This window comes from Rubellimicrobium roseum (assembly GCF_006152145.1).
GTDB classification, from domain to species: domain Bacteria; phylum Pseudomonadota; class Alphaproteobacteria; order Rhodobacterales; family Rhodobacteraceae; genus Rubellimicrobium; species Rubellimicrobium roseum.
Genome location: NZ_VDFV01000006.1, coordinates 1 through 86,729, shown reverse-complemented (window position 1 = coordinate 86,729; position 86,729 = coordinate 1). Strand labels below are relative to the sequence as shown.

General features: G+C 65.4%; 81 protein-coding genes and 1 pseudogene. 25 read left to right on the top strand and 57 right to left on the bottom strand.

Annotated features, from left to right (window positions below; all coding sequences use genetic code 11):
• Window positions 1-775: IS3 family transposase (locus FHG71_RS07820; protein WP_139081072.1), on the top strand; the 775-nt coding region annotated here is incomplete at its 5' end.
• A gap of 117 nt (window positions 776-892) precedes the next feature.
• Here FHG71_RS07820 and FHG71_RS07815 read toward each other — a convergent pair.
• Window positions 893-1,315, bottom strand: coding sequence for a VOC family protein (locus FHG71_RS07815; RefSeq protein WP_139081071.1), 423 nt, complete (start codon window positions 1,313-1,315; stop codon window positions 893-895).
• Window positions 1,316-1,809: 494 nt separating this feature from the next.
• Window positions 1,810-2,031, bottom strand: coding sequence for a DUF1127 domain-containing protein (locus FHG71_RS07810; protein WP_139081070.1), 222 nt, complete (start codon window positions 2,029-2,031; stop codon window positions 1,810-1,812).
• A 722-nt stretch (window positions 2,032-2,753) separates the two neighbouring features.
• On the opposite strand from FHG71_RS07810, the gene mrdA reads away from it, so the two are divergent.
• Window positions 2,754-4,697, top strand: coding sequence for a penicillin-binding protein 2 (gene mrdA / locus FHG71_RS07805; RefSeq protein WP_139081069.1), 1,944 nt, complete (start codon window positions 2,754-2,756; stop codon window positions 4,695-4,697).
• Between the two features lie 82 nt (window positions 4,698-4,779).
• Here the strand turns inward: mrdA and FHG71_RS07800 are convergent, their stop codons facing one another.
• Complete coding sequence (locus tag FHG71_RS07800; protein WP_139081068.1) at window positions 4,780-5,493, bottom strand: DUF1194 domain-containing protein; 714 nt, start codon at window positions 5,491-5,493, stop codon at window positions 4,780-4,782.
• Window positions 5,494-5,564: 71 nt separating this feature from the next.
• Between FHG71_RS07800 and FHG71_RS07795 the strand changes: the two genes are divergently transcribed.
• The 3 genes from FHG71_RS07795 (at window position 5,565) to FHG71_RS23485 (ending at window position 7,059) form a co-directional block, all read left to right on the top strand.
• A complete protein-coding gene (locus FHG71_RS07795; protein WP_425467338.1) occupies window positions 5,565-6,332 on the top strand; it encodes a recombinase family protein in 768 nt (255 codons plus the stop codon).
• A gap of 153 nt (window positions 6,333-6,485) precedes the next feature.
• Window positions 6,486-6,824 (top strand): response regulator, encoded by a 339-nt coding sequence (locus FHG71_RS07790; RefSeq protein WP_176559334.1) that lies wholly within the window; start codon window positions 6,486-6,488, stop codon window positions 6,822-6,824.
• Window positions 6,825-6,882: 58 nt separating this feature from the next.
• Window positions 6,883-7,059, top strand: a complete 177-nt coding sequence (locus FHG71_RS23485; RefSeq protein ID WP_176559333.1) for a hypothetical protein — start codon at window positions 6,883-6,885, stop codon at window positions 7,057-7,059.
• 333 nt (window positions 7,060-7,392) lie between these two features.
• Here FHG71_RS23485 and FHG71_RS07785 read toward each other — a convergent pair whose 3' ends face one another.
• From FHG71_RS07785 to FHG71_RS07770, 4 genes are all read right to left on the bottom strand, one after another.
• On the bottom strand, window positions 7,393-8,232 hold the full coding sequence (locus FHG71_RS07785; RefSeq protein ID WP_139081066.1) for an isocitrate lyase/PEP mutase family protein: 840 nt from the start codon (window positions 8,230-8,232) through the stop codon (window positions 7,393-7,395).
• Between the two features lie 89 nt (window positions 8,233-8,321).
• Window positions 8,322-9,200: an alpha/beta fold hydrolase gene (locus tag FHG71_RS07780; protein ID WP_139081065.1), complete on the bottom strand. Its 879-nt coding sequence runs from the start codon at window positions 9,198-9,200 to the stop codon at window positions 8,322-8,324.
• 383 nt (window positions 9,201-9,583) lie between these two features.
• Window positions 9,584-9,994: a Cif family virulence factor gene (locus FHG71_RS07775; RefSeq protein WP_139081064.1), complete on the bottom strand. Its 411-nt coding sequence runs from the start codon at window positions 9,992-9,994 to the stop codon at window positions 9,584-9,586.
• Window positions 9,995-10,000: 6 nt separating this feature from the next.
• The gene (locus FHG71_RS07770) at window positions 10,001-11,041 is read right to left on the bottom strand and encodes a substrate-binding domain-containing protein (RefSeq protein WP_139081063.1); all 1,041 of its coding nucleotides are present in this window, start codon (window positions 11,039-11,041) and stop codon (window positions 10,001-10,003) included.
• Window positions 11,042-11,428: 387 nt separating this feature from the next.
• On the opposite strand from FHG71_RS07770, the gene FHG71_RS07765 reads away from it, so the two are divergent.
• Window positions 11,429-11,686, top strand: coding sequence for a hypothetical protein (locus tag FHG71_RS07765; RefSeq protein ID WP_139081062.1), 258 nt, complete (start codon window positions 11,429-11,431; stop codon window positions 11,684-11,686).
• Here FHG71_RS07765 and FHG71_RS07760 read toward each other — a convergent pair.
• The 5 genes from FHG71_RS07760 to FHG71_RS23480 all read right to left on the bottom strand — a co-directional run bounded on the left by FHG71_RS07760 (window position 11,683) and on the right by FHG71_RS23480 (window position 15,150).
• Window positions 11,683-12,450 carry an IS6 family transposase gene (locus FHG71_RS07760; RefSeq protein ID WP_139081061.1) on the bottom strand — a complete coding sequence of 256 codons (768 nt, stop codon included), beginning with the start codon at window positions 12,448-12,450 and terminating at the stop codon, window positions 11,683-11,685. The two genes, FHG71_RS07765 and FHG71_RS07760, sit on opposite strands and share 4 nt — an antisense overlap.
• Window positions 12,372-12,899 carry a transposase gene (locus FHG71_RS24710; RefSeq protein WP_139081060.1) on the bottom strand — a complete coding sequence of 176 codons (528 nt, stop codon included), beginning with the start codon at window positions 12,897-12,899 and terminating at the stop codon, window positions 12,372-12,374. The genes FHG71_RS07760 and FHG71_RS24710 overlap by 79 nt, the downstream gene beginning before the upstream one ends.
• 43 nt (window positions 12,900-12,942) lie before the next feature.
• Window positions 12,943-13,326: an IS630 transposase-related protein gene (locus FHG71_RS07750; RefSeq protein ID WP_139081059.1), complete on the bottom strand. Its 384-nt coding sequence runs from the start codon at window positions 13,324-13,326 to the stop codon at window positions 12,943-12,945.
• 78 nt (window positions 13,327-13,404) lie between these two features.
• Window positions 13,405-14,955, bottom strand: coding sequence for a winged helix-turn-helix domain-containing protein (locus FHG71_RS07745; RefSeq protein WP_176559332.1), 1,551 nt, complete (start codon window positions 14,953-14,955; stop codon window positions 13,405-13,407).
• Window positions 14,956-15,006: 51 nt separating this feature from the next.
• Window positions 15,007-15,150: a hypothetical protein gene (locus tag FHG71_RS23480; RefSeq protein ID WP_176559331.1), complete on the bottom strand. Its 144-nt coding sequence runs from the start codon at window positions 15,148-15,150 to the stop codon at window positions 15,007-15,009.
• Window positions 15,151-15,464: 314 nt separating this feature from the next.
• Here FHG71_RS23480 and FHG71_RS07740 point away from each other — a divergent pair, with 314 nt between their 5' ends.
• On the top strand, window positions 15,465-16,172 hold the full coding sequence (locus FHG71_RS07740) for a gamma-glutamylcyclotransferase (RefSeq protein WP_139081057.1): 708 nt from the start codon (window positions 15,465-15,467) through the stop codon (window positions 16,170-16,172).
• A gap of 87 nt (window positions 16,173-16,259) precedes the next feature.
• On the opposite strand, the gene FHG71_RS07735 is transcribed toward FHG71_RS07740, so the two are convergent.
• The 4 genes from FHG71_RS07735 to FHG71_RS23945 form a co-directional block, all read right to left on the bottom strand.
• Entirely contained in the window at window positions 16,260-16,829 is a 570-nt protein-coding gene (locus FHG71_RS07735) for a glycoside hydrolase family 16 protein (protein WP_218014054.1), read from the bottom strand.
• Window positions 16,830-17,285: 456 nt separating this feature from the next.
• A complete protein-coding gene (locus FHG71_RS07730; RefSeq protein WP_139081055.1) occupies window positions 17,286-18,119 on the bottom strand; it encodes a GNAT family N-acetyltransferase in 834 nt (277 codons plus the stop codon).
• Between the two features lie 351 nt (window positions 18,120-18,470).
• Window positions 18,471-19,421 (bottom strand): transposase, encoded by a 951-nt coding sequence (locus tag FHG71_RS07725; RefSeq protein ID WP_218014053.1) that lies wholly within the window; start codon window positions 19,419-19,421, stop codon window positions 18,471-18,473.
• Window positions 19,385-19,915 (bottom strand): transposase, encoded by a 531-nt coding sequence (locus tag FHG71_RS23945; protein ID WP_218014052.1) that lies wholly within the window; start codon window positions 19,913-19,915, stop codon window positions 19,385-19,387. The genes FHG71_RS07725 and FHG71_RS23945 overlap by 37 nt, the downstream gene beginning before the upstream one ends.
• 268 nt (window positions 19,916-20,183) lie before the next feature.
• Between FHG71_RS23945 and FHG71_RS07720 the strand changes: the two genes are divergently transcribed.
• Window positions 20,184-21,343, top strand: a protein-coding gene (locus FHG71_RS07720) for an IS3 family transposase (protein ID WP_139081054.1) whose coding sequence is annotated in 2 segments (ribosomal slippage) — window positions 20,184-20,457 and window positions 20,457-21,343 — 1,161 coding nt in all. Because the reading frame shifts where the segments join, the coding sequence is not laid out codon by codon here.
• 119 nt (window positions 21,344-21,462) lie between these two features.
• Here the strand turns inward: FHG71_RS07720 and FHG71_RS07715 are convergent.
• Genes FHG71_RS07715 through FHG71_RS07690 form a run of 6 tightly spaced genes read right to left on the bottom strand, consistent with a single transcriptional unit; the run spans window position 21,463 to window position 27,084 of the window.
• Complete coding sequence (locus FHG71_RS07715) at window positions 21,463-22,389, bottom strand: electron transfer flavoprotein subunit alpha/FixB family protein (RefSeq protein WP_139081053.1); 927 nt, start codon at window positions 22,387-22,389, stop codon at window positions 21,463-21,465.
• Window positions 22,389-23,147, bottom strand: a complete 759-nt coding sequence (locus FHG71_RS07710; protein WP_139081052.1) for an electron transfer flavoprotein subunit beta/FixA family protein — start codon at window positions 23,145-23,147, stop codon at window positions 22,389-22,391. The genes FHG71_RS07715 and FHG71_RS07710 overlap by 1 nt, the downstream gene beginning before the upstream one ends.
• 12 nt (window positions 23,148-23,159) lie before the next feature.
• Window positions 23,160-24,020 carry a sugar phosphate isomerase/epimerase family protein gene (locus tag FHG71_RS07705; protein ID WP_139081051.1) on the bottom strand — a complete coding sequence of 287 codons (861 nt, stop codon included), beginning with the start codon at window positions 24,018-24,020 and terminating at the stop codon, window positions 23,160-23,162.
• Window positions 24,020-25,135: a dihydrodipicolinate synthase family protein gene (locus FHG71_RS07700; RefSeq protein WP_246045380.1), complete on the bottom strand. Its 1,116-nt coding sequence runs from the start codon at window positions 25,133-25,135 to the stop codon at window positions 24,020-24,022. Before FHG71_RS07700 ends, FHG71_RS07705 begins: the two co-directional genes overlap by 1 nt.
• Before the next feature lie 42 nt (window positions 25,136-25,177).
• The gene (locus tag FHG71_RS07695; protein WP_139081049.1) at window positions 25,178-25,945 is read right to left on the bottom strand and encodes a 3-ketoacyl-ACP reductase; all 768 of its coding nucleotides are present in this window, start codon (window positions 25,943-25,945) and stop codon (window positions 25,178-25,180) included.
• Window positions 25,942-27,084, bottom strand: a complete 1,143-nt coding sequence (locus FHG71_RS07690; protein WP_139081048.1) for an acyl-CoA dehydrogenase family protein — start codon at window positions 27,082-27,084, stop codon at window positions 25,942-25,944. The genes FHG71_RS07695 and FHG71_RS07690 overlap by 4 nt, the downstream gene beginning before the upstream one ends.
• A gap of 180 nt (window positions 27,085-27,264) precedes the next feature.
• Between FHG71_RS07690 and FHG71_RS07685 the strand changes: the two genes are divergently transcribed.
• Window positions 27,265-28,308: an aldo/keto reductase gene (locus FHG71_RS07685; RefSeq protein ID WP_139081047.1), complete on the top strand. Its 1,044-nt coding sequence runs from the start codon at window positions 27,265-27,267 to the stop codon at window positions 28,306-28,308.
• Window positions 28,305-28,802 carry a MaoC family dehydratase gene (locus tag FHG71_RS07680; RefSeq protein ID WP_139081046.1) on the top strand — a complete coding sequence of 166 codons (498 nt, stop codon included), beginning with the start codon at window positions 28,305-28,307 and terminating at the stop codon, window positions 28,800-28,802. The genes FHG71_RS07685 and FHG71_RS07680 overlap by 4 nt, the downstream gene beginning before the upstream one ends.
• Here the strand turns inward: FHG71_RS07680 and FHG71_RS07675 are convergent.
• The 3 genes from FHG71_RS07675 to FHG71_RS07665 all read right to left on the bottom strand — a co-directional run bounded on the left by FHG71_RS07675 (window position 28,771) and on the right by FHG71_RS07665 (window position 32,502).
• Window positions 28,771-30,030, bottom strand: a complete 1,260-nt coding sequence (locus FHG71_RS07675; protein ID WP_139081078.1) for a glycerate kinase type-2 family protein — start codon at window positions 30,028-30,030, stop codon at window positions 28,771-28,773. The two genes, FHG71_RS07680 and FHG71_RS07675, sit on opposite strands and share 32 nt — an antisense overlap.
• Window positions 30,031-30,148: 118 nt before the next feature.
• Window positions 30,149-30,934 carry an enoyl-CoA hydratase/isomerase family protein gene (locus FHG71_RS07670; RefSeq protein ID WP_139081045.1) on the bottom strand — a complete coding sequence of 262 codons (786 nt, stop codon included), beginning with the start codon at window positions 30,932-30,934 and terminating at the stop codon, window positions 30,149-30,151.
• Window positions 30,931-32,502 carry an acyl CoA:acetate/3-ketoacid CoA transferase gene (locus tag FHG71_RS07665; protein WP_139081044.1) on the bottom strand — a complete coding sequence of 524 codons (1,572 nt, stop codon included), beginning with the start codon at window positions 32,500-32,502 and terminating at the stop codon, window positions 30,931-30,933. The genes FHG71_RS07670 and FHG71_RS07665 overlap by 4 nt, the downstream gene beginning before the upstream one ends.
• A 135-nt stretch (window positions 32,503-32,637) precedes the next feature.
• Between FHG71_RS07665 and FHG71_RS07660 the strand changes: the two genes are divergently transcribed.
• On the top strand, window positions 32,638-33,456 hold the full coding sequence (locus FHG71_RS07660) for an aldo/keto reductase (RefSeq protein WP_139081043.1): 819 nt from the start codon (window positions 32,638-32,640) through the stop codon (window positions 33,454-33,456).
• Between the two features lie 52 nt (window positions 33,457-33,508).
• On the opposite strand, the gene FHG71_RS07655 is transcribed toward FHG71_RS07660, so the two are convergent.
• From FHG71_RS07655 to FHG71_RS07625, 7 genes are all read right to left on the bottom strand, one after another.
• On the bottom strand, window positions 33,509-35,110 hold the full coding sequence (locus FHG71_RS07655; protein ID WP_139081077.1) for a GMC family oxidoreductase: 1,602 nt from the start codon (window positions 35,108-35,110) through the stop codon (window positions 33,509-33,511).
• A complete protein-coding gene (locus FHG71_RS07650) occupies window positions 35,110-36,606 on the bottom strand; it encodes an aldehyde dehydrogenase family protein (protein ID WP_139081042.1) in 1,497 nt (498 codons plus the stop codon). The genes FHG71_RS07655 and FHG71_RS07650 overlap by 1 nt, the downstream gene beginning before the upstream one ends.
• Before the next feature lie 93 nt (window positions 36,607-36,699).
• Window positions 36,700-37,731 (bottom strand): zinc-dependent alcohol dehydrogenase, encoded by a 1,032-nt coding sequence (locus FHG71_RS07645; protein ID WP_139081041.1) that lies wholly within the window; start codon window positions 37,729-37,731, stop codon window positions 36,700-36,702.
• Between the two features lie 9 nt (window positions 37,732-37,740).
• Entirely contained in the window at window positions 37,741-38,682 is a 942-nt protein-coding gene (locus tag FHG71_RS07640; RefSeq protein ID WP_139081040.1) for an ABC transporter permease, read from the bottom strand.
• A gap of 9 nt (window positions 38,683-38,691) precedes the next feature.
• Complete coding sequence (locus tag FHG71_RS07635) at window positions 38,692-40,197, bottom strand: sugar ABC transporter ATP-binding protein (RefSeq protein ID WP_139081039.1); 1,506 nt, start codon at window positions 40,195-40,197, stop codon at window positions 38,692-38,694.
• 10 nt (window positions 40,198-40,207) lie between these two features.
• Complete coding sequence (locus tag FHG71_RS07630; protein WP_139081038.1) at window positions 40,208-41,188, bottom strand: ABC transporter permease; 981 nt, start codon at window positions 41,186-41,188, stop codon at window positions 40,208-40,210.
• A gap of 110 nt (window positions 41,189-41,298) precedes the next feature.
• Entirely contained in the window at window positions 41,299-42,381 is a 1,083-nt protein-coding gene (locus FHG71_RS07625) for a sugar ABC transporter substrate-binding protein (RefSeq protein ID WP_246045378.1), read from the bottom strand.
• Between the two features lie 262 nt (window positions 42,382-42,643).
• Between FHG71_RS07625 and FHG71_RS07620 the strand changes: the two genes are divergently transcribed.
• On the top strand, window positions 42,644-43,300 hold the full coding sequence (locus FHG71_RS07620; RefSeq protein ID WP_218014051.1) for a TetR/AcrR family transcriptional regulator: 657 nt from the start codon (window positions 42,644-42,646) through the stop codon (window positions 43,298-43,300).
• Window positions 43,301-43,311: 11 nt separating this feature from the next.
• On the opposite strand, the gene FHG71_RS07615 is transcribed toward FHG71_RS07620, so the two are convergent.
• From FHG71_RS07615 to FHG71_RS07605, 3 genes are all read right to left on the bottom strand, one after another.
• Complete coding sequence (locus tag FHG71_RS07615; protein ID WP_139081035.1) at window positions 43,312-43,776, bottom strand: GlcG/HbpS family heme-binding protein; 465 nt, start codon at window positions 43,774-43,776, stop codon at window positions 43,312-43,314.
• Between the two features lie 158 nt (window positions 43,777-43,934).
• The gene (locus tag FHG71_RS07610; RefSeq protein ID WP_139081034.1) at window positions 43,935-45,008 is read right to left on the bottom strand and encodes a zinc-binding dehydrogenase; all 1,074 of its coding nucleotides are present in this window, start codon (window positions 45,006-45,008) and stop codon (window positions 43,935-43,937) included.
• A 164-nt stretch (window positions 45,009-45,172) separates the two neighbouring features.
• On the bottom strand, window positions 45,173-45,691 hold the full coding sequence (locus tag FHG71_RS07605) for a VOC family protein (RefSeq protein ID WP_139081033.1): 519 nt from the start codon (window positions 45,689-45,691) through the stop codon (window positions 45,173-45,175).
• A 443-nt stretch (window positions 45,692-46,134) separates the two neighbouring features.
• On the opposite strand from FHG71_RS07605, the gene FHG71_RS07600 reads away from it, so the two are divergent.
• Together FHG71_RS07600 and FHG71_RS07595 are read left to right on the top strand one after the other, a co-directional pair.
• Window positions 46,135-46,920, top strand: coding sequence for a DeoR/GlpR family DNA-binding transcription regulator (locus FHG71_RS07600; protein ID WP_139081032.1), 786 nt, complete (start codon window positions 46,135-46,137; stop codon window positions 46,918-46,920).
• 29 nt (window positions 46,921-46,949) lie between these two features.
• Complete coding sequence (locus tag FHG71_RS07595) at window positions 46,950-48,107, top strand: MFS transporter (protein ID WP_139081031.1); 1,158 nt, start codon at window positions 46,950-46,952, stop codon at window positions 48,105-48,107.
• A gap of 216 nt (window positions 48,108-48,323) precedes the next feature.
• Here FHG71_RS07595 and FHG71_RS23475 read toward each other — a convergent pair whose 3' ends face one another.
• From FHG71_RS23475 to FHG71_RS07545, 10 genes are all read right to left on the bottom strand, one after another.
• Window positions 48,324-48,713 carry a diol dehydratase small subunit gene (locus tag FHG71_RS23475; protein WP_176559329.1) on the bottom strand — a complete coding sequence of 130 codons (390 nt, stop codon included), beginning with the start codon at window positions 48,711-48,713 and terminating at the stop codon, window positions 48,324-48,326.
• Window positions 48,706-50,943: a propanediol/glycerol family dehydratase large subunit gene (locus FHG71_RS07585; protein WP_176559328.1), complete on the bottom strand. Its 2,238-nt coding sequence runs from the start codon at window positions 50,941-50,943 to the stop codon at window positions 48,706-48,708. Before FHG71_RS07585 ends, FHG71_RS23475 begins: the two co-directional genes overlap by 8 nt.
• Before the next feature lie 187 nt (window positions 50,944-51,130).
• Window positions 51,131-52,042: an SDR family NAD(P)-dependent oxidoreductase gene (locus tag FHG71_RS07580; RefSeq protein WP_246045377.1), complete on the bottom strand. Its 912-nt coding sequence runs from the start codon at window positions 52,040-52,042 to the stop codon at window positions 51,131-51,133.
• A 100-nt stretch (window positions 52,043-52,142) separates the two neighbouring features.
• Window positions 52,143-52,880, bottom strand: a complete 738-nt coding sequence (locus FHG71_RS07575) for an SDR family NAD(P)-dependent oxidoreductase (RefSeq protein ID WP_139081029.1) — start codon at window positions 52,878-52,880, stop codon at window positions 52,143-52,145.
• Complete coding sequence (locus tag FHG71_RS07570; protein WP_139081028.1) at window positions 52,880-53,959, bottom strand: glycerol dehydrogenase; 1,080 nt, start codon at window positions 53,957-53,959, stop codon at window positions 52,880-52,882. Before FHG71_RS07570 ends, FHG71_RS07575 begins: the two co-directional genes overlap by 1 nt.
• The gene (locus FHG71_RS07565) at window positions 53,950-54,717 is read right to left on the bottom strand and encodes an SDR family NAD(P)-dependent oxidoreductase (RefSeq protein WP_139081027.1); all 768 of its coding nucleotides are present in this window, start codon (window positions 54,715-54,717) and stop codon (window positions 53,950-53,952) included. Before FHG71_RS07565 ends, FHG71_RS07570 begins: the two co-directional genes overlap by 10 nt.
• The gene (locus tag FHG71_RS07560) at window positions 54,714-56,219 is read right to left on the bottom strand and encodes a xylulokinase (RefSeq protein WP_139081026.1); all 1,506 of its coding nucleotides are present in this window, start codon (window positions 56,217-56,219) and stop codon (window positions 54,714-54,716) included. The genes FHG71_RS07565 and FHG71_RS07560 overlap by 4 nt, the downstream gene beginning before the upstream one ends.
• A complete protein-coding gene (locus FHG71_RS07555; protein WP_139081025.1) occupies window positions 56,219-57,229 on the bottom strand; it encodes an ABC transporter permease in 1,011 nt (336 codons plus the stop codon). Before FHG71_RS07555 ends, FHG71_RS07560 begins: the two co-directional genes overlap by 1 nt.
• The gene (locus tag FHG71_RS07550) at window positions 57,226-58,725 is read right to left on the bottom strand and encodes a sugar ABC transporter ATP-binding protein (RefSeq protein ID WP_139081024.1); all 1,500 of its coding nucleotides are present in this window, start codon (window positions 58,723-58,725) and stop codon (window positions 57,226-57,228) included. Before FHG71_RS07550 ends, FHG71_RS07555 begins: the two co-directional genes overlap by 4 nt.
• A 59-nt stretch (window positions 58,726-58,784) precedes the next feature.
• Window positions 58,785-59,753 carry a substrate-binding domain-containing protein gene (locus FHG71_RS07545; protein ID WP_139081023.1) on the bottom strand — a complete coding sequence of 323 codons (969 nt, stop codon included), beginning with the start codon at window positions 59,751-59,753 and terminating at the stop codon, window positions 58,785-58,787.
• Between the two features lie 214 nt (window positions 59,754-59,967).
• On the opposite strand from FHG71_RS07545, the gene FHG71_RS07540 reads away from it, so the two are divergent.
• From FHG71_RS07540 to FHG71_RS07515, 6 genes are read left to right on the top strand one after another with little or no spacing between them, the layout of a single operon-like run.
• A complete protein-coding gene (locus tag FHG71_RS07540) occupies window positions 59,968-60,594 on the top strand; it encodes a glucose-6-phosphate isomerase (protein ID WP_176559327.1) in 627 nt (208 codons plus the stop codon).
• Complete coding sequence (locus tag FHG71_RS07535) at window positions 60,591-61,235, top strand: bifunctional 4-hydroxy-2-oxoglutarate aldolase/2-dehydro-3-deoxy-phosphogluconate aldolase (RefSeq protein ID WP_139081022.1); 645 nt, start codon at window positions 60,591-60,593, stop codon at window positions 61,233-61,235. Before FHG71_RS07540 ends, FHG71_RS07535 begins: the two co-directional genes overlap by 4 nt.
• On the top strand, window positions 61,232-62,176 hold the full coding sequence (locus FHG71_RS07530; protein WP_139081021.1) for a shikimate dehydrogenase family protein: 945 nt from the start codon (window positions 61,232-61,234) through the stop codon (window positions 62,174-62,176). Before FHG71_RS07535 ends, FHG71_RS07530 begins: the two co-directional genes overlap by 4 nt.
• Window positions 62,177-62,180: 4 nt before the next feature.
• Window positions 62,181-63,119 (top strand): phosphoglycerate dehydrogenase, encoded by a 939-nt coding sequence (locus FHG71_RS07525; RefSeq protein ID WP_139081020.1) that lies wholly within the window; start codon window positions 62,181-62,183, stop codon window positions 63,117-63,119.
• On the top strand, window positions 63,106-63,969 hold the full coding sequence (locus FHG71_RS07520; RefSeq protein WP_139081019.1) for an MBL fold metallo-hydrolase: 864 nt from the start codon (window positions 63,106-63,108) through the stop codon (window positions 63,967-63,969). The genes FHG71_RS07525 and FHG71_RS07520 overlap by 14 nt, the downstream gene beginning before the upstream one ends.
• Complete coding sequence (locus FHG71_RS07515) at window positions 63,966-64,850, top strand: SIS domain-containing protein (RefSeq protein WP_139081018.1); 885 nt, start codon at window positions 63,966-63,968, stop codon at window positions 64,848-64,850. The genes FHG71_RS07520 and FHG71_RS07515 overlap by 4 nt, the downstream gene beginning before the upstream one ends.
• Here the strand turns inward: FHG71_RS07515 and FHG71_RS07510 are convergent.
• The 10 genes from FHG71_RS07510 to FHG71_RS07465 all read right to left on the bottom strand — a co-directional run bounded on the left by FHG71_RS07510 (window position 64,819) and on the right by FHG71_RS07465 (window position 77,417).
• On the bottom strand, window positions 64,819-65,493 hold the full coding sequence (locus FHG71_RS07510) for an HAD family hydrolase (protein WP_139081017.1): 675 nt from the start codon (window positions 65,491-65,493) through the stop codon (window positions 64,819-64,821). The two genes, FHG71_RS07515 and FHG71_RS07510, sit on opposite strands and share 32 nt — an antisense overlap.
• Complete coding sequence (locus tag FHG71_RS07505) at window positions 65,490-67,835, bottom strand: aldehyde dehydrogenase family protein (protein WP_139081016.1); 2,346 nt, start codon at window positions 67,833-67,835, stop codon at window positions 65,490-65,492. Before FHG71_RS07505 ends, FHG71_RS07510 begins: the two co-directional genes overlap by 4 nt.
• Before the next feature lie 11 nt (window positions 67,836-67,846).
• Window positions 67,847-68,842 (bottom strand): deoxyribose-phosphate aldolase, encoded by a 996-nt coding sequence (gene deoC / locus FHG71_RS07500; protein WP_176559326.1) that lies wholly within the window; start codon window positions 68,840-68,842, stop codon window positions 67,847-67,849.
• Window positions 68,832-69,803, bottom strand: a complete 972-nt coding sequence (locus tag FHG71_RS07495) for a sugar-binding transcriptional regulator (RefSeq protein ID WP_139081015.1) — start codon at window positions 69,801-69,803, stop codon at window positions 68,832-68,834. Before FHG71_RS07495 ends, deoC begins: the two co-directional genes overlap by 11 nt.
• On the bottom strand, window positions 69,803-71,320 hold the full coding sequence (locus FHG71_RS07490) for an FGGY-family carbohydrate kinase (RefSeq protein WP_139081014.1): 1,518 nt from the start codon (window positions 71,318-71,320) through the stop codon (window positions 69,803-69,805). The genes FHG71_RS07495 and FHG71_RS07490 overlap by 1 nt, the downstream gene beginning before the upstream one ends.
• A gap of 24 nt (window positions 71,321-71,344) precedes the next feature.
• On the bottom strand, window positions 71,345-72,364 hold the full coding sequence (locus tag FHG71_RS07485) for a galactitol-1-phosphate 5-dehydrogenase (RefSeq protein WP_139081013.1): 1,020 nt from the start codon (window positions 72,362-72,364) through the stop codon (window positions 71,345-71,347).
• Window positions 72,365-72,784: 420 nt separating this feature from the next.
• Window positions 72,785-73,810, bottom strand: coding sequence for an ABC transporter permease (locus FHG71_RS07480; RefSeq protein ID WP_139081012.1), 1,026 nt, complete (start codon window positions 73,808-73,810; stop codon window positions 72,785-72,787).
• 7 nt (window positions 73,811-73,817) lie between these two features.
• Window positions 73,818-74,795, bottom strand: a complete 978-nt coding sequence (locus FHG71_RS07475) for an ABC transporter permease (RefSeq protein WP_176559325.1) — start codon at window positions 74,793-74,795, stop codon at window positions 73,818-73,820.
• A gap of 28 nt (window positions 74,796-74,823) precedes the next feature.
• Window positions 74,824-76,347 (bottom strand): sugar ABC transporter ATP-binding protein, encoded by a 1,524-nt coding sequence (locus tag FHG71_RS07470; protein WP_176559324.1) that lies wholly within the window; start codon window positions 76,345-76,347, stop codon window positions 74,824-74,826.
• A 59-nt stretch (window positions 76,348-76,406) separates the two neighbouring features.
• A complete protein-coding gene (locus FHG71_RS07465; RefSeq protein WP_176559323.1) occupies window positions 76,407-77,417 on the bottom strand; it encodes a substrate-binding domain-containing protein in 1,011 nt (336 codons plus the stop codon).
• 200 nt (window positions 77,418-77,617) lie between these two features.
• Here FHG71_RS07465 and FHG71_RS07460 point away from each other — a divergent pair, with 200 nt between their 5' ends.
• From FHG71_RS07460 to FHG71_RS07450, 3 genes are all read left to right on the top strand, one after another.
• Window positions 77,618-78,535, top strand: coding sequence for a MurR/RpiR family transcriptional regulator (locus FHG71_RS07460; protein WP_139081008.1), 918 nt, complete (start codon window positions 77,618-77,620; stop codon window positions 78,533-78,535).
• 115 nt (window positions 78,536-78,650) lie between these two features.
• Window positions 78,651-80,099 carry an alcohol dehydrogenase catalytic domain-containing protein gene (locus tag FHG71_RS07455; protein ID WP_176559322.1) on the top strand — a complete coding sequence of 483 codons (1,449 nt, stop codon included), beginning with the start codon at window positions 78,651-78,653 and terminating at the stop codon, window positions 80,097-80,099.
• 93 nt (window positions 80,100-80,192) lie between these two features.
• Window positions 80,193-81,752, top strand: a complete 1,560-nt coding sequence (locus FHG71_RS07450; RefSeq protein ID WP_176559321.1) for a xylulokinase — start codon at window positions 80,193-80,195, stop codon at window positions 81,750-81,752.
• Here the strand turns inward: FHG71_RS07450 and FHG71_RS07445 are convergent.
• Window positions 81,749-81,991, bottom strand: a pseudogene (locus FHG71_RS07445) (IS5/IS1182 family transposase); the annotation flags it as partial. The gene FHG71_RS07450 and the pseudogene FHG71_RS07445 overlap by 4 nt on opposite strands.
• A gap of 79 nt (window positions 81,992-82,070) precedes the next feature.
• Window positions 82,071-83,183: an endonuclease/exonuclease/phosphatase family protein gene (locus tag FHG71_RS07440; protein WP_139081005.1), complete on the bottom strand. Its 1,113-nt coding sequence runs from the start codon at window positions 83,181-83,183 to the stop codon at window positions 82,071-82,073.
• Between the two features lie 983 nt (window positions 83,184-84,166).
• Between FHG71_RS07440 and FHG71_RS07435 the strand changes: the two genes are divergently transcribed.
• Both FHG71_RS07435 and FHG71_RS07430 read left to right on the top strand, forming a co-directional pair.
• Entirely contained in the window at window positions 84,167-84,532 is a 366-nt protein-coding gene (locus tag FHG71_RS07435) for a hypothetical protein (protein ID WP_139081004.1), read from the top strand.
• 134 nt (window positions 84,533-84,666) lie between these two features.
• Window positions 84,667-86,544 carry a TniQ family protein gene (locus FHG71_RS07430; protein ID WP_139081003.1) on the top strand — a complete coding sequence of 626 codons (1,878 nt, stop codon included), beginning with the start codon at window positions 84,667-84,669 and terminating at the stop codon, window positions 86,542-86,544.
• Window positions 86,545-86,729: the final 185 nt, after the last annotated feature.

The window sequence follows — 86,729 nt, the reverse complement described above, 5'->3', positions numbered from 1 at the left end:
CCGGGCCAAGGTGATCGCGCTGGCTCTCGAGCAGCCGGAGCTCTCACCTCGAGAGTTAGCCGTGCGCTTCACCGACGAGCAGAAGTACTTCGTCTCTGAAGCCTCAGTGTATCGCCTCCTGAAGGCCCACGACCTCATCACCAGCCCCGCCTACATCGTCGTGAAGGCCGCCGACGAGTTCAAAGACAAGACCACGGCACCCAACCAGCTTTGGCAGACCGACTTCACCTACCTGAAGGTGACGGGCTGGGGCTGGTACTACCTGTCCACGGTGCTCGATGACTTCTCCCGCTTCGTGGTGGCCTGGAAGCTCTGCGCCACGATGCAGGCCAGCGATGTCATGGAAACGCTCGACCTGGCTCTGGCCGCCTCCGGGCTCGACCAGGTCAAGATCCGGCACCGGCCGAGGCTTCTGAGCGACAATGGCTCCAGCTACATCGCCAGCGACCTTGCGGAGTGGCTGGAGGACCAAGGCATGACCCACATCCGCGGCGCGCCTCGTCACCCGCAGACCCAAGGCAAGATCGAGCGCTGGCACCAGACCCTGAAGAACCGCATCCTGCTCGAGCACTACTACCTGCCCGGCGCCCTCGAGGAGCAGGTCTCAGCCTTCGTCGAGCATTACAACCACAGCCGCGCCCACGAGAGCCTGAAGAACCTCACCCCCGCCGACGTCTACCACGGCCGGGGCGAGGCCATCCTCGCCGAACGCGAGCGGATCAAGAAACAAACCCTGACCCACCGGCGCTTGCAGCATCACGCCGCAGCCGCCTAACCTCAACCCCCAGATGGACCAGACCCTCCGATCCTGAGCGACGCCATCAGTCTCAAATCACCTGACGACGGACACCTCGCAGGGGCAAGCCCCAGTGAAACGATGCGGAATTAACTCCTAGAGACCGAACTGCACCATGCCGTGCTCATCTATGGTCCAGGCCGGGTTCCACGCGATCTCCCAGGCATGGTCGTCAGGGTCGCTGACATAGCCACGGAAACCGCCGTGCGGCGGTGCATCGGCCTCCCGGAGCACTCGACCTCCCGCGGCCACCAGCCGCTCCATCAACGGCTCGACGCCCTCCCGGGTGGCGACGTTGTGGGCCAGGGAGAACGCGCCCGGGGTGAGGAGGCCAGAGCGGTTCATGTCCAACTCGAGCGAGGGCTTGCTGAACGTGCCCAGCACGAGGCCGTTCATCTGGTAGAAGACGATCTCCTCGTTCTCGAACACGGGCGTCCAGCCGAACCCCTCCACGTAGAACCTCCGCGACCGGGGAAGGTCGGTGATGCCGAGCGTGATGACCGAAATCTGCTGATGCATGTCCAAGTCCTTTGCTGCGCCGCGCATTCCTGCGGGGCGGTGAAGGTCTTGGGCCGTCACGGAATGACGGAAGGACCCACTTGCGCGGGGGCCGGGCCAACCGCACCGACCTAACCTGTTTCAGACGAGGTGGAGATTGCCGGTTTCGGGGAGAGAAGCAAGGTCATGTGAGACAGGTATGGCGGAGGAGTTGTCCGCCGCGCTCTCACCACGAATGAGCCAGACAACTTTTCGAATGACCATTTTCCTTACCACACGTCATCGCAATGCTGTGGCCCACAACTACGGGTAAGCTCAGACCAGTTCGCCAGAGCTGGTGTCCCCGAGCGTCGGTCAGACGGATATCGTGAGAGGCTGACGAAACGGCAGGCCAGACGGCCTTCATGGCTCCTGCTCCCAGCCAAAAGAAAAGGCGGCTGCCCGGGTCATCGGGCGCCGCCGTGTCGTCTGGAGAGGTGGCTCAATGGTAGGGAGCAGCCCCTGACCAGACCGTCTTAGGCCCGGGAGGCAAAGCCCCGGGCAACGTCACCGATGTTCGCGCGGTGGATGCCGATGTCGGCGAGTTCGTGGTCGCTGAGCATCGAGAGCTCGTTCAGGGTCCGGTGGTAGGTCCGGAACTGGGTCCAGCGCCGGGTGAGGCTCGCCTTCAGATTGGACAGGCTTTGCCCGACCGAGATGCCGCCCGAGGCACGGTCAGTGTGGGAGAGGTAGGTCATAGGGATCGTCCTTTGTCAGTGCTCCAGGCCCGGATGGCCCAGACTCGCTTCAGCTTTTGTTGCTAGTGACCCCTAGGTAAGCAGCCGCACCTTCTCCCGCATCAGCCCTCAGAAGAAGGCCGGCATGCAGCTATGTCATGAGCCGCCCAACAATCTCGGTCCGGTGCAGCGCCGCTTTGAAGGGCAGAGATCTCAGGCTGCAGATGGCGATCCGATGTTGCACGAGCCATGTCCGCCAAACGTTCGGACACTGTTGGCGAAGTCGGAGCCGGGTGCCTATCAAACGTTGATGTTGCGGCTCTGGAGCCCGCTAGCCGGTTCCATGCGCCTACTCACAGCTCGTGCTTTATCGCGCTCGCTGCCTCATCCTGACTTCGCCAACAGTGTCCGTTCGTATGATGGACATAGGTGGCCGGACTGCTTCAGGCTCCTCTTTTAAGGCACTTTCCTGTCCGAAATCTATGTCAGGAAATCAGTCGTCCGATATACCTTAGTGCGCCGATATTCTGACGTGCTGATAGGCTACGTCCGCGGATCCGCCAGCATACAGAACTTGGACCTGTAGGGAGGATGCCCTCGCTCGGGCGGGCTGCGAGTGGATCTTCGAGGAGAAAGAGTCTGGGGGAGCTGGCAGCAAGTGCCTAGGCCCCGAACTTCTCTTGGAGATGACGCGAATCCGAGGCATCGTCCTCAAGGCAAGGTGGCGCATTTGGGAGCCATCCATGAGGCGACAGCGCACCGACACGTCCGACGTCTGGCCCCGCATGACGCGGCGCGCGGCGCTCCTCGGCACCGCGCAGCTCGGGCTCATGGGCGTGCTGGGCTGGCGGATGAAGGAGCTTCAGATCGACCAGGCCGACGAGTTCGCGCTTCTGGCCGAGGAGAACCGCGTCAACATGCGGCTGATCCCGCCCGCGCGCGGCCTGATCTTCGACCGCAACGGCGTGCCTCTCGCCACCAACGAGCCCGTCTACCGCATCGTCATCGTGCGCGAGGCCGCAGGCGAGCCGCAGCAGGCGCTGGCCCGGCTGGCCCGCGTGATGCTCCTCACCCCCGAGGAGATCGAGGGCGCCATAAGTGAGATGGAGCGCATGGCCTCCTTTGTGCCCGTGACGGTCAAGGACCGCGTGACCTGGGACGATGTGGCGCGAGTGATGGCGAACATGCCCGCCCTGCCTGGTATCACCGCCGAGGTGGGTCTGTCGCGCCACTACCCCGAGGGTGCCGACACCGCACATGTGGTGGGCTACGTGGGCCCGGTCAGCGACTACGACCTGAGCCTGATGGAGGACCCCGATCCGATCTTCCAGATCCCCAAGTTCCAGCTGGGCAAGACGGGGGTCGAGGCCAAGCTCGAGGACCAACTCCGTGGTCAGGCGGGCACCCAGCGGATCGAGGTCAATGCCACAGGCCGCGTGATGCGGGAACTCTCGCGAGACGAAGGCATCCCCGGCACCGACATCCAGCTCACCATCGACGCGCACCTGCAAGCTTACGTCGAGGCGCGGATGGCCGGCGAAAGCGCGGCCTGCGTGGTCATCGATTGCGCGACCGGAGATCTCCTCGCCGTGGGCAACGCGCCCTCCTTCGACCCCAACCTCTTCGTGCGGGGCATCTCGGTCCTGGACTGGACCAGTCTGAACGAGAACATCTACCACCCGCTGGCGGCCAAGGCGGTGCAGGGCGCCTATCCGCCGGGCTCCACCTTCAAGATGGTGACGGCCCTGGCCGCGCTTGAGGCGGGGGCGATCAGCCCGGAGGAGACGGTCTACTGCCCGGGCGTGACCAACGTGTCGGGCATCAAGTTCCACTGCTGGAAGTCGGGCGGGCACGGCAATGTCGACTTCCACGACAGCCTCAAGTTCTCCTGCGACTGCTACTACTATGAGGTGGGCCAGCGGGCGGGCATCGAGGCCATCTCGGCCATGGCCAAGCGGCTGGGCATCGGTGTCCGGCACGACGTGCCCATGTCGGCGGTCTCCGAAGGCATCGCGCCCAACGCCGAGTGGAAGCAGGCACAGCACGATGATGTCTGGCGCGTGGGGGACACGGTGAACGCGTCCATCGGCCAAGGCTACGTGCTGGCCACGCCGCTCCAGCTGGCGGTGATGACGGCGCGCATCGCCACGGGCCGGGCGGTCAAGCCGCGGCTGGTCAAGACTGTGAACGGTGCCGAGCAGCCCTCGGGCGCGGGCGAGCCGCTGGGCCTCAACGAGAACCTGCTTCGCCGGGTGCGCGCCTCCATGTTCGACGTGGTCAACCACCAGCGGGGCACCGCGGCGCGCTCGCGCATCGTGACTGAAGGCATGCAGATGGCCGGCAAGACCGGCACGAGCCAAGTCCGCCGCATCACGCCCGAGGAGCGCGCGCGGGGCGTGACCTCCAACGCGGACCTGCCCTGGGAACGGCGCGATCATGCGCTCTGGGTGGACTTCGCGCCCTTCGACAACCCGCGCTATGCCGTCTCGGTGGTCGTCGAGCACGGATCGGGCGGGAGCACCGCAGCGGCGCCGATCGGCCGGGATGTGACCCTTCAGGCGCTCTACCGGGGCTTCCCGCCCATCGAGGCCTACCCGGAGGACCGGCGCGAGGAGGCTCAGCAGATGCAGGAGCGCGTCCGCGCCATCATGCAGGGTCGGCCCATCCCCGCCCTGGACCGGGCGTGACGCCCAACCGGGGGCCAGGTCAGCCCAAGAGCGGTGAGTGCCTTAAGGGGGTGTCCCGGCCGACGACCATCCCGGTCCTCCCTCACGGCCCATCGTACCCGGTCGGGGGCAAGCCACTCACCATCGGCAGGCTCAACTCGCGCAGCAACTTGGCCCGCATGGCCCGTTCATAATCCTCGTAGCCGTCGGCCTCGATCCAGAAGGCGCCAGAGCCGTGCAGCATCTCGGCCTCGAACCAACTCACCAGCGCCTGCCTGGTCCGGGGCGTGACAATGATGAGGGCGTTCACCGTCACGGTTTCGAACAGCGGGACAGCCTCGTAGATAGCCCGGGGCGAAGGTCCGTTGTTGCTGATCCCGTCCCCCGCGACATCCACCGTCCAGGCCCGGCACGCCGGGGCAGCCTCGAGCGCGCCCGCGGCATGGGCGAGCGCGGATCCGAGCGCGGTCTGACGGCTGCTGCCAGGGCGTCGGCTCGTGGCGATCGTCAGGGCGATACGGGTCAGGTCGTCCTCAGATCGGACCATCTGCCAACTTGGCAACAGCGAGGATTGCGTGGTCTCATCCGACCACTCAAAGGCGTAAAGCGCCACCGGATCCCCGGTCAGGAAGGCTCGCCTTACCTCTGGAGCCACCAGGGCTTGCGCCAGCCCGCCACGTTGAAGCCGGTCTTCATGCACATCGACAGATGAGGACACGTCGAGCGCAAGAACCAGAGCCAGGCGGCAGCCCTGTGCCGTGGCCGAGGTGGCCAATCCCAACAGTGTCACCAAACACCAGGTTGCACGGATGGCCATTCGCGGCCTCCAAGATCGTCTCTAGAACGATATCACGAGTCTGCTCGCGGATCACAGGACGGGCTCGGCACATGGAACGGGCACGGAACTACGCTAAGCGCCGGGTGAGCTGGGTGGGCGTCGCCAAACACATGTTTGCCGTCACCCTTGGACAGGCTGCCTCCCATCCCTTCCCGGATCCGGCGTTTTCTGCGCGACAAACCCTGTCGGTTTGGTATGTTGCGCGGGTACTCGCGATGAGAGGTTTTCCGTACATGCTGGTCGGCTACATGCGCGTCTCGTCTGCTGATGACCGCCAATCGGTCGACCTTCAGCGCGACGCGCTGATCGCGGCAGGGGTCGACGACCGACATCTTCACCAGGACAAAGCCTCCGGCGCTCGCGACGACCGGCCGGGATTGAGGGTGTGCATCGAGTATCTGAAGAAAGGCGATACCCTCGTGGTGTGGAAGCTGGACAGGCTCGGCCGCTCGCTTCCGCACCTGTTGGAGATCGTCACCGACCTGAAGTCACGGGGCGTGGCATTCCGCTCTCTGACGGAGCAGATGGACACAGCCACCCCCCACGGAGAGCTGCTGTTCTCGATTTTTGGCGCGCTCGCCCAGTACGAGCGGGCGTTGACCCGTGAACGCGTCATCGCCGGCCTTGCGGCCGCCAAGCGCCGTGGCCGGCGTCGTGGCCGCCCGCCCACGCTCACGGCTGAGCAGATCGAGCAGATCACGGCCACGCTCGACGGCGGCGCGAGCAAAGCGTCGGTATGTCGGAGCTTCAGAGTGCCGCGTTCGACGCTGCTCGACACCCTCAAGCGGGTGGGCTGGACCGCTCCGGCCAAGACCTGATTGAACGCCGTGGTTTGGCGGCAGCTGTGAAGGAAAGTCCGCAGCCGAACCCGGCAGCAAAAACTCGCCTGCATTGGTGTAACAAACGAGATGCCCGGCAACCTTGGCGCTCCGTGGCCGGTTCCTCCTGGGTCAAGACGAGAGGTGCGCAGGATGAACATCCTGATCGTCGAGGATCACAAGCTCATCGCTATGGATTTGGAGGAGATGCTGAGCGCCCAAGGGCACACGGTCGAGGGCACCGTGGTCACGGCATGCGACTGCCTTGCGCGATGCGCCGAGAGCCCGCCTGACCTGGTCGTGACCGACCTCAACCTTGCCGACGGACCAACCGGTCTGGGGCTGGTCGATGCCTTGGCCGAGCAGGGCATTCCCACGGTGATCGTGTCGGGCGACGCAGGATCTGTTCCGGCCGGCACTCCTGCCAAAGCTGTCGTCAAGAAGCCGGTCCATGAGTGTGAGTTGGAGATCGCCGTGGGACGGTTGGGGTAGCTCCAGGGTTTGCCTGCCGGGGCTCCGCGACGCCGAAGGATGAACGGAGGAAGGCGCCATGACGTGGGCGTTTGTGGCCCTTCAGCTTGCCTGCGGTGTTCTCCTGCTGCTGACGTTCATCGTCTCCCGTTCCAGCAGAAAGGGCATCTGGTCGCTCCTGATGCTCCTGGCCGCCGTGGGCATCCTGCTCTTCGGAGCGCTGGCCTACCTGCGTCCGCTCCTTCCCTACGTCTGACCGACACCCCAGCTTTGGAGATCAGTGAAGCTCACCGGGCGACAGGCTTTCTGAATTGCCAGAAGGTCCGCAAAGCCTCCCTTCAATGAGACGATCACCGTACCAGCTATGTGAGACAGGTTTTCACCTGCTATAACAAGGGACGGCCGGAGAGGTCGAGACTGTCCGTTCAGCGATCCCCTTGCGGACACGCCAACCTTAGGACAAAGGCCAGTACGCCCAAGCGAAGCCACCGTAGTGCGATGGATCGAGGGCGAGGACATCGGGATGGCGCGCGGCGCGAACGAAGGCTGGACGGCGCTGGCCTGACAGCGGTTTTGGCAGAAGCCGGCATCAGCTTGCGTTGCGATCGCGGGGGGTCATCATCGCCGAAACGGCGACGGCCGGCACGGCATCTCGGGCGTAGGTGAAGGTGCCGTGGTCACGCACCTCCTCGGCCGCGCGGATCAGTGCGCCCAAGGCGGCGCGGGCGAAGGAGCCGCCGACGCTGATGCGCTTGACGCCGACTGCGGCCAGTTCCGCCACGCTCCAGGTTGGCCCCGACAGGCCCTGCACAACGTTCACGGGGCGATCGACCTCTTGGCACAGGGTACGGATCGCGTCCAAGTGCGGCAGGCCCGGGGCATAGAGAACATCCGCTCCGGCCTCTTGGTAGCGTTGGAGGCGGTGGATCGTGTCGCCCAGGTCGGGACGGCTCCAGAGGAAGTTCTCGGCCCTGGCAGTGACAACGAAGTGACGGCCTCGAGCGATCTCGGCGGCCGCGGCGATGCGCTCGGCCGCGAGCCCCGCGTCGAGGATCGGAGCGGCTGGGTTGCCGGTCGCGTCCTCGATGGAGCCGCCGACGAGACCCGCGAGGGCGGCCATGCGGATCGTCTCGGCGCAGGTCTCGGGGCTGCGTCCAAAGCCGTCTTCGAGGTCAGCCGAAACGGGCAGGTCGGTGGCGGTCACGATCTGGGCGGCGTTCCTGAGCACCGTGTCGCGGTCGAGCGCAGCGGATGAGTCGCGGGTGCCCAAGGCGAAGGCCAGGCCGGCGCTGGTGGTGGCCAGCGCCTCGAAGCCCAGGTGCGTCAGGATGCGCGCGGTGCCCGCGTCCCAGGGGTTGGGGATCACAAAGGCGCCGGGGCGGGCATGGAGCGCCACGAAGCGGGCGTGCTTGTCCTGCTGGGATGTCATCGGCGCCTCCTCCAGCATCGTGACTTCAGTGCGGAACTGGACCGCTTCGGCAGAGCCATGTTTTCGCCCCGAGCGCGACCCGTGATCCGCTATTCGTCCAAGAACCCGGTCAGGAGTTGGCCCACCCGCTGGGGCTGCTCCCAGAACATATTGTGTCCCAAGCCCTCGAACGCTTCGAACCGCGCCTGCGGCAGAGCCGCCCGCAGCGCCTCCTGCTCCGGAGCCCCGAAGAGGCTGTCCTGGTCGCCCCACAGGATGAGCGTCGGCGCGGTGATCTGGGGAGCTAGGGCCGACCAGTCGGTGATGCTCAGCGCGTTCAGCACGCCCATCCAGACCTGCTGCGGCACCGCGGCGCTTTCCGTCCGCTCACGCGTGAGGAAGTCCTCATCGACAGGAGTCGGGTTCCAATACCAATCGAGCATGAACTGGCTATCGGGATCGATGGGGTGCTGGAGGGCAGGCACGTTCTCTCGAAGCCAGTCGCCCGATCCCTGCGGCGTCTTCATGGCCGAGGAGATCAGCACCAGCTTATTCACGCGCTCGGGCTCAGTCGCCGCAACGATGGCCGCCGTCATGGAACCCAGCGAGTGGCCCACCAGGTCGGCCTTCTCGATGCCCTTGGCGTCCATGAAGTCGATCACGTCATGGGCAAACGAGTCGAGCCCGTAGCAACACTCAGGCGCCTCCGAGGCTCCATGACCTCGCAGGTCGAGAGCATAGATGGGCCGATCGCCCAAGTAAGGCGCGGGCAGCGACCAACTGCGGCTGTTGTCGGTGTAGCCGTGCAGGAGAATCAGCGGCACGCCCTCGCCGGTGCCCAACTCCACATAAGCCAGGTCGAGACCTTCATCCGTGGTGATTGTCTGGCGCGCGGCGTCCCAGTCGGCCTGCGGGGGCACCGTAGGTTCAGCCTGTGCAGTCACGGCCGCAATCAGGCCGGCCGCGAGGGCAAAGGGAGCAAATCTCATGGAGGACACCTATGTCGCTGCTGCGTTTGCGCCAGCGTAGGTGCCGTTGAGATGCTTCACGCGCCAGAAACGGCCGTCCGGCGCCGGAAAGTGACAGATCTGAGCATGTCCGCTGAGCGCAATCACCGAGTTTCGTGTACGTCCGCTTGACCGCGTTGGTCTTTACGACCTGCGCCAATTCCGATCCTTGCGAACGCAGTTGAGCACTCGCCGCTGAGCGACCCTCTGCGATGGCAGAGGAGCAACCCTCTGCGATAGCAGAGACACGCAGTGGACAGGCGGAAGCGTAGGCACGCCTAGCGGCCTCAACCCCCTACCCTCGGCTCGCACTTTGGGGGCTTGCCCCTTCCAACACTAGCGCTGTTCACCGCAGTCTAGAGCTCTCAGGGCTGGGCGCCGCGTGCCGCCCATGCCGCCATCTCGCCGTCAGCGATAGTCAACGTCACTCGCCAGCGGTCAGTGCGGCGCAGGAGGTAGACGTGCTCCCACTCGGCAACCGTTTCGGCACCCTCGCCCTTCATGCGGTAGGCCATGCGGGCCTCAGCCACGTGCGGGAAGAGTTCGGCCGTGGAGAGCAGCTCCCCCACCGGGCGAACGACGCCTTGTTGGCGGTAGAAGTCCATGAGCGTTGCGCAATGGCCGCGAAACGTCTGCCGATCCATGGCGAAGTTTCCGCCGGGCGAGGGAAAGAGCCCGACCGGCTCCCACAGATCGCAGACCGCATCGGCATCCCAGCGCGCGAACGCATCGATGTAGCTGTCGAAGAACGCCGCGATCTCATCCTGGAAGGTCATGACGGCTTACTCGATGGGTGCTTGCATCGTTCGTTCCTCGGCCACCGCCTGCTGAACGGTGACGAGCTCCGGGTCGGAGACGAGGCCGTACTCGGACAGCGGGCCCTCGGGACCGGCCACATCATCGGAGACGAAGAACTCGGCGAACTCCTTGAGCCCGGGGATCACGCCGATATGGGCCGTCTTGAGATAGAAGAAGAGCGGGCGGGAGACAGAGTACTCGCCGCTCGCGATGCTCTCGGTCGAGGGGGGCACACCCCCCATGGTCGCGACCTCCAGCCGGTCGGTGTTGTTCTCGTAGAAGGCCAGGCCGAACACGCCGATGCCGTCCGGGTTGGCCTGGAGCCGGGCCAGGGTCTCGTTGTAGTCGCCGTCGATGTCCACCGAGCGGCCGTCGGTGCGCAGCTCCAGGCAGGCCGCCTCGGCCGCGTCCTCGTCACCGGCGTGGGCCGCCAAGAACGCGTCCCAAGCGCCAGACGCCTCGCAGCCGGCCAGGATCACCTTCTCCTCGAACACCTCGCGGGTGCCATGCTTGGTGCCAGGAATGAAGGCCAGGATCTCCTGGTCGGGCAGCGCGGGGTCGATCTGCGACCAGAGCGTGTGGGGGTTGTCCAGGATCTGGTTGTCCACGGGCAAACGGGCGGCCAGGGCCTTGAACCAGTGCTCGGGCGTGAAGGCGAAGGTGGGGGCGTCCTCGGGCGTGGCGAAGACCAGACCGTCGTAGCCGATGCGCACCTCGAGGATCCCGTTCACGCCGTTGGACTGGCACTCCTCCCATTCGCCCGGGCGCATGGGGCGGGACGCATTGGCGATGTCGATCTGGTTCTCGCCCACGCCGTCGCAGAAGCGCGACAGGCCCGCCCCGGTGCCGCCGCCTTCCACCACCGGGGTGCGGAAGTCGGTGTTGTCGGCAAAGGCCTCGGCCACGATGGACGCATAGGGCAGCACGGTCGAGGAGCCCGCCACCTGAATGTTCACCCGCGCGATGGCGGGCGCTGCGGCGAGGGCGAACGCGACAGACAAAAGCAAGCGCTTGGTGATGGACATGGGACCTCCTCGGCAGTGAACCCGGCTGTGACACGAAGACTGCCTGACGGCTTTCGCTGACCTGGACCGGCTCCGAGAAGCAAAGACCATAAGGACAACTCAGGAAGCCTCAAGACGGTGCAGCTCGTGCGACCATTGATCCGATGCCCCGGCGCCTCGCGGATGCCTTCGCCCACCATGGCGTGAGCATTGAAGACACCATGGTCCACGTTCTTGGGACAACGAGAACCTGACCGAGCCTTTGGTCTTGTGTGATCGTGGACCGGTTGACCGTGACGGCGTACAGTTCGGGCAGTTGAGGTTCGACCCGGCCGATCTGAGCCGTGACATGCCTCAAGGCGCATGACTTGCCCGGCTCGGGGATCGACCTCTGAAGGAGGTGGTCTCATGCTCAGAACGGTGAATGTGATCCTGACCGAGGACAAGCGCGACGGGCCGGCCCTGGCTGCGGCCGTGGGCCTCGCACGGCGACTCGATGCGCATCTCGACGTGATCTGTCTGGCTTTGGAGCTCATGCCGATCTACGCGATCGAGGCCGCCGCGGTGGCCTACCAGGTGGATCGGACCGATGCCCGGAAGCGAACGGACGGGCTCTGTTGCAAACTGCTGAGGAGGTGCGCAGAGGTGGTTGAGCGATGCCGTTAGGCCGCTTGGATCTCGAGCCGCTCACTGACGAACTGCACGGCATCACTTAGCGCGCAGGTACCAAGTCCGAAGGCACGCTCGATGAGGCGCGCTTCGCCACGGATGTCGCGCGAGATGTTGAAAATGGCCGCCTGGCCTTTTCTGAGGGCACGCATCACCTCGAAGCCTTTGATCGTGGCGTAGGCCGTCTTCAGCGTCTTGAACCCACGCACGGGACGGATCAGCTGCTTTAGCTTGCCGTGGTCAGCTTCGACGACGTTGTTGAGGTACCTGACCTGCCGGTGCAGAGTGTCGTTTGGACACTTACCTTTCTTCTTCAGCTCGGTGAGCGCAGCGGCGTAGGTCGGTGCCCTGTCGGTGTTGATGACGTGCGGCTTCTCGTAGTCCTTGAGGCCCTTCAGCGCTTTGCCGAGGAAGCGCTTCGCTGCCGCAGTGGTCCGGGTCGGTGAGAGGTGGAAGTCGATGGTGTTCCCGTGCTTGTCGACGGCACGGTACAGGTAGGCCCACCGGCCCCGGACCTTCACGTAGGTCTCGTCTACCCGCCAACTTGTCGAGCGCGGCCGGCGCCATTGCCACCGCAGCCGCTTCTCGATCTCGGGCGCGTACCTCTGGACCCACCTGTAGATCGTGGAATGATCGACGCTCACGCCGCGCTCGGCCATCATCTGCTCGAGGTCGCGGTAGCTCACCCCGTAGCGGCAGTACCACCTGACCGCCCAGAGCACGATCTCGCCCTCGAAGTGACGTCCCTTGAAGCCCGACACCGCCCGGCCCTCCCTCTCGTCCGGGCCCCATCCAGCCAGCCCGCGGCAAAGGATTGCAACAGAGCCATCTCGATCGGGTTGAGGTCAGGGCTGTAGGGCGGCAGGAACAGGAACCAGCAGCCTCTGCCCTTCAGAGCCGCTGCGGCGCGCGGGCTGCGATGGGTGGACAGGTTGTCGAGGATCACCGCCGTGCCCGGGACGAGAACGGGGGCAAGCTGGGTTTCGACGTAGGTGTCAAAGGCGAGCTGGTCCATGGCTCCTGGAATGATCCACGGGGCGATCAGCTCATCGCAGGTCAGGCCCGCCACAAAGGTCTGGCTGTGCCATCGCCCGAACGGGGTCGAGCCGTAGAGGTGCTCGCCTCGGGGGCAGCGCCCCCGCAGTCGTGTCAGACCAGTCCTGACGGACGTCTCGTCGAGAAACACCAGGCGATGCAGGAACTCTCGCATCCAGCGCTGCCGCCGTGCCCAGTCCTGGCGCCGGCGCCGCACCTCAGCTTTGGCGCGCTCTGTCGCGATCAGCCCTTTTTTTATATGAGGTGCCGGCCCGCCGGAGGGCGCGATGCAAGGAGGACAGCTGCACCCGGACTCCGCGTGCCTCGGCCAGAGCTCCGGCGAGTTCCTTGAGCGTGATGTCCGGCTCGGCCCGGACGATCTCCAGCGGAAACGCCTGGTGCCCGGCCAGCTTGCCGGTAGTCCCTGGCGCTCGGCCCTGCGGCTTGGGGCTGACATCGCCATGCTCCCGCTGCGCCGCAGCCAACCGCACCGCTGTGCTCGCACTCACGGAAAACAGCCGCGCTGCCGCGCGACAGGAGTGGCCCGCCTCCACATAGGCCACAATGCGCTCGCGCAGGTCCATCGAGTAGGGCTTGCCCATGATCCACCTCCCCAGGGAAGTGAATCACAGCACCAGGCGCGGTCGAAGCCCTCCGATTCAGGTCAAAGGCAAACCGCTTTAGGCCCCGTCCGTGATCGCGAGCGCCCGTTTGATCCCGTCGACCAAGCATTGCCGCTCGCGTTCATGCTCGAACGGGTAGCTCGTTCGGGCGAGATGGACGAAGTCCTGCCCTGGAGCCAAGGCCTGTGCCTTCGCCACGTGCTGTCGTGCCAATTCCCGTTCGCCCATGAGGGCGTAGGTCGCGGCAAGCCTGACCTCCTGGCGCGCGCTGCGCCAGGGGACCCGGCTCAAGAGCCGGGCGGACTCTTCGTAGTGGCCCAGGTGGAGGAGGGCCATGGAGTGCTCGTTGTCGTAGTAGCTCGGCCACAGCGGATTGATGTCCTTGGCGCGCTCGAACCAGTCGAGGCTCTCCTGCGCGCGCCCCCGGATCATAAGGACATTGGCCACGTTGAAGAGGCTGTCCGCGTCGCAGGGGTTGAGCGCCACGGCCCGGCGCGCCGCAGCCTCGGCCTGCTCGAACTCACGGAGCCAGCCGTGGAAGTAGGACAGGATGCCGTGACAGCGCGACTCCTCGGGCGAGAGCTGCACGCCCCGGAGCCCCTGGGCGTAAATGCGGTGCTTCACCTCCAAGGGCGCCATGTTGAATTCGTGCAGCGACGCATCCGCCAGCCCATGATACGAGTAGGCGACCCCAAGCGAGGGGTCCGCCTCGATGGCGGCGGCGAAGTGCGCAAGCGCGGCCTCGTTCACCCCCGGACCGAAGGTGCGAAACAAGGCTCGCCCCTGCGCTAGGCGCTCAAAGGCGGTGAGGGACGCCGCGGGCCGGCGCAGGCTGCCGCGAAGCCCCGCCTCCTCGATCGAGGTGAAAAGCCGGGATACGATCTGCCGTGGGATCAGGTCCTGGAGCGTGAGCCAGCCCGTGCCCTCGCAGGTGAAGCTCTCCCCCCAGAGGACCTCGCCGGAGCGCACCTGATTGAGCGCCATAGCCAGCACGAGGCGGCCCTCCACCAGGCGGGCCGAGCCGTCCACGATATAGTCAGCCTTGAGCCTGGCCCCGATACCCTCAAGATCCAGGCTTCTGTCGGCGGCGGCTGCGAAGGCGGAATGCCGGGCGATCACCGTCAGGTTCCGGAAGCGCGCTAGCCCTGTCGTGATCTCTTCAACGAGACCGTTGATGATCGGGAGGAGGTCTGGGGATCCCGTGTGATCGGTCAGGGGCAGGAGCGCGATGCGCGGCCGATCCGAAAGCGCATCCGATCTGATGGGCCGAGCGGGAGTCGCCTCTGCGGCCAGCGCTGTCAGGCAGAGCAGAAACCCTCGCCGGGCTACAGTGCGCAGGATCTGCCCGTCCTCATCGTTCAGGGCTTTCCGCACATCCCGAACGGCTTGGCTGAGCGACGCCTCTGTCACGATCACGTCCGGCCAGACTGCATTCAGCAGTTCGTCCTTGGGCACCACTCGCCCGGGCTGGCACGCTAACTTGCACAGGAGCTGGAAGGCTTTGGAGCGGAGCGGGACCACTTGGCCGTCCCGGGTCAGGGTGCCGCGACCGAGGTCGAGCACCGCGTCGCCAAGCTGGATGACCGTCGCGCCAGGGTCCTGGGCCACCGTGCTCCTCTCCATGCTCCCGAGGAGCGTGGAGAGGGGTGGCCAGGCGTGTCAAGCCCAGCCGCTCCGCAGCCGCTCGGCCCGCTCGAGGAGTCCCCAGTCGGTGACGCAGCCCTCGCCGGACAGAAGTCCCAACTCATCATGGGTGCGCAGGGACAGGCGATCCAGGTCCGCTTCGGTCTCTCGAGTGACCATGCGATCCTGCCTGCGGGCGGATGCCACAAGAGGCGGGAGCCTGAAGGCTTCGATAGCAGTCCTGAAGGGCTCTCTGCGGGTCGTGGCGTTCGCGAACATCGGATCTCTCCCAGGACGCGCGCTCCTCCGGCGCGTCTTGGGAGAGAGTGGGCCAAGGCGCCGTTCCTGTCTCAAAGCGGATTTGAAACTTTCTTGAAACTGCGCTGACCCCAAGTTGGGCGGCATGGCTCAGCAAGCTGAGGTCGAGAGGTGGCTCGCGCGCCCGGCGTTTGGTATGTTGCTGGGTAGGACGCGGCCTTGGAGTGAGGTCCTCGATGCCTCGTGTTCTGCGCCTGACCCGCGATCTTGTGGACCGGCTCCCCGCCCGGGTGGACGAGCGCGGCCCCGTGCGCTGGTCGGCGCCGTCTGATGCGTATTACCCGGAGACGGCGGCGACGATCCTCTCCCAGTTGCCCGAGGACGGCCAGTTCTGGGTCTTTGCCATTGGCTCCCTGATCTGGAGCGGCAAACTTCCGGCTGTCGAGCGTCGCCCTGCTGTCATACGGGGATGGCACCGCGCGTTCTGTCTTGGCCCGGACCGACGCTTTCGAGGCAGTCCGGCCGCACCAGGGCTGATGATGTCCTTGGACCGGGGTGGGCAGTGCCAGGGCATCGCCTTCCGCTTGGATCCCACCAACCTGCCAGCCTCGCTGGAGGCGCTGCTCCGCAGCGAGCCGCCAATGCCGCCGCGCTGGGTCACGGCCCGAACCCCGCAGGGCACGGTGAAGGCCATCGCCTTTGCCTTGGAGCGCCGCCACTTCATGTATGCGGGCCGGCTGTCGGAGGCCGAGGTCGCCGACCGCCTGGCCAGTGCGGTGGGCCACGTGGGCACCATGGCGGAATATCTGCTCAACACAGTGATCCACCTCGAGGAGGCGGGGATCCACGACCGCGCACTCTGGCGCATGCAGGCCATGGTGGCGGAGCGGCTGGAACGGCTGCCCGCGATAAGCCCTGACAACGGTCTCACTAGCGGGGTCTGAGCCCGCCCCGCTACAGCCTCCGATTGCCGCACGATCCGCTATCAGGCCCGCCGGCCTTATGTCCTGATCGCGCACTCAGTCAGGTGATCAGGTCTGCTGGACCTCGGCCACCACGTGCCCGCGCACCCAGTCGATGCTGAAGCTGTTGGGGCGGTCCCGCCCAGCTGTGCCGACATCCGCAAAGGCGAAGACATCGAGCATGAGCTGCATGGGGTAGTCAGGTGACTGGGCCACGTGGCGCAACACCTCGCCATCGAGGAGGAACGACACGCTATCAGGGGTCCACTCGGCCGCGTAGACATGCCAGTCGGCCACGTCGAACGGCACGAGCGGGTCGGCGAAGTCGGTCACCAGGCGTGGGTCGGTGATCGCCTTGATGCCATGCCCGAGCTGCGCGCCTTCCTCGGTGATGCTCCGGCCGAAGACTTCCATGACGGTGATCTCGCCCGAGTCCTCGGGGCGGTCCTCCCAACCGATCAGCCAGAGCGCGGCCATGCCGTCGGGGCCGAGGTCCGCGCGGGCGCGCATCTCGATCGCGCCGTAGTGCGGCAGGTAAAGCCGCATCGGGGCGAGCGCCTCGCGCACCCGGAGGCCTGGCTTGAAGCGGTGCTGACCCTCGGTCGAGCCTAGGGGCCCGGACCGATGCCCGGTTTGCACGTGGGACACGCGTGTTGCGGGGTCGAGCTCGGGGCACCAAGAACCTTGGTCGCGATCAACTCTCAGCGTGAGGCAGCCGTCTGCAACCACGTAGCGCGCCTGCGACTGCGCGCGAGAGCTCCAATGGGGTAGAAAGTGGGGGAACCACCGGTTCTGATCGAGCGCATGTCCTTCGAAGTCGTCCTCGAACTCCAGGCGATAGCGACGGCACTGGACCGAAGGGAAGGATGAGAAGGGCCTTGAGGTCATGTCGGAAGCACGTCCCGAGAAGATGAGGAAAGTCTGACCCCAGTGTCGGCGAACCGGCAGGTCGCGCCAAGGGCCGTGCTTTGGACCCACAGCGCACACCGAACAACATCGCGCATTCTTCGTGAAATACGCACAACGCGAGGCGTCATGTCTCGCATGGGTATGGTCGTGTGAGGCAGCAAAGGACTGGGTTCGTCTCGGGCCGGTTCAGCCCAGAGCCTGCGCGACCAAGGCATAACGGTGGTGGGCACCTCTGATCGGCTGAGCTCGCCCCCGCCTCATCATCGTGCCAGTCCCTACAGGCTCGAGACCGTGCTCGGTCAGAAAGGGGCTGAGACCGATGCCGTCATCCGTCAGGTCCACGCGCAGGAAACGGCCAGCGGACACGTTGAGCAGCATTCCGAGCATCGCGCGTGCCTCGGTTTCCGAGCGGGCCACAAGGGGGCCGACGAGGTCGCCCCGGCCGAAACGACGATGGGCAGCAAACGCCACGACCTCGCCCCTCTCTCGCTGGATCAGAGCGCGACCGTCGCGAAGCAGCGCCTCCATGAGCCAGCTGCGGTCCATGCCGGTCGCCGCTTCGTCGAGAACAGCCAGATCAGGAGCGTCGGCGTTCCCGGCCCAGTCCTCGGGCAGGTGACCCGGAGCGGCTCGCGCTAACCCCTGGTGCTGCTGCACTTCCCCGCAGGGCTCGAAGCCGAGCTTCCGGTAAAGCGGCAGCCCCTCCGGCGTCGCGACCAGGCGCCACTCCCGGGGCGCGAGCTGTGCCATGGCATGCTCCACGACCCGCCGCCCGAGGCCGCGTCCGCGCAAGCGCCTGTCCACGAGGATCATGCCCAGGGTGGCGACGGAGCCGAACGGGATGGCGATCGCGGTGGCGACCACCTGCTGTCCGTCGATGGCGACCACGCCCTGGGACTGCGACAAGATCAGTTCCCAGTCCTCACGCCGATGCGGCCAACGTTCCGCCAGGGACAGCGCCATGGCCCCGTCGAGATGCTCTGGGCCCATCCGGACGAGGTGAGGTGCTTCAGCTTGCATGATGAGCCCTCCTCCCAAGGATCGGACCTCCCAGCAAGTGGCCAAGATGCGGACGCGAGGGCCTGCCACCCTGTGCGCAACGAAGAGGAGCGCATTCCAAACGCCAACGTGGTTATGCCTGTGACAGAGCAAGCGCCAAGTTGCGGAGTGGAAAGGGTCCTGCGAGCTGCTCGTCTGTGCGTATCTCATGCAGACCGTGTGAAAACGGAGCCTTCGCCGAGTGACTGGCGGCTTTGAGCCGTCGAGAACGGATGTTGGTCTGCTTTGGGCTGCTATGGGACAGATGGGCCGAAGGAGGCGCTCAGGAACTGCCCTGGACCGATATCAGCCAAGGTGATTTCGGCCGCGCCCTTACGCCTTTGCCGCTGCAATCAGGCCAGGCACTCCGATCAGGCTGATGGCACGCCGGATGTTGTAGGCGAGCGCCGTCAGGCTGAACTCGCCCCGCACGTTCTCCAGCCGCCGCATGAGGAAGGCGCCCTGGTTCATCCATTGCTTGATCGAGCCGAACGGGTGCTCGACGCTGGATCGGCGCTGGCCGAGGACCTCGGGGCGGGCAGCGAGCCGCGCGGCCATGCGGTCGAGCACAGCCTCGTTCTCCAGACGTGAGACATGCCGGTAGCTCTTGGTGCAGCGAGACCTCAGGGGGCACGCCAAGCAGGCCTCGCGGTTGCTGTAATCGATCTTGACGTTCTCTCGCGATCGTCCACGTCGGCACGGCCGCAGGGTCTGGCCTCCGGGACAGATGAAGGTGTCCGTTCCAGGGTCGTAGCGGAACGCTTCCTTGGGGAAGAAGCCCTCGCGGACGGACGAGCCGCGCACCGGCTTGGGGACGTAAGGGGTGATCCCGGCTGTCTCGCAAGCCTCGATGTCCTCGATCTTGAAGTAACCTCGGTCGGCCACGGCCTCGATCTTCTCGACGTCCAGCGCCTGTATGGCGGCCTTGGCCGTCGTGGCCAGCAGCCCCATGTCGACCACCTGACTATGAACCTGCTGTTCGACAATGAGCTTGTGCTTGGTGTCGACGGCGACCTGCACGTTGTAACCCACGCCGACCTTAGTCATGCGCGCCATGGCTCGGCTGTCGGGGTCCGTGAGCGAGATCTGGTCCTCGCCGGTGCGGTCCAGCTCCTCCAGGAGCGCCTGGCGGCGCTCGCGCCTGCCCCGGACGGCCGCGATCTTCTCGGCCAGCCGGGGGTCTCCATGAGAAGAGCCACCGCTGGTGCCGGCCTTGTCCTCATCGGCATCGCCCTCGTCCAGGCGCTTCAGATACCCGGCCAGCTTCTCGTCTGCCTGCTGCACAAAGGCGGTGAGTGAGGCGCGGGTGAAGTTGCGGTCCTTGTTGTTGACCGCCTGGGATCGCGCGTGCCGTCCACGGCCAGGAGCTCGCGGCCGAACAGGTCGAGCTGTCGGCAGAGCACCACAAAGGCCCGGAACACGGGCCGGAAGGCGGCGCGGTTGTCGCGCCGGAAGTCAGCGATGGTCTTGAAGTCAGGCTTGAGGCCTCGCAGGAGCCAGATCACCTCGATGTTGCGGTGGGTCTCGGCCTCCAGGCGCCGGCTCGAGCGCACGCGGTTGAGGTAGCCGTAAATGTAGAGCTTCAGGAGGTCGGCCGGATCGTAGCCCGGCCGACCCGTTGCCTTGGGAACGACACGTGCGAAGCCGGCGGCCGCAAGGTCCAGCTCGTCCACGAAAGCCTCGATGAAGCGGACCGGGTTATCGGGACCCACGTAGTCGTCCACCGCCTCCGGCAGAAGCAGGAGCTGCGAGCGGTCATGTCCAGACAGATGTGCCATGGCCGAGGATACCACGGCGGCTCACCCGCCCGAAGTATCAGCTGGGTTCTCACACGGTCTGCTTGAAATACGCACGGAGTTCTCGACCTAGGAAGATCAGCAGGTTAGTCTGTGCGTATCATATGTGCGCAATATGGGGCTGATCCGGTGCCGCAGATTTACGGCTACGCTCGCGTCGGCACCGACGGGCAGACCCTCGACGCCCAGGTGGCCTGCCTCCCGAGAGCGGATCCATCTGTGATGTCAGCTGAGCTGACGAGGAGGATCCATGCCGAAGAAGCGACACAGCCCTGAGGAGATTGTAGCGAAGCTGCGCCAAGTGGACGTGATGACGTCGCAGGGGCGCACCTTGGCTGAGGCGATCCGGGCAATCGGAGTAGCCGAGGCCACCTATCATCGCTGGCGTAACGAGTATGGCGGGCTGAAGCTCGATCAGGTCCGACGGCTGAAGGAGCTCGAGTTGGAGAACAGCCGGCTGAGGCGTGCGGTCTCCGATCTCACGCTCGACAAGCAGATCCTGGCCGAGGCTCTACGGGGAAACCGACCAGCCCTTCGCGTCGCCGGCAAAAGGTCGAGCAAGTCTGCGCAGAGCTTGGCGTGTCCGAGCGCCGAGCCTGCCAGGCCCTTGGCCAGCCGCGGTCGACCCAGCGTCGTGTGCTGAGGAAGCCAGACGATGAGGAGCGGCTCACAGCCGCCATCACCGAGTTGGCAACCATGTACGGGCGCTACGGCTACCGCCGCATCACGGCTCTCCTGCGTCAGGCAGGTTGGGTCGTGAACAAGAAGCGGGTCGAGCGCATCTGGCGGCGCGAGGGGCTCAAGGTGCCAAGGAAGCAACCCAAGAAGGGCCGGCTCTGGCTGAGCGACGGCTCCTGCCTTCGGCTCAGGCCTGAGCGGGCCAACCACGTCTGGGCCTATGACTTCGTCCAGAATCGCACCCACGACGGACGCAAGTTCCGCATGCTTTGCGTCGTGGACGAGTTCACCCGCGAGGCGCTGGCCATCCGCGTGGACCGGAAGCTCTCTTCGGCCGAAGTCATCGAGACCTTGGCCGAGCTGATGCTCGAGCGCGGCGTGCCCGAGCATATTCGTTCCGACAACGGGCCGGAGTTCGTGGCCCAGGCTGTTCGGAACTGGATCGCGGCCGTGGGCTCCCGGACGGCTTACATCGAGCCGGGCAGCCCCTGGGAGAACGGATATGTGGAAAGCTTCAACTCCAAGCTCCGAGACGAGCTGCTCCACCGCGAGATCTTCTACTCGCTCAAGGAGGCCCAGATCCTGATTGAGGGCTGGCGCAAGCACTACAACGCCGTCCGCCCGCACTCGGCCCTGCGCTGGACCCCACCGGCCCCGGAGGTTCGGCTCCCCACATTCCGGGTCTGGCCCGCCAGGACGCTAGCCCACCATGCCCCGACGAACTACCATTGACCCTGGAGCCGTGATCGGGGTCCAGCCAGAAAGGGTCGGCCACGGCTTGTCGGCCTCGCATCAGATGGTTGTCGATCCCTCCCCAAACGCGCGGGACCGATTTCAGTTAGGTTCTGGCTTCACAGCTTCTCGGTCAGTTCCGGGACGGCGGTGAAGAGGTCGGCCACGAGGCCGAAGTCGGCGACCTGGAAGATCGGCGCTTCGGCGTCCTTGTTGATGGCGACGATGAACTTGGAGTCCTTCATGCCCGCGAGGTGCTGGATGGCCCCCGAGATGCCCAGCGCGACGTAGAGGTTGGGCGCGACCACCTTGCCGGTCTGGCCCACCTGCCAGTCGTTGGGGGCGTAGCCCGCGTCGACGGCCGCGCGGCTCGCACCCACGGCGGCGCCGAGCTTGTCGGCCAGGGCCTCCACGATCTCGAAGCCCTCCTTCGAGCCGATGCCGCGTCCGCCCGACACGACGACCGGGGCGGAGGTCAGCTCCGGACGGCCCGAATGCGCCGTGCGGTCCTCGATCCACTGCGACAGGCCCGGGTCGGTGGCGCCGGGGGCGGCCTCGATCGGGGCGGCGTTGCCCAGGGGGGCGGCGTCGAAGCCCGCGGTGCGGATGGTGGCGACCTTGATCGCGTCCGAGGAGGTCACCGTCTGGATGGCGTTGCCCGCGTAGATGGGCCGCTCGAAGGTGTCGGCGTCCTGGATGCCCGAGACGTCGGAGATGACCATGACGTCGAGAAGCGCGGCCACGCGGGGCAGCACGTTCTTGGCGTCGGTGGTCGCGGGGGCGACGACGTGGCTGTAGCCGGAGGCGAGGCTCACGATCAGCGCCGCCGTGGGCTCGGCCAAGCGGTGGCCCAGCGCGGGGTCCTCGGCGACCAGCACCTTGGCCACGCCCTGGATCTGGGCAGCCTGCTCGGCTGCGCCGCGCGCGGAGGCGCCGGCGCAGAGGACATGGACCTCGCCCAGCTTGGCCGCCGCCGTGACCGCCTTGGCGGTGGCATCGAGGCCCAGCTGGCCGTTCGTCACTTCGCCGATCAGAAGAATAGCCATCACACCACCCCCGCGCCCTTGAGCATGTCCACAAGCTCATCCACCGACTTGGCCATCACGCCCGCCTTGCGGCTCGCGGGCTCGGTGGTCTTCACGACCCGCAGCCGGGGCGTGACATCCACGCCGTAGTCTCCGGGCGTCTTCTCCTCCAGGGGCTTCTTCTTGGCCTTCATGATGTTCGGGAGCGACGCGTAGCGCGGCTCGTTCATCCGAAGGTCCACGGTGACCACGGCGGGCATCTTGACCTTGATCGCCTGGAGACCGCCGTCGACCTCGCGGGTCACGGTGGCCTCCTCGCCCTCGACCTTCAGCTCGGAGGCGAAGGTCGCCTGCGCCCAGCCGAGAAGGGCCGCGAGCATCTGGCCCGTCGCGTTCATGTCGTTGTCGATGGCCTGCTTGCCGCAGAGCACCAGCCCGGGGCTCTCCTCCTTGACGATGCCCGCCAGGATCTTGGCCACCGCGAGTGGCTCGATGTCCTGGTGGACGTCCTCGGAGGCCAGCACCAGGATCGCGCGGTCGGCACCCATGGCGAGCGCGGTCCGAAGCGTCTCCTGCGCCTGGCGGACGCCGATGGAGACGGCCACGACCTCGGTCGCGGTGCCCTTCTCCTTGAGCCGGATCGCCTCCTCGACCGCGATCTCGTCAAAGGGGTTCATCGACATCTTGACGTTGGCGAGATCGACGCCCGAGCCGTCCGCGCGCACGCGAACCTTCACGTTGTAGTCGATCACGCGCTTCACAGGCACAAGAACCTTCATGGGCGCTTTCCCTCAGCAAGCAGTCCGGAACCGCTCAACCATGACGTCGAGCACCTCGTCCGGATCGCGTTTCCACCAGTTGTCGGCCGAGAAGATTTCGACCTCGCAGGGGCCACCGTAACCCGCCCCCTCCATCGCTGCGCGGAGACCGCGCAGGTCGGCTACTCCGTCCCCCATCATGCCGCGGTCAAGGAGCACGTCCCGTGTGTCGGCCAGCCAGTCACAAAGGTGATAGCCGAGGAGGCGCTCCGGTCCCGCGCGCCGTAGTTGCATCGAGAGCTCGGTGTCCCACCAGACATGATAGACATCGACGGCGACACCCAGATTTGGGGCTCCGATCCGATCGCAGATGTCAAGCGCATCGCGCACGGTGGTCAGACAGGAACGATTGCCGCCGTAAACCGGGTTGAGTGGTTCAAGCGCCAAGCTCACGCCGCGCTCGGCCGCATAGGGCGCGACCTCGGCAACTCGATCTGTCACCAGGTCAAGGCTCGGGCCAGCTCCCTTCGTGCCAGGCTCGACGCCGCCTGTGACAATTGTGAGGATCGGTGCCCCTAGGTCTGCAGCCATGTCGATCGAGGACCGGAAGTCGTCCATTATCTGCTGTCGGCTCGGCAGTGCCAGGGGACCCGTCAGGAACGGCGTGCGGCAGAGGCCGTCTACCCGCAAACCCGCTGCCCGGGCACGCGCCCCGATCTCAACGGCCCGGGAACCAACTTCCCGGCGCCAGAACACGATTCCGCCGATGCCCCGTTCCGCGCAGGCGTTGATTACCCTCTCGACCGGCCAGCCGGCTCCGTGGCCGTCGAGGTTGTGCCCAAGCGTCGCCGTGTTAAGGGCAAGCTGCGATGTGTCGTTCGAGAAATCCCGCATCACACACCGTAAAGTGCGAGGAGGCGTTTCATCCGCGCGACGGCCATCTCAGGATCGCGAAGGAGCCCGCAGCCGTCGGCAAGGCGGAAGACCTCGGTGAAGTAGGGGAGCGGCCGCATCGCCTGCGCGCCGTTCAGCATGATGAAGTGGTCCTGGAACCCGTTGAGCCAGGCCAAGAACACCACGCCTGTCTTGTAGTGCTGCGTCGGCGCCCGAAAGATCAGCCGCGCGAGAGGCACGGTCGGGTCGAGCGTCTCGCGGAAGCGTCTCGCATCCCCCTGCCCCAGCTGATTGACGGCCTGGGCCGCGGCAGCGGCAAGTGGGTCGAAGATGCCAAGAAGGGCGTGGGAGAAACCCTGTTCGTCGCCTTCGATCAACTCGGGGTAATTGAAGTCGTCCCCCGTGTACATCTTCACCTCCGCCGGCAGGCGGCGGCGCATTGCGATCTCCTTGTCCTTGTCTAGGAGCGAGATCTTTATGCCGTCCACCTTGGAGGCATTCTGCTTGATGACGGCGAGAGCGGTTTCGAGCGCCCCCTCGAAGTCCTGGGCCCCCCAGTATCCAGCCAGCGTTGGATCGAACATTTCGCCCAACCAGTGGAGGATCACCGGCTGGTCACAGCTCGCGAGCACGTCGCCATAGACCCGGATATAGTCCTCTGGCCCTCGGGCGACGCGGACGAGCGCCCGTGAGGCCATTAGGATCAGCCGCCCGCCTACTCCCTGGATCGCTTCCACTTGATCGAAATAGGCCCGTCGCACGTCGTCGAGCGACCGCGCTTCTTTTGGGTCGAGGTGGTCAGTGCCACAACCGTTGGCCACGAGCGCCTGGGGCAGATCAGCCTTAGTCCGACGGATCAGTTCAAGAGCGCCCGGCCAGTCAAGGCCCATGCCGCGCTGGGCGGTGTCCATGGCCTCAGCGATCCCAAGGCCCAGCCCCGCCAGATAGTGGCGGAAAGCCATGGTCCGCTCCCAGTCGATGGCCGCCGGGCCGGAAGGATCCCTGTCACTGAAGGGATCTGCGACGACGTGGGCAGCCGAGTAGATGACTCGGGTCGGGCTCGGACCGAGAGGGACCGGCGCGATAGGACTGCCGGTCAGCGTATAATCCGTCATCTGACCGAATGCGTCGGGGAGCGCGATCTTCATGGAACGACCTCAGAAGCGAGGAACCAGCATCCCGGCATCCGCCGAGATCGCCTGTCCGGTGGTGTAGGGGAGTTTGCCCCCGGCTAAGGCGGCAATGATCGCACCCATCTCAGCAGGCTGGCCCACGCGGGGAAAGAGCGTGAGTCCCTCAGCCGCCCGCCGGGCGTAGCTCTCGATCACTGGCGCCGTCAGCTCGGTGGCGATCAGGCCCGGCTGCACGTCGTAGACGGCAATGTTCTCGGACCCGAGCCGCACCGCAAAGGTCTTGGAGATCATCGCCGCGGCGGCTTTGGAGGCGCAGTACTCGCCCCGCTGCACCGCCACAGCGACGGCATTTGAAGACGTGACGTTGACGATGGAATGGAAGAGCGACGGATCGCGTTCGCGGGCGAGAAGCCGCCGCGCGAAGGCTTGGCTCAGGAAGAACATGGCCTTGGCGTTGACCGCGAGGCAGCGGTCGTAACTCGCTTCCGTCACGTCAAGGAGGTCGCCCCGGCTCATCACTCCGACGCCGGCGTTGTTGACGAGAGTCGTGAGGGGCCCGATCGCCTCTTCGATCCGGGCGAGCATCGACTCGTATCCAGCCAAGTTGGTCACGTCGAAGGGCGTGGCGACGACTGGTACGCCAAGGGCGCGTATCCGCTCCGCTGCCGCGGCAAGTTCCGCGTCGTCGGCAGGGCCATTGACAGCAACGGCAAATCCTTCGTGCGCGAGAGCCTCGGCGACGGCTAGGCCGATGCCGCGGCTGGAGCCGGTGACAAGTGCGGCCTGTCTCATACCCGGGCGCCCTTAGCCAAGAGCTCGCGGGCGATGATCATCCGTTGGATCTGATTGGTACCTTCGTAGATCTGGCAGATCTTGGCGTCGCGGTAGAGCCGTTCGACTTCGAACCCGCGGATGTAGCCCGATCCACCGAAGACCTGCACCGCGTCGGCTGTGCGCGCCACGGCCATGTCGCCCGCAAAGCACTTAGCCATGGAGCAGGCCTTGGTCGCATCCTGCCCAGCATCGATTTTCATGGCGGCAGAATGGACAAGGAGCCGGGCCGCCTCGATGTCCTTGGCCATGTCGGCGAGGAGCCACTGTACACCTTGGAAGTCCGCAATGGGCTTGCTGAACTGCTTGCGAGTTGCGGCGTAATCTACTGCCGCCTCGAGGCCCGCCTGCCCTATGCCTACAGCCAGCGCGGCGATTCCCACACGACCCTTGTCGAGTACCGACATCATCATGTGGAAGCCGCGCCCCTCTTCGCCGAGGAGCATGTCGGCGGGCACGTGGACGTCACTGAAGTTGAGCGCGCCGACTTGGCTCGCCCGCTGGCCCATCTTGTGTTCCTTGGGGCCACGCTCGACGCCCTTTGCGTGTAGGTCCACAATGAAGATGGACATGCCACGGTGGCCCTTGTCCTTGTCTGTCCGGGCAAGAACGAAGGCGAGGTCGGCCACCGGCGCATTGTGGATCCAGACCTTACCGCCGTTGAGGATCCAGCCGCTCCCGTCGCGGACGGCTGTGGTGCGAATGCCTGAAACATCGGTGCCGGCCTCGGGCTCAGTAATGCAGTAGGCCACCTTGGTTCGCATCCCAAGGATGCTGGGAAGCAGCGCCCGTTGCTCGTCGGTCCCATGTCGGACAAGCAGGGTCGAGATGAGTTCCACCAATCCGCACTGGTCAGCGATGCTGGCGTAGCCACGCGACAGCTCTTCCATGACCAAGGCATAGGTCAGCGAGTCGAAGCCAGGACCACCCATCTCTTCGGGCACGCCGACCCCGAAGAGGCCGAGCTCAGCCATCTGCTCGAAAATCTCGCCCGGAAAGCGCTCGTCGCGATCGAGGGCCTCGGCGATCGGGCGCACGACGCCGTCTGCGAAGTCGCGCGCCATCTCGCGAACCTGGAGATGTGTTTCGTTGAGATACATGGCAGGTCCCCAAGGGCTGGTTCGCCCTGTCCGGTGTAGTAACTAGATAGTTACATCTGACACCCGTTTCGCCCCTAGTCAAGCCCGAATCAGGCTCTCACAGGTCCCGAAAGTACTTGCGGGGAAGGCAAAGGCGGCGCTACGATGCACTAAATAGTTACTTATCACCTGGAGGTCGCGATGCATCCTTCCACACGGCGCAAGTTTGGCCGGGTCGATCTTGAGGTCACGGCCTTCGGGTTTGGCACGGCGCCTGTCGGCAACTTCCTCCGCCCCATTGACGAGGCGACCTCGGCGGCAATGTTCGACCACGCCTGGAATGCAGGTGTGCGCTTCTTCGACACCGCACCGATGTACGGCCACGGTCTTTCGGAACTGCGCACGGGTCAAGAGCTGCGCTGGAAGCGACGTGACGACTTTGTGCTTGCAAGCAAGGTGGGTCGCCTTCTGAGCCCGGCCAAGCGCGGGACGATCAACTTTCAGCCCTGGGTCGATGCCGCGCCTTTCGCGATGCGCTTCGACTACAGCTATGATGGAACGATGCGCTCTTTCGAGGACAGCCTTCAGCGGCTGGCGCTCGAGCGGATCGACATGCTTTTCATCCACGACGTTGATCGCTTCACCCGTGGCGACGCCCAGCCTGAGGTCTTCGAGGAAGCGATGGACGGCTGTTGGCGCGCACTCTCCCGCCTGCGCGACGAAGGCCTGGTGAAGGCGATCGGTGTAGGCGTCAACGAGTGGGAGGTATGCCTCGCCGCGCTCGAGCGGCGTGATTTCGACTGCTTCCTCCTCGCCGGTCGCTACACGCTCCTCGAGCAGGAGGCGCTTGATCGCTTTCTGCCGCTCTGCGAGGAGCGCGGGGCCGCTGTGGTGGTAGGCGGGGGCTTCAACTCCGGGATCCTCGCGACCGGCGCAGTGCCGGGCGCCAAGTACAACTACTCCCCTGCCCCGGCGCACGTGATGGAGAAGGTTGCAAGGATCGAGGCCGTATGCCGCGACCACAACGTTCCCCTGCCCGCCGCCGCGCTCCAGTTCGTGGTCGCCCATCCGGCAGTGCCCAGTTTCATGGCTGGTACCCGGACTGTGGCGCAGCTCGACCAGAATCTTGCCTGGTTCAGCCACCCGATCCCACCCGAGTTCTGGGCTGACCTGAAAGCCAAGGGCCTCCTGCGCGAGGATGCGCCGGTTCCAAACCCCGAGAAGCTCGACCAGGCGCCAGTGTGACCGTGCCTTCAATTGGACGACGGCTTCCGCCCGGGCACCACGCCTTCGACGACGTGGTGCCGGGCGACCAGATCGAGACGGGCGAGACAGAGATCTCGGCTGCCATGGTCGACGCCTTCGCGACGCTCACCGGTGACCAGTTCTCTATCCACATGAGCGAGACGGCCGCCCGGGACTACGGTTTCCATGGGCGCGTTGCCCACGGGCTCCTCGTCCTCTCGGTCGTGGACGGGCTCAAGAACCAAGCTGACGCACAGTTCGACGCTGTGGCCTCGCTAGGCTGGGACTGGTCCTTCCGACGGCCGGTGCTGGCAGGCGACCGCGTGCGCGCCATGATTACCGTCCTTGATAAACGCCAAACCCGCGCAGCGGGGCGTGGAATCCTCCGGCTCGGCGTCACAGTGACGAACCAGACAAATGAGGTAGTCCAAGAAGGTACGAACCTCCTGATGGTTCGCCGCCTTAGCGGACCAGGATGGCCCGAAAATCGTTGACGTTGGTCCCGGTTGGACCGGTGACGAAGAGGTCCTCGAGCGCGTCGAAGGCGCTCCATGCGTCATTCGCGGCTAGAAGAGCTGCGGGATTGCGTCCCAAGGACCGCAGCCGCGCCGTCGAGCCACCGTCGACGAAAGCGCCGGCGTTGTCCTCGCTCCCATCGATCCCGTCGGTATCGGCCGCAAGCGCCGCGAAATGCATTCCTTCGGCCGCGAGCGCCAGCGCCAGCGCGAACTCTGCATTACGCCCACCCCGGCCTCGGCCACGCAGCGTCACCGTGGTCTCCCCTCCAGACAGCATCACTACTGGTCGGGCAAAGGGCCGATTCCGCAGCACCACTTCCCGCGCGAGGGCTGCATGGACCCGCCCCACGTCGCGCGCCTCGCCCTCGATGGCATCCGACAGGATCACAGCAGGCACCCCGGCCGCCTCCGCCACCCGGGCCGTCGCTTCGAGCGATAGCCGAGCTGAGGCGATCACCCGAACCTCGTGCTCGGCGAAGCGGAGGTCATCAGGAGATGGCGCCCGTCCCTCATCCCCGGCAAGCCAAGCCGCAGCCCGTTCGGGCAGGTTGATCCGCCAGGTAGCTGCCATGGCTCGCGCCTCCTCGCGCGTGACGTGGTCGGGCACTGTGGGCCCCGAGGCCACCTGCGCAGGATCATCCCCCGGCACGTCAGACACGACGAGGGACACTACCCTGGCGGGATACGCCGCCAGCGCGAGCCGCCCACCCTTGATCCCCGAGACCTGCTTGCGGATCGCGTTCATCACCGAGATGGGGGCCCCGGATGCGAGGAGCGCCCGGTTGAGCTCCGCCTCATCTTCCAGCGTGAGGTCCCCCGGCGGGCAGGGCAGCAATGCCGAACCGCCTCCGCAAACCAACGCTATAACAAGGTCATCGGGTGTAAGATCACACACTGCCTCGAGGAGCGACCGCGAGGCCACGAGCCCCGCCACGTCGGGCACCGGATGCGAGGCCTCTAGAACTCGAATGCGCTCGCATGGAGCGGCGTAGCCGTAGCGGGTGACAACAACGCCTTCCAGGGGCCCGTCCCAGAGTCGTTCGAGGGCCTGCGCGAGCTGTGCGGCACCCTTGCCGGCCCCAACCACGACACAGCGTCCCCGCGGCCGCTTGGGCAAGTTGGCTCGCAACGCAGCTTCCGGATCCGCCGCGCGCACGGCAGCCTCGAAAAGACGGGTAAGAAACGTGCGATCTTCAGAGGACATCAAGGATCGAAACCCATTGCCGTTTCGCTTGGAGTGTGCGCCGAACGGTTGCTTGGAGCGGTCACTTCCTGGGTCTTCACCGGCGACCGATGGAACCACGATTTATCGATCGCGCAAGTCATGGCGCTTCACCTGATGCAAAGCGAGGAGCACGTTTCTCGCGGAAGGCGGCGAGACCCTCCTGCAACTCCGTAGAGCCGGCGGCGAGAGCACCTGCGAGCGACTCAAGCACACGCTCCCGTTCTTCGCCCTCAGCAGCATTGATGAGCATCTTGCACAGTTCCGTGGCGCGACCCGATCGAGCCAGTAGACGCTCCGCCACGCGTTGCGCCTCTTCCGCTCCCTGACCTGTTGGCACGACGGCGTCTACAAGGCCTAGTGCCAGGGCTTGCTCCACGTCGAAGACCTCGCCGAAGAGCGCCATCCGGCGGACCACCTGTGCGCCGAAGCGGCGGATGGCCCGCTGCGTGCCGCTCCAACCCGGAATGATGCCCAGCGACGTCTCGGGCAGCCCAATCCGGACATGCGCCTCGGCGAGGCGAAAGTCAGCGCAAGCTGCGAGTTCAAGCCCTCCACCAAGGGCTGGCCCATTCAGCACCGCGATCACCGGGATTGCGAGTCGCGCCAGCGCATCGAAGGCGTCATGGCCGTTGCGGAGCCAGTGACGACCGAAGTCCTCGGGTACTTTGGCGCCCCATGCCGCGATATCGCCCCCAGCGCTGAACGCTTTTTCCCCCTCGCCCGAGAGGATCAGCACCCGGGCCGAGGAGCGCTCGACTTGGCGGCAGATCGGTAGGAGCGACTCCACCATCGCTGCGTCGAGCGCGTTGAGCTTGTCACTTCGCCGGATCACGAGCCGGGCAACCGGCCCCTCAAGGGAGAAATCGAGGCGGGGATCGGTCACAGCGGCAGCCCGACGGGCTCAGGCCGGAACAGCGCCTCGTCCATCACCTTCAGGTTCGGAGCGACATGCAGGGGCGTCGCTGCCTGAGCCAGCACATCGCGCTCGAGGTCGAGGCCCGGCGCGATCTCGGTGACGATGAGACCGTCATCAGCGAGACGCATCACGCATCGCTCGGTCACATAGGTGACGTCCTGCCCTTGCGCGCGGGCGCGGCGTCCCGAGAAACTTACCTGGTCTACCTTGGGCACGATCTTCGCAATCTTGCCTTCCTTATCGATAATGAGGCGACCGTTCTCGAGTCGCATCTTGGCCCCAGCGTTGAAGTTTCCAGAGAAGACGATGCGCTTCGCCCGCGCGGTGATGTCCACGAAGCCACCGGCTCCGGCCGTTCGGTGCGGGGTCGCGGCCAGGCGCGAGACGTTGACCGAACCCTCTGCATCGATCTCAAGGAAGGACAAGAGCGAACAATCGAAACCGCCCGCCTGGAAGTAACTGAACTGGTGCGGAGAGGCCACGAAGGCTTCCGCGTTTGCGGCGCAGCCGAACTTGAAGTCGAGGAGCGGAACGCCTCCCACGGGACCCTGCTCGATGACCCAAGTCACTTTGCCGTGGTGCCCTTCCTCTATGAGGATCCGCGGCACGTTTGCCGAAATACCGAAACCGATGTTTACCGCCCATCCAGGGCGGAGTTCCCGCGCCACGCGGCGGGCGATGACCTTGCCTATGTTGAACTCCGCGTGGCGGAAGCTGGACAAGGGCCGGAACAGCTCGCCCGAAATCGCGGGATCGTAGGCCGTTGCCGTCGTCTGAAGTTGGTCGGGAGCCTCCACAACGATGTCTACAAGGATGCCGGGCACCTTGACGTCATGAGGGCGCATCGTGCCATTGGCGGCCACACGCTTGACCTGGGCTATGACGATTCCGCCGCAGTTCCGTGCGGCCAGAGCCATCTCCATCGCGCCCAGTGTGGCCCCCTCCTGCTCAAAGGTCAGATTGCCATTCTCGTCTGCAGTCGTGGCTCGGATAATCGCGACGTCCGGCGCCAAGGCAGGAAAGTGGAGCCACTCATCGCCGTCGAAATCCACACGCCGGACCATCGGCGACTGCCGGGCGCTCGCGTTCATGGCGCCACCTTCTTGCTCGGGGTCGACGAAGGTGTCCATGCCAACCTTGGTCAGAACGCCTGGCCGCTTGGCCGCGCCCTCGCGAAGCATATCGAAGACGATGCCCGAGGGGATGTTCCAAGCCGCGACCTCCTCGTTCTGGATCATCTGCCAGATGCGCGGCGGTTCGGCGTTGCTCGGCCCTGAAGGGTAGGACCCTCCGATGATCCTTGTCAGGAGGCCGGGTCGGGCGATGTGGTCCACTCCCTTGGTGCCGAACATGTCACCCGCAGCGATGGGATGAATGGAGGTGAGCCCGCGGGGCGCCCCCTCTGACTCGAAGCGCTCACCCAAGGCTTGAAGAACCGCATCCGGACAGAGCAGCCCAGAAGACGAGTTGACGGCAACCACAGCTCCATCGCCGATCAGCGCGACTGCCTCGCGGGCGGATCTGACCTTTTTCATGGGACGGGCCCTCCAAGCTTGCCTGCAAGTAACTAACCAGTTATGACAATAAGCATGGTTGGGCTGAGCTATCAAGAGGGGATGAAGGGCCGCCCTGCATCATGACCCCACCTGGCAGGACAACAGGGAGCTTCCATGAACATCTACTTTCAGAAGACGCATCAACGCGGCTTCGGGACCTGGCCCTTGAAGGGGGAGGTTCTCGCCCAAGCCATCGCGAACGCTCTTGATGCAGGTTATCGTGCCTTTGACACAGCCCAGTGGTACGGCAACGAGGCCGAAACTGGTGCGGCGCTCGCTGCAGGCGGAGTCCCTCGCGAGGACCTTTGCATTACCACCAAGGTGGCGCCGGACAATTTCGGCGAGGACAGATTCCTCGCTTCGGTCGAGCAGAGCCTCAAGGATCTGCGGGTGGACCAGGTAGATAGCCTCTTGCTGCACTGGCCTCCGGCGAACGGTGACATCGCACCTTCGCTACTGCTACTGCAGACGGCCCTGGATCGTGGCCTTACGCGTAACATTGGCGTTTCGAACTATACCGTCGCCATGATGCGCGAAGCGCGCCGCATCGTGGATGCCCCGCTCGTGACCAACCAGGTCGAGTTCCACCCGCTTCTGAACCAGGACAAGCTCCTGACCGCAGCGAACGAAACCGGGATTCCACTTTCGTCCTATGCCTCGGTCGCGCGAGGCGAGGTGTTCAAATACCCGCTCCTGGAGCAGATCGGCCGCGGCTACGGGAAGTCTGCAGCTCAGGTCGTCCTCCGCTGGATCATTCAAAAGGGCGTTCCGCTGAACACCATGTCCACGAAGCCCGAGAACATCCGTGCAAACTTCGACATCATGGACTTCACCCTGTCCTCGGTCGACATGGCGCGGATCGACGCGATGACGCGCACCAACTTTCGGGTCGTAACCAAGGAGTCGGTGCCAATCGCCCCGGAATGGGACTGAGCACAAAAAGGGGGCGGCCCGAGGGCCGCCCCAGTCGCTCGGGAGGAGCCCTTCAGGCGTTGCCGCGGACGAGGTCCGAGGCTTTCTCGCCGATCATGATGCTGGGCGCGTTCGTATTGGATCCCACGAGGCTCGGCATGACCGAGCTGTCACAAATCCGCAGGCCATCGATTCCGTGGACGCGCAAGGAGGAATCCACCACCGCCAACGGATCGCGGCCCATCCGGCAGGTGCTGACCGGATGGTAGGACGTCCGGCCATACTGACGCGCATAGGCCTCGTAGTCGGCTTGGGTGCGCACGTTGAAGTCGGGGAATCGAATTTCCTTGATGTGCCTCTGCAGAGAAGGCTGTTGAAAGATCTCACGGCTGATCTTGACCCCCTCCACCGAAACACGCAGGTCGTCGGGCTCGGCGAGAAAGTTCGGGTCGATGATGGGTGCGGCGTTCGGGTCTGCTGAATGGAGCGTCACCGAGCCTCGGCTCCGCGGGCGCAACGTATAGGAGTTGAGCGTGATGCCTGAGGCGCCCTTGGGCACCGACGGGACCCCGGCCTCCGCGCCTGCGCCGGCTAGGAAGTGGAACTGGAGGTCCGGGCAGGACTGCGAACCCGGCCCGTCGGCATACCAGAAGGCGCCCCCCTCGACGACGTTCGAGGTGACCGGCCCCGAGCGGAAAAGGGCATACTGAAGGCCGGCCCAGAGCATCCAGTGGGGCCGGTTGTACTTGTCGAGGCTGACATGCTCCTTAAGCTCGGCCACAATGTCTATGCCGAAATGGTCCGTGAGGTTTTGACCAACCCCCGGAAGGTCTTGGACCACGGAGATGCCGAGCGAGCGCAGGTGGTCGGCCGGCCCGACGCCCGACAGCATGAGGAGCTTGGGCGAGCCAATGGCGCCGGAGGTAACGAGGACCTCGCTCTCCGCCCGGGCCGTATGCCGCTCCCCCTTGACGGCGTATTCGACTCCAACGGCCCGGCGCCTCTCGAAAACGAGTCGCAGGACGAGCGCGCCGGTAACGAGCGTGAGGTTCGGTCGTTTCAGCGCAGGGCGCAGATAGCCGACCGCCGCCGAACAGCGTCGGCCATTTCGGGTGGTAGTCTGGTAGACTCCTGCACCCTCCTGCACTGGGCCATTGAAGTCGGGATTGTACGGGATGCCGAGTTCTTGGCAGCTCTGAACGAAGGCGCGGGTCGTCAGTTGGGGATCGGGAATGTTCGACACGCCGAGCGGACCATCGGTGCCGTGCCACGAGCCGGACAAAACCGTATTGCCTTCGGAGCGTAGAAAGTACTTTTGGATCTCCTTGAAGCTCCAGCCGTCGGCTCCCTCCTCGACCCAGCGGTCGTAGTCGCTGGGATGACCTCGGGTGAAGATCTCGGCGTTGATCGAGGAGCCCCCGCCGAGGACGCGCGCCTGGGCGTAGGGGATCTCTCGATTATTAGCGTGCCGCTGGGGTGCCGTGACCAGACCCCAGGTCATCGGGCCGGACGTCATCTTGGCGAAGCCCACCGGCATGTGGATGTAGGGATGGGTGTCGCGCCCGCCGGCCTCGACCAGGCAGACCCGGGTGGCCGGATTTTCGCTCAGCCGCGCAGCAAGCACGCAGCCCGCCGCGCCACCCCCGACGATCACGTAGTCAAAAGCGTCGGCCATCATTCGATCCAGGGCGTGCGCTTGCCAAGCTCGATATGCACCGACTTGATCTGCGTGTACTCCTCGACCCCGTACATCCCGGCCTCGCGCCCCCAGCCTGACTGTTTGAAGCCGCCCAAAGGCATCTCGGGCCCGCCGGCCATCATCGTGTTGACCCAGAAGCGCCCGGCTCGGACCCGCCGCGTAACAGCAAGTGCTTTATCAAGATTCTTGGTCCAGACGCTGGCAGAAAGCCCGTAGACGGTGTCGTTCGCGAGCCGGATCGCTTCCTCCATCGTGTCAAACGGCATGGAGGAGAGGACGGGGCCAAAGATTTCGTCTTGGGCGATGGCCATGCCCCGCGTCACGCCCGCAAAGAGCGTGGGCGCGATATACTGCCCGCCACCGAAGTCGAGCGGGGTGCCGCCCGTGACCACACGCGCACCCTCGGCCTGGCCGCGGGCGATGTAGTCAAGGATCGTGGTGTTCTGGGCCTCGGTCGTGATGGCACCGACCTGTGTGCGCTCGTCCAAGGGATCACCTACGCGGATCCGCGCCATCTTGTCTGCGAGACGCGCCTCGAACTCCTCAGCGATGGAGCGCTCGACCATCAGCCGGCTGCCCGACACGCAGCACTGTCCGGTGTTGAAGCCGATTCCGAACGCCACCCCGTCCGCCGCCTCGTCCAGGTCGGCATCCGCGAAAACGATCATCGGGTTCTTGCCGCCAAGTTCCAGCCCCAGCTTCTTGAAATTGCTGTCGGCCGACGCCCGCACGCAGGAACGTCCCACGGCGGTCGAGCCCGTGAAGGACAGCATGTCAATGTCGGGATGCTCGGTCATCGCCTGACCGATGGTCCGGCCCGAGCCCGTCACGACGTTGTAGACCCCAGCGGGAAGCCCGGCCTCGGCGAGAACCTCTGCCAGGATCAACGTTGTAGCAGAGGTCACCTCCGAAGGCTTGGCCACGATGGTGCAGCCCGAAGCCAGGATGAAAGGGACCCGCTCGCAGAGGATCAGGAAAGGAAAGTTCCAGGGCGTGATAAGGCCCACAACCCCGATGGGCTCGCGTAGGACCATGCCGAAAAGGTTGTCCCCTAGCGAGTTGAAACTGTCCCCGTGCAGGAGCCGCGCCGCGCCAGCCCCCATTTCGAAGCAGGCAATTGAGTGGTCAATCTCGCCCCGGGCCTGGGAAATAGGCTTGCCGTTCTCGAGCGTTTCCCAATAGGCAATCTCGTCGCGGCGGCGACGCAGGCCCTCGGCCGCGCGCAGAAGAACACCAGCGCGTTCGCCCCCGGAAAGGCCAGACCAGCGGCGATCCTCGAAGGCGGTCCTGGCAGCCGCGACGGCGTCTTCGAGATCCTTGTTCGTGCAGCGCGGAATGCGCGTGACCACGGCTCCGTGGCCCGGCGAAGCGCGGTCGAAGAACTCGCGCCCTCCCCTCCATTCGCCGTCGACGAAGAAGCCGAACTCGCGCGGGGAGGATGGCAGCGAAAGGCGGTTGCTGGATTGGTCCATAGGTAGGCCCCTTTCCGGGATCGAGGCTGAAAGCCTGATTGCGACGTTGCAGCACTGTAACTTTGTAGTTTTTTTGCAGATCTCGGTGCCGACTCAGGCCAGCACGATCTGCGTCTTGAGGTCGCCCGGCCTGTCTGCAAGCGTGTCGAAAGCCTGCTGGATGTGGTCGAGCGGATACTCTGACCCAATGAAAGCGGAGATCTGGAAGCGGCCGTGCGCGAGCAGCGTCATGGCGTCGTGCATATCCTCGCCCATGCCGGCTACTGAGCCCTTGAGACTATTCTCCTCGAGGATGGTGCGTAGGATATCGACACTCACCGTCTCGCCGGGCCCGGTGAGACCGAAGAAGGCCACGTGCCCGCCCTTGCGGATCAGGTCGAAGGCAGTTGCATAAAGCCGCGGGCTGCCCACGCTCTCGATCACCAGGTCTGCGCCTCGACCGCCGGTCCGGGCCAGGACAGCCGCCTTGAGTTCGGCGGGGTCAGAGATGGCGACATCGGCCCCGACTTCAAGCGCCTTCTGGCAGCGCGCCTCGGACAGGTCCGCCACGATGATGGGAGCGGCTCCAATGAGGCGCATCATCTGAACGTGCAGGTTGCCGACGGGGCCAGCTCCCAAGACTACGATCGACTGCGCGAAGCTCACTTCCGCCTTGCGCGCCGCACGGACCACGCAGGCCACTGGCTCGGTCAACGCCAGAACTGCATCTGGCACACCTTCCGGCGCCGGGAACACCAAGCGTGCAGGCACTGCTACGTAGTCGGCGAAGGCGCCATCCCGGCCGATGCCCACCTGCGTTACATCAGGGCAGTTCAGGACTTCGTTTCGACGGCACCAATAGCAAGTGCCGCAGCCGATGTTGATGTCGGCGACAACCCGGTCACCTTCCTTCAGATGTCTGACGTCCCGCCCCGTGCCAGCCACTACGCCCGTGAATTCGTGCCCTGGAATCAGAGGAAGCCGGTCCGCTGCGTAATGGCCGTTGAAGATGTGGATGTCGGTGCCACAGATGCCGGTTCGGCTAACCCGGATCAGGACTTGATCTGGGCCAATCTCCGGCCTGGCAACCTCGCGCAGATCGAAGCGCCCCGGGTCTGTCAGGACGGCCGCTCGCATGGTTTGCATTTGCGCCTCCTACTTGACCGTGCGCAGTTTGGCGCGGTCGATGGTGAGCGCGATGGCCGCGATCAGGACCAGCCCGAAGACCATCTGCTGCTGGGTGGCGTCGATCCCGAAATAGACCATCGAGGACCGGATGACGGCCACAATCAGCACGCCGATGGCCGTGTTGACGACACCCCCGACCCCGCCCGTCAGGGGGGTGCCCCCGACCAGCACGGCCACAATCGCCGGTAGCAGGAAACCGTTGGCGATCGTCGGGGCCCCGCCCGAAAGTTTGACCGCAAAGAGGAGCCCCGCCAGTGCCGCGAGCATCCCCGAGATCGCGAAAGCCAGCATCTTCACGCGCGCCACGTTGAGGCCCGAGGCCGTCGCCGCCAGCTCTCCTGCGCCGACTGCCTTGAGCGCCCTCCCAAGCGTTGTCCGGCGCTCCACAAACAGTGCGATTAGCAGGAGCGCCAACGCAATGAGGAGCTCGTTGGGGATGCTCGCGGTCGTCCCGATCATCCAGCCAAAGGTCTCGTTACGTTGGGCTGCGTCCATGTAGAGGGCCCGCTGGCCCGAAAGCCACTGCGCCAGCGAAAAGGCCACCCCTCCCACCGCAAGGGTCGAGATAAAGGAAGGCACGAGCAGCCGTGTCGTGACGTACCCCGACAGCATCCCGAGCCCGAATCCCGCCACGGCGCAGAGCAGCGCCACCCAGGGGCCGAGCGTGACAAGGTAAACCGAGGCGATCACGGTGATCATGTTCGCCATGGATTGTGCGGAAAGATCGATACTTCCGATGTAGATGACGAACGTGAGCCCGAGGGCCATGATAAAGAGCGGCACGATCTCGGCCGCCATGCCGAGTAGGTTCGCGGGCCTCAGGAAGTTGTCATTCATCACGCCTACGACGGCGACCAGCGCGAGGAGCGTGATCCAGGGTAGATGCGGCTTGATTGTCTCAAAGGTCATGTCCGCCCCTCAGATCATGTGATGGAGTAGGTCGAAGGGCGTGGGTTTGACGCCCGATGTCGCGCCGAAGGTCTTCTGTATGCGACCGTCCTTCACGACGATGATTGTGTGCGCGAGGCCTATTGCTTCTTCCAATGTGTCGGCCACGAGAACGATGCCCACGGCCGCGTCCGACATGTCTCGGATCATCTCGTAGACATCTTCCTTTGCGCCGATGTCGAGGCCGCGCGTCGGATGGTCGAGGAGCATGATGTCCGACCCGCCCGAGCGCCACTTGGCAAGCACAACCTTCTGCTGGTTACCCCCTGACAGATTTCCGCAATCGGCATGTTCGGAATGCGCCTTGATCGAGAGCCGCTTGATCCAGTCACGAGCCAACGCCTTTTCCTCGGCGAGCTTCAGAACGCCACCGCTCGAGTGCCGACCGAGTTGGCTCAGCGTCATGTTCTCGTAGACAGACATCCCAGCGACGATGCCTTCGATCTTGCGTTCACGCGGGACGTAGCCCACGCCCAAGGATGCGGCCGTGCGCGGGCTGAAGGATGTGACCTCCTGCCCTTTGATGAGGACCCGCCCCTCGACGGGTGTCCGCATCCCGTAGATGGTGCGCAGGATCGCCTCGCGCCCCGAGCCCTCGGTGCCAACGATGCAGAGAACCTCGCCTGCGTGGAGCTTGAGGGAAATATCCGTCACGCGCCCGGGCAGGCTCACCCCATCGAGTTCCACGAGAGTCCGGCTCGAATCGAAGGGTTTCTGCCGCTGCTCGCGGTAGTATTCCTTGTTAACGTTCCGACCGACCATTTTGTGCTGGATGGTTTCGGCGCTGGACCCGCCCCGCGAAACAACGTCTACCACTTGGCCGTCCTTCAGGACGTAGATCCGGTCGGAGATCTCCATGACCTCGTCCATCCGGTGGGATACGAAGATGAACGAGGCACGCGCAGTGAGTTCGCGGATCAGCCTGAAGAGGAGCTGGACCTCCTCGGATGAGAGCACGGAAGTCGGTTCGTCGAGAAGGATCACCAAGTGCCCCTCAACCCGCTCCTCGAGAGTCAGCACCTTCGCGAGTTCCACAAGTTGCCGTTGGGCGAAGGAGAGAGACGAAGTGACGGTTGCAGGATCGATGTCGAGCTTGACCTTGGCGAGCTGATGTCGCGCCGCCTCGGCCATCTCGCGCCAATTGATGACACCCCAGCGGACGAATTGCTGCTCGTAACCCAGGAAGATGTTCTCCATTACCGTCAGGTTGGCGATGAGCGACTGCTCCTGGAACACCATCCCTATGCCCCGCTCCATGGCCTGGCGCGGGTTGGCGAAGCGCACCGATTTGCCGTCGACTAGGATCTGGCCGCCGTCAGGCTGGTAGGCGCCGTAGATTACCTTCATCAAGGTGGACTTGCCGGCGCCGTTCTCGCCCACCAGGCCCACGATCTCACCCCGGCCCACCTGGAAATCGATGGCTTTGAGCGCGTGGACGCCGGGAAACTTCTTGTCGACCTTCTGGAGCGCGTACATCGCGGGGCTCCTATTTGACAAAGGACACGGACCGGCGGTCCGTCGAAAGGACGACGGCGACGATCACAAGGAATCCGAGCACGCCATCCTGCAGGAAGTCGGGCAACCCGATCACCACCATGCCGTTGTTGATGACGTTGACGATCAGGACACCGACGAGAGCGTTCCAGACGCCGCCAATCCCGCCCCAGAGCGCCACGCCGCCTACGACCACGGAGGTGATCGAGACGAACATGAAATTGGCCCCCGAGACCGACTCGGCGACGCCGAGGCGGCCGACGGCAAAAAGAGCGGCCAAGGCATAGAACACGCCGGCCAGCATAAAGCCCATGACGCGAACGCGACGGACGTCGAGACCCGAGGCATGGGCCAGCTCCTCGCCCCCGCCCACAGCGTAGAAGTTGCGCCCAAGCCGCGTGTAGGACTGGATGAACCAAGCCACGACGAGCGCGGCCAGCGCGAGGTAGACCATGATGGGGAAGCCCAACACCCGGTAGGTGACGAGCCCCCGGAAGACCTCGTCCTCGATCAGGAACTTTTCGCCCCGCGTGATCAGGATGGCGAGGCCGATACCCACAAAGCCCATGGCGAGCGAGGCCATGAAGGACGGGATCCGCAGGAGCACATGGACAAGGCCGTTGAGCAGCCCCAGCACCGCGCCGAGAAGGAGAGTGAGCGGGATCGCGACCCAGGCGGTCGAAAGCAGTGTGCCACCCCATGATAGGAAGAAGTAGGCGAAGACGCAGGCACAGACCGCAATCGTGCCCTCCATCGACAGGTCGATCGATCCCATCACGATGATGAAGGTTACTCCGATCGCCACCATGAGCGCCGGAGTGGAGGCGATGGCGATGCGCCCAAAGTTTCGGAGCGAAAGAAAGGCAGGATTGATCGCCGTGAAGACGACAACAAGAGCGATCAGGACCAGCAAGGGTGCCCAGCGGATCAGGGTTTCGCGGCTGGGCCGGCGGAACGCTCGAGTTTGCTGCATCGCAACCCGTCCCTGGGCGGCCGTGTCGGAGGCGGATGTCGACATTGCGCCGTTCTCCTCGGCGAGGGAAAGATGGACGGGCGGGCGCGTGGCCCCGCCCGCCGGGTCGGTCAGTTGGAAGCCGGGTACTGGATCTGGCCGTTCGTCGGCCCCCAGAAATCGGTCCAATCGTAGGTCGGCGTGGCGTCGATGAACTCTTTCTTGAAGTTCTCGGCGTCCGCCTGGGTGATGAGGATCGTCGGACCGTAGAACTCCCGGTGCTCCGGCGGCTCCTCGGAAGGTTTGAAGGTTCCGATTGCGGCATGGTAGGCGAGCGCAGCAGTGATTCCGCCACCCCAATGCGGGTTGGTGAAGCAGGTGCCCAGGAGGTCGCCCTTCATCACGAGGTCCACCGCTTCAGGGTTGCCGTCGTACGCGGTTACAGGGATGCCGCTGATGCCTTCGGCCCGCATGGCCTCGAGCGCGCCATAGGCCATAACGTCGTTGGCGCAGTGGACGCCTTTGATCTGGTCGCCATAGCGCGTGAGGAACTGCGACATCACATCGGCGGCTTTCTGGGTGTCCCAGTCGCCGGGCTGGGCGTCCAGAAGCTCGATATTGGGGTAGTCGACAAGCGCGTTCCTGAGGCCTTGGAGCCGCTCGATCGCCGGGTTGTTGGCGGGGATGCCGCCGATATGGACGACGCCGCCCTCGCCGCCCATCGCATCGAACAGCGCGCGCGCGAGGTCCTCGGAGGGCTTCAGGTCCGACCAAGTCATGTGGCTGACGTAGTTGTCGCCGAAGTCCCAGGGGTGCAGGTCGTCCGTCTTGTTCCAGATGGTCGAGATGTAGGCACCCGCGGCCGCGACCGCTTCCACTATGGGCCGCGCGTTGGGACTGTCGTTGGCGTCGCAGGCAATCGCGCAGTTGCCCCCGGTAGCTTGGAGAAAACTCACGATGTCGGCCAGCGACTTCTCCGACGAGCCCTCGTTGATGAGGTTAACAAGTGAGTCCCTCGGCCGACCGATGCTCTCGACGAAGGTCTCGCCACCCGAAACGATGGCCAGCCAGTAGGGGCTCGCGCGGTCACGGTAACTCCAGGCAATCTGTGGGTCGACGAGCTGGGCCCGCGCCCGGTCAAAGCCAAAGGCGGATGGAATCACCAACGACCCCATGCCCGCGGCTGAGGCGAGCAAGAAGTTGCGGCGGTTCATCTTCTCCCGCTCGATGAAGTCTCGGATGAAAGTCGACATTCTGGTCCTCCCCGTCCTTGTCAAGATCACGTCCGGCAGGTGGCACTTCTTGCTGCAGCCACTCCCAAACTTGGGAGACGACCCCGGCTTTCCTCCGTTAACGCACTATCTAGTTACTTCCTTGCACCACGCGACGTCAAGCCTGTTGTTAGGGATTGACTGTCGCAGTGTGACGCCTCTCTTTGCAGGAGACGCCCGCCAGTGGCTGGGAGGGGAGATGTCGATGTCATCACTAGAAAAGATCGAGAAAACGGCGGAGCGGCCGCGGACCCGCGACTCCGATGCGACGCGACTGCGGATCCTCGAAGCGGCCAAGAAGGAGTTCGCCAAGAGCGGGCTTGGCGGTGCCCGAGTGGACGACATCGCGGAGCGGGCCAAAGCCAATAAACGCATGATCTACCATTACTTCGAGAGTAAGGAGGGCCTGTTCCAAGCCGTTCTTGAACAGGCTTATCTCGACATCCGGACAGCCGAACAGAAGCTCAACCTGGATCACCTCGACCCCAAGTCCGCGCTTGAGAGGCTCGTCCGTTTCACCTGGGATTACTATCGCAAGAACCCCGAGTTTCTCACGCTCGTGAATAGCGAGAACCTGCACCGGGCGCGGCATCTGAAGAAGTCGGAGGTGGTGAAGGTCGCGAACCGGCGCTTCGTCGGGATGGTTGCTCAGATCTTGGAACGTGGTGTGCGCGAAGGCGTATTCCGCGACGGGATCGACCCCGTCCAGCTGAACATCACCATCGCCGCTGTCGGCTACTACTACCTGACCAACCGCTTCACCGGCTCGATCGTATTCGAGCGCGACCTCATGGCTCCAGAGGCGCTTGAGCAGCGGCTTCAGTTCAACATCGACACGATCTTACGCGTGGTCAGCGTTTGAATGGCCGTTCCTCAAGCTTCCCAGGCCAGGCCCTCGGCCGCCAGCGTGGCCTCTGCGCAAGCGACGTCCTCATGATCCCTTGCACCGGAGATCCCGATCGCCCCGATCACCTGCCCGTCGTGGATGATCGGGAGGCCCCCGGCCCAGGTCAGTAAGCGTTCGCGCGTGGCTAGGCCCAGCCGCAGCCCCGGCGAACTGTCCATCCGCTCGGCAAACGCCGCCGTTGTCCGGCGCATAGTCGCGGCCGTGAATGCCTTGTCGAAAGCGAATTCCAGGATCGGCGGCGCGACCCCATCCATCCGGGCGGAGGCAAGGATGGCACCATTAGCGTCTGCCACCGCGACAGCGATTCGCCACTGATGATAGGCAGCCTCATCAAGGGCACGGCGGACCAACGTTAGAGCCGTTTGGCTGCCCAGGCTCGAGATGACAATGACAGACGGCATGGTTGAGGGCAGCTTAGTCGGATCGTTCACTGGCCGTTTCCTTTGAGATATGTGTCTAACTACTTGTCGCGCCGGCCTCGGATCTGGTTATATGCAACTCGCCACTGATGGGCACATACCGATCGGCAAGCTCGCTTTGGTCCGTGACCGTTTGGCTGCACATATCAGCCTCCCCGAACGGGGACTGTTTACCGAGCTTCGCGCACCAGATCGCCGTCGAGCCCTGCCGCGGGCCCATTGGACGATGTCCCCGACCTTGTCGCTGGCGTCTTGTTTGCCCAGTCCAGGACAATTAAGGGCTCCTCAATGGTCCGGTCGATGATGCGTGTATAAAGAGCTTGGGGATCATCCGGCGCCTCAACCCGGACGAGACCGTCGAGTTGAATGCGCCCCTCTGCCAGCCAAGACAACGCGAGTTCGTATCCGCTGAAGCTGCTATGGGGCGCGTTGTTGTAGCCTTGATGCAGCTCTTCCCAGATGAACCCACGAGAATGCAACGGAAGTTGCCATTCCCACCCCGACCGCACTGTGATCAGACCAAAAAAGACGGCATTGAGAAGCTCATGAGCAGTTTTGTCAGTGTATTTCCGCCATGGCACACCAATGAGGACGACCTCGCCCAAGCGTCGTAGAATTCGGCAGCCCTCGACGACTGCCGTCTCGTGCCCTGAGCATTCGACAACAAGCGCCACGCGCCCCGCGAGATCTGGATCATCGAGCGGCATCGCAGCCAGCGCATCGTGAAGGCCTGCCTTCGCCGCTTGACTCCGACGAAGCAGGTCGGGGTCCACGACCGTCACTCGGTAGCCGCCAATCCTGAATAGTTGTGCCGCCAAGAGGCCGACCGGTCCTGCGCCCGTCACGATCACCCGGTCGCCGGGGCGCGCGGCCGTGGTCATCAGGGTGGTCATCGACACGCCCATCAGGCGGGCGATCACCGCGATATCCGGCGGTAGGCCGTTGGGAACGGGCAACGTGTCCAGAACGGCATGGGTCTGGCTCGAGCGATGCGGTCCCATGGCAAATCGGAGCTCTCCCTTTCTGACCCCGGTCACGGCTGACCCAATCTCCTCCACGCAGAAGATCGCTGCGTAGCCTGGGCGAACTGGATAAATTCCGCCATCGGCCCAGCCGATCTCGGTTCCTTGACTTACCAATGTTACGACCGTGGGTCCCCGGATCTCGCCCGGCGCGAGCGGGCTGTCTTGACAATCGACCAGTTCAAATACCCGTCGTCCTGAGATCATGATCTCTCGAGGCATCGGTCAGTCCTCCCGAGTCGGTTCATGAGGCACAAGATGTCTGCCGAACCATAGAACGGCTTGCCTCGAGGAATCGCAGTACCTTCAACGATGCAATCGCTTCTAGAGACATGCCCTGCAGCGAAGCCATGGCCCGGATGCTGCATATCCAAAAAATGCTCGTCCTAGCTGTTGGTCACTGGCGACCATTGCTTTGGGCCTCCATCATGCTCATGCCCAAGCGGGCCAGACATGCTTACGATTTCGAGGAACTGTCCCCAGGGGGCGCGCAGATAGAGCCAAGTCAGCCCTGCCATCGGACCCGACTGCACGTCCGTCGGTCCATCCAGGACATCGACACCGGACATCCGAAGCCTTTGCGCCGCGGCGTATGCGTCGTCCACCTGGAACGCGAGGTGGAACCCACCAGGCTGGCTGTTTCGCTTTAGCGGCTCATAGGAGGCGGGTTCCCCGGAATACTGGAAAAGCTCGAGGTTGCTGCCGTTTCCTACGCGCAGGACCTTGATATCCTGGATGCGCCGGTTGCCCGGAACCCCGAGCCGCCGCTGCATGAACTCGTCATCCACGTCGATCAGTCCGGTGGACAAGACGGTGACGCCGCCGAAGACCGTTTCGAAGAACCGAACCGCCTCCTCGAGGTCAGGCACGGTGAAGCCGACATGCTGCATTCCGTAGGTCTTCATGCATCCTCCCTGATGCGAGGGCTCACTGATCGTGATTGTCCGGTTGATCCGGAGCCTCCCAAGTCGGACCCAAGTCACAACGAGTATGTAACTAGTCCGTTACATATGACGGATGGGATATGTGCTTCGGGTTGTCAAGGAAATCTTTGCGCCACAGGAACGGTTCGGATGCTGTAGAGGCTACCTACGGCCACAACCTGCCAAGGCTGGCCGTCGCATCACCGTCCGTTAAGAACACCGGACTGACGTCCACCGGTGGTCCTCTTACCGGTGCGTTTCCTCATCCGCTGGAACTATGTCCAGCGAGGTTTTCTCCCGATTGCCCCGCCCTATGCGACCGAGGTCGAGGACGTCGCAAGCTGCTCGCGATGGATTTGTTCACGAAGCGAGTGCAGATCACATAGGCTCTCGACCTTCTTGGTTTCGCTCTGTAGTTCTTGTTCATGCACGATTCGTCTATTCTCTCCCTTGGCCGACGCCAGCAGATCGCCCAGCGCTTAGCTCGCGGTCAGGCCGTGGTGGCCACCGCCCTTGCGCAGGAGTTTGGCGTGTCCGAGGACGCTGTCCGCCGCGACCTGCGGGCGCTGGCGCAGGAGGGGCTCTGCCAGCGCGTCTACGGTGGTGCGCTGCCGCTCTCGCCGGCCTCAACGCCGATCGAGGTCCGCTCGGGCGAGGACGCTGCGCGCAAGCGCGCCCTGGCTCGAGCCGCTGTGGGCCTGATCGCCAAGGGGCAGACAATCTTCCTCGATACAGGGAGCACGGTGCTCCAGCTGGCCGGGCTGCTGCCGCGCGACTGGGGCTTGCGGGTGGTCACGAACTCGCTGCCGGCGGCGGCGGCGCTGATGACCCGCAGCGACCTCTCGCTGATCCTTATCGGCGGCCGCGTGAACCCGGTGGTTGGCGGCTGCGTCGATGCTCGGGCTCTGACCGAGTTGGGGCGCTTCCGGTTCGACCTTTGCTTCCTAGGCGCCTGCGCCCTGTCGGCACAGACTGGTCTCGCCGGCTTCGACATGGACGACGTGGACATGAAGCGCCGCCTCCTCGAGGTGAGCGCGGCCACGGCGTTGATGATGACCAACGCCAAGCTGGAGACCTCCGCTCCGTTTGCCATCGGCCCTGTCTCGGACATTACGCACGTCGTCCTTGAACATGACGCGCCCCTCGAGGTTGTCTCCACCCTTCGCACGGAAGGCGCTGACCTGCGGATCGCCGAGGCCCCGAACTCCTGACCCTTCCGTCCCTTTCCTCGAGCCCTGTCATGACCTCCTACGCTGAGACCGAGCCCGTATCGGCGGACACAGGGGCCACCCGCCTCGCCACACGCCTGTCGTTCTTTGCCGCTGGCTTCGTGATGGCCTGCTGGGCGCCCATGGTGCCCTTTGCCAAGGCGAACGTTGGCGCCGATGAGGGCCAGCTTGGGCTCCTTCTCCTCTGCCTTGGCCTGGGCTCGATCCTGGCCATGCCGCTCACCGGCTGGATCAGTGCTCAGGTGGGCAGCAAGCCCATGATCCTGACTGGGGGCCTTGGGCTGGTCCTGATCCTGCCTTTCCTGTCCGTGGTCAGCAGTCCGCTCCTGCTCGCCGCCGCGCTTCTTCTCTTTGGGGCCTCGCTCGGGACCATCGACGTGGCGATGAACGTCCATGCCACGGAGGTCGAGAAGGCCGCCGGCGTGCCGCTCATGTCGGGGTTCCATGGCATGTTCAGCGTGGGCGGCTTCGTGGGCGCAGGCGGCATCACGCTTCTCCTGTCTCAGGGCGTGTCGCCTCTGGCCAGCTCGCTCTGCGGCAGTGCATTGGCCCTCGTGGCTATCCTGCTGGCGTGGCCGCGCCTGTTGCAGGTCCAAGGAGGCGAGGCCCCGGCCTTTGTCGCCCCGCGCGGGATCGTGCTGCTGCTCGCGGCCTTGTCTGGGCTCATCTTCCTTGTCGAGGGCGCCATTCTCGACTGGAGCGCGCTGCTTCTGCTGGGCCGCGATCTGGTCGACTCCGCAGCCCAGGGCGGCTTGGGCTACATGCTCTTCTCGGTCGCCATGACCGTGGGCCGGCTCACGGGCGACCGGGTGGTCAGCGCCTTGGGAGACCTGCGCGTGCTCGTCTGGGGTGGGATCCTGACCATCGCGGGCTTCGTGCTGCTGCTGGCTGTGGACTGGACGCCCGTGGCGCTCCTGGGCTTCCTCCTGATCGGCCTAGGAGCGGCGAACCTGGTGCCCGTGTTCTTCAGCCGGGCTGGGCGGCAGACCGTCATGCCTGCGGGTTTGGCGGTCGCGGCGGTCACGACGACCGGTTACGCGGGCATCCTCGCCGGCCCGGCCCTCATGGGCTTTGTCTCGGACGCGACCAGCCTGTCGGCCGCCTTCTGGCTCCTGGCGGCGCTGGTGCTGCTGGTGCCGATCACGGCGCGGGCCGTGACACGAGGATGAGACAAAGTCTCGGCTGCAAATGTCGTTTTCGCTGATGTGGCCGGCGGGGGAGTCCAGATCAGCATGCCGACAACGACCTTAAGGACACGCAAGCTGATCAGGCAGCTATCCTGGGCTCTATCATCTCGGGCCAGTATTGCTGGACGCTCTTAGGGCAGCCTGAGTTCCTGCAACTTCGGGTCCTTGAGGGGCGCCAGCAGAGGCAGGCGGAACGGCTCAGGATCCTGCCCCGTCCGACCTGAGCAGTCCCTCATCCCGGTAGGCCTCGGCCGCGGCGCGGATGTAGGCGCCGGTCTCGGGCGCGTCGTGGAGCGCGGCCATCTCCTGCGCGAGGGTGAGGAGTTCCACATAGCTCGACCGGCGCGGACGGAGGCGGTCATAAATCCCGGCGAGCATCGCGTCGGGAATGCGGGTGAGCTCGGCTGCGCGGCGGTAGTTCCGGGCGAGCTGCCGGTAGCCCCGTTCCTCCGCAATCCGGGCTTGGCGGAGCAGCGTCTCGGCGTGGATTGCGAGGTCCGAGGGAGCGACGGTGCCGGCGCGCAATGCTTCGACGGTCACGTCCTCAAGGGGGCGGCCCGAGCGGGTCCGGGGTGGGTCTTCAGCCATGATCGGGCGCGACTTCCATAGGCGGGGCGTCGGGGAGCACTGCAGCAAGCTCGGCCTTGTGCATGAGCAGGGTCGGCACAATGAGCCGGAGCCGCGCCATGTTGTCCACGCGCACCGGGACTGGCGAAGGCGGCTCGCCCTTGGCGTGCCGGGCGGCGTTGCGGCCGATGGCGGCATAGCTGTCGACCGTGAGGGCGGGGGCTTGCGAGAAAAGCTCAAGGTTGTCGAGAGGCGCAAGGCCATGGCGATGGATAACAGCCGTGCCCTTCGACTGGAGGCCGATTCCGATAGCGGAGCCTGCGAGCCGCGAGGCCTCGTGCCCGAGTGCGCCGCAGTCGGCGGTGGCGCGCACGCGGACGAGGCGGGGAGTGAGGCCCTCCTCGCGTATGCCGCGAGTCAGGGCGGCAAGGACGTCTTGGTGAGAAAGCTCGCCGATGGTGCGGCCCAGCCGAGCTCCGAAGGCGGGGCCGAGGGCGACGACGACGTCCGAAGGGTCCGAGGAGGAGAGCGCGGGTCGACCATCAAGAAGTCGAAAGCCGGTGTCGTCTGTGGACCGCGACAGCATCTCGGAGGGCTGCTTCGCCTGGGGAAGGTCGGCGATCCGGTCCCAAGTTGCGCCCTCGGGGCGGTAGCCGGTGCCGGGGCCACGGTAGTCGTTCGGGTCGGTGAAGGCCGAGAGGACCCGGAACTCCTCGTCGAGCACAGCGGAGGGCTGAAGCGTATCGCCTTCCACCCGCGCCCGCTGGAGCCGCAGGAGATGCTCCGCGAGGCCGGAGAAGCCACCGGCGTCGAGCGCAAGGATCACGTCAGCCACGCCGTGTGGACCGTTCAGGAGCGCAGTGGAGGCGGCTAGGTCGGCCACGAGGTCGCGGTCGGGCATGTCATCTGAGGAGTGAGCGAGGGCGGCGGCCTCGATCTCGGCATCGGTGATCAGGGGGAGGCCGAGGTGGGCAAAGACCGCCTGCAGGGCGCGGGCGGCGCGGTTGCGGACCTCGATCACCTCGACCTCGCGGACGGGGACAAGGCCCGCGTCCACCTGCATATCGCGCTGGAGCACGAGCCAGTCGTCGAGGTCGTCGGCATCGAAGTTACCGCCGCCGAACATGTTGTCGCGGCGAGGCATCACGCTCTGGCCGGAGGTCACGAAGTCGGTGCCGGGCAGGAACTGGAGCATGAGCTTGGCGGCCTTCCGCATCTCCGAGTGCGAGGCCATAGCGTCGTTGCCGGACGCGCATTCGAGGCCGAGGGCGCAGGCCAGCAGGTTCTCGGCCAGCACGCCGCGCACACCGCCGGGGAGCGCCATGGGCAACGCGATGCAGGAGATGGACCCGTTCTGCACGCCCTGCGAGCCCGCGCCCTTGACCATCAGAAGGCAGCGCGCTTCGAGGTAGAGCATCGATTTGCCCTCGTCGTGGCCCATCAGGGCTTCGGAGCCCCCGCCAGACGTGAAGCGGATCTTGATGCCGCGCGAGGCATAGGCCGAGGCGAGAAACCCCTTGGACCAGGGCGTGTCGTCGCCATCGCGGAACGCCCCGGCGGTGCCGTAGACCGACAGCGTCTCGGCGTAGGAGGTCAGGCCCTTGAGGCCGAGCCGCAGGTTTACCCCTTCCTCGACCGCGCATTGGGTGAGGACCCCCGGGCGCCCCGCCTGGGACCCCACAAGAAGCGCCATGGCGTTCATCGCGGCCATGGGGGCGACCCGGACGGTGGTCTCCGCTTCATCGAAGCCCCGAAGCGCCGCCTCGGCCGCATCGGCGGCCAAGAGGACCGGGTTCTCCTTCCAGTTTGTGACGTGGGCTTGGTTACCGGGCGTGCGCCGGCCACGCATCTTGCGCAGCGCCATCATCATCTCGAGTACGTCGAGATGGCCCGCGACGTCTGCGAGCTTCGCGGGAGTGAGGCCGCCAAACAGACGCACGATCTCCTCGCGCCCCACATGGATGTCCACGAGCATCCGCGCGAGGTCGAGCGATGGTATCGCCATTGCTTCGGCAGCGACCTCGAGATCCAACGCCTCGGTTGCGATGAAACGGTCGACCACGTCGAAGTCTTCGGCCTCGCGTCCGTCCATCTCGACCACGCGTCCTCCCACGAGGGTGAGGCTGGGAGTGGGGTCATTCGGGCTACCCATGACGCAAAGGCCAAGCGAAGCATCGGGGTGGACAAAGCGGTCCCGGGCGATGGGACGGGCGGCACGGGAGCGGAAGCGTCCCGATGCGGGCTCGGTCATCGGAGTCTCCTGCAGCCAGTCGAGATGCTCAGCCTGCCACCATCATCGGGAAGCGTCGAAGGCAAGGCAAGCTGATCGACACTGCCGTGATCGGGAATGGGCTCAGGACGTAGCAAGGTTTGGCGAGCTACGCGGTCCTCCCCAAGAGAGCCAGAGCGGCCACGGAACGGACGCCTCCCGCCAAGGATCAGATCCATCCGCCGTCGACAACGAAGGTCTGGTTGGTGATCATTTGGCTGTCGTCCGAGGCCAGCCACGTCGCCATGCGGGCGATGTCCGCGGGCTCCACATAGCCGCCAAGGCACTGCCGCTCCGCGATGAGCTTGCGGGCCGCGTCGTCCACCCAGAGCGTGAGCTGCCGCTCGGTCATCACCCAGCCGGGCAGGATGCAGTTCACCCGGATGCCGTCTGGCCCCAGATCGCGTGCCAGCGCCCGGGTCAGCCCTTCGATGCCGGCCTTGGCCGCCATGTAAAGCGGCATGCCCCCGAAGCCCGCGCGCCAACTGATCGAGCCGGTGTTGACGATCACGCCCGCGCCCTTGGCCCGCATGCCGGGCGCAACCGCCTGGATCGCGAAGACCAGATGCCGCAGGTTCACCGCGATGCGCTCTTCGAAGTACTCGGGGGTGATCGCGTCGAGCTCGTGGCGCTCGTCGTGGGCGGCGTTGTTGACCAGCACGTCGACCGCGCCGGCCTCGGCGGCAAAGGCTGCGATGGCCGCCTGCAGCGCCGCAACATCGGTCAGGTCCGTGCGTAGGAAGCGCGGCGGCTTGTGCCCTGCGGCGGTCACCTGCTCAACCAACTGGCGCGATGCGTCCTCCGCCACGTCGAGAAAGCCGACCGTTGCGCCTTGGGCACAGAACTCGGCGACATGAGCTGCGCCGATGCCACTGCCACCCCCCGTCACCAGGACGACCTTGCCGGCCAAGCTGGGATGGATCGAATTCTTGGTCACATAGCTCTCCCAAAGGCTTGGACGGCTCCGTGACGCGCACGGAACCCCGCTCCTCCTAAGTTTCATGACGGTCAGGGCCAAGCCGCCGATCTGACTGGCCACGTGACGCTGAAACACATGCTTCGCCAGATCCAACCCGATCACGCTGACTTCGCGGATCGACGCCTCCCAGCGGTGGTTCAGGAACCCACCCTGGCACACAGAGGCCGCAGGGGGGCGTCACATCATCAGAGCCGTTCCATCCTCAGAGAGGATTGCCGCTGACGAAACCTCCATCCACCTCCAAGCAGACGCCGGTGACATAGGCGGCAGCCGGCGAGCACAGGAACAGCGTTGCGCCGACCAGATCCTCAGCCGCCCCCCAGCGGCCAAGCGCGGTCCGCGCCTCGACGGCCGCCGCCCCCGCAGGGTTGGACCAGATCGGCCGCGTCATGTCGGTCCGGTGGTAGCCCGGGGCGATAGCGTTGACGCGGATCCCTTCCCGTCCCCAGCGGTGGGCGCAAGCCCGGGTAAGCCCAAGGATTCCTGTCTTGGAGGTCCCGTAGGCCGGCACGGAGGCATCAGCAAGAAAACTCAGCATCGAGGCTACATTGACAATGGAGCCTTTCACTTCAGCCAGACGAGGATAAAGGCCATAGGACAGCCGCATCGCCGCATTGAGGTTGACTTCCATCACGTCGAGGAATCCGGCCTCGTCCCACTCCGCCTCGGGCCTCGCGATGCCAGCAGCGTTGATCACGATATCTGCGCGGGATACGCCGGAACAGAAGGCCTTGACGGCGTCACTGTCCCGCAGTTCCAACTGGCGGAAGACAATCCCCTCCGCCGCCAGCGTGGCGAGCTTGGCTGCCGAGCTCCCGAGCCCCGTCACGCTTGCGCCATGCGCCGCAAAGCCCTGCGCAATCGCTAGTCCAATGCCGCTCGTTGCTCCAGCGACCACAACATGCTTTCCGGTAAACAGATCAGGCCGAAACGTGTCCATCAGCGCAATTCCTTCAGTGCGGCCACGACCATGTCCGGGGTTACGGTGATCGGCTCGTTGTGCATGATTTCGCCGGGGCGACAGGCACGCTCGGCGACGATGCGGAGCTTTTCGTCCGTGGGGTCCTGAATGCCTATGTCGGCAAGCTGGATGGGCAGTCGCACGGCTTTGCAGAATGCGCGAACCCTCTCGAACTCCGCCCGGTCCCCATGGATCAACAGGCTGGCCAGCACCCCGATCGCGACCTTCTCGCCATGAAGGTGATCGTGAACGTCGTGAAGTTCGCAAAGGCCGTGATGGATCGCATGAGCGGCTGCGACGCCGCCCGACTCGAAGCCCGCGCCTGAAAGCAGGATGTTGGCCTCGACTACCTTCTCGAGAGCCTCGCCCGGAGTTCCGGCATCGCACTCTTCCAAGGCGTGAGGGCCGTATTCGAAGATTGTATCGCGACAGGCCTCCGCAATGCGGAACGCGACCGAGGCGCCGAGCGTCCCCCAGCAGTTGGGCGCACTCGCCCGGCGGGAGCTTTCCGCCTCGTAATAGGTTGCCAGAGCGTCGCCGATCCCCGCCGCCAGGAAGCGCGCCGGCGCCTGGGCGATAATGGCCGTGTCGACCAGAACGAGGTCGGGGTTGCGGGGCAGGAACAGGTCGTAGGCGACCGTGCCGTCCTCGCGGTAGACCACCGCGAGCGCAGAGCAAGGCGCGTCTGAGGCAGCGATGGTCGGAACGATAACGGTGGCCGCGCCGAGCTGGTGGGCCACCGCCTTGGCCGTGTCCAGCGTCTTGCCACCGCCCACCCCGATCACGAGATCGGCGCCAGCTGTCTGGCCGGCCGCGACGCCACGCTCGATCTCGGTTTCCGAGCACTCGCCTCCATGACTCAAGGTCGTGATCCCGATCGGACCCGCACCATCCTGGACCATCGTTTCCAGCTGGTCGGCCAGGCGGCCATCGAGGATGGCCAGAGCCCGGGTTCCGAGCGGAGCGGCCTCCTGCCCCAGACGGGCAATGAGGCCCGGGGCTTGGATATAGCGCCCGGGAAAGCGGGCCCCGCGGGGACGGATCGGTGTCACCAGCATGTGTAGCCTCCATCGGCCAGAACAATCGAGCCGGTCATCAGGCTCGCTGCGTCTGACGCAAGAAAAAGAATGACCGCCGCCACTTCGTCGGGCCGTCCCATCCGGCCCTGGGGCGTGCCGCCGATCCAGTGCCGCATGAGGTTCTCGTCCTCGTAGACGTAGGAATTCATCGCGGTCTCAATGTACGTGGGCGCGACGGCATTGACGCGCACCCCGCGCGGGGCCCATTCGGCAGCCAAACTGCGCGTCAGCTGGTGGACCGCTGCCTTGGAAGCGTTGTACTGCGCTTGCTCCTGCGGGCGGTTGACGATGAAGCCTGACATGCTGCCCACGTTGACGATGGTGCCTGCTTGGCGATCGAGCATCCGTCCGCCGAAGGAGCGACAGCACCAGTAGAGACCGTTCAGATTGATGTCGACGACGGATAGCCATTCGTCGTCCGTCATACGCTCCGCCGGGATGTTGGAGCGCGCAATGCCCGCGTTGTTGACGAGGATGTCGACCTCGGGATGCCTGTCGGCCAGCGCATGGACCTCGGCGGAGCTAGTCACTTCGAGCCGGTCTGCCACCACGTCGTGGCCCTGGCCCTTGATGCTCTCGGCGGCATCCTGGGCCGCCGCCTCGTCCCGGTCGGTTAGGATTACGCGTGCGCCGGCCTGCGCAAGGGCTTCGCAGGTCGCGAAGCCGATGCCACGGGCGCCCCCGGTCACCAGCGCGGTCCGTCCAGTCAGGCGAAAGCGGTCGAGATAAGGCGTCATAAGGTGTTTCCGGTCAGATGATCGAGATCGTCGTAAAGGGCCTGCGACTGCAGGTAGAGCTTGTCGAACACGGGCTGCATCACAGCGTAGCGGTCGGCCCAGGCGGGATCAGGCACGACCTCCCGGCCGTGCCGGACGGTGCGCGAAACCGCTTGCGGCAGGTCGGCTGCCTCACCCAGCGCGACCGCGCACAGCGCGGCGCAGCCCACGAGTCCGCATTCGGGCTCCTCTGGGATCAGAATCGGACGGTTGTAGATCGCTGCCTTGATGCGCAGCCAGAGGTCTGCCTTGGCTCCACCCCCGCTGGCGATCAAGACGTCCGGGCGGGTTCCAGTGGCGTTCTCCATGACTCGCAGGTGGCGGTTAACGGCGAACCCGACACCCTCAAGGACCGCGCGATGCATGTGCGACAGCGTATGTCCTGCCGCCAAGCCGAAGAATTGCGCCCGGCTGTTGCGATGCGCGCCAAGCCGCTCGCCCGATAGATAGGGCAGGAAGAAGAGCGCATCGGCGCCAGGCGGCGCCGTCTCGGCCATCGCAACGATTTCTGCATAGCCGAGTTCGTTGCCGTGAAAGGCGCGCCGCGCCCAGCGGGCGGCATCCCCACCTGACTCTAGGAGCACGAAGGCGCCCCAGTTCCCTTCGGGCGTGCCCACGTTGCTGATCTCGGGGTCGAGGACCGGGGCGTTCGCAATCAGGGTCACGATGCAGGACGTCCCTGCCACCTCGGATGCCATGCCGGGCCGGCAGACGCCCGAGCCCAGCAGGGCGACGGGATAGTCCGCTCCGCCGACGAGGACAGGTGTGCCCCGCGCAAGGCCCGTTGCTTCTGCGGCCTCGGCCGTCACCGCTCCAAGTATCTCGATGGGCAGCCGGATCGGCGCGAGCTTCTCGCGGTCGAGACCCAGCCGGTCGAGCACCTTCTGCGACCATTCGCCTGTCGCGGCGTCCATCAGGAAGGAACAGGCAGCGTCAGTCCAGTCCATCGCCCGTTCGCCCGTCAGGCACAGGTTCACATAGTCCTTAGGCATGAGCACATGGGTCGTGCGGGCCCAGGCCTCGGGGTCGTAGTCGCGCAGCCACTGCAGCTTGAAGGCCGGCCAAGCCGGGGTGGGTGGGTTCGCGGTGATGGGCAGCCAGTCCGAAAGCCGCTCCTCGGCCTCGAACCGGCGCACGTGGTCGAGCGTGCGCTTGTCGTTCCACAGAGGCGCCGTATCCCGGGTCGGGCAGCCCTCTGCGTCGACTAGGACGGTGCCGTGCATCTGCCCGCAGGCCGCGACGGCTTGGATGCACCAGCCTTCGGCCCTGGCCTGCGCAGTGACCTGCCGGAGGGCGGCACAAGCGGATGCCCACCAATCCGCCGGTCGTTGCTCAGACCATCCGTAGGTCGGCACGATCTGATCGTAGGCCTGGGCGGCAACCGTCAGGACCCGCCCGTCCGGCGACATTGCGGCGGCGCGGGTGGATCCCGTGCCGATGTCGAGCGCGATCGTGCAGTCCATCAGCGCCGGCGAAGAATTTGGCTGGCGTGCTGGAGAACCACGGCCACCACAATGATGGCGCCCAGATAGACCTGCTGGTGGTAGCCAGGGACGCCCGCGAGATTCATGATGTTGCCGATGATGCCGAGGATCAGGACACCTAGGAACGTGTTGATCACGCCCCCCTGCCCGCCCATCAGGCTGGCCCCGCCGATCACCACGGCTGCAATCACATCGAGCTCGGCCCCTTCGCCCACGCTTGCCGAACCGACGCCCGAGCGGGAGGTCACCACGACGCCGGCAATGGCGGCCAGAGCACCGGAGATGACATACACGGACATGACGTACCAGCCAACCGAAATGCCCGACAGGCGCACGGCCTCTTCGTTCGATCCGATGGCCTTCACCAGCCGACCGAAACGCGAAAAATTCAGCACGATCAAGGCAATCACGAAGACCGCGAACATCAGGAGCGCCGGCGCCGGAACGCCTAGGGCGAAGGACGTGCCAAAGGTCGACAGAGATGCACCCGGCTCGCCCAGCATGATGGGCTGGCCGTTCGACAGGATAAGCGCCATTCCCCGGGCCGCGGTCATCATGGCTAACGTCACGACGAAGGCCGGCAGGCGCAGGAAGGCGACCAGGAAGCCCGACACCGCCCCGCACGCGCCGCCGATGCCGATGACCATGGCCAGAGCGGCCCAGAGGGGCCAATCCTGCACCAGGATCGCTGTTGTGACCGCCCCTAGCGCCGCGATCGAGCCCACTGAAAGATCGATGCCGCGCGTGAGGATCACATACAGCATCCCCACGGCCATGATCCCCGTGCCGGCGTGCTGGCGGAGGATGTTCATCACGTTCCGCTCGGTCAGGAAGGCATCCGACTGCAGCGAGGCTAGACCGAGAAGGATCAGGAAGATGACAAAGGTCCCGAACTGCCGGAACAGCTTCCCGAAAGACGTTCGCCGGCGCCGCGGAGCCTCTGCCTCGCTTGCTGCCGGCTCACCGAAACCTGCCGTGTTCGATGTCATGCCAATACCCTCTCCTCGGCTCCGCCCTTTATCGAGAGCGTCAGCAGCTTTTCTTCAGTGTAATCTTCGGGCGCGAGCTCGCCGCGCAGCCGTCCCTCGCCCATGACCAGAACCCGGTCGCAAAGGCCGAACAACTCGGCATGCTCGGAGGAGATGACGAGAACCGCCTTCCCCTCGGCCGCCATGCGGTGAATTAGCGAGTAGATTTCCGTTTTGGCGCCCACGTCGACGCCGCGCGTGGGCTCGTCCAAGATGACCACGTCGCTGCCCGTGTGGAACCACTTGGCTAGCACGACCTTCTGCTGGTTCCCTCCTGAAAGGGAGGAAACTGGGTCACCCATGTCGCCCAGTTTGATGCGAAGGTCCTCGATCAGGCCCCGCACCACACCTCGCTCCTTGGCGCCCGAAAAGAAACCCAGGCGGGTGACCGGGGCGGTGTTCGCCATGGTGGCATTCTTGCGGATCGCCATGTCGAGGACGACGCCCTGTCCCTTGCGGTCCTCAGGAACCAGCGCCACCCCTTGGCGGACCGCCTGCTTGGGCGACCTTGGCCGGAAGGCCTCGCCCTTATAGGTGATCCGTCCCGCGGCAATAGGATCTGCGCCGAAGATTGCACGGGCAACCTCGGTCCGGCCGGAGCCGACCAGCCCCCCGAGGCCCACGACCTCGCCCCGACGGAGGGAGAAGGACACGTCCCGGACGAAGTTCGGGAGCGTTAGGTGCTCGACCCGCAGCAGCTCTTCGCCAATAACGGTCTCCGGCTTGGTTCCGAAGAGTTGGCTAAGCGGGCGGCCAACCATCATGCGGATGAGCTGATCGACGGGCACGGCGTCCGGCGTTACCGTATCCACGTTGCGGCCGTCCTTCAGCACCGAAATTCGGTCGGCGATGGCATAGATCTCGTCGAGGCGGTGCGAGATGTAAACAATGCCCACCCCCTCGTTGCGAAGGCCGCGGATGATGTTGAGCAGGCGCTTGGCGTCGCCCATGGACAGAACGGCAGTAGGCTCGTCGAAGACGATGACCCGCGCCTTGCGGGACAGGGCCTTGGCGATCTCGACCACCTGCTGGTGAGCGACCGAAAGGTCGGACACCGTGGCCCGGGGAGAAATGTCGAAGCCAAGCCGTTGGATCAGCTCGCGCGCACGGGCATTAAGCTGGGTCCAGCCGATGCGGGCCGGTAGCTCGCCCAGGAAGATGTTCTCGGCCACCGACAGATGCGGGGCGAGAGCCATTTCCTGGTGGATGATGCTGATGCCGCGCCGGATCGCGTCGGTCGGGCCGCTGAGTCGCGCCGTCTCGCCGTTGATCTCGACATGGCCGGCATCGGGGCGGAGCTCCCCCCCCATGACGCGCATCAGGGTGGACTTGCCGGCGCCGTTTTCGCCGACCATCGCATGGACCTCGCCGGCATGGACGTCGAAATCGACCCCCGACAGCGCGTGAATGCCTGCAAACGACTTGCCGATGCCGCGCAGGGCGACCAGGGGGGTCATCGGCGCTCCTCCTTGAGACTTGAAAATTGGCCGCCCCGAAGGACGGCCACCGAACCGGATCAGAACAGCGATTCGGGATCGAAGTAGTCGGCGACGTTCTCTTGGGTGATCACGGCGGGATCGGTGTAGATCAGCTTGGGCGTATCCTCGGGCAGTTCGCCGTTGAGCGCCTGAAGGCCGGTCTCGACCGCGCGGCGGGCGATCTCATTCGGGTTGTTTAGCCCGGTGGCGCCGTATTCGCCGGCCTGGATCAACTCGTAGGCTTCCTTCTGGCCGTCAGCGGCGGCGACAAGGATGACCTCGTCGAGACGACCTGCGGCTTCCAGCGCCTGCCGGGCGCCCAGCACCATGGAGTCGTTCTCGCCCAGTACGACGTTGATGTCGGGATGCGCGGTGAGAAGATCCTCCATCGCGGCCAGCCCGCCCTCGGTCGACCAGTTGCCCCAACCTTGGCCCAGAACATGGATTTCCGCGTGGCCCTGATTGGTGAGCATCGCGTCCATAAGGCCCGACAGCACGCCCAGGCGACGCTCACGTCCGACGAGGTTGCCCTGCGAGCCCGAGAGCAGCGCAATCCGGGCAGGCTCGCCACCCAGTTCCTGCGCCAGCCATTCGCCCACGAGTTGCCCATTGGCGCTGTTGGAGGACTGGATCTGCGTGATGAACTCTGCCGAGGGGTCCAGCGTGGAGTCGATGGCAACGACATGCACGCCGGCTGCCGAAGCCGCGTTGACGGCCGGAATCAGACCCTGCGCATCGCGCGGGTTGACGATCAGTACGTTCACGCCCGAGGCGACCATGTCCTCGATGTCGGCGATCTGCTTGACCATGTCGTTCTGGCCGTCGGCCGAGCGGACCTCGCAGCCGGCCGCCTCGGCGGTCTCGCGCGCCGTCGCTTCCTGCGCGGCGAAGTAGGGCGCCCCCAACGTGTACATGGAGATGCCTACAACGCAGCTCTCCTGGGCATAGGCGGCAGTGGTGGAAAGGAGTGCCGCGGCCGCGGCACCCGTGAGGGCCTTGAAAGTCATTCTACATCCTCCGCTGTGTTCCCGCCCTTCCTCCGGGGCGCGCGGCTCGAAACCGCCGAACACTTTGGAGCGTAGCTACAGCATTTTCTTGCGTCAACAACAAAAAGCCCGTTTTCTGCGCCGCAGCGGGACTTTACGGTTGAGAGTCTATGCATTCTGCGGATAGATACACCTGCTCATGTAGCAATACTACAAAAATGTGAGGGAGGACGACGTGGCCTTTCAGGAACCCCGTCTGTGCCAAGTGTCGGTCGAGACCGGCCTTTTGGGCAACGCGGACGGTCACTATCAGAAGCGCTTTGCCGATCTGGCCGGGCTTTATGCCGATTCCGCAGCCTTCGACCGTCTCATGGCCGAGCGCGGACAGGAGGTCGCCTACGAGGTGACATCCTACACGCCAGGACAGCGCGTGAGCGACCTGATCGTGGGCGTGACCCGCATGGAGCCCGGCAATGTCGGGGGCGAGTACTTCCTGACGCGCGGCCATATCCACGCGCGGGGCGACCGGCCCGAAATCTACTACGGGCAGGCGGGCCGCGGCCTCATGCAGATGGAAAGCCCCGACGGCGAGGTCCGCATCGTGGAGGTCGGGCCGCAGAGCATCTGCTACGTGCCCCCCTACTGGATTCACCGCAGCATCAACATCGGGTCGGCCGACCTCGTGATGATGTTCGCCTATCCGGCCGACTCGGGACAGGACTACGGGATTATCGAGCGCTCGGGCGGGATGCGGGTCCGCATCCTCGATGACGGGCAAGGCGGCTGGAAGCAGGTAGAGAACCCCGATTGGCGACCCCGATCCAAGGACGAGATCGTCAGCATCCTGGGAGCGGCCGGATGAGCAATCCCTTCGATCTGACCGCACGTATCGGCGTCGTTCCCGTGATCGCCATCGAAAGCGTGGACCACGCCATCCCCCTGGCTGACGCCCTCCTCGAAGGGGGCCTTCCCACGGCGGAGATCACCTTCCGCACCGAGGCCGCGGCCGAGGTCCTGGCGCGCCTCCACGAGCAGCGGCCCGAACTCCTTCTTGGGGCGGGAACTATCCTGTCGCCCGAGGCCGCGCGGCTCGCCGTCCAGTGCGGTGCGGCCTATGGCCTAGCTCCGGGTTTTGACCCGGCGGTCGTGGACGCCGCGCAGTCGGCGGGGCTGCCCTTCGCGCCGGGGATCATGACCCCCTCCGACATCTCGCTTGCGGCGGCAAAGGGATGCCGACTGATGAAGTTCTTTCCGGCCGCGCCGGCGGGCGGCCCTTCGATGCTGACGAACATCTCCGCGCCCTTCGCGCATCTTGGGCTGCGATTTATCCCCACCGGGGGGGTGAAGCTTGAAACTATGGGCGAATGGCTGTCGCTGCCGGTGATCGCGGCCGTGGGTGGCACCTGGATCGCCACCGCCCGCGACATGCGTGAAGGCGACTGGGCCGGAATCACCACCCGTGCCCGAGCCGCCGTCGCCCGTGCCAAGGAGCTTCGCCCGTGACCTACGTCCCCTGCGAAAAACCCACGTTGCACTTCATCGGAGTGACGACCGGCAAAAGCAGCATCATGAAGGTCTTTCCGGCCTGGGCCAGACACCTCGGCCTGGGCGACGTGGCGATCCGCGGCATCGATTTCGCGCCGCACTCGGACCCGGCCTCTTATCGCGAGGCAGTGGCGTTCATCCAGGACGACTCGCTTTCGATGGGCGCGCTGGTCACGACCCACAAGATCGACCTGTTCCACGCCTGCCGCGACATGTTCGACGAGGTGGATCATTTCGCCGGGCTGATGGGCGAAACCTCTTGCATCTCCAAGCGAGACCGACGTCTGGTCTGCCATGCCAAGGACCCGATCAGTTCGGGCCTCGCTATCGACGGCTTTCTGCCTCCCGACCACTTCGCGCGGACGGGGGGACAGGTGGTGTCAATGGGGGCCGGCGGGTCCACCATCGCACTGACCTGGCATCTCATGCAGGCCCGCCAAGACCGGCCCTCGGGGATTGTCGTGACGAACCGGTCGCAGCCGCGTCTGGACGAAATCCGGCATGTCCACGAGCAGATGGGCAGCGACATTCCAGTCGACTACGTTCTCGCGCCCGATCCCACTGCGAACGACCGTGTGCTGCAAGAACTCCCGCCGGGATCGCTGGTGATCAACGCGACCGGCCTGGGCAAGGACGCCCCCGGCTCGCCCCTCTCCTGGGATGCGCGGTTCCCCGAGCAGGCCGTCGCTTGGGACCTGAACTACCGGGGCGACCTTGTCTTTCTGGACCAGGCGCGGGCCCAGGCGGCCGAGCGGCGGCTCCAAATCGAGGACGGCTGGACCTACTTCATCCACGGATGGACGCAAGTCATTGCCGAGGTCTTCGATATCACGATCGACACAAGCGCGGAGAACATCGACGAACTGACCCGCATCGCCAACGCAGCTGCCAAGGGATGAAGCGATGGACCGCATCCTTGTCACCCCCCGCTCGCTGACCTCCGCACCTCCTCCCGCGCTGGATCGCCTAGTGAAAGCCGGATTCGAACTCGTCTTCAGCACGCCCGGCGCGACGCCGTCAGAGGCGGAGCTCTTGCGCCTGGTTCCCGGCTGCGTCGGCTGGCTCGCCGGCGTAGAGCCGGTGAGCGAGGCCGTGATCGTCGCCGCCGACCGCCTCCGGATCATCAGCCGCAACGGTACCGGCGCGGACAACCTTCCTCATGCCGCCCTGACGGCCCGGGGTATCAAGGTCGCCCGGGCGATGGGCGCGAATGCCACCGGCGTCGCCGAGCTCGCCGTCGGGCTGATTTTGTCCGCATGCCGCCATATCCCGGAGACGGCGGCCGGCATCCACTCCGGCGGCTGGCCCCGGCTGAAAGGCCGGGAGATCGAGGGGACGACGGTCGGGATCGTGGGTTTGGGCGCCATCGGCCACCGGGTGGCGCGGGCCATGGATGCCCTGGGCGCGCGCCTTCTTGTCCATGATCCGTTCCGTCCCGATCCCAAAGGGCTGAACATCGAGTTCACAGACCTGGTCGGGCTCCTAGAACGGGCCGAGATTGTCAGCCTGCACTGCCCGGCGCCTGAAAACGGGTGTCCTCTTCTGGACGCCGAGGCGCTTGCCCGGCTGCCACGCGGCGCGATCTTGGTGAACACCGCACGTGCGAACCTTGTAGGGGCGGAGGCGCTTCTTGCCGCGCTCGATGAAGGCCGGATCGGGACCTACGCGACCGACGTCTTCGCCGTCGAGCCCCCGGCAGGGGATCGCCTGGCCACGCATCACCGGGTCCTTGCTACCAGCCATATCGGCGCCCTCACGGACGGAAGCGTGGCCCGCGCGACCGAGGCCGCAGTCGAGAACCTTCTGCTAGCCCTGCACGCCCCGGCCGATGCGACTGGTTGAGCATCCCCTTCCGGGGCCGCTATCGGCTCACCTGGCCCAGCCGCCCGCAGAAGCCATAAGTCTAGTTTGGCTGGGCCAGGCCGGCTTCGTCGTCGACGGAGGGGGGCATCGCGTGGTGATTGACCCCTATCTCTCTGACAGCCTGAGCAAAAAATACCAGGGCACGCGCTTTCCACATGCAAGACTTATGCCCGCCCCGGTGGCGCCGGAGGGGATCACGCATGTCACGGCGGTGCTCGCAACGCACGCCCATACCGACCACCTCGACCCTGGCACCCTTCCGGCGCTACTGGGTGCAAACCCCGGCGCACTCCTCGTCGCCCCTGCTTCGGCCACGGATGTGGCCCGGGCCCGGGCCGGGATCAGCCAGGACCGTTTGCGGCCCATTGAGGCGGGCGAGCGCCTGGCGATCTGCCCCGGCCTTGAGGTGGTCGCCACGCGGGCCGCCCACGAGCTTCTAGAGCAGGACGCCCAGGGCCGGCACCGGTTCCTAGGCCTTGCCATCCGTGTGGCCCGCGCGACTATTTTCCACTCGGGTGACACCATCCCTTTCGAGGGGCAAGTCGAGGAGGTACGGGCGCTCGGCGCCGACCTCGCGCTCCTTCCCGTTAATGGACGGGACGAAATGCGGCGGGCGAACGGCATCCCCGGCAACCTGACTGTCGAGGAGGCGGTCACGCTCGCCCGTGCGGCGGGTGTCCCGTCGGTCATCGCCCATCACTTTGGCCTCTTCGACTTCAACACGGTCCCCCGCGCCACAGTCGAGGCCGCGGGTTCCGCGGTGACGGACCCGCATCTTGCGGCAGCCCGCACGGGGGCCATCTATCGCCTCGAACAGGAGGCAACATGACTGTCAACGACAGCGACTTGTCTGGCATCCGCAACGTGCTCGAGCTCGTCCGCACCCTGCTGGGCGAATTGCGCAAGTCGGACCGCCGAGTGGCGGAGACGGTCCTCGCCGACCCGCAGCGCATCCTGGGCGCGACGGTGGCCGAAACGGCCGAGCTGGCCGGCGTCAGCCAGCCGACCGTGATCCGCTTCTGCGTGGCCATTGGCTGCGAAGGCTTCCAGGACTTCAAGATCCGCCTCGCCCAGAGCCTCGCGCTCGGCACTTCGGCCACGCATTCGGCCATTATTGAAGATGATCCTCCCGAGGAGGTCGCCCGCAAGATCTTCGACTACACGATGACGTCGCTGGACTGGGCGCGGCACCGGCTTGACATGGCGCAGATGAACGCCGCTGTCGACCTCATCCTCGAGGCGAGCCATATCGAGTTCTTCGGCTTCGGCGCGTCTGCGATCGTGGCGCAGGACCTCCAGCAGAAATTCCCACTCTTCGGCATTCCCTGCAACGCCACCATGGACAGCCACCAACAGCTGATGGCCGCCTCGATGATGACACCCGGGGCGGTCGCCGTGGCAATCTCCAACACCGGCGGCACCCGTAGCCTCATCGAGCTGGCCCGTCTCGCTCGCGAGCAGGGGGCCAAGGTCATCGTCATAACGGGGTCGATGGACTCGGCTCTCATCAACTACGCGGACGTGGTCGTCAACGTGGAGACACTGGACAACACCGACGTCTTCACGCCGACGACCAGCCGCATCGCCGCCCTCGTCGTGGCGGACATCTTGTCCACCCTGGTCGCCCGCCGCCTTGGCGCGGCGCACAACCAGCGCCTCGTGCGGATGAAGCGCTTCCTCAGCCAGATGCGTCGGAACGAGGCGTTCTGAGCGCAGCCACCTGCGAGGGCAGGTCGCGCATGTGGTCGACGATCTCCAGCGCACCTGCCTCTTGCAGGAGCTCTCCGTGGCCCGGATAGGTATGGCGTCCGCCGGTGAAGCCGATCGCCCGCATTCCTGCGGCCAGCGCCGCGGTCACGCCCGCCACGCTGTCCTCGATCACGAGGCAGGCCTCGGGCGCCACACCCGCCTGCGCGGCGGCGAACAGGAACACGTCCGGCGCGGGCTTGCCGCGGGCGACCTGGCTCGCCGAATACACATGGGGATCGAAGACATGGAGGAGACCGCACCGCTCCAGCGACCGCCGGAGCTTGGGAAGCGCCGAGGAGGACGCAACCGCCAGCGGTGGATCGATCTGCCGGAGCGCCTCGGCCACCCCCTCGACCGCTCGAAGCTCGGTCTCTATGGCACAAAGCAGCCGAGCATCGGCCTCCTCCAACAGTCCCTCGGGCCAGGCAACACCGCGCTCGGCGGCGATGGCCGCCCAGATCTCGCGCTTGGGCCTGCCGATCCAAGTTCGGATCAAGTCCTGCGCGGTGATCGGGTGGCCCGCCCCTGTCATGAGCTCGGCATCGATGGCGTTGGACAGGATCTCGCTGTCGACTAGGACGCCGTCGCAATCAAAGATGATCATTCGCCGTAAGGCACCCAGACATTCTTGACCTGCGTGGCGCGGTGCAGGAACTCCCTGCCCTGCCCCACGGGCCCGAACCAGTCGCGTGCCGCCCCGTCCTCCGTCCAGGTTTGCTTGAGATTTCCCGCCGATGCGGCCTCAACCATCTTCGCGCCAGCGACCGTTCCGAAATACCACATCCCGGCCACGTCGTCGTGCTCGGCCAGGGTCCTGGCCAAGACCTCCCGTTCCCCGGTCACAATGTTGACCACGCCGCTTGGCAGGTCGGAGGTGTCGAGGACCTGATAAAGATCCGTCGCGGCCAGCGGGTTGGTCTGCGAGGGGATCGCGACCACCGCGTTACCCATTGCAATGGCCGGCAGCACGAGGCTTACGAAGCCCAGCAGTGGCTGAGCGACGGGACAGGCGACGCCGATAACTCCCAGGGGCTCGGGCACGGCAAGCGTGACATGCTCCGTCTTGGTCTGATGGACAGCACCATCGAACTTGTCCGCCTGCGCGGCGTACCAGAAGCAGCGCCGGACCGAAGCGTCGACTTCCGCTTTCGCCGCCGCCCGGGCGATGCCAAAGGAGGCCAGCCGCCCCTCGAACTCGGCGGCACGAGCAGAGAGGTTCTCAGCGAGGAAATAGAGCACCTGCGCCCGGTTATGGCCGGTGGTCTTGCCCCAGCCGGACACCTTGTGCGCCGCCTCCACCGCATTGCGGATGTCTTTGCGGTTACCGAGTCCCGCGAGGCCGCCAGGTACGGCGTAGACATAACCTGAGTCCGGTCGGGCCTGCTTGCCGCCGATGTATAGCTTTGCCGTCCGGTCGATCCCTGGAGCGGTCGAGGCCGCGCCTGGCGTCGCGACCGGCGCCTCCGGCTCGACCTCGGGGCGGGACGCAACAGGACCGGGGTGGGCGAGATAGGCCGTCATCCCCTCCCGGCCGCCCTCGCGGCCATAGCCGCTCTCGCGGTAGCCGCCGAACCCTGCCCCCGCATCGAAAATGTTGGTGCTGTTGATCCAGACAACGCCGGCCTTCACCTTGGCGGCCACATCTAGGCATAGGTTTACGTTCTCGGACCAGATCGAGGCCGCGAGGCCGTAGCGCGTGGCATTGGCCAGCATCACCGCGTCCTCGGGCGTGCGGAAGGTGGTGATGGTCGCCACCGGCCCGAAGATCTCCTCAGTCGCAAGCGTCGAAGCCGGTTCGACATTGCTCGCGATGGTCGGCGGGTAGAAGCAGCCCTCGGGCGCCTCGCCTTGCGTCAGGGTCGCTCCCTCGGCTTCCCCCCTGCTCACCAGCTCACGAATTCGTTCGAGCTGGACGGGATGCACGATCGCGCCCATGTCGGTGTTCTTATCGAGGGGATCCCCCACCCGCAGCGTTCTCATGCGCTGCGCCAGCTTCTTCTCGAACTTTGAAGCGACAGCCTCGGCCACCAGGATGCGGGCGCCCGCGCAGCAGACCTGGCCCTGATTGAACCAGATCGCGTCCACGACCCCCTCGACAGCGGCATCGATATCCGCGTCCGAGAAGACTACGAAGGGCGACTTGCCGCCCAGCTCGAGCGTCAGCGGCCGGCCCGTCCCGGCAGTCTGGCGACGGATGATACGGCCCACCTCGGTCGAGCCGGTAAACGCGATCTTGTCGACCCCCTCGGCCGAAACCAAGGCCGCACCGGCAGAGCCATCGCCGGTCACGACGTTCAGCACGCCTTCGGGGAGGCCGCATTCGGTGGCGATCTGGGCGAAGGCCAGCGCCGTCAGAGGGGTGTACTCGGCCGGCTTCAGCACCACCGTGTTGCCGGCGGCCAGCGCGGGCGCCACCTTCCAGGCCAGCATTAGTAACGGGAAGTTCCAGGGGATGATCTGCCCGCAAACGCCGTGGGGCCGGGCCCCTGGGAACTCGGTGTCCAGCACCTCGGCCCAGCCTGCGTGATGATAGAAATGCCGGGCGACAAGCGGCACGTCGATGTCGCGGCTTTCCCGGATGGGCTTGCCATTATCGAGCGTCTCCAGCACCGCCAAGAAGCGGGAATGCTGCTGGACGTGCCGCGCCAAGGCATAAAGGTGCCGGGCGCGCTCATGCCCCGAGAGCCCGGCCCAGCCAGGCTGAGCCTTGCGGGCGGCCGCGACGGCAGCAACCACATCTTCGGGAGTCCCCTGCGCCACATGGGCGATCACCGACCCGGTCGCCGGATTCCGCACTTCGAAGGTTTCGTTAGGCGCGGTGAAGGCGCCCCCGATGAAATGGCCGAACCCTTGAGGGAACCGCTCGAGCCAGTCGGTCACGATGCGGGAATCCTCCGGAGCGGGGCCGTAGTCCATGGAGGCCAGGATGTCGGTAACGGTGGTCATGGATCTGTCCCTCAGGCCGGGGAATGGCGATGCGAGGCGGCGTAGCGCCCGGTGATGTGGTGTTCGAGCTGGCGCTCGATGTCGCCCAGCATGGACGAAGCGCCGAAGCGGAAGAGATCGGGTTCAAGCCAGTCCCGTCCCAGTTCCTCCTTCATGAGGATCTGCCAGGCAATCGCCTCCTTGGCGCTCTTCATGCCTCCGGCGGGCTTGAAGCCGACTCTGTGGCCCGTGGCCTCGCCGTAGTCGCGCAGCGCCCGGATCATCACTAGGCTCACCGGAAGGGTGGCGTTGACTCCCTCCTTGCCGGTTGAGGTCTTGATGAAGTCCGCTCCTGCCTGCATCGCCACCACTGAGGCCGCGTGGACATTGCGGAGCGTGCTCAGGTCGCCCGTCGCGAGGATTGCCTTGAGATGCGCAGGCCCGCAGGCCTCTCGCATAGCGGCGACCTCATCGTAGAGGGCCGACCAGTTCTGGGTCATCACGTGCTCGCGGGTGATGACGATGTCGATCTCGTCCGCGCCCTGGTCCACGGCCCAGCGGATTTCTTCCAGCCGCAGATGAAGCGGCATAAGCCCGGCCGGGAAGCCCGTCGCGACCGAGGCCACCGGAATGCCGGTTCCGCGCAGCGCCCGCGCGGCATGGGGCACCATGGTCGGATAGACGCAGACCGCCCCGACGGTCACCACGCCCAGCCCCAGCGCCTCGACGATGTGCTGCGCGAGCGGCTGACGCGCCTTGGCGCAAAGTCGCCTGACCCGCCCCTCGGTGTCGTCGCCCGAGAGCGTCGTGAGGTCGATGCAGCGGATCGCGTTCACGAGCCAAGCCGCCTGGTGCGCCTTCTTAACGCTGCGCCGGGTCGTCAGCGACGCCGCGCGCCGCTCGGCGGCGGACCGATTCACGCCGTGCCCCTCAAACATCGCGGGATCGAGGGGGATACCCGGGTTGCGGGCGTGGTTCGACCCGGCGGCAGTCGCCGCGGCGAAGTCAGGCTTTCGTTCAGCGGTCATGAACATGCTCCAAGGCATAGGCGGCCGTCTCCTCGTCGGTGACGACGACGTTGACCAGGCCTGCGCGGAGCGCGGCCAGGGTAATTCGGTGTTTGTCCTGGCCCGAGACCACGCCGATGGCGCGTGCGCTCGCCTTCAGGTCCGAAAGCGAGAGACCAATCGTGCGGGCGTCCAAGTTCTCGTCCACGATGTTGCCGCGTGCATCCACGTAGCGTCCAAGGACGTCGCCCACCGCTCCGGCGCGCGCAAGCGCGGCGATCTCAGCAGCCGTCACGTTGCCCGACTGCACGAGAGCTGCATCCTCGGTGAGGGCCCCCATCGAGAAGCACAGGACAGGCGCGGATCTGGCAAGGCTCAACACGTCAGCCACGATGCGATCGCGCTCGAGCACTTCGCGCGTGACCCGCTCGCCCACGACGGCGGGCACCGGAAGGGGAACGAAGGTGCCGCGCCCTCTGCGGGCGAAGGTCTCAGCGACCTCGTTGTGCCCGGTCGCCTGCGGGATCGGAGCCACGGTCCCGTTGATCTGCACGACCTGCACGCCGTCGGCCCAGTCGGGCGGCAGCCAATGCGCGATCGCGGCCATCGTGCGACCCCAGCTCACGCCGACCAGCCGGGGTTGGGGCTTGATGGCGGCAAGATACTGGCCCGCCGCTTGCGCCACGGCGTCGGGCCCGGCCGTGGCCGGGACGACCATCGCATCGCGAAGGCCGAAGGCCTTGACGAGGGTGGCTTCGACGTCGGGACGGCGACGCAGGCGCGGAACGATTTCGATCCTCACGATGCCGAGCTCGCGTGCTTCCTGCAGCAGGCGGCTCACCTGCCAGCGGTTGAGGCCCGTTTCGGCAGCGATCTCGGTCTGGCTCCGGTCTTGCTGCCACGCCATGCGCGCGACCTGCACCATCAGGTGCTCACGCCCTTCGTCGACCGGCAGGCGCGGCGGCTGGCGATCCTCCACCATTAGGGACGCGCCCCCGCTTCGCCCGACAGCGCCCGCAGGATCGGCGCCAGCCGCTCCGTGGCATAGCGGTAGTCTTCGAGTAGAGCCCGATAGTCTTGGTGGAGGTCCATGTCGGGCTCCCGGACCGTCACCGGGGCGCGGTAGATCCTAGCGGCCTCCGTCAGAGAGCCATGCAGCCCCAGCCCAACCGCCGCCGCCACCGCTCCTCCGTAGAGCGACAGGTTGTCCTCGCGTGCGATACCCACCGGCATTCCGAGCGCATCTACCGTCGCCTTGAGCCAGAGCGGGTTCCGCATGATTCCGCCGGCTAGGACGATGCGGTCGATGGCCACCCCCTGCCGCGCAAGGTCAAAGACCACGTTCGCCGACCCCAGAGCGACGGCATTGACGCAGGCTCGATAGATGCCTGCCCGGTCGTGCGACAGCGACAATCCCAAGATCGCGCCCCGCAGGTTCGGATCGCGGTAGGGCGTGCGGTTGCCCATCCAGTAGTCGAGCGCGAGCAGCCCCGTCGCCCGCGGGGGGATCGGCCCGGCCGCCTCGTTGAGGGCGGCAAAGCCCGTGCTGTCAAGACCGTAGATGTCCCGGACGAGCCAGTTGAGGATCGATCCGGCCGAGACCTGCCCGCCCTCGATCATCCGCAGCCCCGGGGTCAGCGCGTGAGGATAGGGGCCCCAGACGCCGGTGATTGGCGTCCCGTCGTCCGGCACCTGCGTCAGGTGGACATTCGATGTCCCCCCGATCAGCAGCATCGACCCCGGCGCGACCGTGTCCGCGCCGAAGGTTCCCATATGCGCATCGATCCCACCCTGCACGACCAGAGGCCTCCCCGAAAGACCCAAGGCCGAGGCGGCCCGATCCGTCATCCGCCCGATTGGGGCACCGATGTCGAGAATGACCGGCGGGAGCCTGTCCATCAGCTCGGGAACGCCGAATTCCTCGTAAAGCTCAGGGCAGAAGCAGCGGGCCCGGCTATCATAGTTCCACTTGCAGGTCGCGTTCATCAGCGACCCCACCCAGCGACCCGTCAGCCGGTGGTTCATCCAGTCCAGAGCCTCGCAGATCACGCTGGTCCGCGACCAGACTTCCGGCTCGTGAGCCTTCAGCCACATGGCCTTCGGCACCAGCCATTCGACGGCATTCGACCCGCCGGAATAGTCCAGAACCGGATGGGAGACCTGGGCCGTCCGCGCCGCCTCGGCCCAGGCCCGGGCGTCCATCCACAGGATCGCCGGACGAAGCGGTGTCCCCTCGCGGTCGCAGACCACCACTGTCGAGGAGAAGGCTGCAACCGTCACCGCCTCGATCAGGGGGTTCCCCGCAGCGGCGAGCACCCGAGGGAGCAGCCGCCGCGCCGCGCTCCACCAGTCGTCCGGGTGCTGCTCCGTCCGGTCCGGCGGGATGTGTGCTGTGGGGTACCCTTCCTCACCAGTTGCGAGCATCCGCCTCGCCTCGAGGTCAAAGACCCCCGCGCGCGCGCCGTTCGTTCCGAAATCGAGGCCGAGAACGATGGTCATGGACCGAACCTGCCGATCACGCAATCAGGGACGGAAGAGAACTTTGGAGAAGTGAATGTCGCGCGCGTCGAACCGCGCGAAGATCCCAGGCAGTTCCGCAAGGTCGAGATCGTGTGAGATCATGAACTCCCACTTGAGTTCCCCGGTCCCGAACTTCTCAATTGCAGTGGTCCATTGCGGTCCGGGGAACGGGGCCCCGAAGCTGTTCCAGGATCCGTGCAGCGAGAGTTCCTGCCGCAGGAAGGTCTGGAACGTCGCGTTCGAGAGCGTCACATCCGGTACCGGGATTCCGATAAAGCTGACATGCCCGCCGGGCGCCGCGAGGCTGATGGCCGAGTTGATCGTGGCGTCTAGCCCGACGGCTTCAACGACGACGTTCGCCCGGGCGCGGTTCTGCGCCAGGTCCCTGGACAGGATGCAGACCGAGGCTCCAGCCTCGCGAGCCAGTTCCAGCTTCTGCTCGCTCACATCGACAGCGATGACCTCAGAAGCCCCCATCATCCGCATCCACTGAATCGCGAACAGACCAATGGGGCCGCAGCCGACCACGGCGCCGGTCTGTCCCACGGTCATTCCGCCCGCCTTCCAGATTGCATGCAGGGCGATCGAGGCCGGATCCGTCATCGCAATGGCGCGGGGGTCTACATGCTGCGGGGCTCTGAGGAGGTTCTCAGTCGGCACGGCCACGTATTCGGCATAGGCGCCGTCACGACGCGAGCCAAAGTAATCGTAGTCGCGGCAGCGCGAGAAGTTGCCCGTCAGGCACTGGTCGCAGACCTTGCAGGGCAGCAGCGGCGCGACTGCAACGAGCTCGCCCTCGTTCCAGCCTTCCACACCATCCCCAAGCTCCACGATGTGACCCGAGAATTCATGCCCGGTGATCAGGGGCATCTTCCATGCGCCTTTCACCAGCATGCGCGGCAGGTCGGACCCGCAGACTCCGACCGACGCCACGCGCAGGACTACCTCGCCGGCGCGGGCTACGGGGCGTTGCCGCTCCTCGAGGCGAATATCCTTGGGAGCGTGGAGGACGATCGCGCGCATAACTTCTCCTGTCGGCAGATTACATATGTGACGGTCGATCACATATGTGTCGTAGATGGATTGTGTTGCAGCCGTTTGTCAAGGGCTCCCCGGGGGGCCCACCAGTCTTACGAACGTTGTCGGTGTGGGGACGGCGTAGGAAAACGTGTTTGGGTGGCCCCGTCGCGTGGCCAGCCGGCGTGACCCGCACCCTCCAAGTACTGGGCACCACACGGGGTCATTGGTCATGGGCTGCGGCGTAAGCGGGCTGGCGAGGCCACTGCAGCCAGCGTCAGAAGCGGACCCCGGCGCGGCGCGCGAGGCCTACGCGTCGGCTCAGGCCCATCTCGCCACCATGCCCGGCGCCTGGAGCGTGGAATCCTTGGCGTCCGGCCGGGGCAGCGCGCAAGGCACCCGCCTCCCAATCCGGACCGCCCGGAATCAGGCCGAGATGCGGTTCGGGAAGAGCCCGAAGATCCCGTTCCAGGGGCGGCCGGACTTTCGCAGTACCATGACTCCGTCCACGACCACCACAAGGACGAGGACCGCCCCGATCACCACGGCCTGCCACTCCGACGGCACAGAGAGAAGATTGAAGGCGTTGGTGAGCAGCGTGACGAATAGCACACCCGCTAATGCACCGACATAGCTGCCCTTCCCGCCCGCGATCGAGCCTCCGCCGATCAGGCAGGCGATGAAGATTTGCATTTCGAGTCCCTCGCCCATGTAACGGTTCGCCATTCCCACGCGCGCGGTCATCAGGACGCCCGCCAACGCCGCGAGTCCCCCCGAGAGCACGAAGCACCAGAATTCCGTCCACCGCCGACGGATGCCGGTCGCCTCGGCCGCCTGCGGGTTGCCGCCAAGAAAGAGCAGCTTCCTCCCCGGCAGCGTGAGCCGCAGGAAGCTCTCGAAGACCACGCAGAGCAGGAGTGCAAAGAGGAAGAGAGCCGAGACGCCGGCGAACTGCAATTGCCCGATCAGGCTGAAACTCGGAGGGAAGCTTGTGAACCCAGCGAGCTTCTCGCCGGACATCGCGACCTCGATCACTCCGCGCGTCATGTAGAGCACGCCTAGCGTGACGATCAGATGATTGATTCCGAGCCGCGCGACCATGAACCCGTTGAACGCTCCAATGAAGACGCCAGTGGCGATGCCCGCGAGGAAGGCCACAGGAACCGGCAACCCGGCATTCAGCGCCATGGCCGAGGCGATGCCGGAGATTCCCATCACGGCTCCGACTGAAAGGTCGAAACGGCCGATCATGAAGAGCGTCATCATCCCAATCGCGACGATCAGGTTCGGCGCCAGCGCAGTCTGGAGCGAGGCAAGGTTGTTCGGATCGAGGAACGCCGGCGAAACAAAGGACAGCACGACCGCCAGCAGAACGACAACGCCGAAGGTCAGGCTCTCCTGCTCGAGCCGGGTGGAGCGTATGAAGGAGATCTTGCGAATTGTGTCAGCCATCTCTGCCTCACTTGGCACGGCGGTTGAGGACAGTGTCGAAGGTCACGGTCGCGATCAGCAACGCGCCGATAACGAACTGCTGGAAGACGGGCTCGATGTCGTACATGATCATCCCGTTCAGCACGAGCGCGAGAAGCAACAGCCCGAGCGCCGAGCCACGCAGGTCGCCCCGGCCGCCGTAGAGGCTCGCGCCGCCGATGATCGCGGCGGTGACCATCACGAATTCAAGGCCCATTCCCATCTGCGTGTCCGCATGGGTGATCCGCGAGGCGGTGAAGATGCCGGCCACGCCGGCGGTGACGGAGCTCGCCATGAAGGCCAAGATCTTGATCCGGCCGACGCGTATGCCGTGAACCAGAGCAGAGCGGACGTTCTCGCCGATAAAGCACATCTTGCGGAAAAGCGCCGACTGACGCTGGAAGACCCACGCGCCCAGGATCGCCACGAGCATGATGATGATGGTGATGCGAATGTCGAAAAGATCGGTTCGCGCGAACTGCCGGAACGCCCGTGGATAGGTCTGGCCGCCGAGATTGTTGGCGAGCACGTTAGCGAGCCCGCGGACGAGGAGCATCGTTCCGATCGTCAGCATCAGCGAGTTGATGTTGAAGCGAACGACGAGGAAGCCATTGACGAAGCCGATCAGCGCCGCGACTGCCAGAGCGACGAGCGCCGCGGGCCAGAAGGACCAGTCCGCGACCAGAAGCGAACCCGTCAGCATTCCCGTCAGGGCGAAAACCGAACCCACTGAGAGGTCGATCTCCCGGGTCACCATCACATAAGTGAAGCCGATGATTGCGAGGAAATCTATCGACACCCCGAACAGGATCGAGCCGAGGTTCGAGGAGGTCGCAAAATTTGGCTGCGTCACCGCGAGAAACGCCGCAACCGCGACCGTGATGGCCGCGAGCGGCAGGATGTTAGATCCGAAGCCCCCTGTCCCACCGGCGCGAAACCTGCGTACGGGGCTCACGCCCTCCGCCACCTGCTGGCTTGGCGTCATTCCATCCTCCTCACCGGTCTCCGGCAGCGAGCGCCATCACCGCCTCCTCGGTCATCTCCACGCCCCGGATCTCGCCTGCGAGGCGGTTGGAGCGCATGATCACTATGCGATGTGCGAGCCGCAGCAGCTCGGGCAGATCCGAGGAGAAGACGAGGAGCGCCTTACCCTTCGCCGCCTCGGCCCGCGCCGCCTCATGCACCTCGGCCTTGGCGCCGACATCCACTCCGCGCGTGGGCTCGTTGAGCACGATCACCTTCGGGTCGGTGGCGAGACAGGCCGAGACCATCACCTTCTGCTGGTTGCCGCCCGAGAGTTGCTGTGGCAGTCCTTCGGGCCCCGGCACCCGGATCGCGAAGCGCCGGATGTCTTCCTGCGCGCGTTCTAGGACCTTGCGCCTGTCGACCAGCCCCCACCGGGAGAGTCGGTCGAGGATGGGGGCCGAAATGTTTTCAGCGACGGAGCGCTCCATGTACAGACCGGCTTCCTTGCGGTTGCCGTTGAGATAGGACATGCCGCTGTGCATCAGCGACGCGGGGCTGAGATCGCGAATAGGTCGGCCATTCAGCTCGATCCGGCCCGAGCTGGGCGGCACGATGCCGAATATGGCCTGGGAGAACTGCTCAGCCCCCGAGCCCTCGAGTCCGAAGACGCCCACGATCTCGCCTTGGCGGACTTCGAGCTGCATGTCGTGAAACTGTCCGGCCATCGAAAGTCCGCGCACGGCGAATGCCACCGGTGCATCGGCCAGCATGGCGCTGTTGGCGGCCACGCCCGGCCCGAGGTCCCGGCCCACCATCCGGCGAATCAGGTCGCCCTCGTTGATTCCGTCATTGGCGAGCGTCTCTACGTACTGCCCGTCGCGAAGCACGGTGATGTGGTCGGCCACGTCGAGGACCTCGTGCAGCCGGTGCGAGACATAGAGGATCGTATGTCCGCCGTCGCGAAGCCGACGGATGAGTGACAGCAGCGTCTCCGCTTCGTGGTTGTTGAGCCCAGAGGTCGGCTCGTCCAGGATGAGTAGGCTGGCATCGCTTTCGACGGCTCGCAGGATCTCCACAATCTGCTGCTGGCCGGGGGTGAGGCTTCTCAGAATCTCGCGCGTATCGATGTTCAGACCGAAGAGGCGCAGGAGCTCCGCCGCCCGCGCATGCAGCCGGGCGATGTCTATCCGCCCGTTCCTACGCGGCATCCGGCCCACGAAGATGTTCTCCGCGACCGACATGTTGGAAAAGACCGCGAGCTCCTGGTGGACCATCGCAATGTCACCCGCCTTCCGGTCCCGGGCTAGGGTCACCGCTCCGCCCACGAGAACCTCGCCTTCGTCCGGCTCGATCTCGCCGTTGATGATCTTGAGCGTCGTGCTCTTTCCGGCGCCGTTCTCACCGAGGATTGCGTGGATCTCGCCACGGGCAACGCGGAAGGAGACGCCGCGGAGCGCACGGACCGCTCCGTAGGACTTGGAGACGTTCCGAAGCTCGAGGATTGCGCCTGCGGGCTTGGCGCCCTCAGCACGGGCGGGTTGAGCAATCGTCATAGCATCTTCCCTCGCGAAGACCTGCCCGGCGGCCATGCGCCTCCGGGCAGGCCTGACGGTCAGAACTGCGGCAGGGCTGCGCGCTCGAACTGCTCCACGTTCTCCGCATCGATCACCTCAGTCCCCATATAAATCGCTTGCGGGAAGGGGTTGACGCCCGCCACGGCGTTATCCGCCGAGATCGGGACCGTGGCGAGGCCGACGGCCTGGTCGTTGTAGGCCTCCAGCATTTGCACCGCGAGGAAAGCCTGGAGCGCGGTTTTGTTGATGATCGAGGCGTCGATCACCCCGTCCGCGATGCATTCGAGCACGGGGTCCTCACGGTCATGGACGATGACTGTCAGGTCCTCGATATCCAGTTCGAGTTCCTCGGCGGCCAGGCAAATGCCCGTCCCGGAAGAGCTGTCGAGTCCGATCACCGCCGTGATGTCGGGATAGGTATTGAACATCGTCTTGGCCGCCTCGATTGCGGTCGAGGTCGTGGCCTTGTCGTCGATCCGGCCCGCGAGTTCCCACTCGGAGTTCGCCTCGAGATAGTCGGTGAGCCCCTGGAACTTGGCGTCGGTATTGGATGCCCCCCAGTTGCCGGACGCGACGTAGGTGCCCGTGGTGCCCGCCCGCTCGATTAGTTCCTTGGCCGTGTCGACGCCGGCCTGGTAGTTGTCCAGCCCGATGAAGGTGAGGGCGCCGCCGTTGTCCGGGGTCACCGCCTCGATCACCACGACCGGGATCCCTTGCTCCATCGCCCTGCGGATGCCCGGAACGGCGCCCGGCTCCCAAAGAGTGGTGATGATCCCGTCGGGCTGGCGCGCGATCGCCTGCTCCACCGCCTCCGCACCCGCGACTGGGTCCCAGCCCTGCGGCCCGAGCGGCTCGATTGTCACGCCAAACTGCTGCTCGGCGTAGTCCATGCCGAGAAGGCTGTCGAGCAGGTAGGGATGCCCCTGGAGTTGCGACGCGTAGATGTATGTGCGCCCTTCTTGGGCGGCGGCCGGGCCCGCGAACACCGCCGCGACAGCAAGCGCGACGGCGGTGGCGGACGCACGGGGGGCGGCAGTCTGTGCGATCATTTCTCTCCTCCGTTGTCCCGGCGCTGGCATCGGCCACCGCGCTCACGGCGATGGTCCTCCCGGCGCAGCGTCCGAGTGATAGGAGGCTAGCGGCGCAGAAAATCTCTGTCCATAAAATTCTCTGCCTTGAAAGAACCTTTCTATGATGCCTAATTTCGGAGGGAAGCGCGCCGCTCTCCGGGTGCGATGGAAGGCAGAATATGACGGACGACATCGGCATCCTTCAGCATATTCAAAGCCTCAGGGGCAGCCTGAAGCCGAGTCTTCGGACGGTCGCCGACGCGGTCCTTGCCCGGCCTGCAGAGGCGCGGAGCATGAACATCAAGGAGCTGGCTTCGTCCTGTGGCGTCTCGGAAGCCTCCATCAGCCGGTTCGTGAGAGGCATCGGGCTACCGAACTACCGCGCCTTTCAGCTCCGGATGGTGGAGGAAGGCGCGAGCGGGACCCCGACCCGCGGGCAGACGCCCGACGACGGCCTGATTTACGAGAACATCGGCCGCAACGATACGGCCGCCACGATCCTGACCAAGGTCGCGCACCGTAACGCGGACGTTGCGCGCGCCTGCCTTTCGACGCTCGATCCCGTGGTGCTCGAAAAGGCGGCGCGGATGGTGGAGAAAGCCAAGACTCTCTATTTCTTCGCCGCCGGGCTCTCCGCTCTCGCGGCTGAAAACGCGCTGCTGCGCTTTGCGCGGATCGGAAAGCCCGCCATCTTCCACCGCGACCGCAACAACCAGATCCTGCTTGCGGGCTCGCTGCAGCCCGGCTCCCTGGCGATTGCCATCAGCGACTCGGGGCGCACCAACCAGACGGTCACCGCTCTCTATGCCGCCAAGGCGGCCGGCGTACCCACGATCGCCATCACGGCGTTCGCCGAGGCGCCGCTCGCCAAACACGCCGATCTCACGCTCATCACTCCGGCCGGCTACCAGCCCGCTGGCGACGAGCCTCTTTACTACGAGAGCATGGTTTCGAAGTTCGGCCAGCTTCTCGCCATTGACGTGCTCTACTCGTTGGTCGCGGTTCACGACTACGAGGCGTCGACCGCTGCGGTTCGCCGGGGCAACCAGTTCATCCAAGCCAGCCGAACCGCGAGGCGCCAGAATGACACGGACTGAGCTCACCGATCCCGGCATGCCGCGAATGATTCCCGCAACCAATTGGCGCTGGCCGTATCGCGGCAGCACGTTCGAGGAGTTCCTTGGGAGCCGACCGGAGGAGGCACCGGTTCCGGTGCCCGGGCCCGGGGAGGTGATCGCTCGTGTCGAGGCGGTCTCGATCTGCTCGTCGGACATTAAGGTCGCGCGGATGGGGTCCGATCACCCGCTCTTCCGGGACGGCGCCACCGCGGACACGGTGCTTGGCCACGAAGTTTCGCTTCGGGTACATGCTGTGGGCGCGGACCATCGTAACCGCTTTCACCCCGGCCAGCGACTCGGGCTCCAGCCGGCGATGCGGATCGGTGGGGAGCGGCGGATCATCGGGATGGACCTGCCGGGCGGGTTCGCCCAATACCTTGTGCTCGGTCCCGAAGCGCTTGCCGACTATGTTTTCGAGGTCCCCGACAGCCTCAGCGCCGCGGAGGTCGCGCTACTCGAGCCCTATGGGTGCATCGAGCGCGCTTGGAGGCCGAATGCAAGGACGAGCTTTCTCGACGGTGGGCGGGCGCTCGTCGTGCTCGGTCCCGGAGCCGAAAAGTTCTCCCTTGCCGAGCGGCCCGGCTGGACCGAGGTCGCCGTCCTGGGCGACGGGACGCATCCGGCCTTTGGGTCGGACGCGCAACGGATCACGGAGATCGGCGCGGCGCGGTTCGACGACATCATCGCCCTGGGGGATCTCGCCGCCTCGGAGCTCGGAGCACTATTCGACGCGCTTCGTCCCGGCGGCCTCCTGCTCCAGGCGCGAAAGGGCCCCTCGCCTGGGCCGGTCCCACTCGACCCCGCGCGCATTCACTATGAGGCGCTGAGCCTCCTCGGGACCACCGAGACGGACATCGCCACGGCCTTGTACCCTGACCGACGACGCTTCGACGTCCGCCCGGGCGGGGTGGCGCTCGTCCATGGCGCCGGCGGCGCGATGGGGCGGATCCATGTCCACCGGCTCCTCGAGCTTGAGCGTGGGCCGGCGACGATCTTGGCCTCCTCGCGAAAGGGCAAGCGCCTCGCCGACCTCGAATCCGACTTCGGCCCCCTCGCCCGCGCGCGCGGCCGGACGCTGGTCGTCGTCGAGATGGAGGCGCTCCTGCAGGCCGTCGCGGAACATGCCCCACTCGGGCTCGACGACGCCGTGGTGGTCGCCCCCGAGGCGCAGGCGATCGCGGCCGCCGCAGGCCTGCTCGCGCCCGATGGGCTGCTCAACGTCTTTGCGGGCTTTCCCTTCGGGCGCAGGATCCCGCTCGATCTTGCCGCCGTGGCCATCTCCGGGATGAGAATCACGGGCTCGACCGGCTGCTCGGTCTCCGACATGCTCGGCGTGATGGACCGGGTCCTGTCAGGCGATTTGGACCCTTCGACGAACATCAAGGCCGTAGCGGGCCTCAGAGCGCTGCCGTCCGCGCTGGAGGCGGTCGCGAGCGGACAGGTTTCGGGCAAGGTCGTCATCTATCCAGGCCAGCCGGAGATACCGCTCACCCTTCTGAAGCAGGCCTGGAGCCGGCAGGCGGAGCGGACCATGCTGCCATGACGAGGGCCGCCGTCCAGGGAAACAGCAGGTTATACCAAGGAGGGAAGCCGCGGCGGTGGCGCGCAGTTTCCTATGGTTCTTCGGGAGGAGCCAATGCAGGACCATGTCATCGGTGTCGACATCGGCACCACGGGGACCAAGGCCGGGATCTACGACCGCGACGGCCGGCTTAAGGGAGAGGCCTTCGAGGAATCGATCCTCCATTATCCGCAGCCCGGTCTCGTGGAGCAGGACCCGGAGGACATCTTCACCTCGGTGGTGAACACCGTCCGAACAGCCATGGAACGTGCGGGCCTCGCACCCGAGCGGATTGCCGCGTTGGCTCTGGACGGACAGATGGCGGGGCTCATGGGCATTGACGCGGACTGGTCGCCGGTCACTCATTATGACAGCTGGCTGGATACCCGTTGCGCTCCCTGGCTTGCGGAACTCCGCCCTTACGAGGAGGAAATCATCCTGACATGCGGGATGGCGCTGGCCTTCAATCATGCGCCAAAGCTGCTCTACTGGCGAGATCAGCCCGACGTGTGGAACCGGGTAGCGAGCTTCATCCAGCCCGCCGCCTATGTCGCCGGCAAGCTCGCGGGACTCAAAGGCCGTGACGCCTTCATGGACCGCACATACATCGTCTTCTCGGGTTTCGGCTCCGGCGAGACCTTTACCTGGAACGAGTCTCTCCTGGCACAGTTCGGGCTCACCACGGAGAAGCTTCCCCGCATCTGTGAGCCTTGGGATATCGTGGGGCACCTGCTCCCAGACTGGGCGGCGAAGATGAATCTTCCCCCAGGCTTGCCCATCGCTGCCGGCTGCGGGGACCAGAGCGCGAATGTCCTCGGTGGCGGGCTGGTCGATCCGGGCTCCGTCTTCGACACGTCCGGCACGGCTGCGGTCTTTGCCACCGTCATTGACCGCTTCGGAACCGATACCACCTACCGCTGCCTGATGACCTGCCCGCATGTCGTGCCGGGGCTCTATTTCCCGATGGCCTATGTCGCGGGCGGCGGGCTTAATCTCCGCTGGTTCCGGGATGCTCTTTCGCCCCTGGAGAAGGCCGAGTGGGAGGAGCAGGGAGCAAACCCCTACGACGAGCTTGCCAAGGCTGCGGGGGAGATTCCGCCAGGCTCGGAGAAGCTCATTTTCCTTCCCCATCTGTCTGGGCGCAACACGCCCAACGATCCCGACATGCGTGGCGCTTTCCTTGGCCTCACATGGCGGCACGAGAAACCCCACATGGTTCGCGCGATCATGGAAAGCATTGCCTACGAATATGCGCTCTATCTCCGCGCTGTCCGCGAGATCGCCCCGGGCTACGACCCGAAGTTCGCGGTGAACATCGGAGGTGGCGCGAGGTCGGAGGTGCTGCGGCAGATCAAGGCCGATGCGCTCGGGCTCGAGTACCGTTGCATGGACCGGGAGGAGTTCGGTACGCTCGGTGCGGCAATTGTCGCCGGCCATGCCGTGGGCTTGTTCCCGGACCTACCCGGGACAGCGCGCCGCTTCGCCGGCGAGACTCGACCTGTTGCGCAAGCCAGACCGGAGCGGACCCGCGCCTATGAGGCCTACGTCGATGCCTATATTGATGCCCTGCAATCTCTCTCGCCGTTTTTTAGCCGTATGTCCAGCAGCTTGCCCGACGCCACTTACAACATCTAACAAAGCCGTCTGATCTGGCTGAGGCAGATGAGGGCGCAGCCGTGGACGACGAAGGCTTGGTGGATGTCCGCAAATCGTTCGTAGCAGATGGCGAGGCGGCGAAAGCGGTTGAGCCAAGCCAGCGTGCGCTTGATCACCCAGAGGTGACGCCCCAGCTTTTCACTGCTGTCCACCCCACGTTGGGCAATGCGAGGTCGTATGGAGCGGGCGCGGCACTCCTTGCGGCATCGGCGATGGTCCTAGGGGTGTTGATGATGTGACCGCCCCCGACGGCCTCGGTGTGCCAGGATGGGTCTGCGCCGATCCACAGAGGGAGCGTCAGGACGTTCGTGCGGCGCGGGTCGGGCCCTGGGTCACAGCCTGTCCATTGCGCGTCTCCTCCGCGGCCTCTTGGCCGTCCTCGATCTTCTCCTCCGCCTCGTCCAGGTCGACGTAGTTCGGCTGGGGGGTGTCCTGACGCGTCTCGGCGCTGGGCTCGAAGTGCAGCTCTACGAGGACCGGGAAGTGATCCGAGCCGATGTCAGGCAGCCGCTCCAGCCGCACCAGCGTGAACGAGGCCTCGTGGAAGACGTGGTCCAGGGGCCAGCGGAACATCGGATAATGGGCGTGGAAGGTGTTGAACATGCCCCGGCCCCGGCGGGGGTCCAGCGTGCCGCTGATCCGCTGAAAGAGCCGCGTGGTGTGCGACCAGGCCACGTCGTTCAGGTCCCCCGCCACGATCGAGGGCCGGCCATCGGCCCGGATCTCCCGCCCCACCATCAGGATCTCGGCGTCGCGCGTCTCGGTGTCCGCCTGCACCTCCGGCGGCCGGGGGTGTAGGCCATAGAACTCGATCCAGTCGCCCGACCGCAGGCGCACGCCTGTGCGGACGGACGGGATGTCGTTCTCGAGCAGAAAGCGCACCTGCGGCGAGCGAAGCTCGAGCTTCGAGAAGAAGTTCAGCCCGTAGCAGTTGCCCTGCGGCTGCTTGAGCCGGAAGGGGTAGTCCCGGTCCAGCACGGCCAGCTGCCCGGTCCACCAGCTGTCGGTCTCCAGGGCCAGGATGAGGTCGGGGTCTTTCTCCCGGATCAGCGCCAGAAGACGCTGGGCGTCGCGGTTCTGCATCAGGACGTTGGTCGCCAGGATCCGGATCGACCGGGCCCGGTCGCCCGATGGGGCGTCCATGACCTGCTTGGGCGCAAGGACCGTGTAGGGGAAGATCCGCCATCCCTGGTAGAGCAGCGCCGCCGTGACCGCGAGGGTGAAGACGACGTCGGCCCGGCTCTGCCATCCGAAGACGACCGCATGCAGGGCGAGAACCGCGGCCAGGCCGGAGGCGATCTGCATCCGCGGGAAGTCGGCGAAGCGGATCCACCACCGGGCGCTTCGGACACGCGCAAAGGCGCTCAGAAGCACCAGCAGGCCTCCGAGGCCGAACAGGACAACCTTCATGTCTCTCCCGAGGACGTCACCATGAGCCCAGCCAAAACTGAGCCTACTCTGGATCCACCTAGTCCGTTCCGCTCGATTGCCGAGCGCCCAAAGGTCGGAACTATGGTCCACAGCTCCTCTACCTTGGGATCGGGCTGCCGTCGGCACGCCGGCGCTGACCTGCGGCTATGAGGGCGCCGCTCTCACGAGAGGCGCTCTCGATATCAGTCCGGACGCGGACAGTGGCCGCAGGTGCGCACGGACGAGCTGCTGGCGACTTTAGATACGCTTGACTGGAACACGGACGGACGTGCGACCGGAGGCAAGCGATGAGCAGCCGAGACTTTCGTTCTACTTTTGTTCTTGATCGATGATCCCGATCCGGGCAGCATCAATATATGCCGACTCAGCAGCTCATACGAACGGTCACCCTGTGACGCCCCGCTCCCCGGGGACCGTTCGTGCGCGCTGGCCTGCCTCGTCCCCTAGCTGATCCCGGCCCTTCGCGTCGATCTTCTGCATCGGTCCCCTCCTGCGCTCCTGCAAGGATCACGACCCATGCCAATGGCGTTCCACTCCGCCTCGAAGTGGCCCCTCTTACCTGTCAGCCAAACCGATCTCTTGAGGCGCCCAGGCGACGACCACCTGATGCACACCGCCGATGCCGCCTGTCACGCCCGACAGCAGGGCCAGAGCCGTCCAGCACCTCTGAAGGCCTACGGGCCCGATCCCAAGACGGGTCGCACTGCTTCGTCTACCGGAGGCCCCTGCCCCGGCTGTGAGCCGACCCGGGCGGGGCTGTCCCGTGCGACGGGACATGAACTCACGACTTCGGGGCTGCATACCCTCGTGGCGCCTGAGCCAGCCCGGCGTAGGTCGAGCTTCGGAGCCCTGCAGCCTCGTCCCTCCGGCCCGGGCCTACGCCTGATGGGTGACACTTCACTGGGGCCGCGTGCGGTCGGACATGGGATCGATGATGCGGTCACATCTCGGAGGATGCACTGATGCCGAGCCGGCGGATCATGAGGAAGGCTGTCGAGAACAGCCGCAGCAATCCGGACCTGCATCACCCGAGCGATAGGTTAGGCGCCACTCCACTAATCGGGCAGGTAGGCACGGCGTCCATCACGAACGCCAGCTGGCCGGACCTGCCGGTCTATCTCGGTGAGCGCCCCACTCCGCTCTGGATGCAGGCAGCGATGCAGCTCATGGTGCTCGGCCGACTTCGCCCGGTCTCAGAGCGGGAGGCCGATCGTAACGACCAGTTCCAGTTCGCGGCCGAGGTCGACGGAATGGTCTACGCCTGGACGAGAGAGGAGCCGGGCCGCTGGGAGTTGGTGTTCGTGTTCAACGAACAGGAGCAATCCTGAGGATGGCGTCGAGGACAGCACGCGGGCCGATACGATCCCTTCGTCTATGAGGTCCGTTGCCGTTCTCGTTTGCGGCTGCCGGATCGGTAGGTCCGAAGACGGTCAATCCAAGGTCTCTTCTACCCAACCCGTGCATGCGGCAAGAAGTAGAGGACGACCTGGAGATCGCCATCGTGGCTGCCCTCAGACTAACTGTTCCTCTCGGATCAACCGAGCCTCTGTGGTCGTTTGCCTCGCGTCTTGGGCGACTGAATGGCCGAAGGCTGACATCGTTCTTGGGCGACTTCAAAGTGCTGCAGGCCCAGGTCCGAACTGGCCATGACGCTGCAGTGGCCAAGCTGGCTGACCTGGGCGGAGCAGACGCAGAGGCGCTGCGGCGCTTCACGCCTGAGCAACGTCGACCTGGTCACATCACGCTCGCTGGAGAGAGTCTTCCCACCGGCATGTGCGTCCGTAGCGAGGTCCGTGTCTGCCCGGCTTGCTTGCGGGACGACGTTCGATCCAGTGATCTCAAGGCCAGTCTGGCCGTACACGGACGGGCACCCTGGCTGCTCTCCTATCTCCGGACCTGCCCTGTCCACGATCTGCCACTGGTCAGGCTTCCAGTCGACCGAGGCCACGAAGCCCTCGATTTCAGCAACGTCGTGGCGCCGCAGCCCGATCGACTCCACCCATCTCTGGACGCTGACAATGACCCCCCGCCCCGCAGCGCCAGCGATCTGGACCGCTTTGTCGTCCGCCGGCTCACCCACGGCAAGGGAGCGGGAGCGACTTGGCCTGACACCCTGTCTCTCCATGCGGCTGCACGCTTCTCCGAGGTTTTGGGCGTCACCCTGATCCGGGGACGTATGGGGGCGCTGGAGACACTCTCGGAAGCCGAGCTCGCGACCGCCGGTGCGCGTGGGTTCGAGATCATTGCGCAAGGGCCAGACGCTCTGAGCGAGACCCTAGAAGAGCTGCGCACCAGCCGCGGTACACCGCAGGACGGTCCACAGGCGCGCTACGCCCCGCTCCACACCTGGGCCACGAGCCAGGCTGGTAAGAGTCCGGAGTTCGAGCCGCTCCGGGCTATCCTGCGGCAACACATTCTCGACCGTTGGCCGCTTCGGCCCGGCACCAGGGTCTTGGGCCACAAGGTCACTGAATGGCAGCGGCACTCCATCCGCACAGCCAGCATAGAATGGGGGATCCACGCCCGGACTCTCCGTCGCATCCTGGCCGCGGGGGGCTTGGTGGCAGAGAGCGCAGACGAGCGGGGTGACGCGGCCGAGATCTTCTCGGTAGAAGACGCTCTGCCCCTGGTGGCGGCCCATGTGGGGGGCCTGACTTTTGAGAAGGCCCGAGCACGCCTCGACATGTCCCGGTCACAGATGGACGCGTTGATCCAGGCCGGACTGCTTGTGCCCACTCGTGCCTCAGCCGGTATGCGACCGCGGTTCAAAGAAGCGGAAATCGCGCGCTTCGAAGCCGCGATCGAGGCCAGGCTTGTGCCCTATGGCGAGCGCCAAGCCGGGGTGTCTATCCCGCTGGCGGTGAAGATGGCCAAGGCCTCAGCTGCCGCAGCTCTCAGCGCCATTCTGGACGGCAAGCTGCCGGTGTCACGTCGGCCGGGCGCAACAGGGTATCTCAATCTAGTCGTGAATGCAGAGCGCCTGCGTCAGATCGTTCACGGTCCACCTCCGACGCACTACTACTCGTACTCGGAGGCCTGCACTTACCTCGGACTTCCGGCAAAGGCCCTCAAGCGGCTCATCGATCTCCGACTTCTAAGGTCGCAAGCAGGACAGGTGCCGAATACCTCGCTGGCCATGACGCAGATCGACCGAGCCTCGGTCGAGGCGTTCCATAAGGCCTACGTCTCCCTTGCGAGGCTCGCGCGGGAGTTGGGCCAATCGAAATCTGAGCTCGCCGCAGCGCTGACCACTCATCGGATCTGGCCCGTGTCCATCCTGTCCCTCCGCGCCACACCCATCTACCGCAGAGCGGACCTCCAGCGGCTTCTTGAGATCTGAGGCGTACCATCGGTCCGAGGTAGGCCCGGTCGGATGACTGCCATACCGTCGCGGACGCCGTCGCCTGTAGAGGCAGACTTGCCGGGACCCGTCCTGCACCATGGCCCGGCCAACGTGTTGATCAGCATGGAATAAGGACCCCGCTTCCGGGGTGATCGGCGTCCAAACGGGACCCCTTTGGCGCA

Bases quoted from the DNA above. Each gene is read 5' to 3' on its own strand.
- FHG71_RS07815 (WP_139081071.1), bottom strand. From the start codon at position 1,315: ATGCATCAGCAGATTTCGGTCATCACGCTCGGCATCACCGACCTTCCC.
- FHG71_RS07810 (WP_139081070.1), bottom strand. From the start codon at position 2,031: ATGACCTACCTCTCCCACACTGACCGTGCCTCGGGCGGCATCTCGGTC.
- mrdA (WP_139081069.1), top strand. From the start codon at position 2,754: ATGAGGCGACAGCGCACCGACACGTCCGACGTCTGGCCCCGCATGACG.
- FHG71_RS07800 (WP_139081068.1), bottom strand. From the start codon at position 5,493: ATGGCCATCCGTGCAACCTGGTGTTTGGTGACACTGTTGGGATTGGCC.
- FHG71_RS07795 (WP_425467338.1), top strand. From the start codon at position 5,565: ATGGAACGGGCACGGAACTACGCTAAGCGCCGGGTGAGCTGGGTGGGC.
- FHG71_RS07790 (WP_176559334.1), top strand. From the start codon at position 6,486: ATGAACATCCTGATCGTCGAGGATCACAAGCTCATCGCTATGGATTTG.
- FHG71_RS23485 (WP_176559333.1), top strand. From the start codon at position 6,883: ATGACGTGGGCGTTTGTGGCCCTTCAGCTTGCCTGCGGTGTTCTCCTG.
- FHG71_RS07785 (WP_139081066.1), bottom strand. From the start codon at position 8,232: ATGACATCCCAGCAGGACAAGCACGCCCGCTTCGTGGCGCTCCATGCC.
- FHG71_RS07780 (WP_139081065.1), bottom strand. From the start codon at position 9,200: ATGAGATTTGCTCCCTTTGCCCTCGCGGCCGGCCTGATTGCGGCCGTG.
- FHG71_RS07775 (WP_139081064.1), bottom strand. From the start codon at position 9,994: ATGACCTTCCAGGATGAGATCGCGGCGTTCTTCGACAGCTACATCGAT.
- FHG71_RS07770 (WP_139081063.1), bottom strand. From the start codon at position 11,041: ATGTCCATCACCAAGCGCTTGCTTTTGTCTGTCGCGTTCGCCCTCGCC.
- FHG71_RS07765 (WP_139081062.1), top strand. From the start codon at position 11,429: ATGCTCAGAACGGTGAATGTGATCCTGACCGAGGACAAGCGCGACGGG.
- FHG71_RS24710 (WP_139081060.1), bottom strand. From the start codon at position 12,899: ATGCGAGAGTTCCTGCATCGCCTGGTGTTTCTCGACGAGACGTCCGTC.
- FHG71_RS07750 (WP_139081059.1), bottom strand. From the start codon at position 13,326: ATGGGCAAGCCCTACTCGATGGACCTGCGCGAGCGCATTGTGGCCTAT.
- FHG71_RS23480 (WP_176559331.1), bottom strand. From the start codon at position 15,150: ATGGTCACTCGAGAGACCGAAGCGGACCTGGATCGCCTGTCCCTGCGC.
- FHG71_RS07740 (WP_139081057.1), top strand. From the start codon at position 15,465: ATGCCTCGTGTTCTGCGCCTGACCCGCGATCTTGTGGACCGGCTCCCC.
- FHG71_RS07730 (WP_139081055.1), bottom strand. From the start codon at position 18,119: ATGCAAGCTGAAGCACCTCACCTCGTCCGGATGGGCCCAGAGCATCTC.
- FHG71_RS23945 (WP_218014052.1), bottom strand. From the start codon at position 19,915: ATGGCACATCTGTCTGGACATGACCGCTCGCAGCTCCTGCTTCTGCCG.
- FHG71_RS07715 (WP_139081053.1), bottom strand. From the start codon at position 22,389: ATGGCTATTCTTCTGATCGGCGAAGTGACGAACGGCCAGCTGGGCCTC.
- FHG71_RS07710 (WP_139081052.1), bottom strand. From the start codon at position 23,147: ATGAAGGTTCTTGTGCCTGTGAAGCGCGTGATCGACTACAACGTGAAG.
- FHG71_RS07705 (WP_139081051.1), bottom strand. From the start codon at position 24,020: ATGCGGGATTTCTCGAACGACACATCGCAGCTTGCCCTTAACACGGCG.
- FHG71_RS07700 (WP_246045380.1), bottom strand. From the start codon at position 25,135: ATGACGGATTATACGCTGACCGGCAGTCCTATCGCGCCGGTCCCTCTC.
- FHG71_RS07695 (WP_139081049.1), bottom strand. From the start codon at position 25,945: ATGAGACAGGCCGCACTTGTCACCGGCTCCAGCCGCGGCATCGGCCTA.
- FHG71_RS07690 (WP_139081048.1), bottom strand. From the start codon at position 27,084: ATGTATCTCAACGAAACACATCTCCAGGTTCGCGAGATGGCGCGCGAC.
- FHG71_RS07685 (WP_139081047.1), top strand. From the start codon at position 27,265: ATGCATCCTTCCACACGGCGCAAGTTTGGCCGGGTCGATCTTGAGGTC.
- FHG71_RS07675 (WP_139081078.1), bottom strand. From the start codon at position 30,030: ATGTCCTCTGAAGATCGCACGTTTCTTACCCGTCTTTTCGAGGCTGCC.
- FHG71_RS07665 (WP_139081044.1), bottom strand. From the start codon at position 32,502: ATGAAAAAGGTCAGATCCGCCCGCGAGGCAGTCGCGCTGATCGGCGAT.
- FHG71_RS07660 (WP_139081043.1), top strand. From the start codon at position 32,638: ATGAACATCTACTTTCAGAAGACGCATCAACGCGGCTTCGGGACCTGG.
- FHG71_RS07655 (WP_139081077.1), bottom strand. From the start codon at position 35,110: ATGGCCGACGCTTTTGACTACGTGATCGTCGGGGGTGGCGCGGCGGGC.
- FHG71_RS07650 (WP_139081042.1), bottom strand. From the start codon at position 36,606: ATGGACCAATCCAGCAACCGCCTTTCGCTGCCATCCTCCCCGCGCGAG.
- FHG71_RS07645 (WP_139081041.1), bottom strand. From the start codon at position 37,731: ATGCAAACCATGCGAGCGGCCGTCCTGACAGACCCGGGGCGCTTCGAT.
- FHG71_RS07640 (WP_139081040.1), bottom strand. From the start codon at position 38,682: ATGACCTTTGAGACAATCAAGCCGCATCTACCCTGGATCACGCTCCTC.
- FHG71_RS07635 (WP_139081039.1), bottom strand. From the start codon at position 40,197: ATGTACGCGCTCCAGAAGGTCGACAAGAAGTTTCCCGGCGTCCACGCG.
- FHG71_RS07630 (WP_139081038.1), bottom strand. From the start codon at position 41,188: ATGCAGCAAACTCGAGCGTTCCGCCGGCCCAGCCGCGAAACCCTGATC.
- FHG71_RS07625 (WP_246045378.1), bottom strand. From the start codon at position 42,381: ATGAACCGCCGCAACTTCTTGCTCGCCTCAGCCGCGGGCATGGGGTCG.
- FHG71_RS07620 (WP_218014051.1), top strand. From the start codon at position 42,644: ATGTCATCACTAGAAAAGATCGAGAAAACGGCGGAGCGGCCGCGGACC.
- FHG71_RS07610 (WP_139081034.1), bottom strand. From the start codon at position 45,008: ATGCCTCGAGAGATCATGATCTCAGGACGACGGGTATTTGAACTGGTC.
- FHG71_RS07605 (WP_139081033.1), bottom strand. From the start codon at position 45,691: ATGAAGACCTACGGAATGCAGCATGTCGGCTTCACCGTGCCTGACCTC.
- FHG71_RS07600 (WP_139081032.1), top strand. From the start codon at position 46,135: ATGCACGATTCGTCTATTCTCTCCCTTGGCCGACGCCAGCAGATCGCC.
- FHG71_RS07595 (WP_139081031.1), top strand. From the start codon at position 46,950: ATGACCTCCTACGCTGAGACCGAGCCCGTATCGGCGGACACAGGGGCC.
- FHG71_RS23475 (WP_176559329.1), bottom strand. From the start codon at position 48,713: ATGGCTGAAGACCCACCCCGGACCCGCTCGGGCCGCCCCCTTGAGGAC.
- FHG71_RS07585 (WP_176559328.1), bottom strand. From the start codon at position 50,943: ATGACCGAGCCCGCATCGGGACGCTTCCGCTCCCGTGCCGCCCGTCCC.
- FHG71_RS07575 (WP_139081029.1), bottom strand. From the start codon at position 52,880: ATGGACACGTTTCGGCCTGATCTGTTTACCGGAAAGCATGTTGTGGTC.
- FHG71_RS07570 (WP_139081028.1), bottom strand. From the start codon at position 53,959: ATGCTGGTGACACCGATCCGTCCCCGCGGGGCCCGCTTTCCCGGGCGC.
- FHG71_RS07565 (WP_139081027.1), bottom strand. From the start codon at position 54,717: ATGACGCCTTATCTCGACCGCTTTCGCCTGACTGGACGGACCGCGCTG.
- FHG71_RS07560 (WP_139081026.1), bottom strand. From the start codon at position 56,219: ATGGACTGCACGATCGCGCTCGACATCGGCACGGGATCCACCCGCGCC.
- FHG71_RS07555 (WP_139081025.1), bottom strand. From the start codon at position 57,229: ATGACATCGAACACGGCAGGTTTCGGTGAGCCGGCAGCAAGCGAGGCA.
- FHG71_RS07550 (WP_139081024.1), bottom strand. From the start codon at position 58,725: ATGACCCCCCTGGTCGCCCTGCGCGGCATCGGCAAGTCGTTTGCAGGC.
- FHG71_RS07545 (WP_139081023.1), bottom strand. From the start codon at position 59,753: ATGACTTTCAAGGCCCTCACGGGTGCCGCGGCCGCGGCACTCCTTTCC.
- FHG71_RS07535 (WP_139081022.1), top strand. From the start codon at position 60,591: ATGAGCAATCCCTTCGATCTGACCGCACGTATCGGCGTCGTTCCCGTG.
- FHG71_RS07525 (WP_139081020.1), top strand. From the start codon at position 62,181: ATGGACCGCATCCTTGTCACCCCCCGCTCGCTGACCTCCGCACCTCCT.
- FHG71_RS07520 (WP_139081019.1), top strand. From the start codon at position 63,106: ATGCGACTGGTTGAGCATCCCCTTCCGGGGCCGCTATCGGCTCACCTG.
- FHG71_RS07515 (WP_139081018.1), top strand. From the start codon at position 63,966: ATGACTGTCAACGACAGCGACTTGTCTGGCATCCGCAACGTGCTCGAG.
- FHG71_RS07510 (WP_139081017.1), bottom strand. From the start codon at position 65,493: ATGATCATCTTTGATTGCGACGGCGTCCTAGTCGACAGCGAGATCCTG.
- FHG71_RS07505 (WP_139081016.1), bottom strand. From the start codon at position 67,835: ATGACCACCGTTACCGACATCCTGGCCTCCATGGACTACGGCCCCGCT.
- deoC (WP_176559326.1), bottom strand. From the start codon at position 68,842: ATGACCGCTGAACGAAAGCCTGACTTCGCCGCGGCGACTGCCGCCGGG.
- FHG71_RS07495 (WP_139081015.1), bottom strand. From the start codon at position 69,803: ATGGTGGAGGATCGCCAGCCGCCGCGCCTGCCGGTCGACGAAGGGCGT.
- FHG71_RS07490 (WP_139081014.1), bottom strand. From the start codon at position 71,320: ATGACCATCGTTCTCGGCCTCGATTTCGGAACGAACGGCGCGCGCGCG.
- FHG71_RS07485 (WP_139081013.1), bottom strand. From the start codon at position 72,364: ATGCGCGCGATCGTCCTCCACGCTCCCAAGGATATTCGCCTCGAGGAG.
- FHG71_RS07480 (WP_139081012.1), bottom strand. From the start codon at position 73,810: ATGGCTGACACAATTCGCAAGATCTCCTTCATACGCTCCACCCGGCTC.
- FHG71_RS07470 (WP_176559324.1), bottom strand. From the start codon at position 76,347: ATGACGATTGCTCAACCCGCCCGTGCTGAGGGCGCCAAGCCCGCAGGC.
- FHG71_RS07465 (WP_176559323.1), bottom strand. From the start codon at position 77,417: ATGATCGCACAGACTGCCGCCCCCCGTGCGTCCGCCACCGCCGTCGCG.
- FHG71_RS07460 (WP_139081008.1), top strand. From the start codon at position 77,618: ATGACGGACGACATCGGCATCCTTCAGCATATTCAAAGCCTCAGGGGC.
- FHG71_RS07450 (WP_176559321.1), top strand. From the start codon at position 80,193: ATGCAGGACCATGTCATCGGTGTCGACATCGGCACCACGGGGACCAAG.
- FHG71_RS07440 (WP_139081005.1), bottom strand. From the start codon at position 83,183: ATGAAGGTTGTCCTGTTCGGCCTCGGAGGCCTGCTGGTGCTTCTGAGC.
- FHG71_RS07435 (WP_139081004.1), top strand. From the start codon at position 84,167: ATGCCGAGCCGGCGGATCATGAGGAAGGCTGTCGAGAACAGCCGCAGC.
- FHG71_RS07430 (WP_139081003.1), top strand. From the start codon at position 84,667: ATGCGGCAAGAAGTAGAGGACGACCTGGAGATCGCCATCGTGGCTGCC.